This window comes from Promicromonospora vindobonensis, assembly GCF_042685865.1.
In the GTDB taxonomy this organism is placed as follows: domain Bacteria; phylum Actinomycetota; class Actinomycetes; order Actinomycetales; family Cellulomonadaceae; genus Promicromonospora; species Promicromonospora vindobonensis.
Window position 1 is genome coordinate 283,637 of the sequence record NZ_JBHUOG010000002.1, and the last position, 115,343, is coordinate 398,979.

Consider the following 115,343-nt stretch of genomic DNA (forward strand, 5'->3'; position numbering starts at 1 on the left):
AGGCCGAAGGCAGCACCCAGGCCAGGGCCGAGCCGTTGCCTGCACCCGAGACCCCGGCCGACTCGACCGGGGAGTCCTCCTCGGCCGAGGCGACCTCGACCGAGGAGCCCGCGACCGAACCAGCCCCGACCGAGGAAGAGCCCGGCGAGGGCCGGGACACTCCCGGCACCACGCCCGGCGCCGACCACTAGCAGCAGGTTCCGCGAACAGGGAGGGGAAGTCCATGGACCGCAGGATCTTTGGTCTCGAGACCGAGTACGGCGTGACGTGCGCGGCCGACGACGGGCGTGGTCTGTCTGCTGACGAGGTCGCCCGCTACCTGTTCCGGAAGGTGGTGGCGTGGGGCCGTTCCTCGAACGTGTTCCTGAGGAACGGCTCCCGCCTCTACCTCGACGTGGGTTCGCACCCGGAGTACGCGACGGCGGAGTGCGACGACGTGCGCCAGCTCGTGTCGTACGACCGGGGCGGGGAGCGCATCCTGGAGGGGCTCGTCGCGGACGCGCAGCAGCGCCTCGAGCACGAGGACCTCCCGGGCCGCATCCATCTGTTCAAGAACAACACGGACTCGGCGGGCAACTCCTACGGCTGCCACGAGAACTATCTGGTGCGGCGGTCTGGCGACTTCTCGCGGCTGTCCGACGTGCTCGTGCCGTTCCTCATCACGCGCCAGATCCTGGTCGGGGCCGGCAAGGTGCTCTCGACGCCGCGCGGTGCGGTGTACTGCCTCTCACAGCGCGCCGACCACATCTGGGAGGCCGTCTCCAGCGCGACCACGCGGTCGCGCCCCATCATCAACACGCGCGACGAACCGCACGCGGACGCCGAGCTGTACCGGCGGCTGCACGTCATCGTCGGCGACTCGTCGATGGCGGAGCCGACCACGATGCTCAAGGTGGGCAGCACCGACCTGGTGCTGCGCCTCGTCGAGGCCGGGGTGCCGATGCGTGACCTCACGCTGGAGAACCCGATCCGTGCCATCCGGGAGATCAGCCACGACCGCACCGGCAAGCACGCCGTGACGCTGGCCAACGGCCGGACCATGACGGCCATCGAGATCCAGTCGGAGTACTACGAGCGGGCGCGGGAGCTGGTCGAGGCCAATCTCGAGGTCACACCGGTCGTCAAGCAGGTGCTCGACCTGTGGGAGCGCGGGCTGCGCGCCCTGGAGGCGGAGGACCTGACGCTCGTGGACCGTGAGCTGGACTGGGCGATCAAGCTCAGGCTCATCCGGCGGTACCAGGAGAAGCACGGCATGGGCCTCGACGACCCACGCATCGCGCGGCTCGACCTGGCCTACCACGACATCTCCCGCACGGAGGGCCTGTACAACCTGCTCGCGGCACGTGGCATGGTCGAGCGGGTCACGACCGACCTGGAGGTCTTCGAGTCCACGGCACTGCCGCCGCAGACGACGCGGGCCAAGCTGCGCGGCGACTTCGTGCGCGCGGCACAGGAGGCACGCAGGGACTACACGGTGGACTGGGTGCACCTCAAGCTGAACGACCAGGCGCAGCGCACCGTGCTGTGCAAGGACCCGTTCAAGAGCGTGGACGACCGTGTGGAGCGCCTCATCGAGAGCATGTAAGGCCTGGTCGGTGCCCCGGGATGGACCAGTGGTCGATTCCGGGGCACACCCGCGTCATGGGAGAATCTGCTGGTGAGTTCCTGGGTACGTGTCGTCGTCGGTGCGCTGGCAGCGTCAACGGTGGCGATGACGGCGGCGTGCGCTCCGGCGTCGTTGCCGGTGGACATCGGTCCGGCACCGACGTCGTCGGCGTCGCAGGCGCCGCTGCAGATCGAAGGAACGAGCGGCGCCCCGCCGACGCTCGACTACCAGAAGCCGTTCGACGTGGTGCGGTCGGGCTCGCGCACGGTCTGGCCCGGCACGGGCGACGTGCTGGAGCGCGACGACCCGGTGCTGCTGAACCTCTACGCGCAGGACGGCCGCGACGGCTCGGAGCTGCAGAACACCTTCCGCACGGCGCCCGCTGCCTACACGATGACCGAGCAGTCCCTCGGCAACAACCTCTTCGAGGCGCTCGAGGGCAAACGCGTCGGCGCACGGCTCTCGCTCATCGAGGAGCAGGACGGTGTCCCGGTGCTGCTGGTCGTGGACGTGCTGCCCGCCCGTGCGTCCGGCGTCGAGGGAGCTGCTCCGGCCAAGGACCTGCCGCAGGTGCGGCTCGACGACCTCGGCGTCCCGGAGATCCGGATCCCGCGCGGCGTCGAACCCCCGACGGAGCTCGTGGTGCACCCGCTCATCCGCGGGTCGGGCCAACAGGTGCGGGCCGGCCAGATCCTCACCGTCGAGTTCACCGCGGTCCGCTGGAGCGACGGAAGCGTCGTCGACACCACCTGGACGGAAGGCACCCCGCCGCAGTCCGCGGAGATCGGGATCGGCAGGCTGGTCGCGGGCTGGGACCAGGGGCTGCTGGAACAGACCGTCGGATCCCAGGTGTTGCTGGTGGTACCACCGCAGGACGGCTACGCCAACACCAGGAGCCGGCTCGCCGGCGAGACGCTGGTGTACGTGGTCGACATCCTCGACGCGCACAAGCTCGATCCGCACAAGGCGGGCGCAGAGGAAGAACCCAAGAAGAAGGAGGGCTGATGTCCGTCGCGATCCGCGTGATCCCGTGCCTGGACGTTGATGCGGGCCGAGTGGTCAAGGGTGTCAACTTCGCCGACCTCCGCGACGCCGGGGACCCGGTCGAGCTCGCTGACCGGTACGACGCCGAGGGCGCCGACGAGCTCACGTTCCTCGACGTGTCAGCCTCGTCGGGTGACCGCGAGACCATGGTCGACGTCGTGCGCCGCACCGCGGAGCAGGTGTTCGTGCCCCTCACGGTGGGCGGTGGCGTGCGTTCGACGGACGACGTCGACCGGCTGCTCCGGGCGGGCGCCGACAAGGTGGGCGTGAACACGGCGGCGATCGCGCGGCCAGAGCTGATCGCCGAGATCGCCCAGCGGTTCGGCTCCCAGGTGCTGACGCTGAGCGTCGACGCCCGCCGGGTCACCGGCGACGTCACCACCCCGTCGGGGTACGAGGTCACCACGCACGGCGGACGGCGCGGTACCGGGATCGACGCCGTGGAGTGGGCCGAGAAGGCTGCTCGTCTCGGCGCGGGCGAGATCCTGCTCAACTCGATGGATGCCGACGGCACCACCGCCGGTTTCGACCTCGAGATGCTCCGCGCGGTGCGGGGCCGGGTGCACGTGCCGCTGGTCGCGTCCGGCGGGGCGGGAACGCCCCAGCACTTCGTGGAGGCAGCCAGGGCGGGGGCGGACGCCGTGCTCGCGGCGTCGGTGTTCCACTTCGGCGCGCTGACGGTGGGCCAGGTCAAGGACACGATGCGTGCGGCCGGCCTCGACGTGCGCTGACCAACCAGCGGTAGAGCCCGTCCTTCCGTCGGTCCCTGCGAACCGGTAGAGAGCCCTCTTGACCCCAACCAAGGTTGAGGTCCTAATGTCGTCGATGCCCTGGGCGAAAATCTGTCGAATCGATTCCCGGGCCGTGAGAAAATCATGCTGTCCCCGAGGAAGCGAGGTTTTGCCGTGCCCACAGATGCCCCGCGATCCAGACCGATGGCCCTGACCGGGTCCCGCGTACGCCGGTCCCTCGCGCTGATGTGGCGCGGTATGCGCTCCCACCCCGGCACCTATGCCCTGGCCGTGGGCGCGTCAGCGGTGTTCGGCGCCCTGACGGTCGGTGTGAGCCGCGCGGTCGGCTGGGCCACCGACTCCGTCGTCGTCCCCGCCATCGCCGGGGACGAGGTGGCACGCGACCGGGTCTGGCTCGGCGGCCTCGTGCTCGCGGCCGTCGCGCTGACGCTCGCCCTGTCCGTCGCCGGCCGCCGCATCTGGGCGGGCTTCGGCGTGGTCCGCATCCAGGCCGACCACCGCACGGCGCTGACCCGTCAGTACCTGCGCCTGCCGGCGTCCTGGCACCGCGCCCACCCGGCCGGCCAGCTCCTCAACCACACCACCTCCGACACCGAGGCCGCTACCGGTGTCTTCAACCCGCTGCCGTTCGCGCTCGGTGTGGTGGTCATGATCGGCGTCTCCGTCGTCATGCTCTTCACGATCGACCCGTGGCTCGCCATCGCGGCGCTCGCGATCATCCCCGTCACGGTCGCGGTGAACGCGATCTACCAGCGCCACATGTCACCGGCGGTGACCAGGGCACAGCGCCTGCGCGGCGACGTCGCCGACGCCGCGCACGAGAGCTTCGAGGCGGCCCTCCTCGTCAAGTCGCTCGGGACCGAGGGCCGCGAGGAGCGCCGGTTCGACGACCGCACCCAGGAGCTGCGCGCCGCGAACGTGCGCGTCGGCATCGTGCGCTCGCTGTTCGACCCGGTGATCCAGACCCTGCCGGCCGTCGGCACCCTGCTGGTGCTCGGCATCGGCACCTGGCGCATCTCCACCGGTGACGTGGTCGCCGGCGACATCGTCACCGCCGCCTACCTGCTCACGATGATGACGGTGCCGGTCCAGGCGTTCGGCTGGGTGCTCGGCGAGCTGCCGCGCGCGCTGGTCGGCTACGAGCGCATCGCGCAGGTCGTGGACTCGAGCGGAGCGCTCGCGTACGGCGACGCCAGGCTGCCGCGGACACCCGGTCAGCCGGGCCTGGCGGTCCGTCTGGAGGGCGTGGGCGTCGACGTGCCCGCGCTCAGCGGGGCACAGCGCCGCCCGATCACGCTGCTGGACGGCGTGGACGTCGACGTGGAGCCGGGTGCGACCGTCGCCGTCGTCGGCACCACCGGCTCCGGCAAGACCACCCTGGTGAGCCTGCTGGCCCGGCTGTCCGACCCCACCCGCGGGAGCGTCCTGCTCGACGGCGTCGATGCGCGGACCCTCGCCGACGGTGAGATCCCGGACCAGGTCGCGTTCGTCACGCAGACCACGTTCATCTTCGAGGACACGGTGCGCGGCAACGTGACGCTCGCCGACGAGGGCGCGCCAGGAGCGCCGTCGGACTCCGAGGTGTGGGACGCGCTGCGGCTCGCCCGCCTGGAGGACACGGTCCGCGCCCTCGCCGGCGGCCTCGACGCACCACTGGGGGAGCGCGGCGCCAACCTGTCGGGTGGTCAGCGACAACGGCTCGCGATCGCGCGCGCCCTGGTGCGCGGCCCGCGGCTGCTCGTGCTCGACGACGCGACCAGCGCCGTCGACCCACGGGTGGAGCAGGAGATCCTGCGGGGCCTGGCCGACCGGGCCGACGAGAGGGTGGCAGGCACGGCCGAGCCAGGAGCCGCTACGGCGGCGGGCGGCGGCAGCCCAGGCACCACCGTGATCATGGTCGCCTACCGCATGTCGTCGGTGACGCTGGCGGACCGGGTCATCCACGTCGACGGCGGCCGAGTGGTCGATGCGGGGACGCACGACGAGCTGATGGCACGCGACCCCGGCTACCGGGAGCTCGCGACGGCCTACGAGGTCGAGACCGAGCGCCGCGAGCAGGAACGGGCGGACGCGGCCGCCGCCGGCGCCTTGGACGACGAGCTGGAAGAGGTGGCCGGATGACCACGGCGACGGACGAACCCGATGTGACCGACGTTCCGGAGGACCTGCTGGACGCCGACGGCGCCCGCATCGAGTCCACCAGCAATCTCGGCGTCTTCGCCACCCTGCGTCGCGGGGTCCAGATCAGCCCAGAGATCACCAAGGGAATCTGGATCACGCTCGGCCTCGCGTCCCTCGCGGCCGCCGGCCGCGTGGTGGTGCCGCTCGCGGTGCAGCAGACCATCGACGTCGGCATCCTTGCCGACGCGGGGCCCGACGCAGGGCGAGTCGTGCTGCTCGCGTCGCTGGCGGCGGGGGCGCTCGTGCTCGCAGGCCTGTGCGCGGCCCTCGTCAACGTGCGCCTGTTCCGCTCGGCCGAGGCCGGCCTGGCGACGCTGCGGGTCAAGGCGTTCCGGCACGTGCACAACCTCTCGACCCTCACGCAGAACACGGAGCGGCGAGGAGCGCTGGTCTCCCGCGTGACCAACGACGTCGACACCGTGTCGCTGTTCGTGCAGTGGGGCGGCATCATGCTGCTGGTCAGCGCCTTGCAGATCGTGGTGGCGACCGGGCTGATGCTCGTCTACTCGCCGATCCTCACGGCCGTGGTCTGGATCAGCTTCGTGCCGATGTTCCTCGTGATCCGGTACGGGCAGAAGTACGTCAACCGTGCCTACACGCTGGTGCGCGAGCGCGTCGGGGCGATGCTGGGTGCCGTCTCCGAGTCGGTCGTCGGTGCCGAGACGGTGCGTGCGTACGGCGCGTCCGAGCGCACGGGGCGCCGGATCGGCGACGCCGTCGAGGCGACCCGCAGCGCGCAGGCCCGGTCCCAGGTCCTGGTCGCGGCGACGTTCTCGTCGGGTGTTCTGATCGCGAACCTGGTGCTCGCGGTCGTCGTGGTCGTCGGCACCCTGCTCGGGGTCGGCGGCGGCCTGACGGCGGGCCAGCTCGTGGCCTTCCTGTTCCTCGTGCAGCTGTTCACCGGGCCCGTGCAGATGGCGACCGAGATCCTCAACGAGCTGCAGAACGCCGTGGCCGGGTGGCGGCGGGTGATCGCGGTCATCGAGACGCCGGTCCAGGTGGCCGAGAAGCCGGACGCGGTGACGCAGCAGCGCGGGCCCGCCCACGTGACCCTGCGCGACGTCCGGTTCTCGTACCCGAACGGGCCCGAGGTGCTGCACGGCGTGACGCTGGACCTGCCGCCGCGGACCAAGGTGGCGGTGGTGGGGCAGACCGGATCCGGCAAGACCACGATCGCCAAGCTCGTCACCCGCCTCATGGACCCGACGTCCGGTGCCGTGGAGCTGGACGGCGTCGACCTGCGCGACCTGGCGTTCGCGTCGCTGCGTGAGCGAGTGGTGCTCGTGCCGCAGGAGGGCTTCCTCTTCGACGGGACGGTGCTGGAGAACGCGGCGTACGGCCTCCGGGCTCCGGTGGGCTCCGACGGCGGGCCGGCGGTCGAGTCCGCCGAGACCGCATCAAGGACGCGTGCCGCCGTCGCGCAGGCGTTCGTCGAGCTCGGGCTCTCCGACTGGGTGGCCGACCTGCCCGACGGCCTCGACACCGAGGTGGGCCAGCGCGGCGAGTCGCTGTCGGCGGGGGAGCGGCAGCTCGTCGCGATCGCACGCGCTTACCTCGCCCAGCCGGACCTGCTCGTGCTCGACGAGGCGACGTCGGCGGTGGATCCCGCGACCGAGGTCCGCATCGCGCGGGCCCTCGACTCCCTGACGGCGGGCCGGTCCACGATCACCATCGCGCACCGGCTCTCGACCGCGGAGGCGTCCGACCTGGTGGTCGTGGTGGACCAGGGCCACGTGGCTGAGGTCGGCCCGCACGACGAGCTCGCGGCCGCCGACGGCATCTACGCCCGCATGCACGCGAGCTGGGTGGCGCAGACGAGGTAGGCGACGGGCTGTCGCCGTCGAGCCGCAAGTTAGTCGTCGCTGGGGCCGTCGAGCCGCAAGGTAGTCGTTGCTGGGGCTGTCGAGCCGCAAGTTAGTCGTTGCTGGGGACGTCGAGCCGCAAGTTAGTCGTTGCTGGGGACGTCGAGCCGCAAGTTAGCCGTCGCTGTCGCCGTCGAGCCGCAACCCACGCGTTGATTGGCCCCGAACTGGACGTACAACCTTCGGTTCGACGCCGAGATTGACACGCAGGTTGCGGTTCGACGCCGATGGTTGGGGCGTGTGGACGCCCAGCTTGCGGTTCAGCGCGGGCCAGTCTGGCGGCAGGACGCCTACCTTGCAGCTCGGCGACGTGGCGAGCTGCACTGCTGGCGTGTGGGACGGCGTGGGGCTGGTGGCTGATACCCGACGCGTGAAAATGCCTACGCCCCGGGCAGCACCTGTCGACGGCGGCAGAACTCAATGAGCGCGACCACATCCGCCGTCGGGCGGCACTCGTGCACAGGCCGCCGGCTGCCGTGCCATCACGCCTGGCTCGGTCACGTTTGCTGGCGCCATGGGACGAAGGATCGAAGTACCCAGCGACCTTGCGATCATCGCCGAGGCCCAGGCAGGTCTGATCACGACCACGCAGTGTCGTGAGCTCGGTGTGTCACTGACGCGTGTCGCCCGCCTGCTCGATTCGGGTGTCTGGCTGCGCGTTGCCCGTGGCGTGTACGACACCGATTCGACTCCGATCGTGATGCGGCATCCGGATCGCCGTCGGCGGCGGGCTGCCTTTGCGGCGAAGCTCGCGCTCGGGCCGGATTCGGTGGTGGTCGGTGCGTGCGCGCTGGCGATCCATGGTGTCTGGGGCCTCCCGATCGCGCTCGAGCCGCAGGCAGCCCTACCAGGCGGGCGCCGCGCATACTCGCGTGACGGAATACACGCCCGGATGTTCGACGCCGGGATGACGGTCACCGAGGTCGACGGGATCACGGTGGCCACCGTGGACTGGGCGCTGGTCCAGGCCGTGCCTGAGATGGACCGGTTCCAGGCGGTCGGGGTGATGGACAATGTCCTGAACAGAGGGCTCCTGACCCGCGACGAGCTGGACGAGGTGCACGACCGAACTCGCGGGCGGCGAGGAATCGCCACGCGGCACGGCTTCTTCGGCGAGGTGGACGCGAGGGCGGAGTCTCCGCCCGAGTCCAGGGCCCGACTCGACTGTGTCGACGGCGGCGTACCGCCGGATGTGCTGCAGGTGCCGGTCCGTGACCTGTCCGGAGTCGTGCGCCGAGGCGATCTGGGATGGAAGTTCAAGGACGGACGGCTCCTGATCGCGGAGATCGACAGCGACGAGCACCACGGCATGGCGCAGCTCGCCGCCAATGCTGAGCGGCACAACGACATCACCGCTGTCTCTGCGGTCGTACTGCACTTTCGGAAGCAGGCGGTCAACACGCCCGGCGCAGTATCCAGCAAGGTCCGCGCAACGCTCGACCAGTACAACAGCGAGCTCCGCTGATCGGCTGGCGACGACGAGGGCCGAACCGCAGCCTGCTAGTCGGTAACCGGGTCTCTCCGCGCCGAAGCGCAACTTGGCCGTCTGTTTCCGGATCTCTCGGCGCCGAACCGCAACCTGCCCGTCGATCTTCGTGTCGAACCGAAGGTTGGACGTCCTGCGAGCCCCGAATCGACGCGCAGCGTTCGGTTCGGCGCAGCACAGGGGCACAAACTTGCGGTTCGGCGCCTGTCAAGACGTGCAACTTGCGGTTCGGCGGGCGCCGGACGTGCAACTTGCGGTTCGGCGGGCGCCAGACGTGCAACTTGCGGTTCGGCGGGCGCCGGACGTGCAACTTGCGGTTCGAGCGCCGCCCAGACGTGCAACCTGCGGTTCGACGCCGCGCGGCGGGCCTCTCGCGGCGAGGGCCCTCGCCGCAGGCACCCGTGCGCGGCGCGGACCGGACAGCCTCCGGGCAGGCCGACTCCCCCTTGTCGACACGCGACGGCGGCGGACATCACACCGCCGTCGGCCCGCGACGTGGCAGGATTCTCAGGTGCCCGACGTTCTCGATCCCACGATCTCTGCCCGACTCAAGCGGGACGATGCCGGCCTGGTGGCCGCCGTCGTGCAGCAGCACGACACGGGCGAGGTGCTCATGGTCGGCTGGATGGACGACGAGGCCCTGCGCCGCACCCTCACGGAGGGCCGCGTGACCTTCTGGTCCCGGAGCCGCGAGGAGTACTGGCGCAAGGGCGACACGTCCGGGCACGCCCAGTACGTCAAGGCCGTGAGCATCGACTGCGACGGCGACGCCCTGCTCGTCCAGGTGGACCAGGTGGGCGCCGCGTGCCACACCGGCACGCGCACCTGCTTCGACGCGGGGGGCGACCTCGGCGCCGTGGTCGGAGAGCGTGGCCAGCAGGACGTCGCAGAACGCAACCAGCGGAACGAGGAGTACCGGTGACTCAGCTCGACACCCAGATCGACCCCCACGAGGCCCGCACGGCGACCGCACCCGCCGACCTGCCCTGGGGTCGCACCTGGCCGAGCCTCGGGGAGTTCCGGGAGATGGCGACCGACCGCCGCGTGGTCCCGGTGGTCCGCCCCCTGCTCGCCGACGACGCCACGCCCGTCGGCCTCTACCGGACCCTCGCCCAGAGCAGGCCCGGCAGCTTCATCCTGGAGTCGGCGGAGTCCGACGGCGTCTGGGCGCGCTGGTCGTTCGTCGGCGTCACGTCCCGCGCGACGCTGACCAGCGACAACGGACAGGCCGTCTGGACGGGTGACGTGCCGGTGGGCATCCCGACCGACGGCGACGTCGTCGAGGTCCTGGAAGCGGCCCTCACCGCGCTGCGCACGCCCGGTGTGGCGAACCTGCCGCCGCTCACCGGCGGCCTCGCGGGGGTGCTGGGCTGGGACATCGTGCGGCACTGGGAGCCGACGCTCCCGTCGACAGCCCCCGACGAGGTGGGTGCCCCCGAGCTCGCGCTGTGCCTCGCCACCGACCTCGCCGTGGTGGACCACCGGGAGGGGACGGTGTGGCTGGTCGCCAACGCGATCAACGCCGACGCCACCGACGAGCGCGTCGACGAGGCCTACGCGGACGCCGTCTCCAGGCTGGACGCCATGGAGGCGCAGCTCGCCGCCGGCGGGGCGCGCGTCACGTCCGTGGTCGTCGACGGCCCCGAGCCGCAGCTCGAGTTCCGGTCCACCCAGGACGAGTTCGAGAACGCGGTGCTCGCGGGCAAGGAGGCGATCCGCGACGGCGAGGTGTTCCAGGTGGTGCTCTCCCAGCGCCTGGACCTGGACTGTCCGGCGGATCCGTTGGACGTCTACCGCGCGCTGCGCACGGTGAACCCGAGCCCGTACATGTACTACTTCCACCTGGCCAAGCCCGACGGCGCAGAGTTCGCCGTGGTGGGCTCCAGCCCGGAGACCCTCGTGAAGGTCGACGACGGCCACGTCACCACCTACCCGATCGCCGGGTCGCGGCCTCGTGGCGCGCAGCCGGAGGAGGACGCGGAGCTCGGCGAGGAGCTCCTCGCCGACCCCAAGGAACGGGCCGAGCACATCATGCTCGTCGACCTGTCCCGCAACGACATGGTGAAGGTGTGCGAGCCCACCAGCGTCGAGGTCGTCGAGTTCATGAAGGTGCGTCGGTTCAGCCACATCATGCACATGTGCTCGACGGTGGTGGGCCGGCTCCGCGCCGGCCGCAGCGCTCTGGACGCGCTGCGGGCGACCTTCCCGGCAGGCACGCTGTCCGGTGCCCCCAAGCCGCGCGCGATCGCCCTGATCGACGAGCTCGAGCCCGCCTCCCGCGGTATCTACGGCGGGGTGTGCGGCTACTTCGACTTCGGCGGCAACATGGACATGGCGATCGCCATCCGCACCGCGTACATCGCCGACGGCCGCGCCAGCGTGCAGGCGGGCGGGGGCATCGTCGCGGACTCCGTGCCCGCCCTCGAGTACGCGGAGTCGCGCAACAAGGCGGCCGCGGCGGTACGGGCCATCCAGCTCGCATCGCGCCTGACGCCGCTGCGGCCCGCCGGGGGCGACAAGTGACCCGCACCCGCACCGTCCTCGCGCTCCTCGTCCTCGGCGCGCTCACGTTCGGCACCGGCTCGCCCACCTGGGTGACCACGACGGTGGCCACGGCACTGGAGTCCGAGGTAGCAGTCGCAGCGGCGGGCACCTCGGCAGCGCCGGGTGTCGGGGCAGGGGCGCTCGTGCTCCTGGCCGCCGGCATCGCGTGCGCGCTCACGGGGCGCGTGGCCCGGTACGTCGCCCTCGTGATCGCGGCGGCCGCCGGGGTGCTGGTGGTGGCGAGCACGCTCGTCGTCGTCGGCGACCCGACGCCTGCCGCCACCGCCGCCGCGTCCGCGACGAGCGGCGTCACGGAGCTCACGTCGCCCGTCACGCTGACCCTGTGGCCGTGGGCCGCGCTCGCCACGGGCGTGCTCGCCGTGGTCGTGGCGGTCTGGGGCGCGATAGCAGCCCCCGGCTGGGCGGCGACGTCCGGTCGGCACGAACGCACGGACCTCGCGGCCGCCGGCGCGCCGGCAGGTGGCGGAACGGAGCCCGCGGCCGGGTCCGCGGCCGAACCCTCCACCGAGCCCCCCGGCGAGACCACCACCGGTTCCGTGCAAGGGGCCGACGACGACCAGATCGACCCCCACGACGCCTGGGACGCACTGTCCCGCGGCGACGACCCCACGGGCCGCTGACCTGACCTGGAGCGGTTAGGCTGAGCGCGTACCGCACGACACGAAAGGCACCCACCTGCGATGACCGACAACAAGCCCGAGATCGCCTACCTCCCGCCGGGCGTCCCGCCGACCAACCACGGCCACACGGTCGCCGCGTGGGTCACGATGGCCGGGATCACGCTGGGCGTGCTCGTCTGCGCGTGGGGTGTGCTGGTCGCCCAGTCCTGGTCCTCCTGGCTGGTCCTGTTCGTGCTGGGCTTCGTGGTGATCGGCGCGTCGCTGATCGTCGGCCTCGTGCTGCGCAACCTCGGCATGGGCCAGAAGAGCGTCGGACGATAAGGCGATGACCGCCCTCGCGATGGCTGCGCCGCCCGCAGCCGCGTACCCCAGGAACAACCTGGGGGCGTGGTCGCTCGTGCTGGGCATCGCCTCGGTGGTGCTGGCACTGGGAGTCCTCACGGGGGTCCCCGCCATCATCGTCGGGAACAAGGGCCGCAGGGCCGTGCGGGCCGGCGAGGCCGACAACGAGCGCATGGCGCTGACCGGCGTCGTGCTCGGCTGGACCTCCCTCGTGATCTTCGCCCTGGTGATCGGGCTCATCGTCACGAGGTTCCTGGCCGGTGGAACGGGTTCCTGAGGCGTCGGCCCGGCGCACCGGCCCCCACGCGGGGGATCCGGCCGCCCGGGCCGTGCCGGAGGCCGGCAGGCCCTCGCTGCGTGCGCCGCTGCTGGCAGGCGCCGCGGTCGGTGCGGCAACGCTGCTGGTCGCGCTGCGCGACCCGCACGCACGCGGCTCCTACGGGTTCTGCCCGCTCCTGGAGCTGACCGGCCTGGCCTGCCCGCTCTGCGGGGGCCTGCGCGCCACCCACGACCTGGCGCATCTCGACCTCGTGGGCGCCTGGTCGGCGAACGCGCTGTGGACGGTGACCGCCCCCGTCGTGGTGCTCCTGTGGCTGGTGTGGCTCGTCTCCGCCGCGCGCGGCCGGCCCGTCAAGGGCCTGACCAGTACGGCAGGGTGGGTCACCCTCGGGGTCGCGCTGGCGTTCTTCGTCGCACGCAACCTCCCCTGGCTGCAGCCGTACCTGACGCCGTGGACCTGATCAGGTGATCTCCAGGGAGTCCTCGGACGACTCCCGGCCCGGGATCTGACGGAACGTCGTCTCACGCTCCGGGAGTGGTCAGGACCACACCTTTGGTCCGCCTACGATGGCCATGGGGCCGATCGCCCCCAGCAAACGTACGAGGCGTAAGACGAGGGCAGAGCAAGGGCACGGGGAGGCTCATTACATGTCGGTCCTGGAGGACATCGTCGCGGGAGTTCGTGAGGACCTCGCGGAGCGTGAGGCACGTGTGTCTCTCGACGCGCTCAAGGAGCGCGCCACCGCGGTGCCCGGGGCCCTCGAGTGCCTCGGTCGCCTCAAGCAGGCGGACGCCGTCTCGGTGATCGCCGAGGTGAAGCGCTCGAGCCCGAGCAAGGGTTCGCTCGCTTCCATCGACGACCCGGCCGCGCTCGCCGTCGAGTACGAGTCCGGCGGCGCGTCCGCCATCTCCGTGCTCACCGAGCAGCGCCGGTTCAACGGGTCGCTGGCCGACCTGGACGCGGTGCGGGCCCGGGTGGACGTCCCGGTGCTGCGCAAGGACTTCGTGGTGACGCCCTACCAGGTCTGGGAGGCGCGAGCCCACGGGGCCGACCTGGTGCTGATCATCGTGGCGGCTCTCGAGCAGACCGTGCTCGAGTCGCTCGTCGAGCGGGTGCACTCGCTCGGCATGACCGCACTGGTGGAGGCGCACAACCTCGAGGAGGTGCGCCGGGCCGTGGACGCCGGGGCTCGGGTGGTGGGCGTCAACGCGCGCAACCTGAAGACCCTCGAGCTGGACCGCGGACTGTTCCGCAGCCTCGCCGAGTACATCCCGGACGACGTGATCAAGATCGCGGAGTCCGGCATCCGAGGCCCGCACGACGTGATGGAGATGGCCCGCGCGGGCGCTGACGGCGTCCTGGTGGGCGAGGCCCTGGTGACCGACCGCGCGCCGCGCTCGTCGGTGGCAGACCTCGTCGCGGCCGGCTCGCACCCGTCGCTGCGGTCCGTCCGTCCGGCTTGAAGGGATCCGAGGTGACCTCCGTTAAGCTGTCCGACGTCTCCGGCCCGTACTTCGGTCAGTACGGCGGGCGTTTCGTACCAGAGGCGCTCATCGCCGCGCTCGACGAGCTCGACACCGAGTTCCGCAAGGCGGCCGACGACCCCGAGTTCGCGGCCGAGCTGCAGCGCCTGCACCGGGAATACACGGGCCGGCCGAGCCCGCTGACCGAGGTGCAGCGATTCGCGGCGCACGCAGGCGATGTGCGCGTGTTCCTCAAGCGCGAGGACCTCAACCACACCGGCTCGCACAAGATCAACAACGTGCTGGGGCAGGCCCTGCTGGTCAAGCGCATGGGCAAGAAGCGCCTCATCGCGGAGACCGGGGCCGGCCAGCACGGCGTCGCGACCGCCACCGCCGCCGCCCTGATGGATCTCGAGTGCGTGATCTACATGGGCGAGGAGGACACTCGGCGTCAGGCGCTGAACGTGGCGCGGATGCGCCTGCTCGGCGCCGAGGTCGTGCCGGTGAAGATCGGCTCGCGCACGCTCAAGGACGCGATCAACGAGGCGCTGCGCGACTGGGTCGCCAACGTCGAGTCCACGCACTACCTGCTGGGCACTGTCACGGGCCCGCACCCGTTCCCCGAGATGGTGCGCCAGTTCCACCGCATCATCGGTGAGGAGGCGCGGGAGCAGATCCTGGAGCGGGCCGGCCGCCTGCCCGACGTCGTTGCGGCGTGCGTGGGCGGCGGATCCAACGCGCTCGGCATCTTCAACGCGTTCCTCGACGACAAGAACGTCGACCTGTGCGGCTTCGAGGCCGGTGGCGAGGGCATCGACTCGGGCAAGCACGCGGCCCGGTTCAGCGGCGGCGCGCTCGGCGTGCTGCACGGCGCACGGTCCTACCTGCTGCAGGACGACGACGGCCAGACCCTGCCCAGCCACTCGGTGTCGGCGGGCCTGGACTACCCGAGCGTCGGACCTGCCCACGCCTGGCTGCACGACCTGGGCCGCGCCACCTATGAGCCGGTGACCGACGTCGAGGCCATGGAGGCGTTCCACCTCCTGTGCCGCACCGAGGGCATCATCCCGGCCATCGAGTCGGCGCACGCCCTCGCGGGCGCGCTGCGGATCGGCAAGGCCGCTGCCGCGGAGGGCCGCACAGGGCCCGACGGCGAGCCGCTCCTGATCCTCGTGAACCTCTCCGGTCGCGGCGACAAGGACGTGGCGACGGCGGCCCGGTGGTTCGGACTGCTCGACGGTGCCGACTCAGGCAACCGAGCAGCGGCAGAAGAGCTCGAGCGGCAGGAGGGCCGGGGATGAGCACCGTGACAGAGCCGGCTACCGGGTCGCGTACGAGCGACCTCATCGACCGGCTGCGCACGCAGGAGAACCGGCCGGCCCTCGTGGGCTACCTGCCGGTGGGCTTCCCGACGGTGGACCGGTCGATCGAGGCGATCAAGACGCTGATCGACCACGGCGTGGACATCGTCGAGCTCGGCATCCCCTACACCGATCCGGTGCTCGACGGCCCCGTGGTCCAGCAGGCCGCGCAGGGTGCGCTGGACGCGGGCGTGCGCGTGAAGGACGTGTTCCGCGTGCTGCGGGAGCTCTCCGACTACGCGCCGCACGTACCCGTGCTCGTCATGACCTACTGGAACCCGGTGCTCAAGTACGGTGCCGACGCGTTCGCGCGTGACCTGGCCGCCGCGGGGGGCGCAGGGCTGATCACGCCCGACCTCATCCCGGACGAGGGTCCCGACTGGATCGCCGCGAGCACGGCGCACGGCCTGGACCGCGTCTTCCTCGTGGCGCCGAGCTCGACACCGGAGCGGCTCCGCCGCACGGTGGACGCGACGCGCGGGTTTGTCTACGCGGCGTCGCTCATGGGCGTGACCGGGGTGCGGACTGAGGTGGGCTCGCGCGCCGAGCAGCTCGTGGCCGACACACGCGCCGCAGGCGCGGCCAACGTCTGCGTGGGCCTCGGCGTCTCGACCGGTGCGCAGGCCGAGGAGATCGGCCGCTACGCCGACGGCGTCATCGTGGGTTCCGCGCTGGTCCGGCCGCTCCTGTCGGACGCGACGCTCGACGAGGCCGAGTGGGCCGACCGTCTCACGAAGCTGGCCGAGGTGACGGAGGACCTCGCCGCCGGGGTACGGTCTGCGCGCACTACCGCGCCCGACGCACCCGCCGGCGCGGCCGCCGTCCCCGGAGAGGCCCCGTGACGCTGCTGACCGTACTGCCGGCAACTCTGCCCATGGAGTTGACCGCTGTGCTGCCGGCTGCTCTGGCCACCGAGATACCCAGCCCCTCCGAGCACACCTGGTATCTCGGGATCTTCCCGCTGCGGGCCTATGCCCTGGCGATCCTCGCGGGCATCGCGATCGCCGTCTGGATGACCGCCAGGCGGTGGAAGGCCCGTGGGGGCAACCCGGAGGACGTCCTGGAGATCGTGTTCTGGGCGGTGCCGTTCGGGCTGATCGGGGGCCGGATCTATCACGTGCTGTCCTCGCCCGACTGCTACTTCGGCGAGGACTTCTCGGGCGGGGGCGACCCGATCAAGGCCCTCTACGTCTGGGAGGGCGGCCTCGGCATCTGGGGCGCGGTGGCGCTCGGTGCCTTCGGGGCGTGGCTCGGCTGCCGGCAGAAGGGCGTCAAGCTCTCGTCCTTCGCCGACGCGGTCGCGCCCGGCCTGCTGGTCGCGCAGGCCGTGGGGCGCCTCGGCAACTGGTTCAACCAGGAGCTGTACGGGCGGCCCACCGAGCTGCCCTGGGGGCTGTACATCGACGCGGAGTACCTGGTGTCGAACCCCGCCACCGGCGTGGCATATCCCGAGGGCACGCTGTTCCACCCGACGTTCCTGTACGAGCTCCTGTGGTGCCTCGCAATGGCCGGCGCCCTTCTCTTTCTCGACCGTCGGTTCAAGTTGGGTCATGGGCGGGTATTCTGGGCGTACGTTCTGCTCTACACTCTCGGACGGGTCTGGATCGAGATGCTTCGCATCGACGATGCAGAGCTGGTGTTGGGGCTTCGCCTCAACGTCTGGACCTCGGTCCTCCTGGGCCTCGCGGCCCTGGTGATCTCGATAGTGCTGGCTCGGAGGTTCCCCACCAGGGAAGAGTCGGTACGGCTGCGGCCGGAGGGGGATGATCCGTCGGCCGGACCTGAGGCCGAACCGGAGCCTGACCCAGAGCCTGACCCAGCGAGCGTAGGGACCGGCAAGGCAGCAGCCAAGCCGGAGGAAGAGAAGAACGCAGCAGTGGAGGAGTCCGACGCGGACACCTCCGCGCGCACCTGAGGGGCACGACCGCCGGGACCACCGGACGACGAGCCCCCTGACCGACCGGGCCGCCGTCGTCCCGGACCATCGCAAGGAACTGCGCCCGGCCATGGCCGGGTGCCTGTGAGGACCCATGACCAAGCCGTTGCCGACACAGAGGGTTGGGTTGCCCGCGCCGATGACTGGTGCCGGCCTGTACGACCCGGCTGCCGAGCATGACGCGTGCGGCGTCGCCTTCGTGGCGACGCTCCGCGGCACGCCCGGACGCGACATCGTCGATGCCGGGCTGACCGCCCTGCTGAACCTCGACCACCGCGGCGCGGTGGGGGCGGAGGAGGACAGCGGTGACGGTGCCGGGATCCTGACCCAGATCCCCGACGCGTTCATCCGCGACGTGGTGGGCGTCGACCTGCCGCCCGCGGGGATGTACGCCATCGGCACGGCCTTCCTGCCGGCCGACGACGCCGAGCGTGAGGCCGTCGTGCGTCGCGTGGAGGCGCTGGCCGCCGAGGAGAAGCTCGACGTGCTCGCGTGGCGCGACGTCCCGGTGGACGCAGGGATCGTCGGCCCGACGGCGCGCGCCTCCATGCCGGTGTTCCGGCAGATCGTCGTGGCCGACCCGTCGCGTGGCCTGTCCGGGATCGACCTGGACCGCCGCTGCTACCGCCTGCGCAAGCGCGCGGAGAACGAGATCAACCTCTACTTCGCCTCGCTCAGCGCCCGCACCCTGACGTACAAGGGCATGCTGACCACCGCGCAGCTCGAGCCGTTCTTCCCCGACCTGTCCGACCCGCGGTACGCCACGGAGCTCGCTCTGGTCCACTCGCGGTTCTCCACCAACACCTTCCCGTCGTGGCCGCTGGCCCAGCCGTTCCGCCTGCTGGCCCACAACGGCGAGATCAACACGGTGCGCGGCAACCGCAACTGGGTGGCGGCGCGCGAGGGCACCATGGAGTCCGAGGTGCTCGGCGACCTGAAGGCCCTGCAGCCGGTGTGCTCGCCCGGTGCGAGCGACTCGGCGAGCTTCGACGAGGTGCTCGAGCTCCTGCACCTGAGCGGCCGGTCCCTCCCGCACTCCGTGCTGATGATGGTGCCGGAGGCCTGGGAGAACAACACGAGCATGGACCCGGCGCTGCGGTCCTTCTACGAGTACAACTCCAACCTCATCGAGCCGTGGGACGGCCCCGCCTCCCTCACGTTCACCGACGGCACCCTGATCGGCGCCGTGCTGGACCGCAACGGCCTGCGCCCCGGTCGCTGGTGGGTCACAGAGGACGGGCTCGTCGTGCTGGCCTCCGAGGCGGGCGTGCTCGACATCGACCCAGCCACCGTGGTCCGCAAGGGCCGCCTCGAGCCCGGCAAGATGTTCCTCGTGGACACCGGCTCCGGGCGGATCGTCGACGACGAGGAGATCAAGTCCGGCCTCGCCGCCAAGCACCCGTACGGCGACTGGATCCGCGAGCACTCCGTCCACCTCGAGGAGCTGCCCGACCGCGAGCACGTGGCGCACAGCCCGGCGTCGGTCCGGCGGCGCCAGCGCGCCTTCGGGTACACCGAGGAAGAGCTCAAGATCATCCTGACGCCGATGGCGACCACCGGCGGCGAACCGCTCGGCGCCATGGGCTCGGACACGCCCGTCGCGGTGCTCTCGCAGCGTCCGCGGCTCCTGTTCGACTACTTCACGCAGATGTTCGCGCAGGTCACCAACCCGCCGCTGGACGCGATCCGCGAGGAGCTCGTCACGGCCATCGGCAGCGCGATCGGGCCTGAGCCCAACCTGCTCGCCGACCTGCCCGAGCACGCCCGCAAGCTCGTGCTCGGCTTCCCGGTGCTGGACAACGACCAGCTCGCCAAGATCGTGCACGTCGAGCGCGACCGGGAGCTGGAGGGCGTCTTCCACGCCGAGACCATCCAGGGCCTCTACGAGGTCTCGGGCGGCGGCGCCGCACTGCTGGCCCGGCTCGAGGCGATCTTCGCCGACGTCGACCGGTACGTGGAGGAGGGTGCCAGCTTCCTGGTGCTCTCGGACCGCGACGCCAACTCCGAGCTGGCGCCCATCCCGTCGCTGCTCCTGACCAGCGCCGTGCACCACCACCTGGTGCGCAAGCACACCCGCAACCGGGTGTCGCTGGTGGTCGAGGCCGGCGACGTGCGCGAGGTGCACCACGTCGCGCTGCTCATCGGCTACGGCGCGGCCGCCGTGAACCCGTACCTCGCGATGGAGACGGTCGAGGACCTCGCCCGCCGCGGGTACCTGGACGTCACGCCCGAGAAGGCGGTCGCCAACCTGATCAAGGGGCTCGGCAAGGGCGTGCTCAAGGTGATGTCCAAGATGGGCATCTCCACGATCATGTCCTACCGCGGGGCCCAGATCTTCGAGGCCATCGGCCTGTCCCACGACCTGGTCGAGGACTACTTCACCGGTACCACGTCGCGGCTCGGCGGCATCGGCCTCGACGTCATCGCGGCCGAGGTGGCCGCACGGCACGCCGAGGCCTACCCGCCGTCGGGCAACAAGAAGCCGGGCGAGCGCCTCACCACGGGCGGCGAGTACCAGTGGCGCAGGGACGGAGAGGACCACCTCTTCGACCCCGAGACGGTGTTCCGCCTGCAGCACGCCACCCGGTCCGGCCGGATGGACATCTTCCGGCAGTACACGCGGCGCGTGGACGAGCAGTCCAACCGCCTGATGACGCTGCGCGGCCTGCTGCGCTTCAGCCCCGACCGTGAGCCGGTGCCGATCGACGAGGTCCAGCCCGTCAGCGAGATCGTGAAGCTGTTCAACACGGGAGCCATGTCGTACGGCTCCATCTCGGCCGAGGCGCACGAGACCCTCGCGATCGCGATGAACCGCCTCGGCGGCCGGTCCAACACGGGCGAGGGCGGCGAGGACCCGGAGCGGCTCTACGACGACGAGCGGCGTTCGCGCGTCAAGCAGATCGCGTCGGGGAGGTTCGGTGTGACGTCGGAGTACCTGACGCACGCCACCGACATCCAGATCAAGCTCGCCCAGGGCGCGAAGCCAGGTGAGGGCGGGCAGCTGCCCGGGTCCAAGGTCTACCCGTGGGTGGCGCGCACCCGGCACTCGACGCCAGGCGTCGGCCTCATCTCGCCGCCGCCGCACCACGACATCTACTCGATCGAGGACCTGGCCCAGCTGATCCACGACGCGAAGAACGCCAACCCGGCGGCGCGGGTGCACGTGAAGCTGGTCAGCGAGTTCGGCGTCGGCACGGTGGCGACGGGCGTGTCCAAGGCGCACGCCGACGTCGTCCTGATCTCCGGGCACGACGGCGGTACCGGTGCCTCGCCGCTCACGTCGCTCAAGCACGCGGGCACGCCCTGGGAGATCGGCCTGGCCGAGACCCAGCAGACACTCGTGCTCAACGACCTGCGCGACCGCATCGTGGTGCAGGTGGACGGCCAGATGAAGACCGGTCGTGACGTGATCGTCGCGGCGCTGCTGGGGGCCGAGGAGTTCGGCTTCGCGACGGCGCCCATGGTCGTGTCCGGCTGCATCATGATGCGGGTGTGCCACCTCGACACGTGCCCGGTCGGCGTCGCGACGCAGAACCCCGAGCTGCGCAGCCGGTTCACCGGCAAGCCGGAGTTCGTCGTGAACTTCTTCGAGTTCATCGCCCAGGAGGTGCGCGAGCACCTCGCGGCGCTCGGCTTCCGCAGCCTCGAGGAGGCAGTGGGCCAGGTGCAGGTGCTCGACACCCGCAAGGCCGTCGACCACTGGAAGGCACAGGGCCTCGACCTGGCTCCGGTGCTGGCACAGCCGCAGCTCAAGGACGGTTCGTCGCTGCGCCACACGACGGCGCAGGACCACGGCCTGGCCAGGGCGCTGGACAACCAGCTCGTCAAGGCCGCGGCCCCTGCGCTCGAGCGGGGAGAGGCCGTCAAGATCGAGCTGCCCGTCCGGAACGTCAACCGTACGGTCGGCACCATGCTCGGCCACGAGGTGACCAAGCGCTACCGCGGCGCAGGCCTGCCCGACGACACCATCGACGTCACCCTCACCGGGTCCGCCGGCCAGTCGCTCGGCGCGTTCCTGCCCCGCGGCATCACGCTGCGGCTGTTCGGCGACGCCAACGACTACGTCGGCAAGGGCCTGTCGGGGGGCCGGATCGCGGTGCGGCCGGACCGGTCGTCCGTGCTCGACGGCGGCAACGTCATCGGTGGGAACGTCATCGGCTACGGCGCCACGTCCGGCGAGGTCTACCTGCGCGGTCGCGTAGGGGAGCGGTTCGGCGTGCGCAACTCCGGCGCCACCCTCGTCGCGGAGGGCGTCGGCGACCATGCCTGCGAGTACATGACGGGCGGCACGGTGCTGGTGCTCGGCCCCACGGGCCGCAACGTCGGCGCCGGCATGTCCGGCGGCACCGCGTACTTCCTGGACCTCCGGGTCTCGCGGGTCAACCAGGCGGCGCTGGAGGCGGGCGAGCTCGCCCTCGAGCCGCTTGACGACGCCGACTGGGAGACCGTGCGCGGGCTGCTGGACCGGCACCGCGCCGAGACCGGGTCGACCGTGGCAGCCGAGCTGCTCGACGACCCCGCCCTCGCGCGTGGCCGGTTCAGCCGCATGCTGCCGCCCGGCTGGGCGCGTGTGCGCCTGGCCCTCAGTGAGGCGGAGGCCGCAGGCGCCGACGTCTCAGGCAAGACCCAGTGGGACCCGTCCGTCTGGGACCAGATCATGGAGGTGGCACGTGGCTGACCCCAGGGGATTTCTCAAGGTCCGGGAGCGGGAGCTCCCGCCGAACCGGCCCGTCGAGGTCCGGCTGCGCGACTGGAAGGACACCCACGCGCACCGGGTCGAGGACCAGCCGTACCTCTCCGGGATGTTGAAGGAGCAGGCGGGCCGCTGCATGGACTGCGGCGTGCCGTTCTGCCACCAGGGCTGCCCCCTGGGCAACCTGATCCCGGACTGGAACGACCTGGTCTGGCGTGGCCAGTGGGCCGACGCGATCGACCGCCTCCACGCGACCAACAACTTCCCGGAGTTCACGGGCCGCGTGTGCCCGGCGCCGTGCGAGTCGTCCTGCGTGCTGAGCATCAACCAGCCGGCGGTGACGATCAAGAACGTCGAGGTGTCGATCATCGACGAGGCGTTCGCCCGCGGGCTGGTCACGCCGCACGTGCCGGAGCGGCTCACGGGCTCGACGGTCGCCGTCGTCGGCTCGGGGCCCGCCGGCCTTGCCGCGGCGCAGCAGCTGACCCGCGCCGGCCACACCGTCGTCGTGTACGAGCGGGACGACGCCGTCGGCGGACTCCTGCGCTACGGCATCCCGGACTTCAAGCTCGAGAAGCTGCACATCGACCGCCGTCTGGCGCAGATGGAGGCAGAGGGCACGCGTTTCCGTACGGGCATCACGATCGGCAAGGACATGAGCTGGGACGCCCTGCGCCGCCGGTTCGACGCCGTCGTGGTCGCCACCGGCGCGACCGTGCCGCGCGACCTGGCCCTGCCCGGCAGGGACCTGGCAGGCATCCACTTCGCCATGGACTACCTGACGCCCGCCAACCACGCGGTGCGCGCAGGCACGCCGGAGGTCCTGCCCGAGGGCGCGCCGTCGGCGGCGGGCAAGCACGTGGTGATCATCGGCGGCGGCGACACCGGGTCGGACTGCCTCGGCACCGCGCTGCGCCAGGGTGCCGCGAGCGTCACCACGCTCGCGATCGGCAAGATGCCGCCGACCGAGCGCCCGGCGAACCAGCCGTGGCCGACCGACCCGATCCTGTTCGAGGTCTCGACCTCGCACGAGGAGGGCGGTGAGCGCACCTACCTGGCGTCAACGGTGGAGTTCCTGCCGGACGCGGACGGCAACGTCCGTGCCCTCAAGGTCGCGGAGACCCAGTACCTGCCCGACGGCCGCAGGGCCGCCACGCCCGGCACGGAGCGCGAGATCCCGGCGGACCTCGTGCTCGTGGCGATGGGCTTCACCGGCCCGGAGACCGGTGTGCTCGAGGAGCAGACCGGCATCGAGATCACCGAGCGTGGGTTGGTCGCCCGCGGCGACGACTACGCTGCAAGCCTGCCTGGAGTTTTTGTGGCCGGCGACGCCGGCCGCGGGCAGTCCCTCATCGTGTGGGCCATCGCGGAGGGCCGTGCTGCGGCCGCCGCGGCTGATACCTACCTGCAGGGCAGCACCGAGCTGCCTGCCCCGGTGCGTCCGCGCACGCTCGCTCTGCGGTCGTGACCGGAGAACCCGCCCGGGAGTTGTTCACCCCCACAGGGCGCTGCGGCGCCCACCTGCCTAGGCTGGAGACATGCGCAGAGCCAAGATCGTGTGCACCATCGGACCCGCTACAGAGACGCCGGAGAAGCTCCGGGAACTCGTAGACGCCGGCATGAACGTGGCGCGGATCAACCGCAGCCACGGTGAGCAGGAGGCGCACGCGGCGGTCTACCGTCACGTGCGTGAGGCCGCGAAGGCGGCCGGAAAGTCGGTCGCCGTGCTCGTCGACCTCCAGGGCCCCAAGATCCGGCTCGGCCGGTTCGCCGGGGACGAGAAGCACTTCCTGAACAAGGGCGACACGTTCACCATCACCACCGAGGACATCCTCGGTAGCCGGGAGATCGTGTCGACCACCCACAAGGGCCTGAACCAGGACGCCAAGGTGGGCGACCCGCTGCTGATCGACGACGGCAAGGTGCGCGTGCGCGTCACCGCCGTCGAGGGTCCGCGGGTCATCACCGAGGTCGAGGTGCCTGGCCCCGTCTCGAACAACAAGGGCATCAACCTGCCCGGGGTCGCGGTCTCCGTGCCGGCCCTGTCCGACAAGGACGAGTCGGACCTGCGCTGGGCGCTCAAGCTCGGTGCCGACTTCATCGCGCTGTCGTTCGTGCGGTCCGCCAAGGACTACGAGGACGTCCGCCGGGTGATGGAGGAAGAGGGCCGCACGGTCCCCGTCATCGCCAAGATCGAGAAGCCGCAGGCCGTGGAGAACCTCAACGAGGTCATCGCGGCGTTCGACGGCGTCATGGTGGCGCGCGGTGACCTCGCGGTCGAGATGCCGCTGGAGCAGGTGCCGCTCGTGCAGAAGCGCATCGTCGAGATGGCGCGGCGCAACGCCAAGCCGGTCATCGTCGCCACACAGGTGCTCGAGTCCATGACGACGTCGCCCACGCCGACCCGCGCCGAGGCGTCGGACTGCGCCAACGCGGTGCTCGACGGCGCCGACGCCGTGATGCTGTCCGGTGAGACCTCGGTGGGCGACTACCCGATCGTCACCGTCGAGACCATGGCCCGGATCATCGAGGCGACGGAGGAGGCGGGCCGGGAGCGCATCGCGCCGCTCGGTTCCACGCCGCACACGCGTGGCGGTGCCATCACGCGCGCCGCCGCAGAGATCGGCGAGACGCTCGGGGTCAAGTACCTCGTGACGTTCACGCAGTCCGGTGACTCCGCACGCCGGATGTCCCGCCTGCGCTCGTCCATCCCGCTGCTCGCCTTCACCCCGGAGCAGCACGTGGCCAACACCCTCGCGCTCACCTGGGGCACCTCGGAGTACCTGGTGCCGAAGGTGGAGAACGTCGACGCGATGGTCGACCAGGTCGACCGGACGCTGCAGGACCAGGGCCTCGCCGAGAAGGGCGACCTGGTGGTCGTCGTCTCGGGTGCTCCGGTCGGCGTGCCCGGCACGACGAACTCCATCCTGGTGCACCGCATCGGCTCGCACGTCGACGGCTACAGCACGCCCTGACGACGGGTGGCAGCACGGTCTGACGACGGTTGACGGCCGGCTCGTCCCGGCCGGACCGAACGGGCCCGGACACCCTTGGCGGGGGGTCCGGGCCTTCTCGTGCCCGGGGGAGTGGTCCGTGACCGCCCGCTGGGAGAGATGTCGCTATTGTTCCGGACGTGACCCGCACCTCCTTCCCCTGGTCCCGGCTCGGCTTCGCCGCCCTCGTCGTGATCTCGCTCGGCCTCGGGTGGTGGGGCCTCGCGCTCGACACCAGCCACCAGCCCGGCCGCACCTGGTACGACGTCGTCTACCACGACCTCCAGCTCTTCGTGATGGGCGCCGACCCCGCCAGCGGCGGCGGCCCGCTCTCCTGGCAGCTCCAGGTGGCCCGGTTCCTCGCACCGGCCACGGCCGTCTATGCCCTGCTCGAGGCGGCGCGCGCCCTGTTCACGGGAGAGATCCGCCGGTTCAGGGACCGGCGTGCGCGCGGCCACGCGATAGTCGTCGGGGAGACCGACGCCGCGGACACCGTCACCGCAGCCCTGGAGGCCGCGGGCCACCGGGTGCTGCGCACCGCTGACGCAGCGGGACTCGGCGGTGTGGGGCTCGCCGGCGCGACGGTCCTGTACGCGTGCAGGGACGACACGGTGGACGCCACCGCGAACGTGCTGACCGTTGCCGAGGCGGAGAACGCCGTCCGTCGTGCCGGCAGCGGACCCGACCGCCTGTACGCCCACGTCAGCGATCCCGACCTCGGCGTGGCGCTCCAGGCCAGGCATCTGAGCTGTGCCGAACCGGGCGTCGACTTCTTCACGCTCGACGTCATCGCCGCGCAGGCGCTCGCCGCCCGCGAGGTGCGCCGCATGGTGGGCGGCCCGGACGGCCCGGCCGCGCGGACCCGTGTCGCGGTGGTGGGCTCGGGCGAGTTCGCCAAGGCTCTCGTCGTGGGGCTGGCTCGCGAGTGGGAGCTCGCGGGCGACGGGGCACGCCTGACGGTCGACCTGGTGGCTGACGACGCCGAGCCGGTCGCAGAGGCGCTGCGGGCCCGCTGGTCGCCCGTCGCGCAGACGATCGCGCTGCGCGCTGCGCCGGCGCTCGGCGCGCGGGCAGCCTCGGGGTGCCGGACGTCGTCTACGTGTGCCATGCCTCCGACGGCGCGTCGCTGCGTGTGGCCCTCACGGCCACGAGGCTGTGGCACGGCGGGCCTGGTTCCCTCGTGCTCCTGCTCGACGGCCTCGCGGAGCTGTCCGGCGCCTTCGGTGCGGAAGCGTCCCGGGTCCTCGACGACCTGGACGGGCGGCTGCGTACCGTGACCATGCGGGACCTGCTCGCCGACGTCCAGCGCGAGGAGGCACGCGCGCACGCCGACATGTACGAGCGGATCGCGCGCTCCGTGCACCACGTGTACCTGCGCAACCAGCTGGAGCGCGGCGTCGGCTGGGGCGAGGTCCCTGCGATGGTGCGCTGGGAGGACCTCCCGGAGGCGCTGCGGGCCTCCAACCGTGGCTGGGTGGTCGGGCTGCCGGAGCGCCTTGCGCGGATGGGCGCGACGATCGCGCCGCGCGAGGGTGCCTCCGAGGTCGTGTTCGAGGGGGCGGAGCTCGAGCAGCTCGCCGAGGCGGAGCACGAGCTGTGGGAGTCCGTGCGGGTGCAGCAGGGCTGGCGTGGCGGGCCGGTGCGGGACGACGCGGCCAAGGTGCACCCGATGATCGGCGTGCCGTGGTCGGAGCTGCCCGAGGCGAACCGGGAGAAGGACCGTGACGTGGTGCGGCTCCTGCCCGAGATCCTCGCGGAGTTCGGGCTGGAGGTCGTGCGGTACGGCCAGGACCGGCTGCTGGAGGCCTCCGTCGAGGTCTGATCCTGCATCTCGGCCAGGCCAAGGGAAGTGCGTGGTGTGCCGGGTGTGGGACTCGAACCCACACGCCCTCGCGGGCAGCGCTTTTTGAGAGCGCCGCGTCTGCCTGTTCCGCCAACCCGGCTCGCTGCACCGCAGCGTCGTGCAGCAGACATCGAACCACACGTCGGTCCAGGCCCCAAGCCCGGGTGTGCGCGACGTAGGATGTTCTCCGTGACCGACGAGAACACCGAGAAGCTTTCCCTGGACCTGCCCCCGATGATCGACGCCGAGCCGGAGGCAGCTCCCGCCAACCCGTCCCGCCGCGCTGTCGTGGCCGAGGACGAGGCCCTCATTCGCATGGACGTCGTGGAGACCCTGCGCGAGGCGGGGTTCGACGTGGTGGGTGAGGCCGGCGACGGCGAGACTGCTGTGAACCTGGCGATCGAGCTGAAGCCCGACGTCGTCGTGATGGACGTCAAGATGCCCGAGCTGGACGGGATCTCCGCCGCCGAGCGCATCGGCAAGGCCCACGCGGCCCCTGTGGTGTTGCTCACGGCGTTCTCGCAGACCGAGCTCGTCGAGCGCGCCCGCGACGCCGGCGCCATGGCGTACGTGGTGAAGCCCTTCACCCCGGCCGACCTCCTGCCCGCCGTCGAGATCGCGATCTCGCGCTACTCGCAGATCGGCGCACTCGAGGCCGAGGTCGCTGACCTCACCGAACGCTTCGAGACCCGCAAGCGCGTGGACCGTGCCAAGGGCCTCCTGATGACCAAGATGGGCCTGTCGGAGCCGGAGTCGTTCCGCTGGATCCAGAAGACGTCGATGGACCGTCGCCTCACCATGCGCGAGGTCGCGGACGCCGTCATCGAGCAGGTCGGGTCCTGACCCGGACGGACGTCTGGAGCGGGTGAAATTTCGGTCGGCGTGTTTGCTGTCGACCGGGTGAGGACTAGTCTCGGCGCTCAGCCGGGCTTGTCGTCCGGAACCCCAGATCCCGGAAGGAGATGAGCGTGCTCGAGATACGCCCCGCCCGCGAGGACGACCTGCCGGCCGTCGCCGCACTGGCCGTCGAGGCGCGTGACGACTCACCGACCGGGGCCCAGCTCGGAGCCCAGGACTCCGGCCGGCTGCTGGAGCACCTCAGCGTGCTGCTCGCGGCCGGAGGGCACGTACTGGTCGCCGAGCACAACGGACAGGTCGTCGGCGTCATCCTCGGCCGGGTCGTCGCCGCCTACCTCTTCGCGTACCGCGCGAGCCTGTACCTCGACATGCTCTTCGTGGCGCCACGAGCGCGCCGCCACGGCATCGGGCACGCACTCCTCCGCGCGGCCGCCGATCTCGCGGCCCAGCACGAGTGCGACGACATCTACTCAGCCCCCGTGCCAGGCAACCGTGGGGTGCAGCGGTTCCTCGCCCGGCTCGGCTTCGCCCCCGCGGCAGGGCACCGCGTGGTGTCGGTCGCGGCGCTCCAACGGCGCCTCGCGACCGACGCAGCGGCACGCGACGGCGCGCGCGCCGGTCGCCGGTCCGCCCGCGCCGGCCTCGAGGACCTCATCGCCCGGCGCCGTCGGGCCCGGTCCGTCATGGAGTCAGGGCCCATCGACATGCGCCCGGTGGGCGGCGGCGCCCCGTCGCGCCGCCCGGCGAAGGCCGGCTGAGCCCGCACCCTCGCTTCAGGCGAGCGGCTCAGGCTCTGCTTGTCGTCGGGTATGTCGTCGGCCAGAGCGTGCGGTTCCGCTCCGGGCGGGTGCCTCGTCCCTCGGCCCCCACCCTGCGCTGCACCTCCGGCTTTGCTCCGCTGTTGTCGGCTAGAGCCTGCGGTTCCGCTCCGGGCGGGTGCCTCGTCCCTCGGCCCCACCCTGCGCTGCACCTCCGGCTCTGCTCCGCTGTTGTCGGCTAGAGCCTGCGGTTCCGCTCCGGGCGGGTGCCTCGTCCCTCGGCCCCCACCCTGCGCTGCACCTCCGGCTCTAGCCGAGGATCAGGCAGGTCAGGCGCGCGGTGCACACCCGCTTGCCCGCGTCGTCGGTGATGACTATCTCGTAGGACGCCGTCGTGCGGCCCAGGTGGACCGCCGTGGCCGTCCCTGTGACATAGCCCTCGCGGGCACCGCGGTGGTGCGTGGCGCTCACCTCGATGCCAACGGTCTTCTTGTCCGGGCCTGCGTGCGCCTGCGCGGCGAGCGAGCCGAGCGTCTCGGCGAGGACCACCGACGCGCCGCCGTGCAGCAGGCCCGCCGGCTGGGTGTTCCCCTTGACGGGGATCCGGCCGACCGCGCGGTCCGGTGCGAGCTCCAGCAGCTCCATCTCCATGCGCTCGAACAGCGTGCCGGTCGTGCCGGCGGCACCGTACATCGCCTTCCAGTCGATCTCGGTACCTGAGGGCGTCGCGGAAGCGCTCGTGTCAGTCATGCGGGCTATGTTGTCAGGCGTGACCTCCACCGTGCCAAGCCGTACTCCGGACAAGCCTTCATCAGGCCGCCCCCGTCTCCTGCTGATCGATGGCCACTCGATGGCCTATCGGGCGTTCTACGCGCTGCCCGACACCCTCGCGACCAGCTCAGGACAGATCACCAACGCCGTCTACGGCTTCACGTCGATGCTGACGAACCTGCTGCGTGACGAGCAGCCCACGCACCTGGCCGTGGCGTTCGACGCGGGCCGGGTCACCTTCCGTACCGAGCGCTTCCCCGAGTACAAGGGCACGCGCCTCGCCACGCCGGACGCGTTCAAGGGCCAGGTCCCGCTCATCAAGGAGGTGCTGGACACCCTGAACGTCGCGTCGATCGAGATGGCCGGCATCGAGGCGGACGACATCCTCGCGACCCTCGCCCTGCAGGCAAAGGCCGCTGGCATGGAGGTGCTGGTGTGCTCGGGCGACCGCGACACGCTCCAGCTGGTGAACGGCGACGTCACGGTCCTGTACCCGAAGAAGGGCGTGTCCGAGCTGGCCCGCATGGACCCCGCGGCCGTCGAGGCGAAGTACGGCGTGCCGCCGGAACGCTACCCGGACCTCGCGGCACTCGTCGGCGAGACCAGCGACAACCTGCCGGGCGTGCCCGGCGTCGGGCCCAAGACCGCGGCCAAGTGGATCACCGCGCACGGCGGCCTCGCCGCCCTCCTGGACGCCGCCGACGAGATCAAGGGCAAGGCCGGCGAGAGCCTGCGTGCCCACCTCGACCAGGTGCGGGTCAACCGGGAGCTGAACGCGCTGCTGACCGACGTCGAGCTGCCGCTCGGCGTGGCCGACCTCGCCCTCGAGGGCTTCGACCGGGAGGCCGTGCACCTGGTCTCCGACACCCTGCAGTTCGGCCAGCTGCGCGACCGTCTCCTCGCCGTCGACCCCTCCGGTGCCGCGGTGGAGGAGACCCCAGTGGCAGCAGGAATCGAGCTCGACCTGGCCGACGTCGCGCCGGGCGCCCTCGGCACCTGGCTCGCCGCCCGCTCGGAGCGCGTGGGCGTCGAGGTGGCAGGCAAGACGGTCGCCGGCGGCGGCGACGCCTGGGCCGTCGCCGTGGCGGAACCAGGTGGGGAGGCCGCCTACCTCGACCTCACCCAGCTGGGCGCCGACGACGAGAAGGCCCTCGCGGCCTGGCTGGCCGACCCGGTGGCGCCCAAGATCCTGCACGGTGCGAAGGCAGCTGCGCACATGCTCGCCGCACGGAACATGGACCTCGCGGGCGTCACGTTCGACACCGAGCTCGCCGCGTACCTGTGCTACCCCGACCAGCGGGGCTACGATCTGGGCGACCTCGCGATGCGTCACCTGGGCAGGGAGCTCAAGGTAGCGGAGCCCGACGGCGCCCAGGGTGCTCTCGACCTCTCGCTCGAGGGCGAGGCGGAAGGTCAGGCGGAGGCCGTGCGCGCCCACGGTGTGGCCGAGCTCGCCACGGCGCTGGAGGGCGAGCTCGCCGATCGCGGCGCGACCCACCTTCTTGACGACGTCGAGCTGCCGCTGTCGGGCGTGCTGGCGCGGATGGAGCGCATCGGTATCGCCGCCGACACGGAGTACCTGACCGGCCTGGAGCGGCAGTTCGCCGAGGGGGTCGCGGACGCCGCCGCCGAGGCGTACGCCGTGATCGGCCGGGAGGTGAACCTCGGCAGCCCCAAGCAGCTCCAGGAGGTGCTGTTCGACCAGCTGGGCATGCCGAAGACCAAGAAGATCAAGACCGGATACACGACCGACGCGGCGAGCCTGCAGGACCTGTTCGTCAAGACGGAGCACCCGTTCCTCGCCCACCTGCTGGCGCACCGCGACGTGTCCCGGCTGCGTACCACCGTCGAAGGGCTGCTCAGGTCGGTCGCGCCCGACGGCCGCATCCACACGACGTTCCAGCAGACGATCGCCGCAACCGGCCGCCTGAGCTCGACGGACCCGAACCTGCAGAACATCCCGATCCGCACGGAGGCCGGCCGGCAGATCCGGCGGGCGTTCCAGGTCGGTGCCGGGTACGAGTCGCTGCTGACCGCGGACTACAGCCAGATCGAGATGCGGATCATGGCGCACCTGTCGGGCGACGTGGGTCTGATCGCGGCCTTCAACTCGGGGGAGGACCTGCACCGGTACGTGGGCTCACGCGTGTTCGAGGTGGCGCCCGCCGACGTGACGCCCGAGATGCGGTCCAAGATCAAGGCGATGTCGTACGGCCTGGCCTACGGTCTGAGCGCGTTCGGCCTGTCGCAGCAGCTGAACATCGCCACGGGCGAGGCACAGACCCTGATGGACGACTACTTCGAGCGGTTCGGGGGCGTGCGCGACTACCTGTCCGGCGTGGTCGAGGAGGCGCGCGCCACCGGGTACACCGCCACCATCCTCGGCCGGCGGCGTTACCTGCCCGACCTGACGAGCGACAACAGGCAGCGCCGGCAGATGGCGGAGCGCATGGCGCTCAACGCGCCCATCCAGGGCAGCGCAGCGGACATCATCAAGCTCGCGATGCTCAAGGTTCAGCACGAGCTCGACACCCGCGGCCTCAGCTCACGCCTGCTGCTGCAGGTGCACGACGAGCTCGTGATCGAGGTGGCGCCGGGGGAGCGGGCCGCCGCAGAGGACGTCCTGCGCAGCCAGATGGGCGCCGCGTTCGTGCTCAACGTGCCGCTGGACGTCTCGGTGGGCACGGGGTCGACCTGGCACGAGGCGGGCCACTGACCCTCACGGCGACTCGGTGACAAACACCGCAGTGCCCGGCAGGTAGCGGCCGCGTTCCGGGCCCCACCCGCCCCAGACCTGGTCGTTCCACTCCGGCCACTCGGGTTCGACCAGGTCGACGAGGCGCAGCCCGGCGGCCGCGACGTCGCGCACATGGTCGCCGACCGTGCGGTGGTACTCCGCGTACCGGACGTGGCCCGCTGCGTCGGTCTCCACGTAGGGGCGGCGGTCGAAGTACGAGCGGGACGCCGTCAGGCCGCGCCGGGTCGGGTCGTCGGGGAACGCCCACCGCAACGGGTGGGTCACCGAGAACACCCAGCGCCCGCCGGGGCGCAGCACCCGGGCCGCCTCGCGGTGCACCGTGCCGGCGTCGGGCACGAAGGGCAGGGCGCCGAACGACGTGAACACGACGTCGAACGAACCGTCGGCGAACGGGAGCGCCCGCGCGTCCGCCTGCACGCGCGGCACGGCGACGCCCGTGGCGGTGTCGAGGCGCTCGGCCCCCGCGAGCATGCCCGCCGAGTAGTCGGTGGCGACCGCGCGCGCCCCCCGTGCGGTGAGCCAGCGCGAGCAGTGCGCGGCCCCTGCGCCGACCTCCAGCACGTCGCGCCCCGCGACCTCGCCGAGCAGGCCGGCCTCCGCCTCGGTCAGGCCCTCGGGGCCCCAGCGGAACCCGGCGTCGCCGAGGAAGTCGCGGTGCTCGTCGAGGTACTCGTCGGCGTTCGCGTCCCACCAGGTCCGGGCGGCGCGGCCGTCGTCGGCCACCTCGCGGTAGCCGAAGGACACGGGCTCGTCGTTGCTCACGGGGCAATCATCGCGCCTGCCCGCTCTCTATGGCTTCATGCGACCGCGTCTATGGGTCGTCGCCAAATACCACAGCCGTGGCGATAACGAAAGGGTCACGATTAGATTCCGGTCAGGGAAGCGAAATACGCAGGCAACGAGAACGCTCCTAAGGTCAGGCGCAAACGTCTGCGTGTCGTCGTGTCCGAACCCGGGCTCGCCGATGCGCTCGAGGAAGGAGAGTGCCATGCGTCGACGCGCTACGCGCCTTGCGGGCGGCGTCACCCTGGTGACTGCGTTCGCAGTGGCTCTGAGCGGTTGTGTCGCCAGCGAGCGGGACGCCGAAGGCGGTGAGGGCGGGGGCAATGGCGGAGACGGCACGTTCGTGTTCGCCGGATCGGCAGAGCCCAGCTCGCTCGACCCCGCGTTCGCCAGCGACGGCGAGACGTTCCGGGTCGCCCGCCAGATCTTCGAGGGTCTTGTCGGCGTCGAGCCGGGCACCGCGGACCCCGCTCCGCTCCTCGCGGAGAGCTGGGACGTCAGCGAGGACGGTCTGGAGTACACGTTCCACCTCAAGGAGGACGTGAAGTTCCACGACGACACGGACTTCAACGCCGAGGCCGTGTGCTTCAACTTCGACCGCTGGCACGACTGGACCGGTCTTGCCGCGCACGAGAACCTCTCGTACTACTACAAGGTCGTCTTCGGCGGTACGGGCGAGGACAGCCTGTACGAGTCCTGCGAGGCGTCCGACGATGCGACCGCCGTCGTCACGCTGAAGGAGCCGATCCCTGAGCTGGTCCCGGCGCTCTCGCTGCCGTCGTTCGCCATGCAGTCGCCCACGGCGCTGGAGGAGTTCGGTGCTGACGAGGTGGAGGGCACGTCCGACGCCCCCAAGCTCACCGAGTACGGCAAGGAGCACCCGGTCGGCACCGGGCCCTACGAGTTCAAGGAGTGGAAGAGCGGCGAGAGCGTGACCCTCACCGCCAACGACACCTACTGGGGCGAGATCGCCGACGTCAAGACCATCGTGTTCACGGTGATCGCCGACGGCACCGCGCGTCGCCAGGCGCTCGAGGCCGGTGACATCGACGGCTACGACCTGGTCGCGCCCGCCGACGTCGACGCGCTCAAGGAAGCCGACTACACGATCCTCGACCGCGATGCGTTCAACATCCTGTACCTGGGCATGAACCAGGCGCAGGAGCCGCTGGACGACATCAAGGTCCGCCAGGCGATCGCGCACGCGATCGACAAGGACGGCCTGGTCCAGGCCGCGCTGCCGGAGGGCACCGAGCCCGCCACGCAGTTCGTGCCGGAGATCGTCACCGGGTTCAGCGAGAACGTGCAGACCTACGAGTACGACCCGGAGAAGGCGAAGGCGCTCCTCAAGGAGGCCGGGCAGGAGAACCTCGAGATCGAGTTCAACTACCCCACCGAGGTCTCGCGTCCCTACATGCCGGACGCCGCCGCGATCTTCGAGGCGATCTCCGCGGACCTCGAAGAGGTGGGGATCACGAGCAAGGCGACCCCGGAGCCGTGGAGCCCGACCTACATCGACACCATCCAGGGTGGCGAGAAGCACGGCCTGCACCTCCTGGGCTGGACGGGTGATTACAACGACACCTACAACTTCATCGGCACCTTCTTCGGCGCGAAGTCCCTCGAGTGGGGCTTCGACGACCCGGAGGTGTTCCAGGCGATCAAGGACGCCCGCAACGCTCCCCTCGAGGAGCAGGAGGCCGCCTACATGAACGCCAACGAGGTGATCATGGAGGCCCTGCCGGGCGTGCCGCTGGCGAGCCCCGTGCCGTCGCTCGTCGTCGCTCCGGAGGTCGAGGGCTACCCGATCTCCCCGGTGCAGGACGAGGTGTACAACGTCATCACTCTCGGCGGGGGCGAGTAAGGTTCCCCTCCGAACCACCTAGGGACCCCAAGCCTTAGGGTGAAATACCTCAGGTCGGGGCGCGGCGCCTGCCGCGCCCCGACCGCTGTCCGGAGTCCTTGACGGCGGGCCACGAGCCCGGCCGCCGGAGTGACCGATGAATCGCATGTCTGTCGAGGAACGATGCTCAGACTGATTGTGCAGCGACTGCTGCTCTTGATACCCCTCTTGCTGGGGCTTTCGATCTTGCTGTTCGGCTGGGTGCGCGCCCTGCCCGGCGGGCCGGTGCAGGCCATGCTGGGTGAGCGGTACACCCCCGAGGCCGCGGCGGAGATCGAGGCCCAGATGGGTCTGGACCAGCCGCTGCCGGTCCAGTACGGCAAGTACCTGCTCCAGCTCGTCCAAGGCGACTTCGGTACTTCGCTGCAGAGCGGGCGCCCGGTGCTGGACGAGTTCCTGACCCGGTTCCCCGCCACCATCGAGCTCACGCTGGTGGCCCTGATCTTCGCCATCGGCATCGGCATCCCGCTCGGGTACGTCGCGGCGCGCAGGTCCGGGTCGATCGTCGACCACTCCGCCGTCGTGGTCTCGCTGATCGGCGTCACGGTGCCGGTGTTCTTCCTGGCGTTCATCCTCAAGTACCTGTTCGCCGTCGAGCTGGGCTGGTTCCCGACGACGGGGCGGCAGAGCGCCACGATGGTCGCCACCCACCCCACCAACTTCTATGTCCTGGACGGCCTGCTCACCGCCGAGTGGGACGCGGCATGGGACGCCCTGATGCACCTGGTCCTGCCTGGCGTCGCGCTCGGCACCATCCCGCTGGCGATCGTCGCCCGCATGACCCGGGCAGCCGTGTCCGAGGTGCAGAACGCCGACTACGTGCGCACTGCCCGCGCCAAGGGGATCAGGCCCGGCCGGCTGCGCAACGAGCACATCCTGAAGAACGCGATGCTCCCGGTCGTCACCACGATCGGCCTCCAGGTGGGACTGCTGCTCAGCGGCGCGGTCCTCACCGAGACGGTGTTCGCGTTCAGCGGCATCGGCAGCTTCCTCGCTGATTCGGTGTTCAGCGCCGACTACCCGGTGATGCAGGGCTTCATCCTGTTGATCGCCGTGGTGTATGCCCTCGTGAACTTGATAGTCGACGTGTCGTACGGGCTGATCGACCCGCGGCTGAGGAGGCAGCAGTGAGTGCCAACGAGCTTCCTGTGACCGACGGCGCCGCGGTGGCGCCGCTCCACACGAGCATCCATGGTGACGGGCCGGCCGGTCAGGACCATGGTGGTGAGGGCGTCTGGGGACGCGCGTGGCGCACCCTGCGCAAGAATCCCGTCGCCATCATCGGCGGCGTGATCGTCGCCGTGTTCGTGCTCGTGGCGATCTTCGCCCCGTGGTTGGCCCCGTACGGCGGGACGGAGCTGCCCGGCCGCGACGAGGTGCGCCCCACGATGATCCCCGGCCCGTCGGCCGAGTACCCGCTGGGCCTGGACCGTTACGGCGGCGACGTGCTGAGCAAGCTGATCTGGGGTGCCCGCGCGTCGCTGCTCGTGGGTGTCCTGTCCACGCTGTTCGGCCTGACCGGCGGCCTGCTGCTCGGCCTGCTGGCCGGCTGGTTCGGCAAGTGGGTCGACTTCGCGATCATGCGCCTGGTGGACCTCATGCTGTCCGTGCCGTCGCTGCTCCTCGCCGTGTCGATCGCGGCGATCGCCGGTCAGTCGTCGATGGCGGTGATCGTCGCCATCGGTGTGGTGCAGATACCGATCTTCGCGCGGCTGCTGCGTGGCTCGATGCTGGCCCAGAAGGGCCAGGACTACGTGCTCGCCGCGTCGGCCCTCGGGCTGACGCGCAGGTCGGTGACCATGAGCCACGTGCTGCCGAACAGCGTGGGCCCGGTCATCGTGCAGGCCACGCTGAGCCTGGCCACCGCCGTGATCGAGGCCGCTGCGCTCTCCTTCCTCGGCCTGGGTGGCGGCGAGCCGTCCACCGCCGAGTGGGGCCGCATGCTGACGGCCGCGCAGCAGGAGCTCGCGGTCGCGCCGCGGCTGGCGATCCTGCCCGGTATCTGCATCGCCGTGACGGCGCTCGGCTTCACCCTCGTTGGCGAGAGCCTGCGTGAGGCCCTTGACCCCCGGAACAGGACCCGACGATGAGCGAATCCCCTGACAAGAAGACAGCCGAGGCCACCAGCGGAGCACCGGCCGACGACGTCGTGCTGCGCGTCGAGGACCTGTGCGTCGACTTCCGCACCGAGCACGGCGCCGCACGTGCCGTGGCGAACGCGAGCCTGACCGTCCGACGGGGCCAGACCGTGGCGATCGTCGGCGAGTCCGGTTCGGGCAAGACGACCCTGGCCATGGCGGTGCTCGGCCTGCTGGCGAGCAACGGGTCGGTGGCCGACGGCCACATCTGGTTCAAGGACGAGGACCTCGGCAAGGTGTCCGCGCAGCGCATGGCGCAGCTGCGCGGCACGGAGCTGGGTCTCGTGCCGCAGGACCCGATGACCAACCTCGACCCGATCATGCAGATCGGCCGGCAGATCGACGCAGGCCTGATCGACAACGGCCTGCGCACCCGGCGGGACGCTCGGACCCGCACGGTCGAGCTGCTCGACGAGGTCGGCCTGCCCGACGCCCGGCAGCGGGCCGCCCAGTACCCGCACGAGTTCTCCGGCGGCATGCGCCAGCGGGCGCTCATCGCCATGGGCCTGTCGGGTCGCCCTGCGCTGCTGGTGGCGGACGAGCCGACGTCGGCCCTCGACGTGACCGTGCAGCGCGGCATCCTCGACCAGCTCACCGCGCTGACCCAGGACCTGGGTACCGCCGTGCTGCTCATCACGCACGACCTCGGCCTCGCGGCCGAGCGTGCCGACACCGTCGTGGTCATGTACCGCGGTGACATCGTCGAGCAGGGCCCGGCCCGGCAGGTGCTCACGGCCCCGCAGCACGAGTACACCAAGCGCCTCATGGCGGCGGCGCCGTCGCTCGCCTCGCGCCGTATCGAGATCGCGCGGGAGCGCGGCCTCGACGAGGTGCTGGACAGCTCCCTGCTGGCCCACGGCGAGGAGGCGGTCGCCGACGGCTCCGAGGAGCCCGACGTGCTGGTGTCCGTCAAGGAGGCGAGCAAGGTCTTCTCCATCCGTGGTCGCGGCCTCCTGTCCCGGAGCAAGGACTTCACGGCGGTGGACAGCGTGAGCCTCGAGATCCCGCGCGGCTCGACCGTGGCCGTGGTGGGGGAGTCGGGCTCGGGCAAGTCGACGCTGGCGCGGATGATCCTCGACATCGAGAAGCCCACCTCCGGTTCGATCACGTTCGACGGCGCCCTCGTCGGCGCGGGCAACCACCGGGACCAGATCGCCTACCGGCGGCGGGTCCAGCCCGTGTTCCAGGACCCGTACTCGTCGCTCGACCCGCTGTACTCGGTGTACCGGGCGATCGAGGAGCCGCTGCGCGCGCACGACTACGGGGACGCGGCGGCCCGCCGCGCCCGCGTGGAGGAGCTCGCCGACCAGGTGGCGCTCAGCAAGGGCCAGCTGCAGCGGTTCCCCTCCGAGCTGTCCGGTGGTCAGCGGCAGCGGGTGGCGATAGCCCGTGCTCTCGCGCTGTCGCCGGAGCTCGTGGTGTGCGACGAGGCGGTCTCGGCGCTCGACGTCGTGGTGCAGGCGCAGATCCTGCAGCTGCTCGCCGGCCTGCAGGAGGACCTGGGCCTCACCTACCTCTTCATCACGCACGACCTCGCCGTCGTGCGGCAGATCGCCGACCGCGTGCTGGTGATGCAGGAGGGCCGTGTCGTGGAGGAGGGGACCGTCGACTCGGTCTTCGACTCGCCCAGCACCGCGTACACGCGGGCGCTGCTCGACGCGATCCCTGGCAAGGACCTGGAGCTCGCGCTCTGAACCTGCTCCCCCTGCCGGGCAGCGCTCGGCACCCGGTGGTCCCGCCCGGTATCCTGAGGTTCGCACCGCCCTGGCTCACGTTGACCAGGGCGCTGCGACGCCACTAGGATGACTGGCGGTGCCGTGCGCCTTTTGGCGACCATCGGCACCACACGAGCAGAGCACAAGCAGAGCTCAAACAGACCTTGTCCGTACTACGCCATGTCCGCATCGGAGCATCGAACTCAATGACCATCTCCACCCCTGCGAAGTCCGCACCCCAGGTTGCCGTCAATGACATCGGCACCGAGGAGGACTTCCTTGCTGCCATCGACGCCACCATCAAGTACTTCAACGATGGTGACATCGTCGAAGGCACGATCGTCAAGGTGGACCGCGACGAGGTCCTTCTCGACATCGGCTACAAGACCGAGGGTGTCATCCCGTCCCGGGAGCTCTCGATCAAGCACGACGTCGACCCTGGCGAGGTTGTCGCCGTCGGTGACGCCGTCGAGGCCCTGGTCCTCCAGAAGGAGGACAAGGAAGGCCGTCTGATCCTGTCCAAGAAGCGCGCACAGTACGAGCGCGCCTGGGGCACGATCGAGAAGATCAAGGAAGAGGACGGCGTCGTCACCGGCACCGTCATCGAGGTCGTCAAGGGCGGCCTCATCCTCGACATCGGCCTGCGCGGCTTCCTCCCCGCCTCCCTCGTGGAGATGCGTCGGGTCCGCGACCTCCAGCCGTACGTCGGCAAGGAGATCGAGGCCAAGATCATCGAGCTCGACAAGAACCGGAACAACGTCGTGCTCTCGCGCCGTGCCTGGCTCGAGCAGACGCAGTCCGAGGTTCGCTCCACCTTCCTGCAGACGCTGCAGAAGGGCCAGGTGCGCCCGGGTGTCGTCTCCTCGATCGTCAACTTCGGTGCGTTCGTGGACCTCGGCGGCGTCGACGGTCTCGTGCACGTCTCCGAGCTGTCCTGGAAGCACATCGACCACCCGTCCGAGGTCGTCGAGGTCGGCCAGGAGGTCACCGTCGAGGTGCTCGACGTCGACTTCGACCGCGAGCGTGTCTCCCTGTCGCTGAAGGCGACGCAGGAGGACCCGTGGCAGACCTTCGCCCGTACGCACGCCATCGGTCAGGTCGTGCCGGGTAAGGTCACCAAGCTCGTCCCGTTCGGTGCGTTCGTGCGCGTCGAGGACGGCATCGAGGGCCTCGTCCACATCTCGGAGCTGGCCGTGCGCCACGTCGAGCTGCCTGAGCAGGTCGTCACCGTCGGTGCCGAGGTGTTCGTCAAGGTCATCGACATCGACCTGGAGCGCCGCCGGATCTCGCTGTCGCTCAAGCAGGCCAACGAGGGTGTGGACCCGGAGTCCGAGGACTTCGACCCCGCGCTGTACGGCATGGCCGCCGAGTACGACGACGCCGGGAACTACAAGTACCCGGACGGCTTCGACCCGGAGACCAACGAGTGGCTCGAGGGCTTCGAGACCCAGCGCGAGGCGTGGGAGGCGGAGTACGCCAAGGCGCACGAGCGCTGGACCGCGCACCGCAAGCAGGTCGCCGAGGCGATCGCCGCGGACACCGAGGCGCCGGCCGACGCCCCGGCCGCTGCCCCGGCAAGTGGCGGCGGCAACACCACCTACTCCTCGGCTCCGGTCGAGGAGGTCGGCGGCACGCTGGCTTCGGACGAGGCGCTGGCCGCGCTCCGCGAGAAGCTCACGGGCAACTGATCTGAGCCCATCGACGGCCCGTCGCCCCTTCGGGGGGCGGCGGGCCGTCGTCGTTTTCAGGATGCGGTGCACGACGCCGGCCTGCGCCAGTTCTTGTACCGATGACCTGCGAAGACGTCGTCTCGCGTGACTCTTGGGCGTATCACGGACTCGCTGGCCAGGACGGCCGTAGTGCTGTTGGATAACTCCCCATGAGTCGACTCGGACCCGACGAGACGCGGGGCACCGGCCCGGCTGCTCTCCTCGCGCCCGAGCGCGCCGTGATGCCGTTCATGGGCCGCGGGCGGGAGATGGCGGAGCTGCGGTCGTGGGCACGGTCGCGTGACCCGGTGGCGCTGCGGCTGCTGAGCGGGCTCGGCGGGGTCGGCAAGACGCGGCTGGCGCTCGAGCTCGGCCGGAGGCTGCGCCGCACGGGGTGGACGGTGGTCCACGTGCCGGTGGGCCAGGAGGTGGCCGCGCTGTCCCGCGTCGTCGGGGCGCGCCGCGTGCTGCTTGTCCTGGACACCGCCGGGTGCAGGCCCGGCCTCACCGCGATGTTCGACACCATAGGGGCGGCTCCGTGGCGCGGACGCCTGCGGATCCTGTGCATCGCCCGCACCGGCGGGCAGTGGTGGCGGCGTGAGCGGTGGACCAGCTCCCTGTGGGCCGAGCATCCTCCGCCGGTCACCCAGATGGCGCTGGATCCCGCTCCGGACCCCGCCCCGGACGTGGCGTTCGGCTCCGCGCTCGGCCTGGCGGTCGAGCGCCCTGACGACGTGCCCGCGCTGCTGGACGGCGCAGCTGCCCGGTTCGCGAGGAAGCTGGGCAGGCCGGTGCCGCGCATCCGGTTCGAGCCGTCGCCGGGCCTGCGCCTCCGCGCGCTCGACCTGCACGCCACCGCGCTTGCCGCGGTGCTCGACGGTGGGCGCGAACCGGTCGATCCGGCCACCGCTCTGGGCGTCGTGCTCGATCATGAGCGCGACGGTTGGGTGCATTCGGCCACCGCGGCGGGACTCGTTGCGGGGGCCGGCGGTACGGCCGAGGCCGCGCTGGCGGCGGCGACGCTACTGGGGGACAGCTCGGACGACGGCCTGCGTGTCGCGCTACGCTGCGCGGGCGTCGACGCCGACAGGCAGACGCCAGAGGCGGTCGACTGGCTCCGCGCCCACCTGTTCCGGGTCCCACGCCTGGCCGAGCTGTTCGTGGCGCAGGTCCTGGCGGAGTCGGACGAGCTGATCGACGCGTGCACGAGCGACCTGGAGCAGGGGCAGGCGTGCAAGGTGCTGGAGGCGGCCACGCGGATGAGCCTGGACCGGCCCGCCGCGAAGCGGGACGTCACCGGGGAGCTGATCGCGGTCGCCGTGTCCGCCTTGCCGGACCAGCGGCCGGAGGACCTGGCGTGCCTGATGCGGGTGGCGCGTCGGCTGCCGCGCTCGGCGGGCCCGCTCGCCGTACCGGTGCTGGACCGTCTCAGGCACCGCATCGCGGACCTCGCCCGGGCCGGGGACGACGACGCGGTGCGTGCGGAGGCGCTGGCCGACCTCGGCCTCGTGCTGGTCGCGGAGGGCGACCCCGACGCCGCCGTGGCGCTCCTGCGGGAGGCGGTGGGCCTGTGGCGTCGCCTCGCCCGCACCGACGAGGACCGGTACCGGCCGCCGCTGTGCAGCGCCTTGAACAGTCTCGGGACGGGCTACTGGGCGGTCGGCAGGCACGACGACGCGCTCGCCGTCCAGGAGGAGGTCGTCGCGCTGTGCGGCGGGTTCCCTGCAGGCGACGCGCCCTGGGCCGACGCCGAGCACGCACGCGCCCTGCAGAACGCCGGGATGTCGTTGACGGAGCTCGGTCGCACGGGCGAGTCCGAGGCGGCGCAGCGGGCCTCGCTCGACATCTACCGGCGTCTGGCCGAGGGCGACCCCGTCCAGTACGAGCCGCACGTCGCGGCGGTGCTGGGCAACTTCGAGGCCCTGACCGAGAGCGGCCGCCCGGAGGAGGCGCTGCCCGCCAACGCGGAGGCCGTCGCGATCCGGCGCCGGCTGGTCGAGGCCCGCCCCGAGCACCTCGGTGAGCTGGCGTGGTCGCTCGGCCAGCTCGGTACCACCCTGGAGGCCCTTGGGCGCTCTGAGGAGGCGGAGTCGGTGCTCGTCGAGGCGCTGGGCCTCCAGCGGCGGCTCGCGACGGTGAACGAGCAGGGCACGCGTCCGGAGCTGGCCAGCGCGCTGTCGGCGCTCGGCGCCCTGTACTCGACCACGGGTCGTGCGGACGAGTCGCTCCGACTGGAGCGGGAGGCGCTCAAGATCCGGCGGGTGCTGGCCGACGAGCACCCCGACCGGTACCTGCACTACCTCGCCCACTCCCTGTCGAACCTCGGTGTCACCTATGCGCGGCGGGGCCGATACGACGACGCGGTCCTTCTCGAGGAGGAGGCCGTGGCGATCCGCCGGGGGCTCGCATCGCACAACGTGCGGTCGCTGAAGTTCCTCGCCCAGTCGCTGTCCAACCTTGGCGTGCGCTACGCCGACCTCGGCCGGTTCGAGGAGGCCCTGCGCCCTACGCAGGAAGCCGTCGACATGCTGCGGGGCCTCGTGCGCGACCAACCGGAGAAGTACCGCGGCGGGCTCGCTGAGGCGCTCGCCAACCTCGGGGCCACCATGCTCGACCTGGACAGGGCGAACGAGGCGCTGCGGCCCATGCGCGAGGCTGTCGCGATGCGTCGCCAGCTCGTGCTCGAGAACCCGGACAAGCACCGGCCGGAACTGGCGCTCGCCGTCTCCAACCTGGCCAGCGCGCTCAGCGCCGTCGGGAAGAACTCCGAGGCGCTGGGCCTCGCGCGCGAAGCGGTGGACATACGGCGCCGGCTCGCCGCCGACCTGCCCGAGCGGTACCGTTCCGAGCTGGAGCGGTCGCGCGCCGTCCTGGCCCGGATCGAGGCGGCGATCCAAGACCCCGCCGCGGCGCGGTAGCCGGGCGAGCCGTATGAGGCCGGCGACATCGAGCAGACGGCGGTGCCGACCAGGGGCCGCCTGGGCCTGCGGCTCAGGCGCCGCTTTCTGCCGCCTGAGCCTGCGGTTCGCTTCGGGCGGTGCGCCTCGTTCCTCGGCGCTCCGCCGGCGCTCACCTCCGGCTCAGGCGCCGCCTTCTGCCGCCTGAGCCTGCGGTTCGCTTCGGGCGGTGCGCCTCGTTCCTCGGCGCTCCGCCGGCGCTCACCTCCGGCTCAGGCGCCGCCTTCTGCCGCCTGGGCCTGCGGTTCGCTTCGGGCGGTGCGCCTCGTTCCTCGGCGCTCCGCCGGCGCTCACCTCCGGCTCAGGCGGTCCCCGCGAACTGGGTCCGGTACAGGTCGGCGTACAGGCCCCCTGCGGCGATCAGCTCCGCATGCGTGCCGGACTGGGCCACGTGCCCGTCGGCGAGCACCACTATGCGGTCCGCCGCGCGGACCGTGGACAGCCGGTGCGCGATGACCAGCGACGTGCGCCCGGCGAGCGCCTGGTCGAGCGCTGCCTGGACGGCGGCCTCGGACTCCGAGTCGAGGTGCGCGGTCGCCTCGTCGAGCACCACGACGTCGGGCGCCTTCAGCAGCAGGCGGGCGATCGCGAGCCGCTGGCGCTCGCCCCCGGAGAGCCGGTAGCCGCGGTCACCCACCACGGTCTCCAGGCCCTCGGGCAGCCGGTCGACCAGGTCCCAGATGCGCGCCTGGCGGAGCACCCGCTCCAGGTCGGCATCGGTCGCCTCCGGACGCACGAACCGCAGGTTCGCCGCCATCGTGTCGTGGAACAGGTGCGCGTCCTGCGAGACGACGCCGATCGTGGCCCGCAGCGACGCGAAGGTCGCGTCGCGCAGGTCGGTCCCTGCGATGCGCACCGCGCCCGACGTCGGGTCGTACATGCGGCTGACCAGCTGCGACACCGTGGTCTTTCCCGCTCCGGACGGGCCGACGAGCGCCACCATGGAGCCGGCTGGGACCTCGAACGAGACGTCGTGCAGCGTGTCCGTCGTGGGGTCCTTGCGCTGCCCGGCCACCGACTCCAGGGAGGCGAGCGAGACCTCCTCTGCCCGCGGGTACCGGAACGTCACGCCCGCCATCGAGACGGAGGCACCCTGGGTGGCGACTGCCGCCCGCAGGTCGACGGCGTCCGACTTCTCGGCCACCGACGGTTCCAGGTCGAGCACCTCCAGCACCCGCTCGAACGAGACGAGCGCCGTCATCACGTCGACCTGGACGTTCGCCATCGCCGTCAGCGGCCCGTACAGGCGCGTGAGGTAGGTGGCGAGCGCCACGACCGTGCCGACCGTGAGCTCACCGGCGATCGCCTGCAGCCCGCCCACCCCGTACACGCCCGCCACGGCTAGGGACGCGATGGTGGCCAGCCCCACCCGGAACCACGTGCCGAGCAGGGCGGTCCGGACTCCCAGGTCGCGGCGCTCGCGCGCCGGCTCGGCGAACCGCTCCGACTCCGTGGCCGGGTCGCCGAAGATCTTCACCAGGTGCGCGCCGGACACGTTGAACCGCTCGTTCATGACCTGGCCGAGGTCGGCGTCGACCTCCATGCCGCGCCGGGTCAGCGCGGCGAGCCGGCGGCCGAACCAGCGCGCGGGGAACACGAACAGGGGGACCAGCGCGAGCGCCCCGAGCGTGAGCTCCCACGACATGGTGAGCATCGCCGCGAGCGTGAACGCGATGGTCAGGGTGTTGGAGACCACGGTCTGCAGGGTCGAGGTGAAGGCGCGCTGGGCACCGAGCACGTCGCCGTTGAGCCGCTGCACCAGGGCGCCGGTGCGCGCGCGGGAGAAGAAGGCGAGCGGCATGCGTTGCACGTGGTCGAACACGGCGATCCGCAGGTCCAGGATCAGCCCCTCGCCGACCTGGGACGAGACGAGCCGGTCAGCCACCGACAGGCCGGCGGCCAGGATGGCGAGCAGTGCGGCGGCGCCGGCCAGCAGGACCACCAGGCGGGTGTCACCGTCGACGATGCCGTGGTCGATGATGCGCTGGAAAAGCAGCGGCGTCGCGGCTCCCGCAGCGGCCTCCAGGGCCAGGATCAGCACGAACACGATGAGCCGGCCCCGGTAGGGGCGGGCAAAGCCCGCTATGCGCCGCAGCGTGGGCCACCCCAGGCGCTGGTGGGCTACCGAGCCGTCCTGCGTGAACGACCGCATCGCGCGGCCTCCGCCCATACTCCCGCCGCCACCGTGCATGCTCACGTCTGCATGGTCCCACGGGCCGCGGCTCCGGCCGGTGCTCGCGCCGTTCCTCACCCTCCGGCGAGCACAGACAGACTGAACGTAGCGGGTCAGCCGGGGGTGATCTGGACCACGCGGGTGTTACGTGTTCTCCACAGGCCGTGATAGAAACCCACGATCGGGCGTCTACGCAGGTCGCCCCATACTTCGATGGATGATTCGATGAATATCGACGGGTGGAGGGCCATGTCTGACCTGGAACCGCAGCGGAGCGGAGGTCGTGTGGCGCTGGTGGACCTGACCGGCGCGGAAGACATGACCGCGGCGCTGCGGAAGCTGCAGGACCAATGGGGCCCGGTGGCCCCTGTGGACCTGGAGCCGGGCGTGCCGGGCTGGCTCGTGCTGGGGCACGCCGAGGTCATGGAGGTGATGCGTACGGAGAGCGTCTTCGCCAGGAACCCACGTCACTGGAAGGAGCGGCTCCCGCTGGAGTCGACCCTGCATGCCATCCTCTCCCCGGCGGGACGGCGAGCGCTGTACTACGCGGACGGCGCGGACCACCGGCGGCTGCGGCTCCCGGTGGACGAGGCGTTCGCGGGCATCGACGAGGCGCAGACAGCCGCGATGGTGCGGGGCGTGTGCAGCCGGCTGATCGACTCGTTCGCGGCCCAGGGCCAGGCCGACCTGATCGGCGGGTACGCCGCGGCGGTCTCGTTCCTGTCGGTGTCGGGGATGTTCGGGTTCGACGAGCAGCAGGGCGTCGCCCTCCTGCGGTGCGCGCACGGCATCTTCGGGCACGGGGGCGACTCCGTGACGGCGCTGGCCACCATGGACCAGATCGTGCTCGACCACGTCCTCGCGACGCGGGAGAACCCCGGGAACAACCTGACCGCACGCTTCGTCGAGCACCCGAGCTTCGAGGACGACACGGAGATCGTGCACTCGATGGTGGTGGCGATCTGCGCGGCCAACGAGATGCTCGTGACCTGGATCGCCGCCACGCTGCGCCGCATGCTCATCGACCCCCGGTACACCGGGCGCGTCACCGGCGTGCGCCGCGGCCTGGACGACGCGATGGACGAGACGCTGTGGAGCGAGCCCCCCGTCGCCAACCTGCCGGCCCGGTACGCCGTGACCGACTGCACGCTCGGCAAGGCGCGGATCCGGGCAGGGGACGCGATCGTCATGGGCCTGGCCGCTGCGAACAACGACCCCCGGGTGCGCACCAGCGACGACCTGTTCGAGGCGAACAACCGGTCGCACCTGTCGTTCGGGGTCGGACCGCACGCGTGCCCCGCCCGGCGTCCGGGACGGCTGGTGGTGAAGATCGCCGTGGAGAGCCTCATGGAGCGCCTCGACCTGCGCCTCACCGACCCCACCGTGACCTGGGCGCCGTCGCCGTGGTCGCGTTACCCGGCGGTGCTGCCCGTCGCGTTCACGCCCGAGCGGCAGGCGGCGCGCACGCCTGCTCGGATCTGAGGCCGGCGCGCCGCACGGCGGGCCTCGTCCGGCTGTGGACGGCGCCCGGCCTGCGTCTGACAGAGCCGGGTCGAGAAGGCAGGACGGAGCCATATTCGGCTCTTGACTCTGACTCTGACCCGGCACGGTTCCTTCGATGCGTTCACGCGTGTAGCCTCGAGGGGATTCGCATCTGCGAACCCATTTCTCCTTGCCGCCGCTACGAGCCCCAGCCCCATTGACCGAAAGCAGGCCGAATGGATGCTTCGCCTCTTGTCTGGACAATCACGGTCGCAGGGGTTCTCGGCCTCCTCCTGTTCGACTACTTTTTTCATGTACGCAAGGCGCACGTCCCGTCATTGAAGGAAGCGGCGATCTGGTCGTCGCTCTACGTCGGGATCGCCATACTCTTCGGTGTGGGCGTCCTGGTGGCAGCCGGCGTCCATTCCGGGTCGGAGTACTTCGCCGGCTACATCACAGAAAAAGCGCTCTCGGTCGACAACCTCTTCGTTTTTCTGATCATCATGACGAGCTTCCGCGTGCCGCGTGAGGACCAGCAGAAGGTGCTGCTCTTCGGCATCGCTTTCTCTCTTGTCGCCCGCACCGGATTCATCTTCCTCGGCGCAGCACTGATCAATTCCTTCGCGTGGGTGTTCTACTTCTTCGGACTGATCCTTCTGATCACGGCCGGGAACATGCTCAAGCCGGAAAGCTCGGAGTCCAAATCTGGCGACAACGTCATGGTGCGGATTGCGCGCAAGATCTTCCACACCAGCCCGGACTACGACGGGGACAAGCTCTTCACGGTCCACAACGGTAAGCGTGCGCTGACGCCAATGCTCCTGGTCATGGTGGCGATCGGCGGCACCGACCTGCTGTTCGCGCTTGATTCGATTCCCGCCATCTTCGGTTTGACGCAGAACGTGTACATCGTCTTCACCGCGACCGCGTTCTCGCTCCTGGGTCTCCGGCAGCTGTACTTTCTGCTCGACGGTTTGCTTGACCGCCTGATCTACCTCTCGTACGGGCTCGCAACGATACTCGCCTTCATCGGTGTGAAGCTGGTACTCCACGCGCTCCACGAGAACAATGTGCCGATCATCAATCACGGAGAACCGGTGCCGGTCTTCGAGATCAGCACGGGCCTCTCGCTCACGGTCATCGTCGGGGTCCTCGTGGTCACGGTGCTCGCTTCGCTGCTGAGTCCGGCAGGTCGGGCGCAAACGGCTATTGCCAACGCTCGACGCCACGCGACCGATTACCTGGACCTCGGCTACACCGCGGACCACACCGAGCGCGTCCGGGTGTACGACGCGCTGCGTCACGAGGAGGAGATAATCCGCAGTCTTGGTGGGAAGTATCGCAAGATGGTCCATGAAGAGCCCGAGCTCATGGAGCTCCTGCTGAGTGCTCACGCCGAGCACGAGGAGTCGGTGCAGCGGGCTGCGCGTGAAGACGCCGGCCGGCAGGCCGGCGAATAGACGACAGACAGGTGTCCGATGCGCGGGCGCCGGCTGTTGTCGGACGTGCGATCGCGGCACCGTGATCGGGTTTGGGTACGCTGATCAGGAGGTAACCTTGACGCGCTGCAGCCGCAGTATTTCAACCACCCGGGCTCTGAGGACCACATGTTCCGCATCGGACTGACCGGCGGGATCGCGGCCGGCAAGTCGGTCGCGACAGCACGCCTGGCCGAGCTCGGCGCTGTCGTCGTCGACCACGACCTGCTGGCCCGCGAGGCGGTGGCGCCCGGGTCCGTGGGTCTCGCGGAGGTCGTCGAGGCGTTCGGGGACGTCGTCCTGACGCCGGACGGCAGCCTCGACCGGCCGGGGCTCGGTGCCCTGGTCTTCGCGGACGCCGCAGCACGGAGCCGCCTGAACGACATCGTGCATCCAGAGGTCCGCCGGCTGTCGGCGGAACGGGAGGCCAGGGCTGCGGCAGAGGACCCGGCCGCCGTCGTCGTGCACGACATCCCCCTGCTCGTCGAGACCGGGCAGGCCGGCCACTTCCACCTGGTCGTGGTGGTGCACACACCCGCGGAGCAGCGGGTGCGGCGCCTCGTCGAGGGGCGCGGGCTGAGCGAGGACGCCGCGCGGTCCCGGCTCGCGTCGCAGGCCGGCGACGACGAGCGGCTCGCCGCCGCCGACTTCACCCTGGACGGTTCGGGGAGCGAGGACGACCTGCGCGCCCAGGTGGATACCCTGTGGCAGCGCGTGGCCGCGGAGGTCGCGCAAGAGGCGGAGGCAGACTCCGCGTGATCCGGCCGGCGTGATCCGTGCGGTCCGGGTGAGGAGCGTGCGAGATGAAGGTCTTGGTCACGGGGTTCGAGCCCTTCGGCGGCGACACCGTCAACGCGTCGGCTGAGGCGGTCGAGGCCCTCGCCGCGCGGTGGGCAGGGCCGGAGGAGCTGGTCACCGCAGTGCTCCCCGTCGTGTTCGACCGGGTCCGCTCGGCGGACGGCCCCCTGCTTCGGCTGCTGCACGAGCACCGGCCCGACGTGGTCCTCGCCGTCGGCCTGGCCGACGGCGTCACCCAGGTGCGGGTCGAGCGGGTCGCGATCAACCTCATGGACGCCCGGATCCCCGACAACGGGGGAGCCCAGCCGGTCGACGCCCCCGTGGCCGACGGCGGCCCCGCCGCCCGGTTCGCGACCCTCCCGGTCAAGGCGGCCGCCGCCGCAGTGCGTGCGGCCGGAATCCCCGCGGGCGTCACCTACAGTGCAGGGACGTACGTCTGCAACGCCAGCTTCTACGCCCTGCAGCACGCGCTGGCGGAGCGGCCGGACGTGCTGTCGGGCTTCGTCCACGTGCCGCGCACCACGGAGGAGGTCGGGGGAGAGGCAGCGGCCTCCGCGCTGTCCGACGGCGGAGAGCCGCACCTCCCGCTCGGCGCCCTCGCCCACGCCCTGGAGATCGTCGTGCGCACGGCGCTCGCGGCGGCCCGGGGCGAGCTGGCGGAGCCGGCCGAAGCGGTCGGCACGCTGCACTGACGGGCCGGCGGGCGCGCCCTCGGCGCCGCCCGCACCGCACGGGCGGTGCGGGCGCTCGTGGGGAGTGTCAGTGGTCGGTCGTACCGTAGTCACATGCGACCCGTGACCGATCTGCAGCGCACGGTGGCCCCCTTCGAGGTCATCTCCGAATACCAGCCGGCAGGTGACCAGCCGACGGCGATCGCCGAGCTGACCGAACGCGTCCAGGCGGGCGAGAAGGACGTGGTGCTCCTCGGCGCCACCGGCACCGGTAAGTCGGCGACGACGGCCTGGCTCGTCGAGAAGCTGCAGCGACCGACCCTCGTCATGGCCCCGAACAAGACGCTGGCCGCGCAGCTCGCGACGGAGTTCCGTGAGCTGCTGCCGAACAACGCGGTCGAGTACTTCGTGTCGTACTACGACTACTACCAGCCCGAGGCGTACATCGCGCAGTCGGACACCTACATCGAGAAGGACTCCTCGATCAACGACGAGGTGGAGCGGCTGCGGCACTCGGCCACGTCGTCGCTGCTCACCCGGCGCGACGTGATCGTGGTGGCCTCGGTCTCGTGCATCTACGGCCTCGGCACGCCGCAGGAGTACGTGGACCGCATGGTCCGCCTCGACGTGGGCGACGTCGTGGACCGCGACCAGCTGCTGCGCCAGTTCGTGACCATGCAGTACACGCGCAACGACATGTCGTTCACGCGCGGCACGTTCCGGGTCCGCGGCGACACCGTCGAGATCATCCCGGTGTACGAGGAGCTCGCGATCCGGATCGAGATGTTCGGCGACGAGATCGAGTCCATCCAGACGCTGCACCCGCTCACCGGTGACGTGGTGCGCAACGAGAAGTCGATCTACGTGTTCCCTGCCACGCACTACGTGGCGGGTCCCGAGCGCATGGAGCGCGCCATCGGGGGTATCGAGAAGGAGCTGGAGGAGCGGCTGGCCGAGCTGGAGAAGCAGGGCAAGCTCCTGGAGGCCCAGCGGCTGCGCATGCGCACCACCTACGACATCGAGATGATGCGCTCGATCGGCACGTGCAGCGGTATCGAGAACTACTCGATGCACATCGACGGCCGCGAGCCAGGCACCGCGCCCAACACGCTGCTCGACTACTTCCCCGAGGACTTCGTGCTCGTCATCGACGAGTCCCACCAGACGGTCCCTCAGATCGGCGCCATGTACGAGGGGGACGCGTCCCGCAAGCGCGCGCTCGTCGACCACGGGTTCCGGCTGCCGAGCGCCATGGACAACCGCCCGCTGAAGTGGGAGGAGTTCACCGAGCGCATCGGGCAGACGGTGTACCTGTCGGCCACTCCCGGCGACTACGAGCGCTCGCTGTCCGACGGCGTCGTCGAGCAGGTGATCCGCCCGACCGGACTGATCGACCCCGAGATCGTCGTGAAGCCGACCACCGGGCAGATCGACGACCTGCTCGGCGAGATCCGCGACCGGGTGGACCGGAACGAGCGTGTGCTCGTGACCACGCTGACCAAGAAGATGGCCGAGGACCTCACCGACTACTTCCTGGAGCGGAACGTGCGGGTGCGCTACCTGCACTCCGACGTGGACACGCTGCGCCGCGTCGAGCTGCTGCGCGAGCTGCGGCTCGGCGAGTACGACGTGCTGGTGGGCATCAACCTGCTGCGCGAGGGCCTTGACCTGCCCGAGGTGTCACTCGTGGCGATCCTCGACGCCGACAAGGAGGGCTTCCTGCGCTCCGGGCGCTCCCTCATCCAGACCATCGGCCGTGCGGCCCGTAACGTGTCGGGCCAGGTCCACATGTACGCGGACAAGATCACACCGGCGATGCGCATGGCGATCGACGAGACCACCCGGCGTCGTGAGAAGCAGGTGGCCTACAACACCGAGCGTGGCCTGGACCCGCAGCCGCTGCGCAAGAAGATCGCCGACGTCACGGACATGCTCGCCCGTGAGGACCTGGACACCCAGGAGCTTCTGGCCGGCGGGTACCGGAACAACCGCAAGGCGAAGGGTGAGGGCAGGGCGGGTGCCAGGGTCCCCGGTTCGCCGAAGGAAGGCGCGACGGCGGGCAACCGGCTGGCGGGCGCGGCGGCCAGCGAGCTGGCGGAGCTGATCCAGGAGCTCACCGACCAGATGCACGCGGCGGCCGCCGAGCTGCAGTTCGAGGTGGCGGCCAGGCTGCGCGACGAGATCTCGGGGCTCAAGAAGGAGCTCCGGCAGATGCAGGCGGCGACGGCGTAGTTCTGTCCCGTCGTGGTGAGCGCAAGTACGAACGAGGAGCTGGACCATGGCCAAGACGTTTCAGGTGACCTTCGACGCGGCAGACCCGCGTGCCCTCGGCGAGTTCTGGTGCGCGGTGCTTGGCTACGTGCGCGACGCGCCACCCGAGGGCTTCACCACGTGGGAGGAGGCGCTGACAGCCTGGGGCCTGCCCGAGGAACGGTGGAACGACAAGAACGCCGTGAGCGACCCGGACGGCGTGGGCCCGCGCATCTTCATCCAGAAGGTGCCCGAGCCCAAGACCGCCAAGAACCGGGTGCACCTCGACGTCAACGTGGGCGAGGGCCTGCGGGGCGAGGAGCGCGCCGCGAGGGTCCGGGCCGAGGCGGAACGGGTGTCGAGCCTCGGTGCGACCGTCGTCAACGAGGGCAGCGAGCTGGGCGACTTCTGGATCGTGCTGCGCGACCCCGAGGGGAACGAGTTCTGCCTGCAGTGAGGGCCGTCCCTACCGGGCGACGAGCGTCTCGGCGGGCTTCGCAGCGAACAAGAATCGCCGGAGAAATATGGTGGCGCCAGCACAGACCATCCGCCGTCGTCACGTAGACTTTCGCCTGGTCGGAGGGGAGTAGTCCTTTCGTCATGGGGCCGTCATCACGGTCGGCGTCGGTGCCGGTCCGGTCACATGGGTCCACCTCCGCATAGCTGGGGGATGGGCGGGCGAGACTTCCGGTACCAAGCGCCGTGTACCGGAGGTTTATATGGACGTGCCCTTTTGGGTCTGGGCTGCCACGATCCTCGCGATCGTTGCGATGCTGGTGGTCGACTATCTCGGCCATGTGCGGACACCGCACGCGCCGACATTGCGAGAGTCGGCACGCTGGTCGGTGGCATATGTTGTGATCGCGTTGCTTTTTGGCTGCCTTGTATGGGCTGTGTGGGGGCCGGTCTACGGCGGTGAGTACTTCGCGGGGTACATCACCGAGAAGAGCCTCTCGGTCGACAACCTGTTCGTGTTCGTGCTCATCATGGCGAGCTTCCGGGTGCCGAGGGAGTTCCAGCAGAAGGTCCTGCTGGTGGGCATCACCGTCGCGCTGGTGCTGCGCACCGTCTTCATCCTGGTCGGCGCCGCGCTCATCGAGAACTTCAGCTGGGTGTTCTACCTCTTCGGCCTGTTCCTGGTCTGGACGGCGATCAGCCAGATCCGGGCGGGTACCTCGCACGACGAGGAGTTCCGCGAGAATGCGGTGCTGCGGCTGACACGGCGATTCCTGCCCACGTCGAGCTCGTACGCGGGCGACAGGCTCACGACCCGTGTCGACGGCAAGCTGCACATCACGCCGATGCTCATCGTGATGCTCGCCATCGGTAGCGCCGACATTCTCTTCGCGGTGGACTCGATCCCGGCGATCTTCGGCCTCACGCAGGAGACCTACCTGGTCTTCACCGCCAACGCCTTCTCCTTGCTGGGCCTGCGGCAGCTCTTCTTCCTGATCGACGGTCTCCTGGATCGCCTCGTGTACCTCAACTACGGACTTGGGGTCATCCTGGCTTTCATCGGCGCGAAGCTCGTGATTCACGCGCTGCACACCAACGAGGTGCCGTTCATCAATGGTGGTGAGCACATCACCGCCGTCCCGGAGATCAGCACGCCGGTGTCGCTCGGCGTCATCCTGGTCACTCTGACGGTCACCACCGTGGCGAGCCTCCTGCGCGACCGCGCCGTGAACCGTGCCAAAGACAAGGTGGACCAGCTCGGCTGATCAGTTCGGCTGATCAGTTCGGCTGATCAGTTCGGCTGGTGGCGTGGTCGGGTCTGCCTCGCTCGCCACGGCTGTCGAACCCGCACCCGGACCCGGTCGGCAGTCTGCCGGCCGGGTCCGTCGTAGGGGCCCCGGTCGGCGAGGTTCGCCGTCGGAGCGAGGGGATCCGCGTCAGACCGTGCTGTAGTCCAGCTGGATCGAGAAGACGTTCCGGTCCCCGGACCGGAGCGTCCCGGTGAACGCGTGGTCGTGCACCTCCGGCTCTGCGGGTGCCGAGGGCTCGACGTCCACGGTGCAGGTCTGGCCTGCCGCTGCAAGATGGTCGGCCTGCAGCCGGTAGACACCCGCCTGCCATCGGGCGCCGGGTCCCGCCGCGGCGCTCAGGACGTGGTCGAAGAGCGCGAACGTGGCGTAGCCGGCTACGGACACGGGGAGCGCCGGGTACCCGTCGAAGTGCCCCCGGCACATCGAGGACTCCACGGCCAGCTTGGCCGTGGCGCTCCGGGCGTCAGCAGCGACGTCGACGAGCGGAGCCGCCGCGCTGTACGGGTTGGCCGGCTCGGTGGCGTCCGGCTCCGCAGCAGTCCCCAGCAGACGTCGGAAGACGGGTACCGACAGGACGAGGTACTCGAGGTCGAGCCGCGCCACGAGGTTCCCGTCTGCGTCGTGCAGCTCCGTCTCCGCGACCGCGCGGTTGCGGCCCTTCATGCGGGCGGTCGCGGTCCCGTGGAGCGTGGTCAACGACCCGACGGGTGGGTACATCCGCCCCACGCCACGATGGGCGAGGTAGTAGTGCTGGCCGGTGCGCGGGTTGATCGTGGCGGCGGCGCAGAGGCCGAGGATGGCCAGGTGCCGCCCTGCCTCCGCCACGTTGATCAGGGTTGCCTGACGCCCGGTCGGCGTCTGGACCGGAACTGTGGCGCTGGCCAGCCCCGGAGCGGAGCTGGCCAGGTCATCGAGCGCGTAGTAGGGCGGCTTCACGCAGATGTGCGGGCCGATTTCCTCGTAGGCCACCGTGGTGCTGTCGACAGAGGTCATGCATTGCCTCCCCGAACGTAGTCAGCCGTGTTCGAACTGGCATCATGGGCACCACGGAGCATGCCACGCCATGCCCTGAACGTGACTATTGCGTAAAATAATCGGCATGGCCTGGTATGGGGTGAATTTTGCCGACGTCTACTCCGCCAGACCGCCGATGACGACGTCCCACTGGCGCACACCGCGCTCGGCGATGACCCCGCGGACGGTGAACGGGTCGGCATCCAGGATCGCCAGCGCGGCGTCCGCCGACTCCGCCTCGACGATGACCAGGGCTCCGGTCCCGCCGTCGACCGGTCCAGAGGCGCGGACGACGCCCTCCGCGTTGAGCCCGAGCAGGAACTCACGGTGGCTGGGGCGGACCTCGTCGCGGGTCGCCACGTCGTCGGTATAGGTGTAGCTCACGGCATAGATGCTCATGCGCGCCAGCCTGCCACGACCGGTTAAATCTTGATGAAGTTGTTCGTCACAGGCCGCGCGCACCTGCACACTCGGACCATGGATGCACGTGAGAACCACTACGACCTCGTCGTGATCGGCTCCGGCCCCGGTGGTCAGAAAGCCGCGATCGGCGCCGCCAAACTAGGCAAGCGGGTTGCGGTGGTCGAACGGCGCGACAACGTCGGCGGGGTGAGCCTCCACACCGGCACCATCCCGTCGAAGACCTTGCGCGAGGCTGCCCTCTACCTGACCGGGCTGCAGATGCGCGACGTGTACGGCTCCAGCTACCGGCTCAAGGAGCGCATCACCGTCCAGGACCTGCTCGCCCGCCTGCAGCACGTCATCGGCCGGGAGATAGAGGTGGTGCGCAACCAGCTGGCCCGCAACCAGGTCGAGACGGTGGTGGGCAGCGCACGGTTCGCCGGGCCGCACGACATCGACGTGACGGACGCGGAGGGCGACGTCGTCCGGCGGCTCAGCGCCGACAAGGTCGTGATCGGGGTCGGTACCCGGCCGGCGCGGCCCGCGAACATCGCGTTCGACGGCGTCCGCGTGGTCGACTCCGACGGCATCCTCGACATGAGCGAGGTGCCGAGGACCATGGTGGTGGTCGGCGCGGGCGTGATCGGCATCGAGTACGCGTCCGTGTTCGCAGCGCTCGGCACGCGGGTCACCGTCGTCGAGGCGCGCGAGAAGATCCTCGACTTCTGCGACTCCGAGGTGGTCGAGGCGCTCAAGTTCCAGCTCCGCGACCTGTCGGTCACGTTCCGGCTGGGCGAGACCGTCGAGTCCGTGACAGCAGGCAGCGACGGGACGGTCACCGCGCTGGCCTCCGGCAAGCGGATCCCCGCGGACTGCGTGCTCTACTCCGCCGGGAGGCAGGGCTCCACCGACGGGCTCGAGCTCGCCGCCGCCGGCCTCGAGGCGGACAAGCGCGGGCGGCTCCAGGTCGACAAGCAGTTCCGCACCGCGGTCGAGCACATCTACGCCGTCGGCGACGTGATCGGCTTCCCGGCGCTCGCGGCGACCTCGCAGGAGCAGGGGCGGCTCGCGGCCTACCACGCGTTCGGCGAGCCGGTCTCCTCCGTGCTGGAGCTGCAGCCGATCGGGATCTACACGATCCCCGAGATCTCGTACTGCGGGGACACCGAGGACCAGCTCACCACGGCGGGCGTGCCGTACGAGGTCGGGATCGCGCGCTACCGCGAGCTGGCGCGCGGGCAGATCGTCGGCGACTCCTACGGGATGCTCAAGCTGCTCGTCTCGACCGAGGACCGCAAGGTGCTGGGCGTCCACGTGTTCGGGACGGGGGCCACCGAGATCATCCACATCGGGCAGGCGATCATGACGACCGGCGGCACCGTCGACCACCTTGTCGACACGGTGTTCAACTACCCGACGCTCTCCGAGGCCTACAAGGTCGCGGCGCTGGACGCGACCAACAAGATGCGCGACGTGGCGCGGTTCGGGATCTGACGACGACGAGGGCCGCCGCCGACCGGCGACGACGACGGCGTCCGACCACCGAGCGGTGGGCGGGCGCCGTCCTGCGTCGTCGCGACGCGTGAGCCAGGCTTACTTGTCCCCGGCCACCGAAGACACCTCGGCGTCGGCGAGCGTCACGAGAGCCTGTGCGTGGAGCGCGTGCTGCCACTTGCCCAGGTCCTCGATCGTCTTGATCCTGAGCTCGGCGAGCATCTCGTCGTGCTTCGGCGTGAGGCCGAGCAGCGCCGACGGCGGAGCCGCAAGGATCGCGGCGATGCTCTGGTCGTTGTAGGCCTTGTCGACGAGCTTGTTGAGGTTCAGGCTCACGTGCCTGCCTTTCGTCCGTGCGGTCGTGGAGCGGCTGGGCTTTCACCCGGCCGAGGGAAGGATGTCGGTATCTAGGGCGATATGCAACCTTTGCCCAGATTGTCGGATCGGACGAGGGTGTCTGGTCCGGCGCAGGGGCCTCGTCCCAGCGTTCACCTGGGTCGGGGCGGCCGGGCGGCGCCGGTCGCGTGCCTCCGCTTTGTTACCAGGGTGAATCAGTTCACCGGTTCCTCTTGCAGTCTTGGACGTTCGTCCGGTTGACTTGCTCATCGTGGTGGTCTCGGAGGTGTCGACCCGGCTGGCCGCCGCGGTCCGGGCCGCCCGCACAGCGGTACGCCGCGGCCCGCTCGCGGCTGCTCCGGACGGTCCGCTCCAGGACGGCGTCCGGTGGCCGACCGCGCTGCTCGACCCCGCACGGGCCGTCGTCCCGTTCCTCGGCCGCGAGCAGGAGATCGACGAGCTCCGCACCTGGGCCGAGAGCGCCGCTCCGATCAGGCTGCGGCTCGTCGTCGCACCCGCGGGATTCGGCAAGACCCGCCTCGCGCACGAGTTCGGCGACCGGATGGGCCGGTCCGGCTGGACCGTCGTCCCGGTGCCGCGCGGCCGCGAGGCCGCGACCGTCCGCGCGCGGCCGGAGGGTGATGTGCTCTTCGTCGTCGACAACGCGGCGACCAGGCTCGGCCTCGGCGCGATGCTCGACGCCGTCGGACGCCCGGCCGATGGCCGCACCCGCGTCCTGCTGCTCGCCCGCGTCGCGGGGGAGTGGCTGCGCCGGCTGCGCTGGGGCTCGACCCTGTGGACGCAGCTCGACCGCGGCGACGCGACGCAGACCGCCCTCGACCTGCCGCTCGCGGCCGGCCTGCCGGACGGCGTCGTGCTGGACGCAGCGGTCGCCGCGTTCGCGGAGCGCCTCGGTGTCGAGAGTCCGGGAGCGGCCGCCGTGCGCGCGCCGGAGCCGGCAGGGGCCGCCCGCGTGGTCGACCTCCACGCGGCTGCCGCGCTCGCCGCGCTCGACGCAGCGGGGACGTCGGTCCCGGCGAACGAGCCGAACCCGGTGCGCGGGCTGCTCGAGGTCGCGGCGAGCTCCTGGGCCTGGTCGGCGCGGGAGGCTGGGCTGGACCTGACCATCGACGAGGTCCAGGACGTCGTCGCGGCGGCATGCCTGCTCGGTGCGGACGACGCCGCGAGCGCGCGCGACGTGCTGCGCCGGGTCGTCCCTGGGCTGCCCGGACGCACGGGGGCACGCTGGCTGCTCGGGCTGCAGGGTTCCGTGGTGGGGCTCGGGACGAGCGCGGCAGGGCACGACCGCGTCGGCGACCTGCTCGTCGTGGACCGGCTCGGCCGCTCTGTCGCCCTGGTCGGCTCGTGCACGTGGGGCCTGTCCCGGAAGACGGCGCTGCGGGTGGTGCGTGTCGCCCGCCGGCTGGAGGTCGAGCTGGGGGAGCAGCCGGGGGCGGCCGCCCTGGCGGGCGAGCTTCTCCGGCGCGCCGCCGACTCCTGCGGCGACGACCCCCGCGCGCTGCGGACGATGTTCCTGCTCAAGCCCCGCAGTCTCCTGGGCGGTACGGCTGACGACGTCGACAGGGGCAAGCAGGCCGTAGCGGTGGCGCGTGACCCGGTGGGCCGGGCAGAGGCGCTCGTCGACCTCGGGACCGCGCTGAAGGAGTCGGGCCGGCTGGCGGAGGCGCTCGACACCCTTGACGACGCCGTCGACGCGTGGCGCCGCCTCGCGGCCGGGGACCTCGACCGGTATCGCACGGGGCTGATCGGCGCGATCCACACGCTCAGCACCGCGCACTGGGGGGCTGGCCTGACCCAGGAGGCACTGACGCTGCAGCTCGAGTCGCTCGAGCTGTGCCGGGCGGCTCCGGAGCGCGACGTGAGCTGGGTGGAGCCCGAGCTGGCCCGCACCCTGATCAGCCTGACCGTCAGCCTGGTCGAGACCGGCCATCCCCAGGAGCACGAGGCGCGGAACGCCGAGGTCATCCCGATCCTGCGGACCCTCGTGGCCCGCGACCCGCGACAGTGGGGCGTCTCCCTCGCGCAGACGCTGTCCAACCGGGCGGTGGCGCTGACCGAGGTCCGTCCGGAGGAGGCCCTTCCCTGTGCGGAGGAGGCGGTGGAGCTCACCCGCGCCCTCGTGCTGCAGGCCGCCCAGCGGCACCGGCCACAGCTCGGGTTCGCGCTGACGAACCTCGGTAACGCGTATGCGGCGGTGGGTCGCGACAGGGAGGCGATCGGGCCTCTCGACGAGGCCGTCACCCTCCGGCGCGAGCTCTCCCGCGAGAACCCCGTCGCGCACACCTGGACGCTCGCCTACACCCTCGCGTCGCTCGGTGCCGTGCGGTCCCGCCTCGGCGATCTGGGCGAGGCGATAGCCATCGAGCGGGAGGCGGTGCTGCTCCGCCGCCGGCTCGTCCGCGAGAACCCGACCCGTTACCGCCGGATGCTGGCGGCCTCGCTCTCGAACCTCGCGGTCACGCACTCCCGGTCCGGCGAGCCGGAGGAGGCGCTGCCCCTCGAGCAGGAGGCGGTGGCGATCCGGCGTGGCCTTGCGGAGGAGGGGCAGCCCGGCGAGGAGTACCTCGCGCGCTCGCTGTCCAACCTGGGGGTGCTGTTCTCGGAGCTCGGCCGGGCCGCCGACGCCGTCGCGCCCACCCGGGAGGCGGTCGCCCAGCTGCGGCTGCTTGCCGTGAGCGACCCCGACCGCTTCGAGCCGGATCTCGCCGACGCGCTGCTGAACCTCGGGGCCGCCCTCATCGACGCAGGGCGTTCGGAGGAGGGCATCGAGCCGACGGCGGAGGCCGTGCGCGTGCGCAGGGACCTGGCGCGCCGGAGCCCTGATCTTCACCTGCCGGGGCTGGCGGCCGCGCTGTCGAACATGGTCTCCGTCCACCTCGACCTGGAGACGTTCGACACGGCGGCGGAGTACGCGCAGGAGGTCGTGGACGTACGGCGACGCCTCGTCGACGGGTCGTACGCGCACGAGCAGGACCTCCTGCGCGCCCTCGACCTGCAGGCCCGTGTGCGGCGGGCCGGCGTGGCCGGTGGCCGCGCCGTGCGCTGACCTCCGCTGGGGTGTGACGAGTCTGCCAAGCTCGTTCATAGAACAGGCGTGCGAATGTCAGTGAGGCGCCCTAGGATGCCTGTGTGAGCAATCGTCTCGTCGTCTCGGGAGCCCGAGAGCACAACCTCAAGAACGTCTCTCTGGACCTGCCCAGGGATCGGCTCATCGTCTTCACGGGGCTGTCGGGCTCCGGTAAGTCGTCGCTCGCGTTCGACACGATCTTCGCCGAGGGCCAGCGCCGGTACGTCGAGTCCCTGTCCGCGTACGCGCGCCAGTTCCTGGGCCAGATGGACAAGCCGGACGTCGACTTCATCGAGGGTCTGTCGCCGGCCGTGTCGATCGACCAGAAGTCGACCAACCGCAACCCACGCTCCACGGTGGGCACCATCACCGAGGTCTACGACTACCTGCGCCTGCTCTTCGCACGCGCGGGCACCCAGTACTGCCCGGTGTGCGGCGAGAAGGTGCAGTCGCAGACGCCGCAGCAGATCGTCGACCAGATCCTCGAGCTGCCGGAGAGCACGCGGTACCAGGTGCTGGCCCCCGTGGTGCGCGGCCGCAAGGGCGAGTACGCGGACCTGTTCAAGGAGCTGCAGGCCAAGGGCTTCTCGCGTGCCCGCGTCGACGGCGAGGTCGTGCAGCTCACCGACCCGCCCGCGCTGGAGAAGAAGCTCAAGCACGACATCGAGGTGGTCGTGGACCGGCTCGTGTCCCGCGAGGGCGTGCAGCGTCGGCTCACCGACTCCGTCGAGACCGCGCTCACCCTGGCGAACGGCCTGGTGATGGTCGAGCTGGTCGACGCGGACATCGACGACCTCGGCCGTACCCGCAAGTTCTCCGAGAAGCGGGCCTGCCCCAACGAGCACCCCCTCGCGCTCGACGAGATCGAGCCGCGGACCTTCTCGTTCAACGCGCCCTACGGCGCGTGCCCGGAGTGCACGGGCATCGGCTTCCGGCTGGAGGTCGACCCGGACCTCATCGTGCCGGACGACGAGCAGACGCTGCGCGGTGGCGCGGTCGCCCCGTGGTCGCAGACGTCGTCGGAGTACTTCGAGCGCGTGCTCACCGCGCTCGCCGACGAGATGAAGTTCTCCATGGACGTGCCGTGGCGGGCCCTGCCGGAGCGCGCCAAGGAAGCGATCCTGCACGGGCGCGACCACAAGGTGCACGTCAAGTACAAGAACCGGTGGGGTCGCGAGCGGCAGTACTCGACCGGGTTCGAGGGCGCCGTGACGTTCCTCGAGCGTCGGCACCGCGAGACGGACTCCGACTGGTCCAAGGAGAAGTACGAGGCCTACATGCGTGAGGTCCCGTGCCCCACGTGCGGCGGCGCACGGCTCAAGCCCGAGGTGCTCGCGGTCAAGGTGGGCGGGCTGTCCATCGCCGACGTGAGCCGGCTCCCGGTGGGCGAGGCCGCCGAGTTCCTCAAGGGGATCGAGCTCGGGGTCCGCGAGGCCCAGATCGCCACCGAGGTGCTCAAGGAGATCCATGCGCGCCTCGGCTTCCTGCTCGACGTCGGGCTGCACTACCTGACGCTGGAGCGTCCGGCGGGCACGCTCTCCGGCGGGGAGGCGCAGCGCATCCGGCTCGCCACCCAGATCGGCTCAGGGCTGGTCGGCGTGCTGTACGTGCTGGACGAGCCGTCGATCGGCCTGCACCAGCGGGACAACCGCCGCCTCATCGACACGCTCACCCGGCTGCGCGACCTCGGCAACACGCTGATCGTCGTCGAGCACGACGAGGACACGATCCGCGCGGCGGACTGGATCGTCGACATCGGTCCTGGTGCGGGCGAGCACGGCGGCGACGTCATCCACTCCGGTGACTATGCGGGCCTGCTGGAGAAGAAGGAATCCCTCACGGGCGCGTACCTGGCCGGGCGGCGCTCGATCCCGGTCCCGGCCGTGCGACGCCCGGTCGATCACGACCGGCAGGTCACGGTGGTGGGAGCGCGGGAGAACAACCTGCGTGACGTCGACGTGTCGTTCCCGCTCGGCGTGCTGACCGTCGTGTCGGGTGTGTCCGGCTCCGGCAAGTCCACGCTCGTGAACTCGATCCTCTACACGGTCATGGCGAACCAGCTCAACGGCGCCCGCCGGGTGGCCGGGCGGCACCGCCGTGTGACGGGCCTTGACGAGCTCGACAAGGTGGTCCACGTGGACCAGGGCCCGATCGGCCGCACACCGCGCTCGAACCCCGCCACGTACACCGGCGTCTGGGACCGCATCCGTAAGATCTTCGCGGAGACCGAGGAGGCCAAGGTCCGGGGCTACGGGCCCGGCCGGTTCTCGTTCAACGTCAAGGGCGGGCGCTGCGAGGCGTGCGCAGGCGACGGGACCATCAAGATCGAGATGAACTTCCTGCCGGACGTCTACGTGCCGTGCGAGGTCTGCCACGGGGCGCGGTACAACCGCGAGACGCTCGAGGTGCACTTCAAGGGCAAGACGGTTGCCGACGTGCTCGACATGCCGATCGAGGAGGCCGCGGAGTTCTTCAAGGCCTTCCCCGCGATCTCGCGGCACCTGTCCACGCTGGTCGACGTCGGTCTCGGGTACGTGCGACTCGGGCAGCCCGCGCCCACGCTCTCCGGTGGCGAGGCGCAGCGCGTCAAGCTGGCGGCGGAGCTGCAGAAGCGTTCGTCGGGACGCTCGGCCTACGTGCTGGACGAGCCGACCACCGGCCTGCATTTCGAGGACGTCAGGCGCCTGCTGGGCGTGCTGCAGTCGCTGGCCGACAAGGGCAACACCGTGATCGTGATCGAGCACAACCTCGACGTGATCAAGAACGCCGACTGGGTGATCGACATGGGCCCGGAGGGCGGGAGCGGCGGCGGTAACGTCGTGGCGCAGGGTACGCCGGAGGCGGTGGCGACCGTCCCGGAGAGCCACACCGGCACGTATCTCGCGGAGATCCTCGACGGGCACGCGCGGGCGGGCGAGGTGCCCGTGCTCTCGCCGGCGAACGGATCGCCGAAGCGTAAGCCGGCGGCCAAGCGGACCGCGAAGGCCAAGGCGGGCGCAACGGCCTGAGGCGCGTCGTGTGCGCGAGCCGGCCGGCGTGCGGGCCGATCGGTGGGCCGGACGCCCACCGATCGGCTGACGGGTCTCCACCGATCGGTGGGCCAGGCGGCTGATCCACTGGGCCTCGTCCAGGACGACGCTGGGGTGCATGAGTACACCGGCCGCGCCCCGCCTGGCGTATGTGGACAACCTCCGTCTCTGGCTGACCGTCCTCGTGGTGCTGCACCACGCGGCCGTCGTCTACAGCCCGCTACCCGTATGGCCGTATCACGAGCCGGACAACGGTCCGACCTCGAGCCTGCTCCTCCTGTTCCTCGTCCTGAACCAGCTGTGGTTCATGAGCGCGTTCTTCGCGATCTCGGGCCTGTTCGCACCCGGTTCGATCGACCGCAAGGGCCCACGCGCGTTCGCCCTGGACCGGCTGCGCCGTCTGGGGATCCCGTTGCTGGTCTTCCTGGTCGTGCTGAACCCGCTGATGAACCTGCACGACTACCCGCCGGCCGGCGCCGGGACGTCACCGCTGCGATGGTGGATGGACACGGCGACCCCGCAGTACATGTGGTTCGTCGAGACCCTCCTGGTCATGTCTCTGGTCCACGCCGGGTGGCGGTACCTGCGTCGTGGCCGGCCCGCTGCCCCCGTCGTCGGGCAGGGCCTGCCCCGGCCGAGCACGGTCCTTGGTTTCGCGACGGGCCTGACCGTGGCGGTGTGGCTGTGGCGGATCCTGGTGCCGACCGAGACCACCTGGCCCGTCGTCGGCCTGCCGACGCCCGACCATCTGCCGCTGTACGTGGCGTTCTTCTGGCTCGGCACGCTGGCGTTGCGCCGGGGCTGGCTGGACGCGCTCACCGCGCGGGCTGCCCGGAGGGGCGGGGCCGCGGCGCTGGCCGGTGCGACGGTGTACATGGCGGTGGTGATCACGTCTCCGGACACCTTCGCAGGCGGAGGGTCGTGGCAGTCGCTGGTGGCTGCCGCTGCGACGGTCGCGACGGCGCTCGGGCTCACCACCGCCGCGCTCGTCCTGTTCCGCACCTGGTTCGCGGTGCAGGGGCCACCGCTGCGCTTCCTGGCCGACAACGCCTACGCCGTGTACTTCGCCCACGGGCCGGTGCTCGTCCTGCTCGCCCTGGTGCTCGCCCCGATCGAGGCGCCCGCCGTCGCGAAGTTTGCCCTGCTGGCCGTCACGGCGCTCCCCGTGTGCTGGGCCGTCGCCCGAGGGGTGCGCGCGATCCCTGGCGCCAGGCGGGTGTTCTGAGCCCGCAGCCTGTCACGATGTACCTGGACGAGAGGCAGGGGGCTCCGGTGGCCGACGACGCGACACCCAGACGCTGGTCCGTACGCCAGTGGCGCGCCGACCTGCGCGGACCGGACATCTGGCTGCGGTTCGAGGCGTTCCTGGTCGCCCTGCCCTGGATCCTGCTCCTCGTCCCCGTGCTCCTCAGCCTCGTCGTGCCGGGCCCAGGAACCTACGGCCCGGCGGAGCGGATCGTCCAGCTCGCGCTCGTCGCGCTCGCCGGCGGGTGGATCTACGTCGGCCATACCCGGCACGATCCGCTCGCCCGCGGCCGGGTGGTGACCGTCGTCTACCTGGCGGGTCTGCTGACCCTCGCCGCGGTGCTCGCCATGCAGGACGACTACTTCGTGATCTTCGTGATCGCCGGGTTCTTCCACGCCTACTACCTGGCCCACCACCCGCGCTCGTGGACAGCGGTCACCGCGGGAGTGCTCGCCACGTCGCTGGTCATCAACCTCGTGACCATCAACCCGGAACCGACGCTCCGGTCGATCGGGATGATCGTCCTGATCGTCGTCGTGCAGACCGTCGCGATCTCCGGCGGTTACGTGCTCTCGGTCAGGGGCATGGAGCAGCAGCGCGAGCAGCAGCGCGCGGTCACGCGCCTGGAGCTGGCCCTCGCCGAGAACGAGTCGCTGCACACCCGGCTCGTCGACCGGGCGCGCGAGGCGGGCGTCGCGGACGAGCGGCGTCGCCTGGCCGGCGAGATCCACGACACGCTGGCACAGGGCCTGACCGGCATCGTCACCCAGGTGCAGGCCGCACAGCGGGTGTGGCACGACCCGGACCGGGCGCGTCCGCACGTCGACCGGGCGCTCGACCTGGCACGGGACTCGCTGGCCGAGGCGCGCCGCTCCGTTCGCTCCATGCACCCCGGCGAGCTGGTGAGCTCCCGGCTCCCGGAGGCGCTGGCCGACCTGACCCGGCGCTGGGCCGCGGACCACGGCGTGCTCTGCTCCTGCGACATCACCGGCGAGGCGGTGCCGCTGCCGCCCGCCACGGAGGTCGCGCTGTTCCGCGCTGCCCAGGAGTCCCTGACCAACGTCGCCCGGCACGCGGCCGCCGGCCGGGTCGGGGTGACCCTCAGCTACCTGGACGACACGGTCCTGCTGGACGTCCGGGACGACGGCTCGGGCTTCGTGCCGGACGCGACCACACCGACGTTCGGCCTGACGGCGATGCGGGAGCGGCTCGCTGGCGTCGGCGGCACCCTCGTCGTGGAGAGCACCCCCGGCGAGGGCGCAGCGATCAGCGCGAGCGTCCCGGTCGGCAAGGCCGCCGTGGCAGGTGCCGCGGTCCGGTCCGGCGCCCCGGGCTCCGGGGACACCGCAGGGACAACCGGGCGGGGACGCGCATGAACGCACCGGACGGCTCCGCCGTCGAGCACCCGATCCGGCTCCTGATCGCCGACGACCATCCGGTGGTCCGCAACGGGTTGCGCGGGGCGTTCGCCGACGACCCCGGCATCACCGTGGTCGGCGAGGTGCCCGACGGGCGCCAGGCCGTCGCCCGGGCGGTGCGCGGCGACGTCGACGTGGTGCTGATGGACCTCCGGATGCCGGTGCTCGACGGTGTCGAGGCGACGGCGGAGCTGCGCGAGCGCGCACCGGACGTGCGGGTCCTGGTCCTGACGACGTTCGACGGCGAGGCGGACGTGCTGGCTGCCGTCGCTGCGGGGGCGACGGGATACCTCCTCAAGGACGCGGGCACCGACGAGCTGGCAGCCGCCGTCCGTGCGGCACGCCGCGGCGAGGCGGTCCTTGCCCCCGCGGCGGCGGGCCACCTCATGGGCCAGGTACGCCGTCCGGCACCCGCGCTCCTCACGACGCGCGAGCTGGAGGTGCTCGCCCTGGTCGCCGACGGCGCGTCCAACCGCGAGGCCGCCCGCCGCCTGTTCATCAGCGAGGCCAGCATCAAGACGCACCTCCTGCACGTCTACGGGAAGCTCGCGGTGCGCGACCGCGCTGCCGCCGTCGGCGAGGCGTACCGGCGAGGGCTCCTCCCCGCCACGCCGCCCTGAGCGGCGGTGTGATCCCGGCCACCAGCCGCTACGCTGACCCCATGAGCGGAGCCACGCATGACTACGCCGTGACGGTGCGGTGGACGGGCGCAGGGGACACGGGTACGTCGTCGTACGCCGCGTTCTCCCGGGACCACGAGGTCGACCTGCCGCACAAGCCGCCCCTGCTCGGGTCGTCCGACCCAGCCTTCCGCGGAGACCCGGCGCGGAACAGCCCGGAAGAGCTGTTCGTCGCGAGCCTGAGCCAGTGCCACATGCTGTGGTTCCTGCACCTGGCGGCGGAGTCGGGTCTGGTCGTGCGCGAGTACCAGGACTCGGCGACCGGCACCATGCGGGTCGAGGCGCGTGGCGAAGGCGCGTTCACCGACGTGACGCTGCACCCGAAGATCGTGGCCGACGCGGGCGAGCTCGCCACCGACGAGCATGTCGCCGCCCTGCACCACAAGGCGCACGCGATGTGCTTCATCGCGCGGTCGGTGAACTTCCCCGTGCACTGGTCGCCGGCGCCCCTGTCCATCTCGGTCTGACACCCCGCGACGGCCCCGGCCGGTCGTGCGTCGCCGGTCCCACGTGTCAGTGGCAGCGCATAGGTTTGGGGCATGGCGGATCCAGCTACCTATCGACCAAAGGCGGGAGAGATCCCGACCGCGCCCGGTGTCTACCGGTTCCGCGACGAGCACGGCCGCGTCATCTACGTGGGCAAGGCGAAGAACCTGCGCCAGCGTCTGGCGAACTACTTCCAGGACGTAGCGCACCTGCACGAGCGCACCCGGCGGATGGTGACCACGGCGGCGTCCGTCGAGTGGACGGTGGTGGGCACGGAGGTCGAGGCGCTCGCGCTCGAGTTCACCTGGATCCAGCAGTACGACCCGCGGTTCAACGTCAAGTACCGGGACGACAAGTCGTACCCGTACCTCGCCGTGACCCTGGGGGAGGAGGTCCCTCGGGCCCAGGTCATGCGCGGGGCCAAGCGCAAGGGCACCCGCTACTTCGGCCCGTACGGGCACGCGTGGGCCATCCGCGAGACGCTGGACCTCTTGCTGCGCGTGTTCCCGATCCGCACGTGCTCGGCCGGCGTCTACAAGCGCGCGGGCCAGTCGGGCCGTCCGTGCCTGCTCGGGTACATCGACAAGTGCTCGGCGCCGTGCGTCGGCCGCATCAGCGTCGACGACCACCGGGCCCTGGTCCTCGACTTCTGCGACTTCATGGCCGGCGACACCGCGAAGTTCGAGCGCCGCCTCACCCAGCGCATGCGCGAGGCGGCCGCCGAGATGGAGTACGAGCAGGCGGCCCGCCTGCGTGACGACATCGAGGCGCTGCGACGCGCCACGGAGAAGAACGCCGTTGTGCTCGGCGACGCCACCGACGCCGACGTGTTCGCCCTGGTGGGCGACGAGCTCGAGGCGGCGGTCCAGGTGTTCCACGTGCGCGGCGGACGCATCCGCGGCCAGCGCGGCTGGGTCGTCGAGAAGGTCGAGGACATCACCGACGGCGAGCTCGTGGAGCACCTGCTGCAGCAGGTGTACGGGGCGGCGGAGGAGGCGACCGGGCTGGAGGCGCGGGACGCGGTGCCCCGCGAGGTCCTGGTGCCGGTGCTGCCGCCCGACCTGGAGCAGGTCAGCACCTGGCTCACCGGGCTCCGTGGCGCCCGGGTCGACGTGCGCGTGCCCCAGCGCGGCGACAAGAAGGAGCTCGCGGCCACCGTCCGGAAGAACGCCGAGCACGCGCTCATGGTGCACCGCACCCGCCGCGCCGGCGACCTGACGACCCGCAGCCAGGCCCTGGCGGAGATCCAGGAGGCGCTCGACCTGGAGTCCGCGCCCCTGCGTATCGAGTGCTACGACATCTCGCACACGCAGGGCACCTACCAGTCGGCGTCGATGGTCGTCTTCGAGGACGGGCTGCCCCGCAAGAGCGAGTACCGCTCGTTCGGCATCCGCGGCTCGGACGGCGACGGCGCCCGCGACGACACCCAGGCCATGCACGAGGTCATCACCCGCCGCTTCAAGCGCTACCTCGCCGACCGGCTCAGGTCCAACGACGTCGAGATGGCCGCTGAGCTGTCCGGCGGCGAGGTGGACGCCGACGCGCCGGGGGAGAAGCCGCGGTTCGCCTACCCGCCCAGCCTGGTGGTGGTCGACGGCGGCCCGCCCCAGGTCGCCGCGGCGAAGAAGGCGATGGACGAGCTCGGCATCACCGACGTCGCGCTGTGCGGCCTGGCCAAGCGCCTGGAGGAGGTCTGGGTGCCGGGGGAGGACTACCCGGTGATCCTGCAGCGGTCCAGCGAGGGCCTGTACCTGCTGCAGCGCGTCCGCGACGAGGCGCACCGGTTCGCGATCACCCAGCACCGCAGGCGGCGCAGCAAGGGCATGACAGCCTCCGTGCTCGACGACGTCCCGGGGCTCGGTCCGGCTCGCCGCAAGATGCTGCTGACCCACTTCGGCTCGGTCAAGCGGCTCAAGGCCGCTAGCGTCGAGGAGATCGCCAGCGTGCGCGGCATGGGGGACAAGACGGCGGAGGCGGTGGTGGCCGCCCTCAAGGGCTGACGCTGGCATGCTTGGCTCCATGAGCAACACCGAGCCGTCACCCACCACCGCGCCCGACGGGATCGCCGAGGTCGAGGCCGCCACGCACAGCCCCGAGCGCAGCGAGCCGCAGGTCCTGGTGATCACCGGAATGTCGGGCGCCGGCCGGTCGCGAGCCGCGGCCGTGCTGGAAGACCTCGACTGGTACGTGGTCGACAACCTGCCCCCGATGATGCTCGTGCCCCTGGTCGACCTCATGGCCAAGGGGTCGAGCATCGAGCGGGTCGCGGTCGTCGTGGACGTACGCGGCCGGGAGTTCTTCGCGGAGCTGGACAAGGTGCTCGTGCACATGACGGAGGCCGGTGTGGCCTACCGGATCCTGTTCCTCGACGCGAGCGACGAGGTCCTGGTGCGCCGCTTCGAGCAGGTGCGCCGCCCGCACCCGCTGCAGGGCGACGGCCGGATCCTCGACGGCATCGCGGAGGAGCGGTCGGTGGTCGCCACGCTGGCCGCGCGCGCCGACCTGCGCGTCGACACCTCCGACCTGTCCGTGCACGACCTCGCCCGGGAGATCAGGGGGTGGCTCGCGCACGACATCAACGAGGTGCTGCGGGTCAACGTCATCTCCTTCGGGTTCAAGTACGGCATACCCCTGGACGCGGACCACGTGGTGGACGTACGGTTCCTGGCCAACCCGTACTGGATCACCGAGCTCCGGCACCTGACGGGTCGCGACCAGCCGGTTCGCGACTACGTGCTCGCGCGCCCGGGAGCCGTCGAGTTCATCGACCGCTACGTCGATGCCCTGGCGCCGGTGCTCGCCGGCTACCTCAACGAGGAGAAGCGTTACGTGACCATCGCCGTGGGATGCACGGGCGGAAAGCACCGGTCCGTCGCCATCTCGGAAGCCATCGCCGAACGGCTCCGCGCCCGTGGCCAGCTCGTCTCCGTCTCGGCACGGGACCTGGGCCGCGAATGATCCCGCACGCCCCGGGAGCGCCCGACGTCCCAGCACCGGAGTGGAGCAAGAACCCTTCGGTCGTCGCCCTCGGCGGCGGTCACGGGCTGTCCGCCAGCCTGTCCGCGCTGCGTCTCATGTCGGACCGCCTGACGGCCGTCGTGACGGTGGCCGACGACGGCGGCTCGTCCGGGCGCCTGCGCGAGGAGCTCGACGTGCTGCCTCCCGGCGACCTCCGGATGGCGCTCGCGGCCCTGTGCGACGACTCCGAGTGGGGCCGCACCTGGAGCGCGATGCTGCAGCACCGCTTCTCCTCGTCGGGCGAGCTGGACAACCACGCCATGGGCAACCTGCTGATCGTGGCGCTCTGGGAGCTGCTCGGTGACGAGGTGGAGGGCCTGGACTGGGTAGGCCGCCTGCTCGGCGCCAGGGGCCGCGTGCTGCCCATGGCGTCGGTCCCGCTCGTGGTTGAGGCGGACGTCCGGCACCCCGCCACGGCGGGCGATCCCGAGCCGGCGCTCGAGACCGTGGTCGGGCAGAGCAAGGTGGCCGTCACCGAAGGCCGGATCGAGCAGCTCCGCCTGCTCCCGGCCGACCCGCCCGCCTCTCCAGAGGCGGTGCAGGCGGTGCTCGACGCCGACTGGGTGGTCCTCGGCCCGGGGTCCTGGTACTCCTCGGTGCTCGTGCACCTGCTGGTGCCGGAGCTCGCCGACGCGCTGCACACCACCAAGGCGCGACGCTGCGTGACGCTCAACCTGTCGGCGGAGAACGGCGAGACCGAGGGCCTCACCGCCGTCGACCACCTGGAGGCCCTGCACAAGCACGCGCCGGGACTGCGGATCGACGCCGTGCTGGCCGACCCGTCCGCCGTGGAGGACGTCGCGGCGCTGGAGGCCGCCGCAGCGTCCATGGGCGCACGCGTGATCATGCGCCAGGTCCGGCGCGGTGACGACACCGCGAAGCACGACGGGCTGCGCCTGGCCGCCGCCTACCGCGACGTGTTCGAGGGCGTCTACGGCGACGTCTGATCCTGCCGGTCACCCCTGCAGGTCGCCCCGACCGGCCCTGCCGACCCGGCTCGGCCGTCCGGCATGCGAGACCTTTCCCGAGCACCGTTGACATGCCCTGCGGGCCGACGTAACTTCGCACCTATCGAATCCCGATCAAACTGATAGGGAATTCGAATCGGAGGGAGACCGGCATGGCACGAGCAACGAACGGCACGGTGCACATCGCGCACGTCCGCTCCATGTGTCCTGTCCACGAGTGTTGCCCCGGCTGTCGCTGACCGCACCCAGGTAGGACCCAGCAGCGCCCCCACACCGCACGGCCCTCGCGGCCTGTCCTCGTCGTGCCCCCTCCGGGCCGGCGACGCCGCGCTCTGCCATCTGGCCTCGCGCCGTCCGGCCTGCCCGCCGGACCCCCCAGCACCCCACGTCACCGCCGGTGACGGACCTGCGCACACCGTCGCGCAGGTCTGCTTCGCCATGCCCCGAGAGGACGCCTCATGGTCCGGACCCGCCACCACCGCCCAGCACCGAACCCGAAAGCGCAGCGCCCCGCCCGCCCGGCCCGCACCGCCCCAGCTCTCGCGGCGGCGGCCCTTGCCGCTGCGGCGCTGCTCGCCGCCTGCGCCGGTCCCGGCACCGCGTCAGGGACGGGTCCCACCGAACCCGCGTCGGGCGGCACGCTCCGGTTCGCGCTCGGGGCGGCGCCCCAGGGCGTCGACCCGCAGCAGGTCGGTACCAACGTCAGCATCTACGTCGCCCGCCAGCTCGCGGACTCGCTCACCGACCAGGACCCCGAAACGGGCGAGATCGAACCGTGGCTCGCCGAGAGCTGGGACGTCAGCGCGGACCTGACCCGCTTCACGTTCCGCCTGCGCGACGGCGTGACGTTCTCCGACGGCAGCCCGCTCACGGCCGACGACGTGCGGGCCAGCCTCGACGCCGTGGCGGGTGATCTCGGGGCGACGGCGCCGCTCGCCGCGAGCTACCTCGCCGGCTACGAGAAGACCGAGGTGCCCGACGAGCGCACCGCCACCGTGGTCTTCGACGAGCCGAACGCGCAGTTCCTCCAGGCGACGTCGACGGTGTCGCTCGCGATCCTCTCCGCGGAGACCGCGCGGACCGACCCCGCAGAGCGGCTGCAGGGCGGCATCGTCGGCTCGGGGCCGTTCGTGCTCGAGAGCTACACGCAGGACCAGGGTGCCGTCGTCACCCGGCGCGAGGGCTACGACTGGGCGCCGGCGTCGGCGGAGCACGAGGGTGCGGCCTATCTCGACCGCATCGAGTTCTCGGTGGTCCCTGAGTCCGGCGTCCGGTCCGGCGGCCTCGCGTCGGACCAGTTCGACGCCGTCGGCGACGTGCTGCCGCAGGACGTGCCGCAGGTCGAGGGCTCCGGTGGCGAGGTGCTGACCCGCGCCAACCCGGGCGTGCCGTTCGTGCTCCAGCCCAACGTCACCCGCCCGCCCCTTGACGACCCGGACGTGCGGCACGCGCTCCTGCTCGCGATCGACCGCCAGGAGCTGGTCGACACCGTCCTCTCCGACGCGTTCGAGCCCGCCACCAGCGTGCTCGCCTCCACCACGCCCGGCTACGCCGACCTGTCCGACCGGCTCGCCTTCGATCCCGCAGAGGCGGGGGCGGTCCTCGACGCCGCGGGGTGGCTGCCGGGCCCGGACGGTATACGCGGAAAGGACGGCGAGCCGCTGGCGATCGAGGTGACGTACACGCCGGTGTTCACCGGCAGCACGGCGGTGCTGGAGCTGGCCGCCCAGCAGCTGCGCGCCGTGGGCGTCGAGCTGACGCTGCGCCAGCTCACGGCCGCCGAGCAGTCCACAGCCCAGGACTCCGGCGACTACGACCTGTACTACTACAACGTCACGCGGGCCGACGCCGACATCCTGCGCACCCAGTTCGCCACCGCCCAGCGCAACCTCAGCCTGCGCGAGCCCGACGACGTCGTCGACCCGCTGCTCGACGACCAGCTCGGCGAGGCCGACCCGGCCGCCCGTGACGCGCTCGTCGCGGACGCCCAGGAGGAGATCCTCGACCAGGGGCTCGCCGTCCCGCTGTTCGAGCTCGCCCAGTCGATAGGGGTCGGCGGACACGTGCACGGCGTGGCCTTCGACGCCTCCTCGCGCCTGCTGTTCCACGACGCCTGGATCGAGCAGGGCTGATGCTCGTCCACGTCCTGCGCCGGGTGGCCGGCGCCGTCGCGGTCCTCTGGGCGGCGTTCACCGTGTCGTTCCTCGTCCTGTACCTGCTGCCCAGCGACCCCGTGGCGATCATGCTCGACCAGGGCGCAGGAGGCGAGCGCGTGGACCCCGCACGTGTCGCCGAGCTGCGCGAGCGCTACGGGTTCGACCAGGGCCCGCTCCAGCAGTACCTGACCGTGCTCGGACGCACCCTCACCGGCGACCTCGGCACCTCCATCAGCAGCGGCGCGCCCGTCACCGGCCTCATCGCCGACGCGTTCCCGGAGACGGCGAAGCTCGCAGGCCTCGCGCTCGTGCTCGGCCTCGCGGGCGGGGTCGGGATCGCGACGCTGGCGTCCTGGACCCGGGCCGCCTGGCTGCGCGGCCTGCTGCTGTCGCTGCCGCCGCTCGGCGTCGCGGTGCCCGGGTTCTGGGTGGGCCTCGTGCTGCTCCACCTCTTCTCGTTCACCTGGTTCGTCTTCCCGGCGGTCGGCAACGAGGGCTTCGCCTCCCTGGTCCTACCCGCTGTGACGCTCGCGGTAGGGCTCGCCGCCGTCGTCGCGCAGATGCTGTCCCAGGGGCTGCGCGAGGCCTGGCGAGCGCCCTACGTCGAGACCGCGTTCGCCAAGGGCGCCGGCCGCGCCCGGGTGCTCGGCGCCCACGTGGCGCGCAACGGGTCCCTGCCGACCGTCACGGTGCTCGGGGTACTGGTGGGCAACCTGCTCGGCGGCACCGTCGTGGTCGAGACGGTGTTCTCCCGCCAGGGGTTCGGCCGGCTCGTCGAGAACGCCGTCACCACGCAGGACATCCCGGTGGTCCAGGGCCTCGTGGTCGTCGCCGCAGCGGTCTTCGTCGCCACCAGCCTCCTGGTCGACCTCGCCCACCCCCTCCTCGACCCCAGAGCGCTGAGCGCCCCGCACGCCGGCCGTGGCACCCGCTCCGGCACCGCTCCTGGTGCGCTCGCAGGGGAGGGCACGCGATGACCGGCATCCTGACCCGTCCCGGCCCGCTGCTCGCGCTCGCGGTCGTGGCCCTTGTGCTCGTCTGGGCCCTCGCACCCGGGCTGTTCACCAGCCACGACCCCGTCACCGGCGTCCCCGCCGACAAGCTCCTCCCGCCGGACGGCGCGCACTGGTTCGGCACCGACCACCTCGGACGCGACCTGTTCGCCCGCACCGTGCACGGCACGAGCCTGTCCGTACGCGCCGCGCTGATCGCGATCGGCGTCGCGCTCGTCGCCGGGTCCGGCCTCGGCCTCGTCGCGGGCTCCGCCGGGGGCGCGGTCGACGAGGTACTCATGCGCGCCACCGACGTGCTGCTCGCCATCCCCGGCCTGCTGCTGTCGCTCGCCGTCGTCACCGCGCTGGGCTTCGGGACCGTGAAGGTGGCGATCGCCGTGGGGATCGCGTCCGTCGCGACGTTCGCCCGCGTCATGCGCAGCCAGGTGCTCCGCGTCCGGCACGCCACCTACGTCGAGGCGGCGCGGCTGGCCGGCGCGGGCCGGACCGCCGTGGTGCTGCGGCACGTGCTGCCGAACGCGGCGGGACCGGTGCTGGCGCTCGCGGCCGTCGAGCTGGGCGCGGTGATCCTCGCGGTCTCCGCCCTCAGCTTCCTCGGGTACGGCGCCACGCCGCCCACCCCCGAGTGGGGCTCGCTCGTGGCGGAGGGCCGCGACTATCTCGCCGTCGCCTGGTGGTACTCGACGCTGCCGGGTCTCGTCATCGTCCTGTTCGTGCTCGCGGTCGGCGCGCTCGGCCGGGCACTCACCCGCGACGGAAGGACCGACCGATGACGTTCACGACAGGGGCCCGCACGACAGAGCCTCGCGCGACAGGGGTCGGCGCTGCGCACGCGCCGGAGACACCGACCGCACCGGTCCCGGCGGGCGCGCCCACGCCGTCGGGCGCCCTGCTGCGCGTGCGCGGCCTGCGCGTCGCCTACGGCGGCCGGGAGGTGGTGCACGGCGTGGACCTGGACGTGCGGCCGGGGGAGGTGGTCGCCCTGGTGGGCGAGTCCGGGAGCGGTAAGTCCACCACCGCGCACGCCCTGATCGGCCTGCTGCCCGACGGCGGCAGGGTCACCTCTGGCGAGGTGGTTCTCGGTACCGAGCCGCTCACGGGGCTGCTCAGCGGGCTCCAGCCGAACGCCTGGCGCCGCGTCCGGGGCGTGCGGGTGGGGCTCGTGCCGCAGGACCCGGGGACCGCGCTGAACCCTGTGGAGCGCGTGGGGGAGCAGGTCGCGGAGGCGCTCGTGGTGCACGGCACGCCGCGCCGCGCCGCGCGGGAGAGAGCTGTCAAGATCCTGCGCGACGTCGGGCTCGACCGGCCGGCGCAGCGGGCGCGGCAGTACCCGCACCAGCTGTCGGGCGGGATGCGGCAGCGCGTGCTGGTGGGCATCGCCATGGCGTGCGAGCCGGAGCTGGTGATCGCCGACGAGCCGACGTCGGCCCTCGACGTGACGGTGCAGCGGCGGGTCCTCGACCTGCTGGCCGACCTGACGTCCCGTGCGGGGACCGCGGTGCTGCTCATCACCCACGACCTCGCGGTGGCCGCCGACCGGGCCGACCGGGTGGTGGTGCTCAGGGACGGCGTCGTGGTCGAGGAAGGGCCGGCCGGGCGCGTGCTCGGCGCGCCGGAGCACCCGTACACGCGGGAGCTGGTCGCCGCCGTGCCCGGCCAAAATACTGTGCCAAGCGCGTCGAACGCACCCGCTGCGGCAGGAACAGCAGCGTCGGGCACCCCCGCCACGAGCGGGATGCCGGCCAGGAGCGGGACGTCGGCCACGAGCAGGGCCGCCGCCGAGCCGCCGGTGCCGCGACCCGTCGTCCTGGCTGCCCGCGGGCTCGTCAAGGAGTTCCGGCTGGGCCGCCGCGACCGGTTCCGCGCCGTCGACGACGTGTCGTTCACCGTGCCGCAAGGTTCGGCGTTCGCGCTGGTGGGGGAGTCGGGCTCGGGAAAGTCGACGACGGCGCGGCTCGTGCTCGGCCTGGAACGGCCGGACGCGGGCACGGTCGAGCTGGACGGCGCCCCCGTGGGCGGCGACCGGGCCACCCGGCGGCGCACCCAGCTGGTGCACCAGGACCCGTACTCGTCGTTGGACCCGCGGTTCACGGTGGCCGCCGTCGTGGCGGAGCCGCTGCGCGCGCACCGGGTCGGGAACCGCGCGGAGCGCCGCGACCGGGCGGCGCAGCTCCTCGAAGACGTGAGCCTCTCGCCGGACCTGGCCCGACGCCGGCCCGCCGAGCTCTCGGGAGGGCAGCGCCAGCGGGTGGCGATCGCGCGGGCGCTGGCGCCCGACCCGGACGTCCTGGTGCTCGACGAGCCGACGTCAGCGCTCGACGTCTCCGTGCAGGCCCGGGTGCTGGACCTGCTGGCCCGCCTGCGAGCGGAGCGCGGCCTGACCTACCTGTTCATCTCGCACGACCTGGCGGTCGTCCGGCAGGTCGCCGACCACGTCGGCGTGCTGAACGCCGGGCGGCTGGTCGAGACCGGGCCCGTCGGGCAGGTCTTCGACCGCCCGGCCCACCCGTACACCGCCGAGCTGATCGCGGCGATCCCCGGTGCCCGCACCCGCAGGCACCCCGACCGGAAGGACCTGACATGACCGAGACACCGACGACAGCGAGGGGCACGGCGAGCTCGGGCACCCCCGACGCCGCGGCCCGGGAGCACGCCGCCTGGCGCGCCGCCCGCGAGCGCGACCTGCGCACCCCGCACGGCTGGCTGAGCCTCACGGCCCTGCTGTGGCCCTCGTCGACGCCGCAGCGACTGCCGGGGGTGCCCGGCGAGTGGTGGGTCGCCGACCGCACGCTGTTCACCCGGCCTGCGCCCGGGGACGTCGCGGTTCTGGTCGGCGAGCACGTGGAGCCGGAGGGTCCCACGGCGATCGGGGTCCGCGAGGGGCGCAGCCGCATCCTCGGCACCTTCCTGCCGCAGGGGCGGGACGACGCCGACGACGAGCACGAGGTCGCGGTCGAGGTGGTGCTGCGCACCGGTCGGTACGCCCTTCGCCTGCGTGATCCCCAGGCCGCCACGCGCACGGCCTTCGCAGGCGTCCCCACGTTCGACCACGACCCGGACTGGGTGCTGGACGTGCCGGTGCGCTGGTACGACGAGCCCGAACCGGTGACGGTCGGCGCGGCCCGGCCCCGCCTCGTGCACCACGTCGAGGTGCTCGGCGAGGTCGACGTCGTCCGCGACGGGACGGTCACCACCCTGGCACTGACCGGCAGCCTCATCGAGCCGGCCCTGCTGTTCACCGACGAGACCGACGACGTGGCGCCGTGGCGTCTCGTGCGCGCCACGCCGCCGGGCCCGGGGCCCGCGACGTCGAGCACGCTACGGCTCGACCTGAACCGCGCGGAGAACCTGCCGTACGCGTTCACCGACTTCGGCACGTGCCCAGCCCCGCCGGCGGGCAACCACCTGCCGTTCGCCGTGCCGGCGGGCGAGAAGGCCCCCCGATGACGGCGCGGCGGGTACCGCTGTCCGTCCTCGACCTCGCCCTGGTCGCCGACGGGTCCACCGGCATCGGGGCGATCCAGCGCGCCGTGGCGCTCGCTGTCGACCTGGACGCGCTGGGGTACCACCGCGTCTGGTACGCCGAGCACCACCTGGCGCCCGGCGTCGCGGCTGCGTCACCCGCTGTCCTCGCGGCCGCCGTCGCCGCCCGCACCACGCGCATCCGGGTCGGCTCCGGCGCGGTGCTGCTGTCCACGACGTCACCCCTGATCGCCGCCGAGCAGTTCGGCACCATCGCCGCCCTGCACCCTGGGCGCGTCGACCTCGGGCTCGGGCGCGCCTTCACGGTGCCGCCGGACCAGCCGGACGCTGGGCCGGACGCGGTGACCCCACGCCCCGCCAGGCCGCCCGCCCCCGCGGTCCCACGGCTCGTCGACGGCCTGTACGTGCCGCCCGCACCGCCGAACGGGCCGGGCGGCCCGGCACTGCGCGAACGGCTCCTGGTCCAGCAGGAGGTGATCGGCGCGCACCGGAAGCCCGCGAGCTTCCGTGAGGAGGTCGAGCTCGTGCTCTCGCTGCAACGGGGCACGTACCGCGACCGCACCGGCCGCGCCCACACGAGCCCGCCCGTCGAGGGCGCAGCGCTGGACCTGTGGCTGCTCGCCTCCAGCGGCGGCGAGAGCGCCACGGTGGCCGGCGAGCTCGGGCTTCCGCTCGCGGCCAACTTCCACGTCAGCCCCGCCACGGTCCTTGACACGGTCGCGGCCTACCGGGCCGCGTTCCGGCCCGGGGTGCTGGCCGAGCCCTACGTGGCCGTGTCGGCCGACGTGCTCGTCGCCAGGACGCCCGAACGGGCACGCCTGCTCGCCGAGCCGTTCGCCGACTGGGTGCTGTCCATCCGCCGCGGTGAGGGCGGCGCCATGGCCTACCCGTCACCGTCGGCGGCCACCGCGTGGACCGACCGGCCCGACGCCGAGCGCGCGCTGGTGGCCGACCGCGTCGACACCCGGATCGTCGGCGACCCGGCCACCGTCGTCGAGCGCCTCGACACGCTCGTCCGCGTGACCGGCGCGGACGAGCTGCTCGTGACCACGGCCACCCACGACCCCGCCGAGACGCGCCGCTCGTTCGAGCTGCTCGCCGACGCATGGGGTGTCACCGGCCGGATCGCCGGCGCGGCCTGACCTGCCCACCCTCGCAGCCCTGTACCCAACCCCGTATCCCAAGGAGAACCACCATGCCCGTCGAGTTCCTCGGCATCGCCACGACCAACGACGCCTCCGAGACCAGCGAGCGCACCACGCGGCCCGTCGACCCCGACTACCTGGTCCGCATCGCACGCGCCCACCAGGACAACGGCTGGACCCGCGTCCTGTTCGCCTACGGCTCGTCCGGCCCGGAGCCGGCGGCGCTCGCTGCGCACGTGGCCGTGCACGTGCCGGCCATCGAGCTGCTGCTGGCGCACCGGCCCAACGTGTCGTACCCGACGTACGCGGCCAAGACGTTCGCGACCCTTGACCAGCTCTCCGGTGGCCGGCTGTCGGTGCACTTCATCTCGGGCGGCAACGACCACGAGCAGGGCAGGGAGGGCGACACCCTCACGAAGGACCAGCGGTACGCCCGCACCCGGGAGTACATCCAGATCGTGAAGCGGGCGTGGACCAGCGCCGAGCCGTTCGACCACCACGGCGAGTTCTACGACCTCGACGACTTCGTCCTCGACGCCAAGCCGTACGAAGGGCACGTGCCCACCGTCTCGTTCGGCGGCTCGTCGGACGCCGCCTACCCGGTCGGCGCGGCCGAGGCGGACATCTACGCCGTCTGGGGCGAACCCCTCGTCCGCACCGCCGAGCAGATCGCCCGCGTCCACGCAGAGGCGCAGGCGGCGGGCCGCGCCACGCCCCCGCGGATCCATGCCGCGTTCCGGCCGATCATCGCGCCGACGGAGAAGCTTGCCTGGGAGAAGGCGTACGACGTCCTTGGCCGGATCGAGGCCCGGAAGGCGGCGCAGGGCGGCGTCCTGAGCAGGCGCCACCCGATCGACAAGCCCGAGAACGCGGGCTCGCAGCGTCTGCTGGAGATCGCGGCCCAGGGCGAGCGGTTCGACACGGCGCTCTGGACCGCCACCGCGAAGGCGACCGGCGGCGCAGGGAACTCCAACGCGCTGGTCGGCACGCCCGAACAGGTCGCCGAAGCGCTGCTCGCCTACTACGACCTGGGCGTCCGGGTCATCTCCGCGCGCGGCTACGACCTGCTCGACGACGCCATCGACTTCGGCCGGTACGTCATCCCGCTGGTCAAGGAGGGCGTCGCCCAGCGCGACCGCGAGGCGGAGCGGGTGGCGGCATGACGGCCGCCACCGGCTCGGCCGGCCGCCGGGACCAGGACCGGCGGCCGGGCGAGGGCGGCCTGGTGGTCCTCAGCGGCAATCCCCGGCCCGGCTCACGCACCCTGGGGGTGGCCGAGGCCGTCGCGCACCGGCTGGCGGGCGCGCTCGGCCTGCACCCGGCGGAGCCGGTCGACCTGGCGCTGCTCGCCCCGACGGTGCTGACCGGGTCGGCGGCCGTGACCGCCGCCAGGGACCGGGTGGCGGCGGCGCGGCTCGTGGTGGTGGCGACGCCTGTCTACAAGGCGTCGTACACCGGCCTGCTCAAGGCGTTCCTCGACGGGTACGGCCCGGACGCGCTCGCCGACGTCGTCGCCGTGCCCGTCGTGGTCTCCGCGAGCGCCGCGCACGCGTCGGCGGGCGAGGTGCACCTGCGGCCGGTGCTGACCGATCTCGGGGCCGTGGTGCCGACGCGGACGTTCGCGGTGACCGAGGACCGGCTCGCCGAGGTCGGGCCGCTGCTCGATACGTGGGCGGAGCGCTGGACGGCGACGCTCGGCAGGGCAGTGCCCGCAGCGCCGGCGGAGGTGGCCTCGTGACCGCCGAGCTGACCGACCTGACGGTGCTGAGCGGCCCCGGTGTGGGCTCCGACGAGTTCAAGGCGGTCTTCCGGCGGCACCCGGCCGGGGTGGCGGTGGTCGCGCTGGCGGACGGCGGACGGCTGGTGGGGTTCACCGCGACGTCGGTCATCTCGGTGTCGGCCGCGCCGCCGTCGCTGGCGTTCTCGCTGGCGACCTCGTCCTCGTCGTGGCCGGCCCTTGCGCGGGCCCGCACGGTGGCGATCAGCTTTCTCGCGGCGGGGCAGTCGGACGTCTCGGCACGGTTCGCGACGAGCGGGATCGACCGGTTCGCCGCGGGCGGCTGGGTGCGGCTGCCGACGGGCGAGCCGGTGATCGAGGGGGCGGTGGCCTGGCTGCGGGGACGGGTGGTGCAGCGGACGCCGGTGGGGGACAGCCACCTGGTGGCGGTGCGGGCGCTGTCCGGTGCCGTGGCCTCCGGTGCACCCCCGCTGGTCTATCACGACCGCGCGTACCGCCGGCTGGACGGGCCGTGAGGCAGCGCCGGCGGAAACTTCACCCGTGGCGTGCCACAACGAATCGGGGTCCCGGGCCGTCCTATAGCGGTGGGGCAATCGCCGCTGCAGCCGGCACCCCGGACGAGAGGACATGAGATGACCGAGGCTCCGCACACCGCGACGGCCGGCACGACCACCATCGAGGCCGACGGGGCTCCGGCGCACGTCGCGTGGCGCGCCGCGCGCGAGCGTGAGGTGCGTGAGCCCCACGGGCCGCTGAGTCCGGTCGCGCTGTACTGGCCGACGTCGCAGCCGCGGCGGCTGTCCGGGCTCCCCGGTGAGTGGTGGGTTGCGGACGGGACGTTGTTCACCCAGCCCGCGCAGGGGGACACGACGGTGCTGGCCGGCGACCGGGTCGAGCCGGAGGGGCCGACGGCGGTCGCCGTCCGCGAGGGGCGTGGCCGGGTCGTCGGCACGTTCGTGCCGGAGGGCCGGGCCGCGGCGGGTGCGCCCGACGAGCACGAGGTGGCGGTGGAGGTGGTGCTGCGCACGGGCCGCTACGGGGTCCGGCCGCGCGACCCGCAGGCCGTCACCCGCACCGGGACCGATAGCGTGCCGGCGTTCGACTACGATCCCGCCTGGGTGCTGGACGTCCCCGTGCGCTGGTACGACGAGCCCGAGCAGGTCACGGTCGGCTCGGCGCGCCCGGGTCTGGTGCACCACGTGGAGGTGCTCGGTGAGATCGACGTGGTGATCGGCGGGCGCGTCGCCAGCCTCGCGCTCACCGGCACGCTGACGTCGCCCGTCGTCGTGTTCAGTGACGAGGCGGACGACGTCGCGCCGTGGCGCGTGCTCCGGGTCACGGCTCCCGGCGAGCCGGACGGTACCGTCGGCGAGACGACCGACGCGTCCGTCGCGGCGTCGGGCACGCTGCGCCTGGACCTGAACCGGGCGGTGAACCTGCCGTACGCGTTCACGGACTTCGGGACGAGCGCCGCACCGCTGGCGGGCAACCACCTGCCGTTCGCCGTGACGGCAGGGGAGAAGGCGCCGCGATGAGGCGCTTTTCCGCGGGCCACGGGCGGTCGTGACCAGGGTTGTCCGCACCCGACAGGCGACACGCCGGGACAATTCGCCCGAGCATCCGCGATTCCACCCGTATGGTCCGCGCGTGACCATGGCAGTATGACGCCATGGCGCTCACGGGACAGGTCAAGGAGGAGCTCGCGCGGGTGCGGGTGGCGAAGACGTCCTGCCGTAAGGCAGAGGTCTCCGCGACACTGCGGTTCTCGGGCGGGCTCCACATCATCTCCGGTCGGGTAGTGATCGAGGCGGAGCTCGACACCGAGGCGGCGGCGACCCGGCTGCGACATGCCATCCACGACCTGTACGGGCACACGAGCGAGCTCATCGTGGTCCAGGCGGGCGGGCTGCGGAAGAGCTCGCGGTTCGTGGTGCGGGTGGTGCGCGAGGGGGAGTCGCTCGCCCGCCAGACCGGCCTCCTGGACCCACGGGGCCGCCCTGTGCGCGGCCTGGCGCCCGAGGTGGTGTCAGCGGGCGTGCAGGAGGCCGAGGCGGTGTGGCGCGGTGCGTTCCTTGCGCACGGCTCCCTGACGGAACCGGGCCGGTCCATGGCGCTCGAGGTGACCAGCCCCGGCCCGGAGGCGGCGCTCGCGCTGGTCGGTGCGGCCCGCCGCCTCGGGGTGGCGGCCAAGTCCCGCGAGGTGCGCGGCATCGACCGGGTGGTGATCCGCGACGGTGACTCCATCGGGCGCATGCTGGAACGGATCGGCGCGCCCGAGACGCTCAAGGTCTGGGAGGAGCGCAGGGAGCGCCGCGAGGTGCGGGGTACCGCGAACCGCCTCGCGAACTTCGACGACGCGAACCTGCGCAGGTCTGCCCGGGCTGCCGTGGCGGCGGGTGCGCGCGTGCAGCGGGCCTTCGAGATCCTGGGCGACGAGCTGCCCGACCACCTGCGCCAGGCGGGCGAGCTGCGCCTCGCGCACAAGCAGGCGTCGCTCGAGGAGCTGGGCCGCCTGGCCGAGCCGCAGCTGTCCAAGGACGCCGTGGCGGGCCGCATCCGCCGCCTGCTGTCGACGGCGGACAAGCGCGCCCTCGAGCTCGGCATCCCCGACACCGAGGCCGGGCTGCCGGCCGACCTGCTCGACCTCTGACATGCGCGGCGAGGCCCGGGTCGCGAGATCCGGGTTGTGAGAACGAACAGAACCGTGAGTTCCATGCTGTCCGGCTCGGGTCACGGTTCGGCAGTGATCGGGTATAGGCTCGAAATCGTCAGGTGACGACGCCGTGACCATCGCGTTTCCCGTACGGGTCGTCGCGAGGTCGCGGCGCGCGGACTACCCGGCAACGCACTGTGCCGTCGACCATCGACGCCAGTGGCGACAGATACAAGGAAACGTGTGCGCCGGGACGGCCGGCGCCCCCTGAGGAGGGCATTGTGACCATCCGCGTCGGCATCAACGGCTTCGGCCGTATCGGCAGGAACTTCTACCGGGCTCTCGTCGAGTCGGGTGCAGACATCGAGGTCGTGGGTGTCAACGACCTGACCGACAACAAGACTCTCGCGCACCTGCTCAAGTACGACACGGTGCTGGGCCGCCTCGGCAAGACCGTCGACTTCGACGACGAGAACATCATCGTGGACGGCAAGAAGATCCGCGCGCTCGCCGAGCGCGACCCCGCGAACCTCCCCTGGGGCGAGCTGGGCGCGGACATCGTCATCGAGTCCACGGGCTTCTTCACGGACGCCAGCAAGGCGAAGGCGCACATCGACGCCGGCGCCAAGAAGGTCATCATCTCGGCCCCGGCCAAGAACGAGGACGCCACCTTCGTGATGGGCGTCAACAACGAGCTGTACGACCCGGCCGTGCACAACATCATCTCGAACGCGTCGTGCACCACGAACTGCCTGGCCCCGCTGGCCAAGGCTCTGAACGACTCGATCGGCATCGAGCGTGGCCTCATGACCACGATCCACGCCTACACGGGTGACCAGAACCTGCAGGACGGCCCGCACAAGGACCTGCGCCGCGCCCGTGCGGCCGCGCAGAACATCGTCCCCACCACGACGGGTGCCGCCAAGGCCGTCGCGCTGGTGCTGCCGGAGCTCAAGGGCAAGCTGGACGGCTACGCGCTGCGCGTCCCGGTCATCACCGGCTCGGCAACGGACCTCACCTTCGAGGCACCGCGCGAGGTGACGGTCGACGAGGTCAACGCCGCCGTCAAGGCCGCCGCCGAGGGCCCGCTCAAGGGCGTCCTGGAGTACGTGACGGACGAGATCGTCTCCTCGGACATCGTGACGAACCCGCACCAGAGCATCTTCGACTCGCAGCTCACCAAGGTGATCGGCAACCAGGTCAAGGTCGTCGCCTGGTACGACAACGAGTGGGGCTACTCGAACAGCCTCGTGAACCTCACCGTGTTCGTCGGCGAGAAGCTCTGACGGCTTTTCTCCCAGCGTGATCCTCGACGTCCGCGTGCGCATCGGCCAGCCGGCGCACGCGGACGTCGTCATGTCACGGAACCTGCCGGTACCTCGATCTGGAGTGCTCCTATGAAGACCATCGACTCCCTCGGCGACCTGCGCGGCAAGCGCGTCCTGGTCCGCTCAGACTTCAACGTGCCCTTGTCCGAGGAGGACGGCACGACTGTCATTACCGACGACGGCCGCATCCGCGCGGCCCTGCCGACGCTGAAGCGGCTGACCGACGCCGGCGCGCGCGTCGTCGTGATGGCGCACCTCGGCCGCCCCAAGGGCACACCGGACCCCCAGTTCTCCCTCGCGCCCGTCGCGGCCCGCCTGGGTGAGCTGCTGGGCCAGGACGTGCCGCTCGCCGTGGACCTCGTCGGTCCGTCGGCGAAGGAGACGGTCGACGCACTGGCCGACGGTCAGGTCGCCCTGCTGGAGAACGTCCGCTTCGACGCGCGCGAGACCTCGAAGGTCGACGCGGAGCGGGCGGAGCTCGCCGGCGAGCTGGCGCAGCTCGCCGACGCGTTCGTCTCGGACGGCTTCGGTGTCGTGCACCGCAAGCAGGCGTCGGTGTACGACGTCGCGCAGGTGCTGCCCGCTGCTGCAGGTGACCTGGTCCTGAACGAGGTCGAGTCCCTGTCCAAGGCGACCGGCGACCCCGAGCGCCCCTACGCCGTCGTGCTCGGCGGGTCCAAGGTGTCCGACAAGCTGGGCGTCATCGCGAACCTGCTGACCAAGGCGGACCGCCTGCTCATCGGCGGCGGCATGGTCTTCACGTTCCTCAAGGCCCAGGGCCACTCCGTCGGCAGCTCGCTGCTCGAGGACGACCAGGTGGAGACCGTCAAGGGCTACATCGAGTCGGCGAAGGAGAACGGCGTCGAGATCGTGCTGCCCGCCGACATCGTCGCGGCGGACTCGTTCGCGGCCGACTCGCCCCACCAGGTCGTGGCCGCCGACTCGATCCCTGACAGCACCATGGGCCTCGACATCGGCCCGGAGTCGGGCAAGCTGTTCGCCGAGAAGCTGGCCGACGCGAAGACCATCGCCTGGAACGGCCCCATGGGGGTCTTCGAGTTCGAGGCGTTCGCAGCGGGCACCACGACCGTGGCGCAGGGCATCATCGACGCGACGTCGGACGGTGCGTTCTCCATCGTGGGCGGCGGCGACTCGGCAGCGGCCGTGCGCGCGCTCGGCTTCGACGAGGCAGGGTTCAGCCACATCTCGACCGGCGGCGGCGCGAGCCTCGAGCTGCTGGAGGGCAAGGAGCTCCCCGGCCTCACCGTCCTCGCCGACTGAGCCGAAGGTGCAGCGACGGCGGAGCGCCGAGGAACGAGGCGCATCGCCGGGAGCAAACCGCAGGCTCAGGCGGCAGACAAGCGCCGACTGAGCCGAAGGTGCAGCGCCGGCTGAGCCGGCCCTGCCGACCCGGCCGACCGATCAGTAGTACCCCTGAGAGAAGGAAGAGACACGTGGCAACCACTCGCACGCCGCTGATGGCGGGCAACTGGAAGATGAACCTGGACCACCAGCAGGCGATCAGCACGGTCCAGAAGCTGTCCTGGTCCCTGAAGGACGCCAAGCACGACTACACCGCCGTCGAGGTGGCGGTGCTGCCGCCGTTCACCGACCTGCGGTCCGTGCAGACGCTCGTGGACGGCGACAAGCTGGAGCTCGTCTACGGCGCCCAGGACATCTCGAAGCACGAGTCCGGTGCGTACACCGGTGAGGTCTCCGGCGCGATGCTCGCGAAGCTCGGCTGCACCTACGTGGCGATCGGGCACTCCGAGCGCCGCGAGCACCACGGCGAGTCCGACGACCTGATCAACGACAAGGTCCGTGCAGCCTTCGCGCACGGCCTGACGCCGATCCTGTGCGTCGGCGAGGGCCTGGAGGTCCGCAAGGCGGGCAACCAGGTGTCGCACACGCTCGCGCAGGTCGAGGCCGCGCTGGCGGACGTCCCGACCGAGCAGATCGCGCAGATCGTCATCGCCTACGAGCCCGTGTGGGCCATCGGCACGGGCGAGGTGGCCACCCCGGAGGACGCGCAGGAGGTCTGTGGCGCGATCCGCCGGGTGCTCGGCGAGCTGTGCGACCAGACCGTCGCCGAGGGCGTCCGCGTCCTGTACGGCGGCTCGGTGAAGTCGGGCAACGTCGCGCAGATCATGGCGCAGCCCGACGTCGACGGCGCCCTCGTGGGCGGTGCGAGCCTGGACCCGGAGGAGTTCGCGAAGATCGCGCGCTACCAGTCGCACGTCGTCGCCTGACCGAGCGTCACCCGTCGGGCCTCCGGGTCACTCCCGTGACCCGGAGGCCCCGCACGGCGGTCGACCGAGACCGCAGGTCAGATTTCCCTGGATATCGCCTGACCGAGACCGTCCCGCAACCTGGCTGAGGTACCCTCGCTCGGGCGTGATGTTCCTGGTGTGACTGCTGTTCAAGGCCTTGCAAGGCCCTGAACAGGGGGTTCGCACTGTGAGGTACGTCTCGCTTACTCTTGACCGATCCGCCGCCGGGACACGCCCGGCACACCTACAACCGAGGACGTGAACCCGTGGACGCGCTCCGCATCATCCTGGAAGTCCTGCTGGTCCTGACCAGCGGCTTCCTCACCATGCTCATCCTGCTCCACAAGGGCAAGGGTGGCGGACTGTCCGACATGTTCGGTGGCGGTATCTCGATGGGCGCCGGTTCCTCCGGCGTGGCCGAGCGGAACCTCAATCGCATCACCGTCGCCTTCGCCCTCGTGTGGGCTGTGGTGATCGTCCTGCTCGGGCTCATCCAGAAGGTCAGCTGACCCGGTCGCCAAGCGCCTAGCAGCTGACGGCCACACACAGAGGGGACGACAGACGTGGCATCAGGTGGTCATGCGATTCGGGGGAGCCGGGTAGGCGCCGGCCCTCTCGGGGAGACGGAGCGCGGCGACACAGCCCCGCGCATCCGGGTTTCTTACTGGTGTGCCAACGGGCACGAGACGGCACCGACGTTCTCGGTGGGCGAGGACGTGGAGGCCCCCACGCAGTGGGACTGCCCGCGTTGCGGCTTCCCTGCGGGGATGGACCCGGTCAATCCGCCGGCTCCGGTGCGGAACGAGCCGTACAAGACGCACCTCGCCTACGTGAAGGAGCGCCGCTCCGAGGAGGACGGCGCCGCCCTCCTGGAGGAGGCTCTCGAGGCACTGCGCACCCGCCGCGGCGGACGCGTAGCACGCTAAGGTTTTTTGCAGCGGCGAAGCAGAGCGCCTGCCCTGGTCGGTCGACCGGGACAGGCGCTCTGCTTCGCCGCTGGTGTTCGGGACGGGCTGCTACGCGTGCGCGCCCGCCGCTTCCACGTCCAGGAGCCACAGCGTGCGAGCCTGCCCGACGGCGCCCGCAGCGGGCACCTCCGTGACCGGACCGTCGGCCAGCGCGGCCGCCACCTGCTCCGCCTTCTCTGCCCCCGCAGCGACGATCCAGACCTCGCGGGCGGACCGGATTGCGTCGAAGGTGAGCGAGACTCGCTCCGGCGGCGGCTTGGGCGAACCGTGCACGCCTGTGGTCGTGCCCTGCGCGGCCAGGACCTCGTGGCCGGGGAACAGGGAAGCGACGTGCCCGTCAGGGCCCATGCCGAGCAGCAGGACGTCGAACGCGGGAACCGCGACGCCCCCCTGCTCCTCGTCCTGCTCGCCCGCGTGCTCGCGGAGGAGCGTCGCGTAGTCCGCTGCGCCCTCCTCCGAGGTCGCGACGGACGACGGCCCAGGCATGGGGTGGACGTTGGCCTCGGGGAGCCCGTGCTCGGCGACGAGGCCGTCGAGCAGGGCCTCCCGTGCCTGGGTCTCGTTCCGGTCGGGGTCGCCGTCCGGCAGGAACCGCTCGTCGCCCCACCACAGGTGGACGCTCGACCAGTCGACGGCAGGCACCAGCGGGCTCGCGGCTACCGCTGCGAGCGTCGCTATGCCGACGGAGCCACCCGTGAGCACCACGTGGACGGGGGAGCGGACGGACTGCACGTCCAGCACGCGCGTGAGCAGCCGGGCGGCCGCCGCCTGCGCGAGCACCTCCTTGTCGGGGTGGACGACGACGAGCCGCACCCCCGGCGTCGAGCCCTGCGGCCGAGACATCAGGCGGCCGTCCGGGCTGTCACGTGCTTGAGACCGCGGATGAGGGCCTCCTCGAAGATCTCGTCCGGGTCGAGCCGGCGCAGCTCCTCGATGAGGGCCTCGTTGAGCGCCCGGATCGGCAGGGCGATCCGGCGGGCAGGCTTGCCCGGCTGCGTGATCGTGACGGTGCGGCCGTCGGGCCGGTCGAGCACGATCGGCCCGCTCTTGCGCTCGAGCGTGACGCGAGTGATCGCGTCGTCGCTGGTGGTGCGCACCACCTCGGCCGGGCACTTGAGCCGCGCGCCGAGCCACGCCGCGAGCAGGTCGAGCGACGTGTGCCGCTTCTGCCCCTCGACCGTCACGGAGAGCACCGGCTCGAACGGCGGCTGCTCGATGGCGGCCGCGATGATCGCCCGCCACAGGGTCACGCGCGCCCAGGCGAGGTCGGTGTCGCCGGGGGCGTACGTCCCCGCGAGGTTGGCGAGCATGTCGACCGGGTTCTTCGCGACGGTGCTGTCGATGATCCGGCGGGCCGCCATGGCGCCCACCGGGTCCTGCGACGGCACAGCGGGAGCCTCACGCGGCCACCAGGCCACGATCGGCGCGTCGGGCAGCAGGAGCGGCATCACCAGGGTGTCGGTCCGCTCGAGGAGCGGGCCGAAGGCGCGCAGCACCACCACCTCGGAGGCACCGGCGTCACCGCCCACCCGGATCTGAGCGTCCAGGCGGCCCTCGGTGCCTCGCGCGGTGGGCGCGACGACGATCACCCGGCACGGGTGCTCACGGCTCGCGTCGTTGGCGGCCTCGACCGACTCCTCGACGTCCCGCTCGTCGGCCAGCACCACGAGGGTGAGCACGCGGCCGAGGGCCACCGCACCACCCTCGTCACGCAGCCGGACGAGGCGCTTGTTGACGTGGTTGGTCGTGGTGTCCGGCATGTCAATGATCACAGCGGGTCCTCACCTCTCGGGATGGCACCATGTCGGCAGGCGGTGTCATCACGGCCGCCTCCAGGTCCTGCCGTCGCGCTCCATCATGGCGTCGGCCGACGGCGGACCCCACGTACCCGACGCATACGGCTCTGGCTTGCCCTTGCGCGCCCAGTACGACGTGATCGGGTCGAGGATCTTCCAGGAGAGCTCGACCTCCTCGCGCGTCGGGAACAGCGGCGGGTCACCGAGCAGCACGTCGAGGATGAGCCGCTCGTAGGCCTCGGGGGACGACTCGGTGAACGAGTGCCCGTACCCGAAGTCCATGGTCACGTCGCGCACCTGCATGGCGGTGCCAGGCACCTTGGCGCCGAACCGCATGGTGACGCCCTCGTCGGGCTGCACGCGGATGACCAGGGCGTTGTTGCCGAGCTCCGACGTCAGCGACGACTCGAACGGCAGGTGCGGTGCCTTCTTGAACACCACGGCCACCTCGGTGACGCGGCGGCCAAGGCGCTTGCCGTGGCGCAGGTAGAACGGCACGCCGGCCCAGCGACGGTTGTCGACGTCGACCCGGACCGCTGCGAACGTCTCCGTGGCGGAGTCCTTCGCGATGCCGTCCTCGTCGAGGAAACCGGGCACCTCGGCGCCACCCTGCCAGCCGGCCTCGTACTGCCCGCGTGCCGTGTGCTTGCCGAGGTCGTCCGGCAGGCGGACCGACGAGAGCACCTTGATCTTCTCGGCCCGCAGCTCGGCGGCGTCGAAGTTGACGGGCTCCTCCATCGCCACCAGCGCAAGGAGCTGGATCAGGTGGTTCTGGATGACGTCGCGCGCGGCGCCGATCCCGTCGTAGTACCCGGCGCGACCGCCGATGCCGATGTCCTCGGCCATCGTGATCTGCACGTGGTCCACGTAGTTCGAGTTCCAGATGGGCTCGAACATCGTGTTCGCGAAGCGCAGCGCCAGCAGGTTCTGGACGGTCTCCTTGCCCAGGTAGTGGTCGATCCGGAAGACCGACTCCGGCTCGAAGACCTTCGACACCACTGCGTCGAGCTCCTTGGCGCTGGCGAGGTCGTGCCCGAACGGCTTCTCGATGACCACCCGGCGCCACGCGTCCACGCCGTCGCCGTCCGCGTCGTCGTCGGGACGGGACAGCCCGTGCCTGGAGAGCTGCTCGCACACCACGGGGAACGCCGACGGCGGGACCGACAGGTAGAACGCGTGGTTGCCGCCCGTGCCGCGCTCCTTGTCGAGCGTCTCGACGGTCTCGCGGAGGCGCTCGAACGCGTCGTCGTCGTCGAACGAGCCCTGGACGAACCGGATGCCCTCGGCGAGCTGGCGCCACGTCGCCTCCCGGAAGGGGGTACGCGCGTACTCCTTCACGGCGTCGTGCACCACCTGCGCGAAGTCCTGGTCCTCCCACTCACGCCGGGCGAAGCCCGTCAGGGCGAAGCCCGGCGGGAGCAGGCCACGGTTGGCGAGGTCGTAGACCGCCGGCATGAGCTTCTTGCGCGACAGGTCACCCGTCACACCGAAGATCACCAGGCCGCTCGGCCCCGCGATCCGCGGCAGGCGGAGGTCGAGTGGGTCGCGCAGGGGGTTGACCCCCTGCGCGATCTTGGCCGGCCTCACCGGGCGCCGGCCCCTGCTGCTCCGGCGCCGTCGAGCCCGGTCTTGGTGGTGGTCAGGAGCTCGTCCCAGCTCACCTCGAACTTCGTCACGCCCTCGTCCTCCAGCTGCGCCGTTACCTCGTCCATGGAGATGCCCTGCGCCTCGACGGCCTCGATGACCGCGGCGGCCTGCTCGCCCGAACCGGTGACGGTGTCGGCGAGCACGATGCCGTGGTCGGCGAACGCGTCGAGCGTCTTCTCCGGCATCGTGTTGACCACGCCGGCCACCACGAGCTCGTCCACGTACATCGTGTCGCGGTAGCTGGGGTCCTTCACGCCGGTCGACGCCCACAGCGGGCGCTGCGGCTGCGCGCCGGCGGCCTTGAGAGCCGCCCAGCGCTCGGAGGCGAAGACCTCTTCGTAGGCCGCGTAGGCCAGCCGGGCGTTCGCGATGGCAGCCTGGCCACGCAGCGCGAGCGCCTCCTCCGTGCCGACGGCCTTCAGTCGCTTGTCGACCTCCGCGTCCACGCGGGACACGAAGAACGACGCCACCGAGCCGATCACGGACAGGTCGTGGCCTGCCGCCTTGGCCTGCTCCAGGCCGGCCAGGAAGGCGTCCATCACCTCCCGGTAGCGCGCGAGCGAGAAGATCAGCGTCACGTTCACGCTGATGCCCTTGGCCAGCGTGGACGTGATCGCGGGCAGACCCTCGACGGTGGCGGGGATCTTGATCATCACGTTCGGCCGGTCGACGGTCTCCCAGAGCCGGACGGCCGTGGCCTTCGTGGCCGCCGTGTCGCGGGCCAGGCGCGGGTCTACCTCGATGGACACGCGGCCGTCCACGGCGGACGTGGCGTCGTAGACGGGGCGCAGCAGGTCGGCGGCGTCGCGGACGTCGTCGGTGGTGATGCGCTCCACCGCAGCCTCGACGTCGCCGCCGTTCGGCGGCCCGGCCAGCTCGGCCAGCGTGCTGTCGTACGCGTCGCCCTGTGCGAGGGCAGCGGCGAAGATCGTCGGGTTCGTCGTGACCCCGACGACGTTCTTCGTGCTGATGAGCTCGGCGAGGTTGCCGGTACGCAGGCGCTCACGGGACAGGTCGTCCAGCCAGATAGCGACACCCGCCTCGGACAGCCGCTGGGTGGGACTGACGTTCTCGCCTGTGCTGACGTTCGTGCTGTCGGTCATCATGCCCTTCCTCTCGTGTCCGTGTGCTTCTTCAACGGCTCAGGACGCCGCCTCGATCGACTCCTTGGCGGCCTGGGCGACAGCCTCGGCCGTGATGCCGTACTCGGCGTAGAGCGTCTTGTAGTCCGCCGACGCGCCGTAGTGCTCGAGCGAGACGATGCGGCCGGCGTCGCCGACCACCTCGCGCCAGCCCTGCGCGACGCCCGCCTCGACCGAGACGCGTGCCTTCACGCCGGACGGGATGACCGACTCGCGGTAGGCGTCGTCCTGCTTGTCGAACCACTCGCGCGAGGGCATGGAGACCACGCGGGCCTGCACGCCGTCGGCGGCGAGGATCTTGCGCGCCTCGACGGCGAGCTGCACCTCCGAGCCGGTGCCCACGAGGACGACGTCGGGCGTGCCCTCGGTGTCCAGGAGGGTGTAGCCGCCCTTGAGGGTGCCCTCGGCGGCGCCGAAGCCGTCGGTGCCGCGCGGGTAGGTGGGCACGTTCTGGCGGGTCAGCACGAGGCCGGCCGGGTTGTCGCGGTTCTCGAGGATGCCGCGCCATGCCCATGCGGTCTCGTTCGCGTCCGCGGGGCGCACGACGTCGAGGTTCGGGATGGCCCGCAGCGACGCGAGGTGCTCCACCGGCTGGTGGGTCGGGCCGTCCTCGCCGAGGCCGATCGAGTCGTGCGTCCAGACGAACGTCGTGGGGATGCCCATCAGCGACGCCAGGCGGACCGAGGCGCGCATGTAGTCGGCGAACTGCAGGAACGTCCCGCCGTAGGGCCGGGTCAGGCCGTGCAGCACGATCCCGTTGAGGATCGAGCCCATACCGTGCTCGCGGATGCCGAAGTGCAGCGTGCGGCCGTAGGGGTCGCCGGGGAACTTCTTGGTCGCGTGCTCGGTCGGCACGAAGGACGGCACGCCGTCCATCGTCGTGTTGTTGGAGCCGGCCAGGTCGGCCGAGCCGCCCCAGAGCTCGGGCAGCACGTCCGCGAGGGCGCTCAGCACCTTGCCCGACGCCGCCCGCGTCGCCACGCCCTTCTCGCTGGCCTCGAACTCCGGCAGGGAGCCGGTCCAGCCGTCAGGCAGCTCGTGGGCACGCAGGCGCGCGAGCAGCGCGGCGTTCTGGGGGTTCTGCTCGGACCAGGCGGTGAAGGCGGACTCCCAGGCCTGACGCTGGGCGCCCTGGCGCTCCGCGACGGAGCGCGTGTAGGACAGCACCTCCGGGTCGATGGCGAACGACGCCTCGGGGTCGAGGCCCAGCGCGGACTTGAGGCCCTTGACCTCGTCCGTGCCCATGGCCGAGCCGTGGATGCCACCCGTGTTCTGCTTGGTGGGTGCCGGCCAGCCGATGATCGTGCGCAGCGCGATGATCGACGGCTTGCCGGTCTCGGCCTTCGCGGCGTCGAGCGCCGCGGCCAGCGTGTCGGTGTCCTCCGCGTAGCCGTCGCCACCCGAGGTCCAGTCCACGCGCTGGGTGTGCCAGCCGTAGGCCTCGTAGCGCTTCAGCACGTCCTCGGTGAACGCGATGTTGGTGTCGTCCTCGATCGAGATCTTGTTGTCGTCCCAGATCAGGATCAGGTTGCCGAGCTGCTGGTGGCCCGCGAGGGACGAGGCCTCGGAGGTCACGCCCTCCTGCAGGTCACCGTCGGACGCGATCACGTACACGTGGTGGTCGAACGGCGACTCGCCCGGGGCGGCGGCGGGGTCGAGCATGCCGCGCTCGCGGCGGGAGGCCATCGCCATGCCGACGGCGGAGGCGAGGCCCTGGCCGAGCGGGCCGGTCGTGATCTCGACGCCGGTGGTGTGGCGGTACTCCGGGTGCCCGGGGGTCTTGGAGCCCCAGGTCCGCAGTGCGGCGATGTCGTCCATCTCGAGGCCGTAGCCGGCGAGGAAGAGCTGCAGGTAGATGGTCAGCGACGAGTGGCCTGCGCTCAGCACGAACCGGTCGCGGCCCAGCCACTCGGGGTCCGACGGGTCGTGGCGCATCGCCTTCTGGAAGAGGAGGTACGCGGCCGGCGCGAGCGAGATCGCGGTTCCGGGATGTCCGTTGCCCACCTTCTCGACGGCGTCCGCAGCCAGTGCCTTGATGGCCTTGACCGCTCGCTCGTCGAGCTCCGACCACTCCAGGGGCTTCAGCACGGGGTCGAAAGCGTTCACGAGTCCTCTTTCTCTCCGCCGTCGACTCCCGCCCTGCCCGGGGAGCGGACGGGCCGGAGAGCCGCGCAGCGTGCGTGCGGCGGCGGCGGGATGCCTGCCGCCCTTCGTTCGATGGCGTCAACAACCCTATACGCGCGCATCATCCGTCGCGCAGGGCTGTCCACGCTGTGTACGACCGGCGCGCTCAGGACAAATCTCACACCTGGTCGTGGGAATGCGGTGTGCGACCGCGTCGTGCCGGGACGTACGATGAGCACGCGCCTGACCGGTATGAGGACCTACCAGGTGCGATTCTGACCTCAGGACTCTCCCGAACGGAACTGCGACGCGCGTGAGAACGAGCCACACGACGACCGGCCAGACCGCGCGTCCCCAGAAGTCCAGCCCCCAGGCGGCCGTCGCTGACGACGGCCAGCGCCCCGGTGGCTGGTTCCTGCGTCGGGCCGGCGCCTACGTCGCGCTGACCAAGCCCCGCGTGATCGAGCTGCTGCTCGTGACGACCGTGCCCACCATGATCCTCGCGGCCGACGGCCTGCCGGGCTTCTGGCTGATCGTCGCCACCCTCATCGGCGGGGCGGGCGCCGCAGGCAGCGCGAACGCGTTCAACATGTGGTGGGACCGCGACATCGACCAGGTGATGAACCGGACCAAGAAGCGTCCGATGGCGACAGGGGAGATCACCCCGGCCGCCGGCCTGGTGTTCGCCTCGATCCTGGGCCTGCTGTCGCTGGCGTGGTTCGCGCTGGTCGTCAACTGGGCGACCATGTGGCTCGCGCTGGCCGCCATCGCCATCTACGTCGTCGGCTACACGATGATCCTCAAGCGCCGCACCCCGCAGAACATCGTGTGGGGCGGCATCGCGGGCTGCATACCGGTGTTCATCGGCTGGGCGTCGGTGACGGGCGAGCTGAGCTGGGCGGCGGTCGCGCTGTTCGGCGTCATCTTCTTCTGGACGCCCCCGCACTACTGGCCGCTGTCGATCAAGTTCAAGCAGGACTACGCCAACGCGAAGGTCCCGATGCTGCCGGTGGTCAGCGACGACAAGCGCGTGGCCGCCGAGATGGTCGGCTACACGCTCGCCATGATCGCCTGCTCGCTCCTCCTGACGCCCCTCGCCGGCATGTCGTGGGTGTACACGGCGGTGGCCGCAGCTCTTGGCGCGTGGTTCCTCTGGTCCACGATCGCCATGCTGCGCCGGGCGCAGGGCAGCGCCAAGGGCAAGCTGGGCGCGATGAAGGTGTTCCACGCGTCGATCACGTACCTGTCGCTGCTCTTCGTCGCGGTGGCCGTGGACGTCTTCCTGCCGTTCTGACCCGCGCGGTTCTGACCCTGGTCACCGCGCGGTCATGATTCGGCCGGTGCCGAGGTCCCGGCCTAGGCTGAGGCCGTGACCGAGACCCCAGCCGACCGAACCACCGAACCCGCCGACCAGTCCGGGCGCTACGCGGCAGGCCTGCCGACGGCGTCCGCCGTCGTCCAGGAGAGTGACCTGGCCCCGCGCCGGGCGGCCCGCGAGAAGTCACGCGTGGCTCCCGACTACGCGCGTGCCTGGCTCCTGCTGTCCGCGATGCGGAGCGAGCTCTTCGACAAGGCGCAGCTCTCTCGTGCGGACCAGGTGATCCTCGACTGCGAGGACGCCATCGACGACTCGTTGAAGGACGAGGCGCGCGAGAACGTCATCCGGTGGATCAAGAACGGCGGCTGCGCCTGGGTCCGGATCAACGACCGCCAGGCGCCCTCGTGGGCCGACGACGTCGCCCACCTGCGCGGGCTCAAGGGCCTCAACGGGGTCATGCTCGCCAAGACGGAGAGCGCCGACGACGTCATCGACACCGCACAGCGGCTCGGCGGCGACGTGCCAGTGATCCCGCTCGTCGAGTCGGCCCTCGGTATCGAGGAGGCCGTCAACATCGCCAGGGCGCGCGGTGCGTTCCGCCTCGCGTTCGGGTCCGGCGACTACCGTCGCGACACCGGCGCCGCGAACGAGCCCATGGCGATGGCGTACCCGCGCACGCGGCTCGTCGTCGCCAGCCGCATCGGGGGCCTGCCCGGTCCGGTCGACGGCCCGACGGTCGCCTCGTCGCACGCCCTGCTGCGTGAGCAGTCCGCCGACGCCGTCAACCTCGGCATGACCGGCAAGCTCTGCCTGGACTTCGAGCAGTCGGCGGTCATCAACGAGTCGTTCGCCCCGACGTCGTCCGACGTGGCCTGGGCCGTCGACTTCTTCGCCGAGTTCGAGGCGGCGGGCTCCGTCATCCGCGACGGCAGCGACAAGCCGCGCCTCGCCCGCGCGCAGGTGATCCGCTCGCGCGCGGAGCTGTTCGGTATCAACCCCTCCTGAGCCTGCGGTTCCGCTCCGGGCGAGCGCCTCGTTCCTCGGCTCTCACCCTGCACTGCACCTCCGGTTCAGGAGGTATCAACCCCTCCTGAGCCCGTCCTGCGGGGTGATCTACCACGCGTAGCGGTCACCCGGCGTGGCCCGCCCGCCCGGGCGGGTCACGCTCGGCATGATGGGGCGGTGTCCACTGCCCCCGCCCACCTGCAGTCGCTTCGCCCGACCCAGCCCGCCCCGCTCCCGGACGCCCGGCTCGACTCCGCCCTGCGCGACTACCTCGCGCACCTGAGCGTGGAACGCGGGCTCTCGGCCAACACCGTCGCCGCGTACCGCCGCGACCTCGTGCGGTACGTGGGGTACCTCGCGGCCGCCGGCCGGCCCGGCCTGTCCGGGGTCACGGAGTCCGACGTCACGGGCTTCGTCGAGGCGGTGCGCCAAGGGGACGACGGCGGCCGCCCGCTGTCGCCGTCGTCCACCGCGCGTGCCCTGGCCGCGGTGCGGGGCTGGCACCGGTTCGCCCAGGCCGAGGGGCTCGCCGTGGACGACCCGTCCGCGGAGGTGCGGGCGCCGACGCAGCTGCGGCGCCTGCCGCACGCGCTGTCCGTCGACGACGTCACGGCCCTGCTGGACGCCGCAGGGGCGGGCGAGGGTCCGCTGCCGCTGCGCGACCGGGCCCTGCTCGAGCTGCTGTACGCCACCGGTGCGCGGATCTCCGAGATCGTGGGGCTGGACGTCGACGGCGTGAGCGACAGCACGGCCGTGCGCCTGTTCGGCAAGGGCTCGAGGGAGCGGGCGGTGCCGGTCGGCTCGTTCGCGCGCGACGCGCTCGAGGCCTACCTGGTCCGGGCGCGCCCTGCGCTGGCCGCGTCGGGCCGCGGCACGCCCGCGCTGTTCCTCAACACGCGGGGCGCGCGCATGTCCCGGCAGACCGCCTGGGCCGCCCTGCAGTCCGCCGCCGCGCGCGCGGGGCTCAAGGAGCACGTCTCACCGCACACCCTGCGGCACTCGTTCGCCACCCACCTCCTGTCCGGCGGGGCGGACGTACGCGTGGTCCAGGAGCTCCTGGGCCACGCGTCGGTCACGACGACGCAGATCTACACGATGGTCACCCCGGACGCGCTGCGCGAGGTCTACGCGGCAGCCCACCCACGAGCGCGGTGACGGCGGTCGCGGGCTCGCCGACGGGTGCCTGGCCCGGGCAGCCGAAGGACGCCACGCCGAGGCCGCGACCCCGGTGGCGCCCACACCCTGGTATAGCGTGGCGGTCGTGAGCGAGGCACCCAGCCAGGAGGGAGCGAACACGATGACCGACATGCTTCTCGGCAAGACGGTTGTCGGCGCACCCACGGACTCGGAGATCGTGCGCGACGTCGTCGGGCGCGTCATGCCGGAGCTGCCGGAGCCGGCGCCGCTGACGAGCCACGGCCCGGCGCGCATCATCGCGATGTGCAACCAGAAGGGCGGGGTCGGCAAGACCACCACCACGATCAACCTCGGCGCCTGTCTGGCGGAGTACGGCCGCAAGGTGCTCCTGGTGGACTTCGATCCGCAGGGTGCGGCGTCGGTCGGCATCGGGGTCAACCCGCACGAGCTCGACCTCACCATCTACAACCTGCTCATGGAGCGGAACGTCGACATCCACGACGTCCTCATGCCGTCCGGTATCGAGAACCTCGACGTGCTGCCCGCGAACATCGACCTGTCGGCGGCGGAGGTGCAGCTCGTCGGCGAGGTGGCCCGCGAGTCCGTGCTGGCCCGCGCCCTGCGTCCGGTGATGGACGACTACGACGTGATCCTCATCGACTGCCAGCCGAGCCTCGGGCTGCTCACCGTGAACGCCCTGACCGCCGCGCACGGTGTCCTGATCCCGCTGGAGTGCGAGTTCTTCGCGCTGCGTGGCGTCGCGCTGCTGGTGGAGACCATCGAGAAGGTCCGGGACCGGCTCAACCCGGCCCTGGAGATCGACGGTATCCTCCCCACCATGTACGACTCGCGCACGCTCCACTCCCGGGAGGTCGTGGCCCGGGTGCACGAGGCCTTTGGCGACACGCTCCTGCACTCGATCATCGGGCGCACGGTGAAGTTCCCCGACGCCACGGTCGCAGCGGAGCCGATCACGGCGTACGCGCCGGGACACCCGGGCGCCGCCGCGTACCGTCAGCTCGCCCGGGAGCTCGTGGCCCGTGGCGATGCTGCCTGAGGCGGAGGCGGCGGAGCGGAACCGCGGCGTCGGGCAGCAGACGGTAGAGCCCGAGGTCCTGGAGGCGGCGCCGGCGCTGCTCGGTCCCGACGGTCCGCCCGTCGAGGAGCGGCGGAGCTCTCGTACCTTCCAGGTCCACCTGCACAACTTCGAGGGGCCGTTCGACCTGCTGCTCTCGCTCATCGCGAAGCACAAGATGGACGTCACCGAGGTGGCGCTGGCCGTGGTGACCGACGAGTTCGTCGCGCACATCCGCGAGGCGGAGCGGGCCTCCCGCCAGGCCGCCGCCCGCGGCGAGGAGCACGCCTCCTGGGACCTCGGGGTGGCCAGCGAGTTCCTTGTGATCGCGGCGACGCTGCTCGACCTCAAGGCCGCCCGGCTGCTGCCCGGCGTCGTCGACGAGGACGCGGAGGACCTCGAGCTGCTCGAGGCCCGCGACCTGCTGTTCGCCCGGCTCCTGCAGTACCGGGCGTACAAGGAGGTCTCGAAGGTCATCGCGGAGCAGCTGGCATCGGCCGGACGCCGCGTGCCGCGTCTGACACCGCTCGAGCCGCACCTCGCGGCGATCCTGCCGGAGCTGGTCTGGGACACGTCGGGGGAGCGGCTCGCCGAGCTGGCCGCCCGGGTGCTGGCCCCCAAGCTGCCGCCCGTGGTGGGCCTGGCCCACCTGCACGGCTCCGCGGTGAGCGTGCGCGAGGAGGCGGGCGTCATCGTGCGGCGCCTGCGGGTGGAGCAGTCCGTGACGTTCCGGTCGCTGACGGCCGGGTCCGAGCGCCTCGTGACCGTGGCCCGGTTCCTGGCGCTCCTCGAGCTGTTCCGTGACTCCCTGGTCAGCTTCGAGCAGGTCAGCCCCCTGGGCGAGCTGACGGTGCGGTGGACCGCCGGGCCGGACGACGGCGGGAAGTACCTCGATCCGCAGGCCGGACCCAGCGAGTTCGACGAGGGCGACCTCGTGCCGCCGCCCGGGGCGCACGGCGAGGAGGCGGGCGACGGCCCGGTGCAGGAGCAAGCCGGCCCACAGGAGCAAGCAGAGACCGCGGAGCCCGGAACGGAGGCGACAGCATGACCGTCGAAGAACAGGCCCCCGAGGCCCTGCAGGTGGCCGCCCCGGCCGTGGGTTCGAGGCAGGACGAGCCGGCCCTCGTCGACGTGCACACGCTCCCCGGTGGTGCGCACGCGGCGGTCGAGGCGGTGCTCATGGTGGCCGACGCCCCGATCGGTGCGGACCGCATCGCCGCGTCCCTGAACCTCACCCAGGACGAGACCGACGACATCCTGCACGAGCTGTCCGACGAGTACGCCGGCCACCTCGGTTCCCGGCCGCGTGGGTTCGAGCTGCGCCGGACGGTCGACGGGTGGCGCATCTACTCGTCGGCGGCGCACGCGGACCCGGTGGGGCGCTTCGTGCTGGACGGGCAGTCGTCGAAGCTCAGCCAGGCCGCACTGGAGACCCTCGCCGTGGTGGCCTACCGCCAGCCGGTGACGCGTGGCCAGGTCAGCGCGGTGCGCGGGGTGAACGTCGACGGCGTCGTGCGGACCCTGCTGACCCGCGGTCTGATCGCCGAGATCGGGCAGGATCCGAGCTCGGGTGCGGTTCTGTTCGGAACCACGGGATACTTCTTGGAGCGGATGGACTTCTCGTCGCTCGACGAGCTGCCTCCGCTGGCGCCGCACCTGCCGGATCTCGACATGATCGACGGGCTCGACGGGCTGGACTCCTAGTCCGGTTCCGGGCCGGGCACGGGCTCCCGAACACGGACCCGCAGGCAGGTCCGCAGCGCCTTACCCGACTCACCGAGAGATGAATCATGAGCAACGAACGCCGCGGCGGGAGCCGCCGCGAATCCAGTGGTGGCCAGCAGCCGCGCCGACCCGACCAGTCCGGCAAGCAGGGCGGCAGGAACTTCCGGGGCGGTAGCTCGGCCAAGAGCCGCGCCCAGGCCAACGCACCACGCCGCAAGCCGGCGCAGCCCGCCGAACAGGGCCGCGACGTCCACGTCGAGGGCGGCGTGCGGCTGCAGAAGGTCCTCGCGCAGGCCGGGCTGGGCTCCCGCCGCGCGAGCGAGGAGATGATCGCCAACGGGCGCGTCGAGGTGGACGGCCAGATCGTCACGGAGCTCGGCGTGCGGGTCGACCCCGACACCGCCGTCATCCACGTGGACGGCCTGCGGATCCAGCTCGACCAGGCCAAGGTGACCATCGCGCTGAACAAGCCGCTGGGCGTGGTGTCGACGATGGACGACCCCAAGGGGCGCCCGACCGTCGCGGACCTCATCAAGAACCGTGAGGAACGGCTCTTCCACGTGGGCCGGCTCGACGCCGACAGCGAGGGCCTGCTGCTCCTGACGAACGACGGCGAGCTCGCCAACCGCCTGTCCCACCCCAAGTACAAGATCGCCAAGACGTACCTGGTGACGGTCGAGGGCGAGATCTTCCCGCGCGTCGGCCGGGAGCTCCTGAAGGGCATCGAGCTCGACGACGGCATCGCCAAGATGGACGCGGTGCACGTGGTGCAGCAGATCGACGGCTTCGCGATGCTGGAGGTCGTGCTGCACGAGGGGCGCAACAGGATCGTGCGGCGGATGTTCGACGCCGTCGGGCACCCCGTGACGCGCCTCGTGCGCACCCGGATCGGGCCGATCCCGCTGGGCGACCTGAAGTCCGGCCGCACTCGGGTCCTCGGCCGCACGGAGCTGGGCACCCTGATGAACGCGGTGGACCTGTAACCTCGACCGCTGAGTGCTGGGTATTTGCGCCCTGTCACGCACTCTGACCGCAAATACCCAGCACTCAACGGAAAGCGAGCGGGACTGTGACCAGCCCTGTTGTTGTCGCGATTGACGGGCCGTCCGGCTCCGGCAAGTCGAGCGTGTCGAAGGCGGTCGCCGCCCGGCTCGGCCTGGCGTACCTGGACACGGGCGCCATGTACCGGGCGGCCACCGTGTGGAGCATGGAGACGGCCGACCTGTCCGACACCGTCTCCGTCGCCACGGCCGTACGCGCGATGCCGCTGGTCATGGGCCTCGACCCGGCCGCGCCCGGCGTCGAGCTGGACGGCAGGGACATCGCCGTGACGATCCGCTCGACCGAGGTCACCGCTGCCGTGTCGAAGGTGGCGTCCAACCTCGAGGTGCGGTCCGAGCTCAAGCGGCTCCAGCGCGAGATCATCGAGCAGGAGTCCAGCTCGGTGCGGGCGGTGCACTCGGGCGGGCGGGGGATCGTGGCGGAGGGCCGCGACATCACCACGGTCGTGGCGCCCGACGCCGACGTCCGCGTGCTGCTCACCGCGTCGGAGGAGGCGCGCCTGCGCCGCCGGTCGCTGGAGGTGCACGGCGCCGCCGACACGGAAGCCGTTGACGCCACGCGGGACCAGGTGCTGCGCAGGGACCAGGACGACGCGAAGGTGACGCAGTTCCACGTCGCCGCCGACGGTGTGGTGACCGTCGACTCGAGCGACCTGGACTTCGAGCAGACGATCGACGCCGTCCTCGCCGTCGTCACGCAGGTGACGGGGCGCGAGGTGGCGCCGTCCGCGTGACGCCCCCCGCAGGGAGCGACACAGGTCATACGGCCACGAGGCGGCCCGAGCGCGCCAGGCCTGCGACAATGGGGGCATGACCCACGACTCCTCTGCATCGGAGGCTGCTGCGCTGGACGCTGCGGCCCGAGATGATGCTGCCCTGGATGCTGCCGACCCGGTGGCACCCGACCTCGCCGAGACCGAGGACGACATCGCGCGCGAGCGTGCGCTGCGCGTCGGCCTCGAGGAGTTCGACCTCGACGAGTCGGACCAGGTGCTGCTCGACTCCGAGTGGAGCGACGAGCAGGCGGCGGCCGAGGCGGCGCTGCCCGTGCTGGCCGTCGTCGGGCGGCCGAACGTCGGCAAGTCGACCCTGGTCAACCGGATCCTCGGCCGTCGCGAGGCCGTCGTCGCCGACAAGCCCGGCGTGACGCGCGACCGTGTGTCGTACCCGGCCGAGTGGGCCGGCCGCCGGTTCACGCTCGTCGACACGGGCGGCTGGGAGGTCGACGTCGCCGGTATCGAGTCCAAGGTGGCCGAGCAGGCCGAGGTCGCGATCTCCCTCGCCGACGCCGTGGTGTTCGTGGTCGACGCCGCTGTGGGCGCCACCGCCACCGACGAGCGGGTCGTGGAGCTCCTGCGCCGCTCCGGCAAGCCGGTGGTGCTGTGCGCCAACAAGGTGGACGGCGCCTCGGGCGAGGCGGACGCCACGTTCCTGTGGGCCCTGGGCCTCGGGGAGCCGCACCCGGTCTCCGCCCTGCACGGTCGTGGCACCGGCGACCTGCTCGACGCGGCGGTCAAGGCGCTGCCCACCACGTCGGAGCACGGCGCGCTGCGGCCCGCCGGCCCGCGCCGGGTGGCGCTCGTCGGGCGGCCGAACGTCGGCAAGTCCTCACTGCTGAACAAGATCGCCGGCTCCGAGCGGGTGGTGGTCGACGAGGTCGCAGGCACCACGCGCGACCCGGTCGACGAGCTCATCGAGCTGCGCGGCATCCCGTACTGGTTCGTGGACACCGCAGGCATCCGCCGTCGGGTGCACCAGACCAAGGGGGCCGACTTCTACGCGTCGTTGCGCACCGCCGCCGCGATCGAGAAGGCGGAGATCGGCGTGGTCCTCGTGGACGCGTCGAACCCGCTGACCGAGCAGGACATCCGGGTGATCCAGCAGGTCGTGGACGCCGGGCGCGCACTCGTCATCGCGTACAACAAGTGGGACCTCATGGACGAGGACCGTCGCCCCTTCCTCGAGCGTGAGATCGAGAAGGAGCTGGTCCAGATCGCCTGGGCGCCGCGGGTCAACCTGTCGGCGCGCACCGGCTGGCACAGCGAGCGTCTGGTCCCCGCGATCGAGCGCTCGCTCGCGTCCTGGGACCGTCGTGTCCCCACCGGCAAGCTCAACGCGTTCCTCGGTGAGCTCGTGGCAGCGCACCCGCACCCGCTGCGCGGCGGCAAGCAGTCACGGATCCTGTTCGCGACGCAGGCCTCGACCCGGCCGCCGCGGTTCGTCATCTTCGCCACCGGGTTCATCGAGGCGGGCTACCGCCGGTTCATCGAGCGCCGTCTGCGCGAGACCTTCGGCTTCGAGGGCACGCCGATCGAGATCTCGGTGCGCGTGCGGGAGAAGCGCCGCCGCTGACAGCGGGATCTCAGCGTGTGGTCGGTAGAACGTCAGGTGATCGGTAGCCCGGGCTACCGATCACCTGACGTTCTACCGACCACTGCGGCCCGATGCCCACGGAGCCGCAAAATCGCGGTACCTTCGGGTCGTGCTTCCGGCCAGTATCCCCAGCCCTGACCCGGTGTGGTCCCAGTTCAGCCTGGGCCCGCTCACCATCCATACCTACGCCCTGTGTCTGCTGGCCGGCATCGCCGCCGCCGCCTACATCACGGATCGGCGGCTCCGCGCGCGCGGCGCAGCCCCCGGGCTCGCCCTCGACATCGCGATGTGGGCGGTGCCGATCGGCATCGTCGGCGCCCGGATCTACCACGTGCTCACCCACCTCGGTGACTTCACCGGACCCGGCGTCGACCCGTGGGCCTGGGTGCGGATCTGGGAGGGCGGCAACGCCCTGTTCGGGTCCCTGCTCGGCGGGGCGGTCGGAGTCTGGATCGGCTGCCGTCTGACCGGCCTGCGGTTCGGCTCGTTCGCTGACGCGCTCGCCCCCGGCCTGCTCGCTGCCCAGGCGATCGGGCGGCTCGGGAACTATGTGAACCAGGAGCTGTTCGGCCTGCCGACCACGCTGCCCTGGGGCCTGGAGATCCGGGCCGACGCGCCGATGTTCCCCGACTGGGCGGACCCCGGCACCCTGTTCCACCCGCTGTTCCTGTACGAGATGATCTGGAACCTGATCGGGATCGCCCTGCTGCTCGCCATCGAGCGGCGCGTGGTCCGCCGGAACGCGGCCATCCTGGCCGACGGCGGTACGCCAGGGGCCGGGCTGCGCTGGGGCCGCATGTTCGGTCTCTACCTGATCTGGTACGGGCTCGGCCGCAGCTGGCTCGAGGCCATCCGCATCGACCCGACGAGCGATGCGCCGCTGGGCGTCCCCGCGAACATCTGGACGTCGGGCGCCGCGATCGTGCTCGGCATCGTGATCGTCGTGGTGCAGGGGCGCCGGCACCCGGAGCCCGAGCCGTCCGTGTACCAGCCGGGGCGCGAGCCCGTGGACGAGGACGCCGAGGCCGCCGGTTCCGCCGAGGCCACGAGCGCCGAGGCGAAGAGCGCCGGCGCGGCCGAGACCGGGAGCGCCGCCGAAAAGGCTGACGCCGAGAAGGCTGACACCGAAAAGGCTGACACCGACGCCGCCGACACCGAGGATGCCGACGCCGAGAGCGTCGAGGCGAACGGCTCGGCCGACAGCAAGTAGCCGCCTCTCGACCAGCCGTACCCCCGGGGCTGTGACCGTGCCTGTGCGCACGGTCACAGCCCCACGGCTTGTTCCTCCGGACGCCGATTGCGGAGGATGAGGTCATGCCACATTCCCGTCCTGGGGACGCCTCTGCCTCGACCGGGCCAGCCAGGGGAGCGCGAACCTGGTGGCCGGTCGCCGCCGTCCTCCTGGCCGTGGCATGGGGCGGCAACGACTTCACGCCGTTGCTCATGCTGTACCGCGAGCAGGGCGACATGGGACCCGTCACGGTTGACGCACTGCTCGCCGTGTACGTGTTCGGCCTGGTGCCCGCCCTGCTGCTGGGCGGACCGCTGTCCGACCGGCTCGGCCGCCGCCCGCTGCTGCTGCCCGCAGCGCCCATCTCGGCAGTCGGCTCGCTCGTGCTCGCGCTCGACCCGGCCAGCCCCGTGGTGCTCGGGATCGGACGCCTGCTGTGCGGCGTCGCGCTCGGGCTGGCCATGGCCGTCGGCTCCACCTGGCTCACCGAGCTCAGCGCAGCCACCGGCGAGCGCTCCGCCGGACCTCGCCGAGGGTCGCTGGCGCTGACCGTGGGGTTCCTCGCGGGAGCGGGCGTGGCTGCCATGCTGGCCCAGTTCGCCCCGTGGCCCACGCTCCTCTCGTACGTGCTGCATGCGGCCGGCTCCCTGGTCGCTGGGCTGTTCCTGCTCCGCGTCCCGGAGACCCGGCCGAGCCTCCCGCGCGGCGAGCGAGGGCCGCTGCTCGACGACCTGCGCATCACCGCCGTCGGGCACCCCCGGTTCCTGCGCGTCGTGGTGCCGCTCGCGCCCTGGGTGTTCGGCTGCGCCGGATGCGCGTTCGTTGTGCTGCCCAGCCTGCTCACCGATCGCGTCGGCGGCCTGCCCATCGCCTTCGCGGGGGCGATGGCCATCCTCGCCCTCGGCTGCGGCATCGGCATCCAGGTCCTCGCCCGGCGGATCGACACGCCGTCGTCGGCCCGGGCGTCGGTGGTGGCTCTGGCCATCGTCGGCGCGGGGATGGCGCTCGCGGCCTGGGCGTCCGCTGTGGTGTCGCTGCCGGTGGGCGTGGTTGCGGCGGTGGTGCTGGGGACCGGCTACGGCCTGGCGCTCGTGGCCGGCCTGAGCGAGGTTGCCCGCATCGCGGGACCGGGGCAGCTCGCCGGGCTCACCGCGGTGTTCTACTCCCTGACCTACCTCGGGTTCTTCGTCCCGATGGTGCTCGCGTGGCTGCGTGACACCTGGTCGTACGGGGAGATGTTCGGCTTCGGCGCGGCTGCGGTCGCGCTGTGCCTGGTCATCGTCGCGGTCTCGTCGCGGCGCGCGCTCCCGGACGGGATGCGTCGGTAGTCCGGGCAGAGCAGCGGCGCCCGTGCACAGACCAGCTGTGCACGGGCGCCGCGTCAGCGACGGGTGGTCGTCACTCCACCCCGAGCGCCGCCACCGGCGAGGTGCGGGCAGCGGCCCGTGCCGGGAGCACCGAGGCAAGGAGCCCGGCGACGAGCGAGATGGCTACGACCACTCCGAGGTCCGTCCACGGGACGGCGTACCGCACGTCGCCCATGAGGGACAGTACGGTCGCGGCGCCGGCCCAGCCGAAGATCAGCCCGAGCACGATGCCGAGGAGCGCGCCCACACCGGCGATGAGCACGCCTTCGACGGCGAGCATGCCGCGCAGCTGTTCCTTGCTCAGGCCGATGGCCCGCAGGGTCGCCGACTCCTTGGTCCGCTCGATCACCGAGAGGGACAGCGTGTTGGTCACGCCGATCAGGGCGATCACCACGGCGACGGCGAGCAGGCCCACCACGATGCCGAGGATGACGTCCACGACCTGCCGGAACTGCGCGGCCTGGGCGGCCGGCCCCATGACGAACGCGTCGCCGTCCACCTGCGCGACGGCGTCCTGGACGTCGGCGAGCACGGTGGCCGGATCGGTGCCCGAGATGTGGGCCCAGACGTCGGTCCACGAGTCGTCCGTGATGCGGGCGAGGTCGGTGGTGGTGACGAACCGGTTGAGCGGGTCGGCGCTCGTGATGGCGACGGTCAGGTCGACCGAGCCCTCCGGACCCGTGAGGATGGCTTCGTCGCCCGCGCCGAGGGACAGCGAGTCGGCGGCCTCCTGGGTGAGCAGGATCGAACCCTCGGTGAGACGGTTCGCCTCCTCCGGCACGTTCACCACTGCGGCGAGGTCGGCGGGATCGGCGCCCACGATGCTCGTCTCGTCCGTGCCGTCGAGCGTCACCGACGCGTTGGTCACGAGGGCGGTGGCGGCGACGCCCTCCGAGCCGCCGACGGCGTCGCGCACGTCCGCGACGTAGTCAGGGGACGACGCCGAGACGCTCACGTCATAAGGGAACGTCTCGTCGAGCAGGGCGTCCGCCGAGATGCGGGCGCTGGCTGCGCCCGTGGACATCATGGTGACCAGCGTGACGCCGATGAGCAGGGCGGTGGAGGTCGCCGCGGTGCGGCGCGGGTTGCGCAGGGTGTTGGCGACCGCCAGGCGGGAGGCGGGCCCGGTGCGGGCGACGAGGGCGCCGAGGAAGGCCGCGACGCGGGGCAGCCAGAGCACCGCGCTCAGCACGATTCCGAAGAACGCGAGGGCGCCGCCTCCGACGGTGGCGACGAGGCCGAACTGCGGTGACCCTTGCATCCCGAGGACGACGCCGAGGCCCAGCAGCGCGAAGCCGCCGACGATGCACAGGAGCGAGATCACGAGGCGGGCACGGCCGGACCGGGCGCGCAGCGTGGGCGCGTCGGAGGGCCGGAGCGCGGCGAGCGGTGCGACGCGGGTGGCCGAGCGGGCGGGGGCGAGCGCGGCCAGGACCGTGACGCCGGTGCCGACGACGAGGGGCAGCACGATCGACTGCCAGGTCAGGGCGATCGTCGTGGGGAGCGGTACGCCGAGGTCGAAGGTCGGCGCCACCATCAGCGCGGCCTGTGCGAGCAGCGCGCCGATCAGGATGCCCGCCGCCGAGGCGACGAGGCCGAGGATCGCCGCTTCGAGCAGGACGCTGCGGTAGAGCTGGCCGGTGCCCGCGCCGATGCAGCGCAGCAGGGCCAGGGTCCGCGTCCGCTGGGCCACGAGCACCTGGAAGGTGTTGGTGATGACCATGGCCGCGATGAGCAGCGCGATGGCGGCGAAGGTCATCACGAACACGAGGAAGACGAGGTCCTGGCCACCGGTCTGCTCCGCGGTCTTCGCGGTCGCCACTGCCTCGGTGGTCTGGACGGAGACGCCGCCCTCGACCTCGCCGACGGCCGCCTGCACGGCGTCGTCCAGGGCGGCGGGGACGCTGCCGCCGCTCAGCGGCTCGTCGAGCGCGACGAGGAGCTCGCCGACCGGGTCGGAGTAGGGCTCGGCCGCGCTCCAGGACTGGAGCGTTGCCGCGGGAACCGCGGCGGCCCCGCCGAAGGCCGTGTACGCGCCGTAGGGGTCGACCGTGAGGCCGGACACGGTCAGGGTCTCCGTGACCTCCTTGGGCTCGCCGAGCTCGGCTGCCGGGTCCTCCGCCTGGCTCTCTTCCCAGCCGTCCGGGTACAGGGTGCGCTTGACCGACAGCTGGTCGCCCAGCCCGACCTCGAGCCGCTCGGCGAGCTTCGACGTCAGTGCTACCTCGTCGCCCGCGGCGGGCCAGGCGCCGTCGGTGAGCTCGAGCGGCGAGAGCCGCGGGTCCTCGGGGACCGGGGCGAACAGCTGGTAGCCGCCCTTGCCGCCGTTACGCAGGTCGCCGTACCAGGAGAGGGAGGGCTGGACGCTGTCGACACCGTCGACGGCGGTGACCGCGTCGACGGTGTCGTCAGAGAATCCGCCCTGTTCCGGGTCGTCGGCGGACACGACGACGTCGGCCTTCGCGTACTCCGCCGCGACCATGTCGTGGGTGGTGCCCTGGATGACACCGCCGGCGAGCAGCGTCACGGTGACGAAGGCCGTGCTGATCAGGATGGCGACGCCTGCGGCGGTGAGCCGCCCGACGCTCCGGCGCATCTGCGCGAGCGTGAGGCGTGCGGTGGGGAAGGAGCTGGACATCACGCACCCGTCCCGGGCGCGGTGGCGACGGAGGGCTCGAGGGTGCGGAGGGCGTCGAGGCCGGCCATGGCGGACTCGGGGGTGGGGTCGCTGATGTCGCCGGCGATGCGGCCGTCGGCGATCAGGACGGCGCGGTCGGCATACGCGGCGGCGGAGGGGTCGTGGGTGACCATGATGATGGTGCGGCCGAGCTCGCGGACGGAGCGGCGCAGGAAGGACAGGACCTCGGCCCCGGAGCGGGAGTCGAGGTTGCCGGTGGGTTCGTCGGCGAACACGACGTCGGGCTGGGCGATCAGGGCGCGGGCGATCGCGACGCGCTGCTGCTGTCCGCCGGAGAGCTCTCCGGGGCGGTGGGTCAGGCGGCCGCCGAGGCCGAGGGTCTCCACGAGGGTGTTCAGCCAGGCCTTGTCGACGGTGCCGCCGGCGAGCTCGACGGGCAGGGTGATGTTCTGCTCGGCCGTGAACATGGGCAGGAGGTTGAACTGCTGGAACACGAACCCGACGCGGTCGCGGCGGAGCCGGGTCAGGGCCTTGTCGTTCAGGCCGGTGATCTCCGTGGTCCCGAGGAAGGCTTGTCCGCTGGTGGCGGAGTCCAGGCCGGCCAGGAGGTGCATCAGGGTCGACTTGCCGGATCCGGAGGGGCCCATGATCGCGGTGAAGCGGCTCTGCTCGAAGTCGACGTCCACGCCGTCCAGGGCCTGCACGGTGGCCTCACCCTTGCCGTACGTCTTCGTCAGGGAACGAGCGCGCACAGCGGGTGCCGACGACCCTGGCGCGTAAACGGTGGTATCCATGTCGCAGACGTTACGGACGGCGGGTGCCGCACCGCGTCCTGCCCCGGGCTGGTTCTGCACCGCCGACGTCATACCCAGGTCGTAGGGGTGCCACGGACCTCGGCTCCTTACCGGCGCCGCACGATCTTCGGCTCGCCGATGGGTGCTGCCTCGCCCCTTGCCACGGCCTCGTCGTGGCTGGCAAGGGCGTCTTCGAGCAGGGTCATGAGCGTGGCCTCGTCCTGGACCATCTGCCGGTACTTCGGGCCCAGCGCGATGATCTGGTCACGCTCGCGGAGCAGGGCGCCGAAGATGCGCTCGCGCTCGGCGGCGTCGGCGGTGTACTCGCTGTCCAGGTAGCTGGTCGCGTGCCTGCGTGCGTTCGAGATCGCGTTCTGCGCCCGCCCGCGCTTGCTGAACAGCGAGGCGAGCGTCGTGATCACCAGGACGCCGAGAATCACCGTCAGCGACAGCCCTGTGCTGATCTCGACGACGGTCACCGGTTGGCCGTCGTTGATGAACGGGACGTTGTTCTCGTGCAGCGCGTGGAGGACCAGCTTCACCCCGATGAAGCCGAGGACGGTGGCCAGGCCGTAGGAGAGGTAGATCAGCCGGTCCAGGAGCCCGTCGATGAGGAAGTAGAGCTGCCGCAGCCCCAGCAGCGAGAAGGCGGTCGCGGTGAAGACCAGGAAGACGTTCTGGGTGAGCCCGAAGATCGCCGGGATCGAGTCGAGGGCGAACAGGATGTCGGTGCCGCCGATCGCGACCATCACGAGGAGCATCGGCGTCATGGTCCGCTTGCCGTCGACCACCGTGAACAGCTTGTCGCCGTCGTAGGTGTCGGTGGTGTGGAACACCTTGCGGGCCAGCCGCACGATCACGTTGTCGCCGGTGTGCGACTCCTCGCCCTCGGGCCGGAGCATGTTGCCGGCCGTCAGGAGCAGGATCAGCCCGAACAGGTAGAAGACCCAGGCGAACGAGTTGATCAGCGCGGCGCCGAGGAAGATGAACCCGGTCCTGGCGATCAGCGCGAACACGATGCCGAACAGCAGCACCTTCTGCTGGTCCTCCCGCGGCACCCGGAACGAGGACATGATGATCAGGAACACGAACAGGTTGTCCACCGAGAGCGCCTTCTCGGTGACGTAGCCGGCGAAGTACTCCGAACCCATCGTCGCGCCGCCGAAGACGAGGACGCCGAGCCCGAACGCGATCGCTATACCGACGTAGAGGCTCGACCAGATCGCTGCTTCCCGCAGCGTGGGGACGTGTGCCTTGCGGACGTGGAAGACGAAGTCGAAGACCAGGAGCCCTGCGATCCCAGCGATGGTGAGGGCCCAGACCCAAGTCGATACCATGCAGCCACCTTTCCCTCGGGACAGTATCGCGGAAGCGTCGTCAGCCGGCCAGCGCGTCGATCGCCGCGGGGGACAGCACGTGGTCGATGGCCATGGCGCTCGCACCGAGGACCCCCGCACCGGCCCGTGCACGGGACGCGACGATGCGCAGGTGCTGGGTCGCCAGCGGCAGGGACCTGCGGTAGACGGCCTCGCGGATGCCGGCGATGAGGTGCTCTCCTGCGTCGGCGACGACCCCGCCGATCACGATGACCGACGGATTGAGCATGCTCACGCACGAGGCCAGGACACCGCCGATGTCGCGGCCCGCCTGCCGCACGGCCTGGCTCGCCGCGACGCCCCGTGACCGGACCAGCTCGACGACACCGGCGCTGTCCGCGGCGTCGAGGCCCTGGGCGGAGAGCGCCGCCGCGACGGCCTGGCCGCTCGCCACCGCCTCAAGGCATCCGGTGTTGCCGCACCGGCAGGGCACGTGGTCGGCGCCGGGGACCGCCATGTGCCCGACGTCGCCGGCAGCGCCCTGAGCGCCGCGCCGCAGCGCGCCGTCGGCGATGATGCCGGCGCCGATGCCGGTGGAGACCTTGACGAGCAGCAGGTCCGAGACCTGCGACCACGCGGCCCGGTACTCACCGAGCGCCATGATGTTGACGTCGTTGTCGACCAGCACGGCGACCCCGAGCTCTGCGCCGAGGATGCCAGGGACGTCGACGTCGTCCCACCCCGGCATGATCGGCGGGTTGATGGGCCGGCCGGTCGAGTGCTCGACCGGACCGGGCAGCCCGATGCCGATGCCCGCGAGGTCGTGGACGTCGCGGCCCGCTGCCGCGAGCAGGTTGCGGCCCGCGCGCGCCACCCACGGGAGGACGACGTCGGGCCCTGCCGCGATCGACAGGGCCTCGTCGTGCGCAGCGAGCACGGTCGAGGCGAGGTCGGTGACCGCGAGCCGGGCGTGGTTGGCGCCGAGGTCGACGGCGAGGACCACCCGGGCGCCCGGGTGGAAGGCGAAGGTCGCCGGCCGCCGTCCGCCGGTGGAGCCCGCCGTCCCCGCCGGGGTGATCAGACCCGTGCTCATGAGTGCGTCGATCCTGGTGGCGATCGTCGACCGGGACTGGCCGGTGATGGCGATCAGGTCCGCGCGCGTGCGTGGCTTGCCGTCGCGCAGCAGCTGGAAGAAGTCGCCGGTGCCCAGTGACAGGGGCGGCGTCCTCGAGGGGCCGTCGGTGGGCATGGGCAGCAGCCTCCCGGGTGAATTTGCGGTCGCGTATCGGCAAAAGATAGCCCATATGCTCCACGAACCACAGAAGCCGCGTAAGTGACATGCAACTTTTGGTTGACATCAGCCAAAAGGTCCCTACATTGGTGGATATGCGAGCCGATGACGACGCGCACACTTCCTCACCCGACCCCGTCCTGCGCCTCCGTGGCGTCGGCAAGGAGTTCTTCGGCACCTCGGTGCTGCGAGACATCGACCTGACCCTGTACCCAGGACAGGTCCACGCCCTGGTGGGCGAGAACGGCGCTGGCAAGTCGACGCTGATGAAGATCGTCGCCGGGGTGCACCAGCCGGACACCGGCACCATCGAGCTCGACGGTTCCGTCGTCGCCTTCCCGACACCGCTCGATGCGCAGCGGGCCGGCGTCGCCACGGTCTTCCAGGAGTTCAACCTGCTGCCGGACCGGTCCGTCGCCGAGAACGTGTACCTGGGCCGCGAACCGCGCAGGCGCGGCCTCGTCGACCGGCGACGGCTGCACGCGGACACCACCCGCCTCCTCGACGACCTCGGCCTGACGGGCATCGAGTCCTGGACGCGCGTCGGATCCCTGTCCGTCGCGCAGCAGCAGGTCGTCGAGATCGTCAAGGCGGTCTCGTACGACGCCCGGATCATCTCCATGGACGAGCCGACGGCGGCGCTCGCCGACCAGGAGGTCGCGCTGCTCTACGAGCTGGTCCGCCGGCTGCGGGACCGGGGCGTCGCGATCCTGTACGTCTCCCACCGCCTCCAGGAGATCTACGACCTGGCCGACACCATCACCGTGCTCAAGGACGGGAACCACGTGCTGACAGCCCCCGCCGCCGACGTCGGCCCGGACCGGCTGGTGCGCACCATGGTCGGGCGCGACTTCGCCGGCTTCTTCCCCGACAAGGCCGCCGACGCCGTGCCCGGCGAGGTGCGGCTCGCCCTCGAAGGTTCCGGCAACACCATGGTGGACGGCATCGACCTCCAGGTGCGCGCCGGCGAGATCGTCGCCCTGGCCGGCCTGCAAGGGTCCGGCCGCACCGAGATCGCCCACGGCGTGTTCGGCATCGCGCCGTTCACCCGCGGCCGCATGACGGTCGACGGACAGCCGGCCCAGGTACGCACGCCGCGGCAGGGTGTCCGCCACCACCTCGCTCTGGTCACCGAGGACCGCAAGGCCGAGGGCCTGGCCCTCGGGCAGTCGGTCCTCGCGAACGCACGTCTCGTGCTCGACGCCGTGCTGCCCGGCTCCTCGGACCGCCGTTCACGCCGGATCACCGGCATCCTGTCGTCGCTCGAGGTCGTCGCGAGCTCCCAGGACGCCGAGGTCCAGTACCTCTCCGGCGGCAACCAGCAGAAGGTGGTCCTCGCGAAGTGGCTCGTCACCGAGCCGCGGGTCATCGTGCTGGACGAGCCGACGCGCGGCATCGACGTCGGCGCCAAGCGCGCCGTCTACGACCTCATGCGGACCCTGACCGCCGACGGGACCGCCGTGCTGCTCATCTCCTCCGAGCTGCCCGAGGTCGTCGCGATGGCCGACCGCATCCTCGTGGTGCGCGACGGCCGGATCGCAGGCGAGCTGCCGGGCGGCAGCGACGAAGCGGCCATCATGGCCCTGGCGACGGGGGCGGCATGACGACCAGCACCAGCAGCAGCGCCGGAACGAGCAGGACCGCAGGCACCCGACGCCGCTACCACCTCGGGTCCACCGAGATCGTCTACCTGGCGCTCGGAGGCATCCTGCTGGTCGCGGGCGTCCTCGTGGCCGTCCAGGGCGGCAACCTCTTCGCCCAGCAGAACATCAGCTACATGCTCACGCAGACGAGCCTGCTGGGCTTCGTCGCCGTCGGGCAGACGCTCGTCGTCCTGTGCCGCTCGCTCGACCTGTCGGTCGGGTACGTCGTCGCGCTGTGCTCGCTGATCGGCGCCACGACGATGGCAGGCGACCCCTCCCGCGTGTGGCTCGGCGTCGTGGCGGCGCTCGCGGTCGCTGCAGGCGTCGGGCTCGTGAACGGCCTGATCATCTCTGCGCTGCGGGTCAACGCGTTCATCGCGACCCTCGGCATGGGACTGATCGTCAAGGGCTTCCTCGACACGCGGTTCAAGGGGCCGGAGGGTGAGGTGCCCTTCGCGTTCCAGGCGTTCGGGTACACGCGCATCGGCCCAGTGCCCGTCTCGACGATCGTCATGCTGCTCGTGGCCGCTGCGGCCTTCGTGCTGCTCACCAGGACCCGGGCGGGTTACCACATGTTCGCCGTCGGGGGGAACCTCGACGTCGCGCGGCTCTCGGGCGTGCGCACCGGCAGGACCCTGGTGCTGGCCCACGTGCTGTGCTCCCTGTGCGCGGGCGTGGCGGGCCTCCTCATCGCCGCCCGGTTCGGCACGGGGAACGCGCTCGTCTACTCGT

The 115,343-nt window shown here is 71.5% G+C and carries 92 protein-coding genes and 1 tRNA gene (2 of these 93 running past the window's edge); 77 read left to right on the plus strand and 16 right to left on the minus strand.

Annotated elements, in window-relative coordinates; translation table 11 throughout:
- The 22 genes from prcA to ACFS27_RS14665 form a co-directional block, all read left to right on the plus strand.
- Positions 1-191 carry the end of a proteasome subunit alpha gene (gene prcA / locus ACFS27_RS14560; RefSeq protein ID WP_377184195.1) on the plus strand. It extends 751 nt beyond the left edge of the window, so the window shows 191 of its 942 coding nt (coding positions 752-942); its start codon lies off the left edge, out of view; its stop codon occupies positions 189-191.
- Positions 192-223: 32 nt separating this feature from the next.
- Complete coding sequence (gene pafA, locus ACFS27_RS14565) at positions 224-1,585, plus strand: Pup--protein ligase (RefSeq protein ID WP_377184197.1); 1,362 nt, start codon at positions 224-226, stop codon at positions 1,583-1,585.
- A gap of 72 nt (positions 1,586-1,657) precedes the next feature.
- Positions 1,658-2,611: an FKBP-type peptidyl-prolyl cis-trans isomerase gene (locus tag ACFS27_RS14570; RefSeq protein ID WP_377184199.1), complete on the plus strand. Its 954-nt coding sequence runs from the start codon at positions 1,658-1,660 to the stop codon at positions 2,609-2,611.
- A complete protein-coding gene (gene hisF, locus ACFS27_RS14575; RefSeq protein WP_377184201.1) occupies positions 2,611-3,381 on the plus strand; it encodes an imidazole glycerol phosphate synthase subunit HisF in 771 nt (256 codons plus the stop codon). Before ACFS27_RS14570 ends, hisF begins: the two co-directional genes overlap by 1 nt.
- Positions 3,382-3,585: 204 nt before the next feature.
- On the plus strand, positions 3,586-5,523 hold the full coding sequence (locus ACFS27_RS14580; protein ID WP_377191039.1) for an ABC transporter ATP-binding protein: 1,938 nt from the start codon (positions 3,586-3,588) through the stop codon (positions 5,521-5,523).
- Positions 5,520-7,406: an ABC transporter ATP-binding protein gene (locus ACFS27_RS14585; protein ID WP_377184203.1), complete on the plus strand. Its 1,887-nt coding sequence runs from the start codon at positions 5,520-5,522 to the stop codon at positions 7,404-7,406. Before ACFS27_RS14580 ends, ACFS27_RS14585 begins: the two co-directional genes overlap by 4 nt.
- A 553-nt stretch (positions 7,407-7,959) precedes the next feature.
- The gene (locus tag ACFS27_RS14590) at positions 7,960-8,910 is read left to right on the plus strand and encodes a type IV toxin-antitoxin system AbiEi family antitoxin domain-containing protein (RefSeq protein ID WP_377184205.1); all 951 of its coding nucleotides are present in this window, start codon (positions 7,960-7,962) and stop codon (positions 8,908-8,910) included.
- Between the two features lie 532 nt (positions 8,911-9,442).
- The gene (hisI, locus tag ACFS27_RS14595) at positions 9,443-9,853 is read left to right on the plus strand and encodes a phosphoribosyl-AMP cyclohydrolase (protein WP_377184207.1); all 411 of its coding nucleotides are present in this window, start codon (positions 9,443-9,445) and stop codon (positions 9,851-9,853) included.
- Positions 9,850-11,454 carry an anthranilate synthase component I gene (locus ACFS27_RS14600; protein ID WP_377184209.1) on the plus strand — a complete coding sequence of 535 codons (1,605 nt, stop codon included), beginning with the start codon at positions 9,850-9,852 and terminating at the stop codon, positions 11,452-11,454. Before hisI ends, ACFS27_RS14600 begins: the two co-directional genes overlap by 4 nt.
- Complete coding sequence (locus ACFS27_RS14605) at positions 11,451-12,116, plus strand: Trp biosynthesis-associated membrane protein (protein ID WP_377184211.1); 666 nt, start codon at positions 11,451-11,453, stop codon at positions 12,114-12,116. Before ACFS27_RS14600 ends, ACFS27_RS14605 begins: the two co-directional genes overlap by 4 nt.
- A 60-nt stretch (positions 12,117-12,176) precedes the next feature.
- Positions 12,177-12,437, plus strand: coding sequence for an HGxxPAAW family protein (locus ACFS27_RS14610; RefSeq protein WP_377184213.1), 261 nt, complete (start codon positions 12,177-12,179; stop codon positions 12,435-12,437).
- 4 nt (positions 12,438-12,441) lie between these two features.
- Positions 12,442-12,735 (plus strand): DUF4190 domain-containing protein, encoded by a 294-nt coding sequence (locus ACFS27_RS14615; protein WP_377184215.1) that lies wholly within the window; start codon positions 12,442-12,444, stop codon positions 12,733-12,735.
- The gene (locus tag ACFS27_RS14620; protein WP_377184217.1) at positions 12,719-13,198 is read left to right on the plus strand and encodes a DUF2752 domain-containing protein; all 480 of its coding nucleotides are present in this window, start codon (positions 12,719-12,721) and stop codon (positions 13,196-13,198) included. Before ACFS27_RS14615 ends, ACFS27_RS14620 begins: the two co-directional genes overlap by 17 nt.
- Positions 13,199-13,385: 187 nt before the next feature.
- The gene (gene trpC / locus ACFS27_RS14625) at positions 13,386-14,201 is read left to right on the plus strand and encodes an indole-3-glycerol phosphate synthase TrpC (RefSeq protein WP_377184219.1); all 816 of its coding nucleotides are present in this window, start codon (positions 13,386-13,388) and stop codon (positions 14,199-14,201) included.
- 11 nt (positions 14,202-14,212) lie between these two features.
- Positions 14,213-15,502, plus strand: coding sequence for a tryptophan synthase subunit beta (gene trpB / locus ACFS27_RS14630; RefSeq protein WP_377184221.1), 1,290 nt, complete (start codon positions 14,213-14,215; stop codon positions 15,500-15,502).
- Complete coding sequence (gene trpA / locus ACFS27_RS14635; protein ID WP_377184223.1) at positions 15,499-16,404, plus strand: tryptophan synthase subunit alpha; 906 nt, start codon at positions 15,499-15,501, stop codon at positions 16,402-16,404. Before trpB ends, trpA begins: the two co-directional genes overlap by 4 nt.
- A gap of 32 nt (positions 16,405-16,436) precedes the next feature.
- Positions 16,437-17,477, plus strand: a complete 1,041-nt coding sequence (gene lgt, locus ACFS27_RS14640; RefSeq protein ID WP_377184225.1) for a prolipoprotein diacylglyceryl transferase — start codon at positions 16,437-16,439, stop codon at positions 17,475-17,477.
- A gap of 160 nt (positions 17,478-17,637) precedes the next feature.
- Positions 17,638-22,176: a glutamate synthase large subunit gene (gene gltB / locus ACFS27_RS14645; RefSeq protein ID WP_449301534.1), complete on the plus strand. Its 4,539-nt coding sequence runs from the start codon at positions 17,638-17,640 to the stop codon at positions 22,174-22,176.
- Positions 22,169-23,659 (plus strand): glutamate synthase subunit beta, encoded by a 1,491-nt coding sequence (locus ACFS27_RS14650; RefSeq protein WP_377184229.1) that lies wholly within the window; start codon positions 22,169-22,171, stop codon positions 23,657-23,659. Before gltB ends, ACFS27_RS14650 begins: the two co-directional genes overlap by 8 nt.
- A gap of 70 nt (positions 23,660-23,729) precedes the next feature.
- Positions 23,730-25,166: a pyruvate kinase gene (gene pyk, locus ACFS27_RS14655; RefSeq protein WP_377184231.1), complete on the plus strand. Its 1,437-nt coding sequence runs from the start codon at positions 23,730-23,732 to the stop codon at positions 25,164-25,166.
- A 158-nt stretch (positions 25,167-25,324) separates the two neighbouring features.
- Entirely contained in the window at positions 25,325-26,461 is a 1,137-nt protein-coding gene (locus ACFS27_RS14660; RefSeq protein ID WP_377184233.1) for a hypothetical protein, read from the plus strand.
- Positions 26,365-27,006: a RyR domain-containing protein gene (locus tag ACFS27_RS14665; RefSeq protein WP_377184235.1), complete on the plus strand. Its 642-nt coding sequence runs from the start codon at positions 26,365-26,367 to the stop codon at positions 27,004-27,006. The genes ACFS27_RS14660 and ACFS27_RS14665 overlap by 97 nt, the downstream gene beginning before the upstream one ends.
- 37 nt (positions 27,007-27,043) lie before the next feature.
- Here ACFS27_RS14665 and ACFS27_RS14670 read toward each other — a convergent pair.
- Positions 27,044-27,127, minus strand: a tRNA-Leu gene (locus ACFS27_RS14670).
- Positions 27,128-27,216: 89 nt separating this feature from the next.
- On the opposite strand from ACFS27_RS14670, the gene ACFS27_RS14675 reads away from it, so the two are divergent.
- Together ACFS27_RS14675 and ACFS27_RS14680 are read left to right on the plus strand one after the other, a co-directional pair.
- Positions 27,217-27,870, plus strand: coding sequence for an ANTAR domain-containing response regulator (locus ACFS27_RS14675; protein ID WP_377184237.1), 654 nt, complete (start codon positions 27,217-27,219; stop codon positions 27,868-27,870).
- Between the two features lie 125 nt (positions 27,871-27,995).
- Positions 27,996-28,643 carry a GNAT family N-acetyltransferase gene (locus ACFS27_RS14680; protein WP_377184239.1) on the plus strand — a complete coding sequence of 216 codons (648 nt, stop codon included), beginning with the start codon at positions 27,996-27,998 and terminating at the stop codon, positions 28,641-28,643.
- Positions 28,644-28,952: 309 nt separating this feature from the next.
- On the opposite strand, the gene ACFS27_RS14685 is transcribed toward ACFS27_RS14680, so the two are convergent.
- Positions 28,953-29,336 carry a PaaI family thioesterase gene (locus ACFS27_RS14685; protein ID WP_377191041.1) on the minus strand — a complete coding sequence of 128 codons (384 nt, stop codon included), beginning with the start codon at positions 29,334-29,336 and terminating at the stop codon, positions 28,953-28,955.
- Between the two features lie 64 nt (positions 29,337-29,400).
- Here ACFS27_RS14685 and polA point away from each other — a divergent pair, with 64 nt between their 5' ends.
- Positions 29,401-32,130 carry a DNA polymerase I gene (polA, locus tag ACFS27_RS14690; protein WP_449302006.1) on the plus strand — a complete coding sequence of 910 codons (2,730 nt, stop codon included), beginning with the start codon at positions 29,401-29,403 and terminating at the stop codon, positions 32,128-32,130.
- A 3-nt stretch (positions 32,131-32,133) separates the two neighbouring features.
- Here polA and ACFS27_RS14695 read toward each other — a convergent pair whose 3' ends face one another.
- A complete protein-coding gene (locus ACFS27_RS14695; protein WP_377184243.1) occupies positions 32,134-32,934 on the minus strand; it encodes a class I SAM-dependent methyltransferase in 801 nt (266 codons plus the stop codon).
- Between the two features lie 226 nt (positions 32,935-33,160).
- Between ACFS27_RS14695 and ACFS27_RS14700 the strand changes: the two genes are divergently transcribed.
- The 6 genes from ACFS27_RS14700 to ACFS27_RS14725 all read left to right on the plus strand — a co-directional run bounded on the left by ACFS27_RS14700 (position 33,161) and on the right by ACFS27_RS14725 (position 43,338).
- Positions 33,161-34,819, plus strand: a complete 1,659-nt coding sequence (locus tag ACFS27_RS14700) for an ABC transporter substrate-binding protein (RefSeq protein WP_377184245.1) — start codon at positions 33,161-33,163, stop codon at positions 34,817-34,819.
- Positions 34,820-34,981: 162 nt separating this feature from the next.
- On the plus strand, positions 34,982-35,989 hold the full coding sequence (locus ACFS27_RS14705; protein ID WP_377184247.1) for an ABC transporter permease: 1,008 nt from the start codon (positions 34,982-34,984) through the stop codon (positions 35,987-35,989).
- On the plus strand, positions 35,986-36,948 hold the full coding sequence (locus ACFS27_RS14710) for an ABC transporter permease (protein ID WP_377184249.1): 963 nt from the start codon (positions 35,986-35,988) through the stop codon (positions 36,946-36,948). The genes ACFS27_RS14705 and ACFS27_RS14710 overlap by 4 nt, the downstream gene beginning before the upstream one ends.
- Positions 36,945-38,690: a dipeptide ABC transporter ATP-binding protein gene (locus ACFS27_RS14715; protein WP_377184251.1), complete on the plus strand. Its 1,746-nt coding sequence runs from the start codon at positions 36,945-36,947 to the stop codon at positions 38,688-38,690. The genes ACFS27_RS14710 and ACFS27_RS14715 overlap by 4 nt, the downstream gene beginning before the upstream one ends.
- Before the next feature lie 227 nt (positions 38,691-38,917).
- Complete coding sequence (rpsA, locus tag ACFS27_RS14720) at positions 38,918-40,399, plus strand: 30S ribosomal protein S1 (RefSeq protein ID WP_377184253.1); 1,482 nt, start codon at positions 38,918-38,920, stop codon at positions 40,397-40,399.
- Positions 40,400-40,590: 191 nt separating this feature from the next.
- Complete coding sequence (locus ACFS27_RS14725; RefSeq protein ID WP_377184255.1) at positions 40,591-43,338, plus strand: tetratricopeptide repeat protein; 2,748 nt, start codon at positions 40,591-40,593, stop codon at positions 43,336-43,338.
- Between the two features lie 340 nt (positions 43,339-43,678).
- Here ACFS27_RS14725 and ACFS27_RS14730 read toward each other — a convergent pair whose 3' ends face one another.
- Positions 43,679-45,568 (minus strand): ABC transporter ATP-binding protein, encoded by a 1,890-nt coding sequence (locus ACFS27_RS14730; RefSeq protein ID WP_377191043.1) that lies wholly within the window; start codon positions 45,566-45,568, stop codon positions 43,679-43,681.
- A 231-nt stretch (positions 45,569-45,799) separates the two neighbouring features.
- On the opposite strand from ACFS27_RS14730, the gene ACFS27_RS14735 reads away from it, so the two are divergent.
- From ACFS27_RS14735 to ACFS27_RS14765, 7 genes are all read left to right on the plus strand, one after another.
- Positions 45,800-47,032, plus strand: a complete 1,233-nt coding sequence (locus tag ACFS27_RS14735; RefSeq protein ID WP_377184257.1) for a cytochrome P450 — start codon at positions 45,800-45,802, stop codon at positions 47,030-47,032.
- Positions 47,033-47,268: 236 nt separating this feature from the next.
- A complete protein-coding gene (locus tag ACFS27_RS14740; protein ID WP_377184259.1) occupies positions 47,269-48,492 on the plus strand; it encodes a TerC family protein in 1,224 nt (407 codons plus the stop codon).
- A gap of 147 nt (positions 48,493-48,639) precedes the next feature.
- On the plus strand, positions 48,640-49,269 hold the full coding sequence (coaE, locus tag ACFS27_RS14745) for a dephospho-CoA kinase (protein ID WP_377184261.1): 630 nt from the start codon (positions 48,640-48,642) through the stop codon (positions 49,267-49,269).
- 44 nt (positions 49,270-49,313) lie between these two features.
- Positions 49,314-50,000: a pyroglutamyl-peptidase I gene (gene pcp / locus ACFS27_RS14750; RefSeq protein ID WP_377184263.1), complete on the plus strand. Its 687-nt coding sequence runs from the start codon at positions 49,314-49,316 to the stop codon at positions 49,998-50,000.
- Positions 50,001-50,093: 93 nt separating this feature from the next.
- Positions 50,094-52,211 (plus strand): excinuclease ABC subunit UvrB, encoded by a 2,118-nt coding sequence (gene uvrB, locus ACFS27_RS14755; RefSeq protein WP_377184265.1) that lies wholly within the window; start codon positions 50,094-50,096, stop codon positions 52,209-52,211.
- 46 nt (positions 52,212-52,257) lie between these two features.
- Positions 52,258-52,686, plus strand: a complete 429-nt coding sequence (locus tag ACFS27_RS14760; protein WP_377184267.1) for a VOC family protein — start codon at positions 52,258-52,260, stop codon at positions 52,684-52,686.
- 262 nt (positions 52,687-52,948) lie between these two features.
- Entirely contained in the window at positions 52,949-53,950 is a 1,002-nt protein-coding gene (locus ACFS27_RS14765) for a TerC family protein (protein WP_377184269.1), read from the plus strand.
- A 171-nt stretch (positions 53,951-54,121) separates the two neighbouring features.
- Here the strand turns inward: ACFS27_RS14765 and ACFS27_RS14770 are convergent, their stop codons facing one another.
- Positions 54,122-54,988 carry a hypothetical protein gene (locus ACFS27_RS14770; RefSeq protein ID WP_377184271.1) on the minus strand — a complete coding sequence of 289 codons (867 nt, stop codon included), beginning with the start codon at positions 54,986-54,988 and terminating at the stop codon, positions 54,122-54,124.
- Positions 54,989-55,126: 138 nt separating this feature from the next.
- Positions 55,127-55,408, minus strand: a complete 282-nt coding sequence (locus ACFS27_RS14775; RefSeq protein ID WP_377184273.1) for a YciI family protein — start codon at positions 55,406-55,408, stop codon at positions 55,127-55,129.
- Between the two features lie 78 nt (positions 55,409-55,486).
- Here ACFS27_RS14775 and sthA point away from each other — a divergent pair, with 78 nt between their 5' ends.
- Complete coding sequence (sthA, locus tag ACFS27_RS14780; protein WP_377184275.1) at positions 55,487-56,905, plus strand: Si-specific NAD(P)(+) transhydrogenase; 1,419 nt, start codon at positions 55,487-55,489, stop codon at positions 56,903-56,905.
- 99 nt (positions 56,906-57,004) lie between these two features.
- Here the strand turns inward: sthA and ACFS27_RS14785 are convergent, their stop codons facing one another.
- Positions 57,005-57,241, minus strand: a complete 237-nt coding sequence (locus tag ACFS27_RS14785; RefSeq protein WP_377184277.1) for a hypothetical protein — start codon at positions 57,239-57,241, stop codon at positions 57,005-57,007.
- Positions 57,242-57,512: 271 nt separating this feature from the next.
- Here ACFS27_RS14785 and ACFS27_RS14790 point away from each other — a divergent pair, with 271 nt between their 5' ends.
- From ACFS27_RS14790 to ACFS27_RS14910, 25 genes are all read left to right on the plus strand, one after another.
- Positions 57,513-60,308, plus strand: coding sequence for a tetratricopeptide repeat protein (locus tag ACFS27_RS14790; protein WP_377184279.1), 2,796 nt, complete (start codon positions 57,513-57,515; stop codon positions 60,306-60,308).
- 83 nt (positions 60,309-60,391) lie between these two features.
- Positions 60,392-63,337: an excinuclease ABC subunit UvrA gene (gene uvrA, locus ACFS27_RS14795; protein ID WP_377184281.1), complete on the plus strand. Its 2,946-nt coding sequence runs from the start codon at positions 60,392-60,394 to the stop codon at positions 63,335-63,337.
- A 139-nt stretch (positions 63,338-63,476) separates the two neighbouring features.
- A complete protein-coding gene (locus tag ACFS27_RS14800) occupies positions 63,477-64,583 on the plus strand; it encodes an acyltransferase family protein (RefSeq protein ID WP_377184283.1) in 1,107 nt (368 codons plus the stop codon).
- A gap of 17 nt (positions 64,584-64,600) precedes the next feature.
- Positions 64,601-65,980, plus strand: coding sequence for a sensor histidine kinase (locus ACFS27_RS14805; RefSeq protein ID WP_377184285.1), 1,380 nt, complete (start codon positions 64,601-64,603; stop codon positions 65,978-65,980).
- Entirely contained in the window at positions 65,977-66,642 is a 666-nt protein-coding gene (locus ACFS27_RS14810) for a response regulator (protein ID WP_377184287.1), read from the plus strand. Before ACFS27_RS14805 ends, ACFS27_RS14810 begins: the two co-directional genes overlap by 4 nt.
- Before the next feature lie 41 nt (positions 66,643-66,683).
- Entirely contained in the window at positions 66,684-67,169 is a 486-nt protein-coding gene (locus ACFS27_RS14815) for an OsmC family protein (protein ID WP_377184289.1), read from the plus strand.
- 72 nt (positions 67,170-67,241) lie between these two features.
- Positions 67,242-69,188, plus strand: a complete 1,947-nt coding sequence (gene uvrC, locus ACFS27_RS14820) for an excinuclease ABC subunit UvrC (RefSeq protein WP_377184291.1) — start codon at positions 67,242-67,244, stop codon at positions 69,186-69,188.
- A gap of 19 nt (positions 69,189-69,207) precedes the next feature.
- Positions 69,208-70,146, plus strand: coding sequence for an RNase adapter RapZ (rapZ, locus tag ACFS27_RS14825; RefSeq protein ID WP_377184293.1), 939 nt, complete (start codon positions 69,208-69,210; stop codon positions 70,144-70,146).
- Positions 70,143-71,153, plus strand: coding sequence for a gluconeogenesis factor YvcK family protein (locus tag ACFS27_RS14830; RefSeq protein WP_377184295.1), 1,011 nt, complete (start codon positions 70,143-70,145; stop codon positions 71,151-71,153). Before rapZ ends, ACFS27_RS14830 begins: the two co-directional genes overlap by 4 nt.
- Before the next feature lie 479 nt (positions 71,154-71,632).
- Complete coding sequence (locus ACFS27_RS14835) at positions 71,633-73,306, plus strand: ABC transporter substrate-binding protein (protein ID WP_377184297.1); 1,674 nt, start codon at positions 71,633-71,635, stop codon at positions 73,304-73,306.
- Positions 73,306-74,307, plus strand: a complete 1,002-nt coding sequence (locus ACFS27_RS14840) for an ABC transporter permease (RefSeq protein ID WP_377184301.1) — start codon at positions 73,306-73,308, stop codon at positions 74,305-74,307. The genes ACFS27_RS14835 and ACFS27_RS14840 overlap by 1 nt, the downstream gene beginning before the upstream one ends.
- A complete protein-coding gene (locus ACFS27_RS14845) occupies positions 74,304-75,116 on the plus strand; it encodes an ABC transporter permease (RefSeq protein ID WP_377184303.1) in 813 nt (270 codons plus the stop codon). Before ACFS27_RS14840 ends, ACFS27_RS14845 begins: the two co-directional genes overlap by 4 nt.
- On the plus strand, positions 75,113-76,927 hold the full coding sequence (locus ACFS27_RS14850) for a dipeptide ABC transporter ATP-binding protein (protein ID WP_377184305.1): 1,815 nt from the start codon (positions 75,113-75,115) through the stop codon (positions 76,925-76,927). Before ACFS27_RS14845 ends, ACFS27_RS14850 begins: the two co-directional genes overlap by 4 nt.
- Positions 76,924-77,790, plus strand: coding sequence for a DUF1684 domain-containing protein (locus tag ACFS27_RS14855; protein WP_377184307.1), 867 nt, complete (start codon positions 76,924-76,926; stop codon positions 77,788-77,790). The genes ACFS27_RS14850 and ACFS27_RS14855 overlap by 4 nt, the downstream gene beginning before the upstream one ends.
- Positions 77,787-78,968 carry an LLM class flavin-dependent oxidoreductase gene (locus ACFS27_RS14860; RefSeq protein ID WP_377184309.1) on the plus strand — a complete coding sequence of 394 codons (1,182 nt, stop codon included), beginning with the start codon at positions 77,787-77,789 and terminating at the stop codon, positions 78,966-78,968. The genes ACFS27_RS14855 and ACFS27_RS14860 overlap by 4 nt, the downstream gene beginning before the upstream one ends.
- 53 nt (positions 78,969-79,021) lie before the next feature.
- Complete coding sequence (locus tag ACFS27_RS14865; protein WP_377184311.1) at positions 79,022-80,134, plus strand: LLM class flavin-dependent oxidoreductase; 1,113 nt, start codon at positions 79,022-79,024, stop codon at positions 80,132-80,134.
- Entirely contained in the window at positions 80,131-80,709 is a 579-nt protein-coding gene (locus ACFS27_RS14870; RefSeq protein WP_377184313.1) for an NADPH-dependent FMN reductase, read from the plus strand. The genes ACFS27_RS14865 and ACFS27_RS14870 overlap by 4 nt, the downstream gene beginning before the upstream one ends.
- Positions 80,706-81,224, plus strand: a complete 519-nt coding sequence (locus ACFS27_RS14875; RefSeq protein ID WP_377184315.1) for a flavin reductase family protein — start codon at positions 80,706-80,708, stop codon at positions 81,222-81,224. The genes ACFS27_RS14870 and ACFS27_RS14875 overlap by 4 nt, the downstream gene beginning before the upstream one ends.
- A gap of 117 nt (positions 81,225-81,341) precedes the next feature.
- Positions 81,342-82,244: a DUF1684 domain-containing protein gene (locus ACFS27_RS14880; protein ID WP_377184317.1), complete on the plus strand. Its 903-nt coding sequence runs from the start codon at positions 81,342-81,344 to the stop codon at positions 82,242-82,244.
- A 134-nt stretch (positions 82,245-82,378) separates the two neighbouring features.
- On the plus strand, positions 82,379-83,359 hold the full coding sequence (whiA, locus tag ACFS27_RS14885) for a DNA-binding protein WhiA (protein ID WP_377184319.1): 981 nt from the start codon (positions 82,379-82,381) through the stop codon (positions 83,357-83,359).
- Positions 83,360-83,643: 284 nt separating this feature from the next.
- Positions 83,644-84,648, plus strand: a complete 1,005-nt coding sequence (gene gap / locus ACFS27_RS14890; protein WP_377184321.1) for a type I glyceraldehyde-3-phosphate dehydrogenase — start codon at positions 83,644-83,646, stop codon at positions 84,646-84,648.
- 111 nt (positions 84,649-84,759) lie between these two features.
- Positions 84,760-85,971, plus strand: a complete 1,212-nt coding sequence (locus ACFS27_RS14895) for a phosphoglycerate kinase (protein ID WP_377184323.1) — start codon at positions 84,760-84,762, stop codon at positions 85,969-85,971.
- A 197-nt stretch (positions 85,972-86,168) separates the two neighbouring features.
- Positions 86,169-86,939, plus strand: coding sequence for a triose-phosphate isomerase (tpiA, locus tag ACFS27_RS14900; protein WP_377191045.1), 771 nt, complete (start codon positions 86,169-86,171; stop codon positions 86,937-86,939).
- Positions 86,940-87,226: 287 nt separating this feature from the next.
- A complete protein-coding gene (secG, locus tag ACFS27_RS14905) occupies positions 87,227-87,469 on the plus strand; it encodes a preprotein translocase subunit SecG (RefSeq protein WP_377184325.1) in 243 nt (80 codons plus the stop codon).
- A 54-nt stretch (positions 87,470-87,523) separates the two neighbouring features.
- Positions 87,524-87,886, plus strand: coding sequence for an RNA polymerase-binding protein RbpA (locus tag ACFS27_RS14910; RefSeq protein ID WP_253874992.1), 363 nt, complete (start codon positions 87,524-87,526; stop codon positions 87,884-87,886).
- Between the two features lie 90 nt (positions 87,887-87,976).
- On the opposite strand, the gene pgl is transcribed toward ACFS27_RS14910, so the two are convergent.
- Genes pgl through tkt form a run of 5 tightly spaced genes read right to left on the minus strand, consistent with a single transcriptional unit; the run spans position 87,977 to position 94,619 of the window.
- Positions 87,977-88,771, minus strand: a complete 795-nt coding sequence (gene pgl, locus ACFS27_RS14915; protein ID WP_377184328.1) for a 6-phosphogluconolactonase — start codon at positions 88,769-88,771, stop codon at positions 87,977-87,979.
- Positions 88,771-89,700, minus strand: coding sequence for a glucose-6-phosphate dehydrogenase assembly protein OpcA (opcA, locus tag ACFS27_RS14920; RefSeq protein WP_377184330.1), 930 nt, complete (start codon positions 89,698-89,700; stop codon positions 88,771-88,773). The genes pgl and opcA overlap by 1 nt, the downstream gene beginning before the upstream one ends.
- Positions 89,701-89,748: 48 nt before the next feature.
- Entirely contained in the window at positions 89,749-91,311 is a 1,563-nt protein-coding gene (gene zwf / locus ACFS27_RS14925; protein ID WP_377184332.1) for a glucose-6-phosphate dehydrogenase, read from the minus strand.
- Positions 91,308-92,474 carry a transaldolase gene (tal, locus tag ACFS27_RS14930; RefSeq protein ID WP_377184334.1) on the minus strand — a complete coding sequence of 389 codons (1,167 nt, stop codon included), beginning with the start codon at positions 92,472-92,474 and terminating at the stop codon, positions 91,308-91,310. The genes zwf and tal overlap by 4 nt, the downstream gene beginning before the upstream one ends.
- A 39-nt stretch (positions 92,475-92,513) precedes the next feature.
- Positions 92,514-94,619 (minus strand): transketolase, encoded by a 2,106-nt coding sequence (gene tkt, locus ACFS27_RS14935; RefSeq protein ID WP_377184336.1) that lies wholly within the window; start codon positions 94,617-94,619, stop codon positions 92,514-92,516.
- Between the two features lie 331 nt (positions 94,620-94,950).
- Here tkt and ACFS27_RS14940 point away from each other — a divergent pair, with 331 nt between their 5' ends.
- The 11 genes from ACFS27_RS14940 (at position 94,951) to ACFS27_RS14990 (ending at position 106,890) form a co-directional block, all read left to right on the plus strand.
- On the plus strand, positions 94,951-95,931 hold the full coding sequence (locus ACFS27_RS14940; protein WP_377184338.1) for a heme o synthase: 981 nt from the start codon (positions 94,951-94,953) through the stop codon (positions 95,929-95,931).
- A gap of 177 nt (positions 95,932-96,108) precedes the next feature.
- Positions 96,109-96,960, plus strand: coding sequence for an HpcH/HpaI aldolase/citrate lyase family protein (locus tag ACFS27_RS14945; protein ID WP_377191047.1), 852 nt, complete (start codon positions 96,109-96,111; stop codon positions 96,958-96,960).
- Positions 96,961-97,158: 198 nt separating this feature from the next.
- Positions 97,159-98,115, plus strand: coding sequence for a site-specific tyrosine recombinase XerD (xerD, locus tag ACFS27_RS14950; RefSeq protein WP_377191049.1), 957 nt, complete (start codon positions 97,159-97,161; stop codon positions 98,113-98,115).
- A gap of 151 nt (positions 98,116-98,266) precedes the next feature.
- On the plus strand, positions 98,267-99,154 hold the full coding sequence (locus ACFS27_RS14955) for a ParA family protein (RefSeq protein WP_377191051.1): 888 nt from the start codon (positions 98,267-98,269) through the stop codon (positions 99,152-99,154).
- Entirely contained in the window at positions 99,138-100,220 is a 1,083-nt protein-coding gene (locus ACFS27_RS14960) for a segregation and condensation protein A (RefSeq protein WP_377184340.1), read from the plus strand. The genes ACFS27_RS14955 and ACFS27_RS14960 overlap by 17 nt, the downstream gene beginning before the upstream one ends.
- Positions 100,217-100,876: an SMC-Scp complex subunit ScpB gene (gene scpB, locus ACFS27_RS14965; protein WP_377184342.1), complete on the plus strand. Its 660-nt coding sequence runs from the start codon at positions 100,217-100,219 to the stop codon at positions 100,874-100,876. Before ACFS27_RS14960 ends, scpB begins: the two co-directional genes overlap by 4 nt.
- Before the next feature lie 86 nt (positions 100,877-100,962).
- Positions 100,963-101,880: a pseudouridine synthase gene (locus tag ACFS27_RS14970; protein WP_377184344.1), complete on the plus strand. Its 918-nt coding sequence runs from the start codon at positions 100,963-100,965 to the stop codon at positions 101,878-101,880.
- Positions 101,881-101,966: 86 nt separating this feature from the next.
- Positions 101,967-102,692, plus strand: coding sequence for a (d)CMP kinase (gene cmk / locus ACFS27_RS14975; protein WP_377184346.1), 726 nt, complete (start codon positions 101,967-101,969; stop codon positions 102,690-102,692).
- Positions 102,693-102,768: 76 nt separating this feature from the next.
- Positions 102,769-104,310, plus strand: coding sequence for a ribosome biogenesis GTPase Der (gene der / locus ACFS27_RS14980; RefSeq protein WP_377184348.1), 1,542 nt, complete (start codon positions 102,769-102,771; stop codon positions 104,308-104,310).
- 130 nt (positions 104,311-104,440) lie between these two features.
- The gene (lgt, locus tag ACFS27_RS14985) at positions 104,441-105,541 is read left to right on the plus strand and encodes a prolipoprotein diacylglyceryl transferase (protein WP_377184350.1); all 1,101 of its coding nucleotides are present in this window, start codon (positions 104,441-104,443) and stop codon (positions 105,539-105,541) included.
- A gap of 104 nt (positions 105,542-105,645) precedes the next feature.
- Positions 105,646-106,890 carry an MFS transporter gene (locus tag ACFS27_RS14990; protein ID WP_377184352.1) on the plus strand — a complete coding sequence of 415 codons (1,245 nt, stop codon included), beginning with the start codon at positions 105,646-105,648 and terminating at the stop codon, positions 106,888-106,890.
- A gap of 70 nt (positions 106,891-106,960) precedes the next feature.
- Here the strand turns inward: ACFS27_RS14990 and ACFS27_RS14995 are convergent, their stop codons facing one another.
- The 4 genes from ACFS27_RS14995 to ACFS27_RS15010 form a co-directional block, all read right to left on the minus strand.
- Positions 106,961-109,567: an ABC transporter permease gene (locus ACFS27_RS14995; RefSeq protein WP_377184354.1), complete on the minus strand. Its 2,607-nt coding sequence runs from the start codon at positions 109,565-109,567 to the stop codon at positions 106,961-106,963.
- Entirely contained in the window at positions 109,567-110,361 is a 795-nt protein-coding gene (locus tag ACFS27_RS15000; RefSeq protein ID WP_377184356.1) for an ABC transporter ATP-binding protein, read from the minus strand. Before ACFS27_RS15000 ends, ACFS27_RS14995 begins: the two co-directional genes overlap by 1 nt.
- Positions 110,362-110,468: 107 nt before the next feature.
- A complete protein-coding gene (locus ACFS27_RS15005; RefSeq protein WP_377184358.1) occupies positions 110,469-111,698 on the minus strand; it encodes a TerC family protein in 1,230 nt (409 codons plus the stop codon).
- Between the two features lie 40 nt (positions 111,699-111,738).
- A complete protein-coding gene (locus ACFS27_RS15010) occupies positions 111,739-112,926 on the minus strand; it encodes an ROK family protein (RefSeq protein WP_377184360.1) in 1,188 nt (395 codons plus the stop codon).
- A gap of 137 nt (positions 112,927-113,063) precedes the next feature.
- Here ACFS27_RS15010 and ACFS27_RS15015 point away from each other — a divergent pair, with 137 nt between their 5' ends.
- Together ACFS27_RS15015 and ACFS27_RS15020 are read left to right on the plus strand one after the other, a co-directional pair.
- Entirely contained in the window at positions 113,064-114,572 is a 1,509-nt protein-coding gene (locus ACFS27_RS15015) for a sugar ABC transporter ATP-binding protein (protein ID WP_377184362.1), read from the plus strand.
- Positions 114,569-115,343 carry the 5' portion of an ABC transporter permease gene (locus tag ACFS27_RS15020; protein WP_377184364.1) on the plus strand. The gene runs 281 nt beyond the window's last position, so 775 of the gene's 1,056 nt are visible here — the first part of the coding sequence; it begins with the start codon at positions 114,569-114,571; its stop codon lies off the right edge, out of view. Before ACFS27_RS15015 ends, ACFS27_RS15020 begins: the two co-directional genes overlap by 4 nt.

Excerpts from the sequence above, each read along its gene's own strand:
- pafA (WP_377184197.1), top strand. The coding sequence starts at position 224 with ATGGACCGCAGGATCTTTGGTCTCGAGACCGAGTACGGCGTGACGTGC.
- hisF (WP_377184201.1), top strand. The coding sequence starts at position 2,611 with ATGTCCGTCGCGATCCGCGTGATCCCGTGCCTGGACGTTGATGCGGGC.
- ACFS27_RS14580 (WP_377191039.1), top strand. The coding sequence starts at position 3,586 with ATGGCCCTGACCGGGTCCCGCGTACGCCGGTCCCTCGCGCTGATGTGG.
- ACFS27_RS14585 (WP_377184203.1), top strand. The coding sequence starts at position 5,520 with ATGACCACGGCGACGGACGAACCCGATGTGACCGACGTTCCGGAGGAC.
- ACFS27_RS14590 (WP_377184205.1), top strand. The coding sequence starts at position 7,960 with ATGGGACGAAGGATCGAAGTACCCAGCGACCTTGCGATCATCGCCGAG.
- ACFS27_RS14610 (WP_377184213.1), top strand. The coding sequence starts at position 12,177 with ATGACCGACAACAAGCCCGAGATCGCCTACCTCCCGCCGGGCGTCCCG.
- ACFS27_RS14615 (WP_377184215.1), top strand. The coding sequence starts at position 12,442 with ATGACCGCCCTCGCGATGGCTGCGCCGCCCGCAGCCGCGTACCCCAGG.
- trpC (WP_377184219.1), top strand. The coding sequence starts at position 13,386 with ATGTCGGTCCTGGAGGACATCGTCGCGGGAGTTCGTGAGGACCTCGCG.
- trpA (WP_377184223.1), top strand. The coding sequence starts at position 15,499 with ATGAGCACCGTGACAGAGCCGGCTACCGGGTCGCGTACGAGCGACCTC.
- lgt (WP_377184225.1), top strand. The coding sequence starts at position 16,437 with ATGGAGTTGACCGCTGTGCTGCCGGCTGCTCTGGCCACCGAGATACCC.
- gltB (WP_449301534.1), top strand. The coding sequence starts at position 17,638 with ATGACTGGTGCCGGCCTGTACGACCCGGCTGCCGAGCATGACGCGTGC.
- pyk (WP_377184231.1), top strand. The coding sequence starts at position 23,730 with ATGCGCAGAGCCAAGATCGTGTGCACCATCGGACCCGCTACAGAGACG.
- ACFS27_RS14685 (WP_377191041.1), bottom strand. The coding sequence starts at position 29,336 with ATGTACGGTGCCGCCGGCACGACCGGCACGCTGTTCGAGCGCATGGAG.
- polA (WP_449302006.1), top strand. The coding sequence starts at position 29,401 with ATGTTGTCAGGCGTGACCTCCACCGTGCCAAGCCGTACTCCGGACAAG.
- ACFS27_RS14700 (WP_377184245.1), top strand. The coding sequence starts at position 33,161 with ATGCGTCGACGCGCTACGCGCCTTGCGGGCGGCGTCACCCTGGTGACT.
- ACFS27_RS14705 (WP_377184247.1), top strand. The coding sequence starts at position 34,982 with ATGCTCAGACTGATTGTGCAGCGACTGCTGCTCTTGATACCCCTCTTG.
- ACFS27_RS14715 (WP_377184251.1), top strand. The coding sequence starts at position 36,945 with ATGAGCGAATCCCCTGACAAGAAGACAGCCGAGGCCACCAGCGGAGCA.
- rpsA (WP_377184253.1), top strand. The coding sequence starts at position 38,918 with ATGACCATCTCCACCCCTGCGAAGTCCGCACCCCAGGTTGCCGTCAAT.
- ACFS27_RS14725 (WP_377184255.1), top strand. The coding sequence starts at position 40,591 with ATGAGTCGACTCGGACCCGACGAGACGCGGGGCACCGGCCCGGCTGCT.
- ACFS27_RS14730 (WP_377191043.1), bottom strand. The coding sequence starts at position 45,568 with ATGCACGGTGGCGGCGGGAGTATGGGCGGAGGCCGCGCGATGCGGTCG.
- ACFS27_RS14735 (WP_377184257.1), top strand. The coding sequence starts at position 45,800 with ATGTCTGACCTGGAACCGCAGCGGAGCGGAGGTCGTGTGGCGCTGGTG.
- ACFS27_RS14740 (WP_377184259.1), top strand. The coding sequence starts at position 47,269 with ATGGATGCTTCGCCTCTTGTCTGGACAATCACGGTCGCAGGGGTTCTC.
- coaE (WP_377184261.1), top strand. The coding sequence starts at position 48,640 with ATGTTCCGCATCGGACTGACCGGCGGGATCGCGGCCGGCAAGTCGGTC.
- pcp (WP_377184263.1), top strand. The coding sequence starts at position 49,314 with ATGAAGGTCTTGGTCACGGGGTTCGAGCCCTTCGGCGGCGACACCGTC.
- uvrB (WP_377184265.1), top strand. The coding sequence starts at position 50,094 with ATGCGACCCGTGACCGATCTGCAGCGCACGGTGGCCCCCTTCGAGGTC.
- ACFS27_RS14760 (WP_377184267.1), top strand. The coding sequence starts at position 52,258 with ATGGCCAAGACGTTTCAGGTGACCTTCGACGCGGCAGACCCGCGTGCC.
- ACFS27_RS14765 (WP_377184269.1), top strand. The coding sequence starts at position 52,949 with ATGGACGTGCCCTTTTGGGTCTGGGCTGCCACGATCCTCGCGATCGTT.
- ACFS27_RS14770 (WP_377184271.1), bottom strand. The coding sequence starts at position 54,988 with ATGACCTCTGTCGACAGCACCACGGTGGCCTACGAGGAAATCGGCCCG.
- ACFS27_RS14775 (WP_377184273.1), bottom strand. The coding sequence starts at position 55,408 with ATGAGCATCTATGCCGTGAGCTACACCTATACCGACGACGTGGCGACC.
- sthA (WP_377184275.1), top strand. The coding sequence starts at position 55,487 with ATGGATGCACGTGAGAACCACTACGACCTCGTCGTGATCGGCTCCGGC.
- ACFS27_RS14800 (WP_377184283.1), top strand. The coding sequence starts at position 63,477 with ATGAGTACACCGGCCGCGCCCCGCCTGGCGTATGTGGACAACCTCCGT.
- ACFS27_RS14805 (WP_377184285.1), top strand. The coding sequence starts at position 64,601 with ATGTACCTGGACGAGAGGCAGGGGGCTCCGGTGGCCGACGACGCGACA.
- ACFS27_RS14810 (WP_377184287.1), top strand. The coding sequence starts at position 65,977 with ATGAACGCACCGGACGGCTCCGCCGTCGAGCACCCGATCCGGCTCCTG.
- ACFS27_RS14815 (WP_377184289.1), top strand. The coding sequence starts at position 66,684 with ATGAGCGGAGCCACGCATGACTACGCCGTGACGGTGCGGTGGACGGGC.
- uvrC (WP_377184291.1), top strand. The coding sequence starts at position 67,242 with ATGGCGGATCCAGCTACCTATCGACCAAAGGCGGGAGAGATCCCGACC.
- rapZ (WP_377184293.1), top strand. The coding sequence starts at position 69,208 with ATGAGCAACACCGAGCCGTCACCCACCACCGCGCCCGACGGGATCGCC.
- ACFS27_RS14830 (WP_377184295.1), top strand. The coding sequence starts at position 70,143 with ATGATCCCGCACGCCCCGGGAGCGCCCGACGTCCCAGCACCGGAGTGG.
- ACFS27_RS14835 (WP_377184297.1), top strand. The coding sequence starts at position 71,633 with ATGGTCCGGACCCGCCACCACCGCCCAGCACCGAACCCGAAAGCGCAG.
- ACFS27_RS14840 (WP_377184301.1), top strand. The coding sequence starts at position 73,306 with ATGCTCGTCCACGTCCTGCGCCGGGTGGCCGGCGCCGTCGCGGTCCTC.
- ACFS27_RS14845 (WP_377184303.1), top strand. The coding sequence starts at position 74,304 with ATGACCGGCATCCTGACCCGTCCCGGCCCGCTGCTCGCGCTCGCGGTC.
- ACFS27_RS14850 (WP_377184305.1), top strand. The coding sequence starts at position 75,113 with ATGACGTTCACGACAGGGGCCCGCACGACAGAGCCTCGCGCGACAGGG.
- ACFS27_RS14855 (WP_377184307.1), top strand. The coding sequence starts at position 76,924 with ATGACCGAGACACCGACGACAGCGAGGGGCACGGCGAGCTCGGGCACC.
- ACFS27_RS14860 (WP_377184309.1), top strand. The coding sequence starts at position 77,787 with ATGACGGCGCGGCGGGTACCGCTGTCCGTCCTCGACCTCGCCCTGGTC.
- ACFS27_RS14865 (WP_377184311.1), top strand. The coding sequence starts at position 79,022 with ATGCCCGTCGAGTTCCTCGGCATCGCCACGACCAACGACGCCTCCGAG.
- ACFS27_RS14870 (WP_377184313.1), top strand. The coding sequence starts at position 80,131 with ATGACGGCCGCCACCGGCTCGGCCGGCCGCCGGGACCAGGACCGGCGG.
- ACFS27_RS14880 (WP_377184317.1), top strand. The coding sequence starts at position 81,342 with ATGACCGAGGCTCCGCACACCGCGACGGCCGGCACGACCACCATCGAG.
- whiA (WP_377184319.1), top strand. The coding sequence starts at position 82,379 with ATGGCGCTCACGGGACAGGTCAAGGAGGAGCTCGCGCGGGTGCGGGTG.
- ACFS27_RS14895 (WP_377184323.1), top strand. The coding sequence starts at position 84,760 with ATGAAGACCATCGACTCCCTCGGCGACCTGCGCGGCAAGCGCGTCCTG.
- tpiA (WP_377191045.1), top strand. The coding sequence starts at position 86,169 with ATGGCGGGCAACTGGAAGATGAACCTGGACCACCAGCAGGCGATCAGC.
- pgl (WP_377184328.1), bottom strand. The coding sequence starts at position 88,771 with ATGTCTCGGCCGCAGGGCTCGACGCCGGGGGTGCGGCTCGTCGTCGTC.
- tal (WP_377184334.1), bottom strand. The coding sequence starts at position 92,474 with ATGACCGACAGCACGAACGTCAGCACAGGCGAGAACGTCAGTCCCACC.
- ACFS27_RS14955 (WP_377191051.1), top strand. The coding sequence starts at position 98,267 with ATGCTTCTCGGCAAGACGGTTGTCGGCGCACCCACGGACTCGGAGATC.
- scpB (WP_377184342.1), top strand. The coding sequence starts at position 100,217 with ATGACCGTCGAAGAACAGGCCCCCGAGGCCCTGCAGGTGGCCGCCCCG.
- ACFS27_RS14970 (WP_377184344.1), top strand. The coding sequence starts at position 100,963 with ATGAGCAACGAACGCCGCGGCGGGAGCCGCCGCGAATCCAGTGGTGGC.
- der (WP_377184348.1), top strand. The coding sequence starts at position 102,769 with ATGACCCACGACTCCTCTGCATCGGAGGCTGCTGCGCTGGACGCTGCG.
- ACFS27_RS14990 (WP_377184352.1), top strand. The coding sequence starts at position 105,646 with ATGCCACATTCCCGTCCTGGGGACGCCTCTGCCTCGACCGGGCCAGCC.
- ACFS27_RS14995 (WP_377184354.1), bottom strand. The coding sequence starts at position 109,567 with ATGTCCAGCTCCTTCCCCACCGCACGCCTCACGCTCGCGCAGATGCGC.
- ACFS27_RS15000 (WP_377184356.1), bottom strand. The coding sequence starts at position 110,361 with ATGGATACCACCGTTTACGCGCCAGGGTCGTCGGCACCCGCTGTGCGC.
- ACFS27_RS15005 (WP_377184358.1), bottom strand. The coding sequence starts at position 111,698 with ATGGTATCGACTTGGGTCTGGGCCCTCACCATCGCTGGGATCGCAGGG.
- ACFS27_RS15010 (WP_377184360.1), bottom strand. The coding sequence starts at position 112,926 with ATGCCCACCGACGGCCCCTCGAGGACGCCGCCCCTGTCACTGGGCACC.
- ACFS27_RS15015 (WP_377184362.1), top strand. The coding sequence starts at position 113,064 with ATGCGAGCCGATGACGACGCGCACACTTCCTCACCCGACCCCGTCCTG.